This is a genomic window from Skermanella mucosa (assembly GCF_016765655.2).
GTDB classification, from domain to species: Bacteria; Pseudomonadota; Alphaproteobacteria; order Azospirillales; family Azospirillaceae; genus Skermanella; species Skermanella mucosa.
Window position 1 is genome coordinate 280,001 of the sequence record NZ_CP086106.1, and the last position, 113,179, is coordinate 393,179.

Sequence of the window (113,179 nt, forward strand, 5' to 3'; positions counted from 1 at the left end):
ATTGCCCACGGGGGTAGAGCACTGGATGGGCTAGGGGGCCTCACCGCTTACCAAACCTAACCAAACTCCGAATACCGTGGAGCACAGTCCGGCAGACAGACGGTCGGTGCTAAGGTCGATCGTCAAGAGGGAAACAGCCCAGACCGCCAGCTAAGGTCCCCAAGTGGTGGCTAAGTGGGAAAGGATGTGGGAAGGCCATGACAACCAGGAGGTTGGCTTAGAAGCAGCCATCCTTTAAAGAAAGCGTAATAGCTCACTGGTCTAGACAAGCCGGCCTGCGCCGAAAATGTACCGGGGCTCAAGCCACCCACCGAAGCTGCGGGTGCACGCAAGTGCGCGGTAGCGGAGCGTTGCCTAGGCCGATGAAGGGCACCCGTGAGGTTGCCTGGAGGTATGGCAAGTGAGAATGCTGACATGAGTAGCGACAAAGAGTGTGAGAAACACTCTCGCCGGAAGTCCAAGGGTTCCTGCGCACGGTTAATCCGCGCAGGGTGAGCCGGCCCCTAAGGCGAGGCCGAAAGGCGTAGTCGATGGGAACCTGGTTAATATTCCAGGGCCTGGCAGAGGTGACGAATCCCGAAGTGCGTACGGCCTTATCGGATTGGCCGTGCGCTGGAGGGGTTCCTGGAAACAGCCCTGCCGACAAGACCGTACCCGAAACCGACACAGGTGGACAGGTAGAGTATACCCAGGCGCTTGAGAGAATGGTGTTGAAGGAACTCGGCAAATTACCCTCGTAACTTCGGGAGAAGAGGGCCCCGTTCCTGCGCAAGCAGGGGCGGGGGGCACAGACCAGGGGGTGGCGACTGTTTACTAAAAACACAGGGCTCTGCGAAGTCTCGCATGACGACGTATAGGGTCTGACGCCTGCCCGGTGCCGGAAGGTTAAAGGGAGGGGTGCAAGCTCCGAACTGAAGCCCCGGTAAACGGCGGCCGTAACTATAACGGTCCTAAGGTAGCGAAATTCCTTGTCGGGTAAGTTCCGACCTGCACGAATGGCGTAACGACTTCCCCGCTGTCTCCAACACCAACTCAGCGAAATTGAATTCTCCGTGAAGATGCGGAGTACCCGCGGTCAGACGGAAAGACCCCGTGCACCTTTACTCCAGCTTTGCAGTGGTGCCAGGGTTCCCATGTGTAGGATAGGTGGGAGGCTTTGAAGCCAGGGCGCCAGCTCCGGTGGAGCCATCCTTGAAATACCACCCTTGGGATCTCTGGCATCTAACCGCGCTCCCTGAACCGGGAGCCGGGACCCTGCATGGCGGGGAGTTTGACTGGGGCGGTCGCCTCCCAAAGAGTAACGGAGGCGCGCGAAGGTTGGCTCAGAGCGGTCGGAAATCGCTCGACGAGTGCAATGGCATAAGCCAGCCTGACTGCGAGACCGACAAGTCGAGCAGAGACGAAAGTCGGCCATAGTGATCCGGTGGTCCCGCGTGGAAGGGCCATCGCTCAACGGATAAAAGGTACGCCGGGGATAACAGGCTGATCTCCCCCAAGAGTCCACATCGACGGGGAGGTTTGGCACCTCGATGTCGGCTCATCACATCCTGGGGCTGGAGCAGGTCCCAAGGGTTCGGCTGTTCGCCGATTAAAGTGGTACGTGAGCTGGGTTTAGAACGTCGTGAGACAGTTCGGTCCCTATCTGCCGTGGGTGTCGGAGTGCTGAGAGGCGCTGTCCCTAGTACGAGAGGACCGGGATGGACGCACCTCTGGTGTACCGGTTGTGGCGCCAGCCGCATCGCCGGGTAGCTAAGTGCGGACGGGATAACCGCTGAAAGCATCTAAGCGGGAAACCCCCCTCAAAACAAGCACTCCCCGAGAGCCGGGATAGACCATCCCGTCGATAGGAGGCGTGTGGAAGCGCGGCAACGCGTGAAGCTAAGCCTTACTAATCGCTCGATCGGCTTGATCCCAACGCGGCGCGTCATGCGCAGCAGCAAGCCCGCAGAACAAAGCATCCGTCGAAGACGCATCGCATCCTCATCACCCGCCTCAAGGCACCCGGGCGCTTGGTCGACCTGGTGGTCATAGCGAGGGGCCCGCACCCGATCCCATCCCGAACTCGGCCGTGAAAACCCTCCGCGCCAATGGTACTGCGTCTCAAGACGTGGGAGAGTAGGTCGCCGCCAGGTTCACCAACCGCCCGTATGCCTCCAAGGCAGTAGAAACCGTCACGAATTCTCCCATCACATGTCCCGCACCCTGACGCGGGGTGGAGCAGCCCGGTAGCTCGTCAGGCTCATAACCTGAAGGTCGCAGGTTCAAATCCTGCCCCCGCAACCAAGTCCCAGCGAAAAGCCCGGATCTTACGATCCGGGCTTTTCGCTGTTCGCAATCACGGAGTACCGCCCCGATGGGTTTCACGGTCACGCGGCAGATCGGCATCGACGCCGGCCATCGGATCGCCAGCCACGGCTCCAAATGCCGTCACCTCCACGGTCATCGTTACCTGATCGAGGCTTGTTGCAGGACTGCCTCGGGCGATCTGCGGGCCGACGGCGAACAGGCAGGGATGGTCCTGGACTTCGGTTTCCTCAAGGAGGAAATGATGGTCCATATCGACGCTCCCTGCGACCACGGACTGATCCTCGACTTCGCGGATCACCAGATCCTGTCGATGTTCGCGCCGCCCGGCAGCCGACCCGCCGACTGGCTCGACCATCTCGCGGCCCAAGTCCGCGACCAGGGATACGTGCAGACGGCCGATACCGCGCTCGGCCAGAAACTCTATGTGATCCCTTATCCGCCTACGGCGGAATGGCTCGCCAGGCACTGGTCCGAACGCTTGGCGCCCGCAGTCATCGCGCGGAGCGATGGCTTGGCGGTGCTGGATCGGATGACCGTCTGGGAAACCCCCAACTGCTACGCGACGTACAGGGCGGACTGACCCCGTACTGTACGTCGCGTACGCCGACCGCGCGTGCCTATTCGCCCGGTGCGGGATAGCCCTGCAGTGGGCGCCTCGTGCCGGATGGCATCGGCGCGTTCCGCCGTTCCGTCGCCGCTGCCCGGCGGGGAGTGAGATAGAGCAGGGTGACCATGATCAGCGTCCAGGTCAGCTCGCTCTGCTCCAGCAGGAACTTCTCCGTCATGCTGTAAATCAGCGTGTAGATCATCAGCAGCATATAGAACAGGCCCGCGATGTCGTCGCTCCCGATCAAGCGGGAATAGGCCCGCTTGAAGCCGGTCAAGAACACCACCAGGAACAGCCCGAAGCCGATGAAGCCCAATTCCAGCCAGACGTCCAGATAACCGTTGTGGCCGTTGCCGATCGTCGCCCAGATGCGAGCGTACACGTAGCTCGCACCCTCAGGTGTCCAGAAGGCCCGGTATCCCGCTCCCAGCATCGAGTGGTTCATGCCGGCGGTGATCGCGTGGGTCCAGATGGTGGTGCGTCCGGTGAAGGTCAGATCGCGGCCGACCGCCTCCAGGCCCACCACGAGGAACTGCGTGACCGCCATGACCATCGCGAAGCCGAGGATCATCAGCGACCCGACGCGCAGCGACATGGGCAGCCGGGCGCCGCGCAGGAAACGCAGCACGTAGATCAGCAGCAGCAGCACGACGGTCGTGATCCAGGCCGTCCGGGACTGCGACATGGCCAGCATGAAGGTACACAACCCCAGCCCCGCCCAGGTGAACCAGCGCTGCTTGCCGCCCCGCTCCATCATCAGCAGGCTGAAGATGATGACGCCCAGCGCCATCATGCGGCCCAGCCTGTTCTTGTGGCCGAAGGACCCGAGCCAGCTTCCCCCCAGCGGCGGACCCTGGTGAATGGTCGAGGTGGGATACAGGATCACCAGGATCAGCGACAGCGCCGCTCCCAGCATCAGCGCCCACCCGACCAGTTCCAGCAGCTCGCGGGGCGTGTAGCGCAGGACCAGATAAAAGGCGAAGGTGGTCGTCAGCGTCAGGGCGACGGCCCGGCGGAAAGTCGCGTCGGGATAATAGGACCACAGGGCCGAAAACAGGGCGAACCCGGTCAGCGCCAGGAGAGCCCAGTTCCCGATCAGCAGCTTCGGCAGCCGTACGCGCTCGGAGAGGATATACAGCAGTCCGATCGAATAGATCGTCAGCGTCGCGGCCTGGAACTTGATGTTGCCGGAATCGACCTCGTCCGCGAAGTCGCGGTTCATTTCGATGCCGGACCGGAACGCGAACAGGTACGGGGCCAGCGCCCCTGCCAGGACCATGAGCGCCAGGATGCAGAAGACCCGCTCCAGGTTGCGCATCAGGTAGAATTGGAAATCGGTCATGCAATGCCATTCAGTCGATCGATGCTTCCCTGGTACAAGCCGCCCTGAAGCATCGAAAACCGCCAGTACTCATCCCCGGGATAATAGCGAAAGGCCGGCCGTGGCGGCAGCGATCATCCGGGTAAGCCGAATGCCCAAGTTCCTGTCAGCTTGTGTTGCACCGCAGGAGCAGCTTCATTTTTCCGCCATTATTGCGCGAGGCCGACCGGATCCGGGGTTTCGATCTATCTGAGGGCTATCTGATGGTCACCCAAGGGAACGTTGGTGGCACCCCGCAAACCACCGTGCGAAGTGACATCGGACATGCCACAGTCCAGTCTCTTCCAGGGGCCTAATTGCAAGATTTGAGAAATCCTATGGGTGACGACAAGGTCGCGTGGGTGCAATGCGCCAAAGGCATGACGATTTGCCTGGTGGTCTATGGCCATGCCATGTTCGGCGTCGATGCGGCTGTCGGGATGGACCCGACTTTCTTCTTCTACAACAATGAGTTTTTCAGCCTCTTCAGGATGCCTTTGTTCTTCTTCGTTTCAGGCATCTTCGCTTTCCGCAGCATCGCCCGCCCCCTGGACCAGTTCGTCAACCGGACGGTCTTGCACTTCGTCTATGTGTATCTGGTCTGGTGCGTGATCCAGTATGTGTTCCGGTTGCTCACCGGAGGCATCGGCAACCAGAGCATCGATCCGTATGCGATCCTGCTGATCGCCTACAAGCCGATCAACGTGCTGTGGTTCGTCTATGTCCTGCTGGCCTTCTTCGTCGTGACGCGACTCCTGCGCCCGGTTCCCTTCTTCATCGTCCTGGCCCTTGCCGGCGGTCTGGCGGTGGCGCATGTGAACAGCGGGGTCTACGTGGTGGACCGCTTCACCAGCAACTATGTCTTCTTCCTGATGGGCTATTACGGCTCGCAGATGATCCTGGACCGCGCCCGGCAGATCACGTCGACGCACGCGATGGTGCTGGTGCCGCTGTTCATAGCGGTGACCTTCGCCCTGATCTATGCCGAACTCCGGCATGTCCAGATCGTCCGGCTGGCGGTCGTCATGTTCGCCATCTTCGCCATGATCGCGCTGTGCGTCGTGCTGTCGGAACGGAAGCTGGATGGACTGTTCCTCTACGCCGGCAGCTATTCCTTGCCGATCTTCGTTTCCCATACCATCGCCACGGCCGGATCCCGCGTCGTGCTGTCCAAGCTGGGCCTCGGCAGCCCGGCGCTTCTGGTGATCGGTTCGACGCTGGGCGGCATCATCATGCCGATCATCCTGGCGAAACTGTGCGACCGGATCGGGTTCCCCTGGCTGTTCCGAAAGCCCGCCTGGTTCTCCATCCATTTCCGATCCGACGATCCGCCGGCTCGCCGCGAGTCCTCCGAACCGTCCGACCGCCGGCTCGCCGACACTTCCGCCCGCCCTTAGGCATCGCGCCAAGCCGGCAAGGCTTCGACCCGGCAAGGTTTCGACCCGGCACGTGGCCGGGTCGATGTGCTGTCACTTGGCGGTTTCTTCCTTGAGGTAGGCGATCAGGTTGTTGAGGTCGTCGTCCTTGCGGACGCCGGCGAAGGCCATCTTGTTCCCCGGAAGGAAGCCCTTCGGGTCCTTCAGGTACTTGGACAGGCTTTCCTCATCCCAGGTGACGTCGGCGTTCTGGATGGCTTCGGAGTACTTGAAGCCCTCGACCGACCCGGCCTTGCGACCGATCAGGCCGACCAGATGAGGTCCGACGCGGTTGGTTTCCTTATCGACCACATGGCATGCGCGGCATTGGTTGAAGACCTTCTTGCCGGCTTCCGCATCCTGCGCCCGGGCGGGTCCGGCAGACAGCATGGCCGTGGATACGGCGGCCACCATCAGGCAACCGGAACAGGCGGCGAGCAACTTCCTCATTACGACGTCTCCTCAGCAACAACGTGTCCAGGCTCAGCCGCTCCAGGCGGCTGACATGGTCAGGGTGAACCCCGTGCCAACGTTTTGGGCACCCTTGTTGTTGCCGTGGAATTGGGGCGAATTTCCGGACCGCGTCGCCGGGTCCTGCCACCGGACCGTGCCGCCGGACAAATCTCCGGCGGCTCAGACCAGCAGGCTCAGGACCGCCCTGTTGCTGGCCTGGACGATCGCCAGACCCTGCCGCGCCATCTCCTGGCGGACCTTGAACGCCTGGAAGCGGGCGCTCTCCTTCGTCATGTCGGCGTCCTGGATGGCCCCCAGCCCGCCTTCCGAGGCGGCGGCGATGTCGTTGTTGAAGCTGATGTAGTTCTCGACGCTGCGCAGGTCCTTGAACAGGCCGTTCATCACCCGGCTCAGCGAATCCTCGAGCTGGGACAGCCGGTACGGGCTGCTGCCGCTGTCGTCGATCATGGCGGCGGCCCGGGCCGCGTCGGGCGTCGGGATGACCTGCTGCTCGGACGGAAAACCCTGGCCGTTCTGCACGAGGTCCTGGCCGGTGTCGAGGAAGACCTGCCGCCAGGCCTGGGCGATGTCCTCCTTGTTGCGGGCTCCCGCGGTACCGTCCGGATCGGTGAAGCCGGAAAGGGTCAGGCTGCCGCCGGTCGGGTCCCAGTCGCCGATCGTCGTCTGCCGGCCATCCACATTGCTGACCACCTTGTGAGGGGCGGTATAGATGCTGTTGTAGAACTCCCCGTCCGACACCAGCGACGTGCCGTCCTTCATCAGGCCGTTGTAGTGGTCCAGGATCTCCGCGGCGTAACGCTTGTAGCGGACCTCGTAGTTCTCCCGCTCGACGCCGACCAGCGAGGTGTCGGCCAGCTTGACCAGCGTCTTCCGTACCTGCGCGGTCAGGGACGACATCACCGAAACGCCCTCGGTCGTGCGGTAGATCGAGTCCTTCGTGGCGTTCAGCCGCTCGTTCACCGCGTTGATCGCCTTGACGTTGGTGTCGATCCGGATGGACACGGCGAAGGCCGCGCCGTCGGTGTAAGCGTCGACGATGTTCCTGCCGGTCGCCAGCCGCGCCTCGGCCGCCTTGGTGTATTCCGCCGCCATGCTGAGCGATCGCAAGGCCGACATCTGGACGGCATTGGTATGGATCGAGAGGGACATGGCGAAGCCTCCGAGCTTCTCTACTGACCGCCGGTCGGAAGAAGTTTCCCACGGGCAGGATTCTCCTGCGGGCAATTCTTGCCCCAGGCAATTTTTGCCCCCCAAGGCTTAAATGTTCGTAAAAAGAGAGGCTTCTTCCGTTGCCGCACCCGGGCCGCGACGCCGCCGGGGAGGACCCTACAGGGGCTCTCCCCGGATCATGCGGGGAAGCTCGCCGACCATCCCCATGGCGTGCCGCATGAAGAATTTCTTCAGCGGGGGCATCCGGTTGACCGCCGCCATGCCGATATCGCGCGCCAGCTTCAGCGGCCCGAAATCGTTGGAGAAGAGGCGCGTCAGCAGATCGGTCACGGTGATCAGCGTCAGGTTGTCGAACCGGCGCCAGCGCTGATAGCGCGCCAGCGGTTCCATCCCGCCGACATCCAGTCCGAGCCGGTAGGTGTCGACGATCACCTCGGCCAGCGCCGCCACGTCGCGCAGGCCCATGTTCAACCCCTGGCCCGCGATCGGGTGCATCGCGTGCGCGGCCTCGCCGGCCAGCGCCAGGCGCTGCGCGACGTAGCGCTCGGCGTGGAGCACCGACAGCGGCCACGCCGACCGTTTGGTCACCACCCGCACCGGCCCCAGCCAGGTGCCGACCCGCCGCTGGAGCTCGGCGGTGAAGGCCTCGTCCGACAGGCCCATGTAGGCCGGCACCAGGGACTTGCGCTCGCTCCAGACGATCGACGAGCGGTTGCGGGTCAGCGGCAGGATCGCGAAGGGGCCGCCGGGCAGGAACTTCTCGACCGCGACGCCGCCATGGGGCAGGTCGTGGGCGATGTTGCAGATCATGGCACTCTGGTCATAGTTCCAGGTGGTCACGCCGATGCCGGCCGACCGGCGGCAGAGCGAATTCCTGCCGTCGGCGCCGATCACCAGCTTCGCCGTCACGGTCCGTCCGTCTGCCAGGACGACCTTCGCGGCGCGGGCGTCGCGCTCGATCCGGGTGACGGCGGCCGGGGCGATGTGACGCAGGCCCGGCAGTTCGGCGATGCGGGCGAACAAGGCGCGGCGGATGACGATGTTGTCCGCGATCCAGCCGAACGGGCCGATGCCGACGTCCTGGTGGTCATAGTGGAGGAACAGGGGCGACTCCTGGTCGACCACCCGGATATCCAGGATCGGCTCGGCGTCGTCGGCCATGTGGCGCCAGACCCCGGCGCCGTCCAGCACCTGCTTGGAGCAGAAGGCCAGCGCGGTCGTCCGGCCGTCGAAGTCCGTCTCCATCTGGGTGGGCGGAGTATCGCGGTCCAGGCATACCACCGGCACGCCGGCGGTCGCCAGGGCCGCCGCCAGGGTCAGGCCGGCCAAGCCGCCGCCCACGATCACCACCTCCGTCGTCAGGTCGGCGGAGTCGGTGCTTTGTGCGGCCGTCACGGGCCGTACGGGATCTGATATCGTCATGTCCTTGAAAATCGTCCTGCCCGAACCGGATGTCCAGCGTGTCTTTATGGCGCAGCCGGCTCATGAATGCTCAAAAAACGGGCGCACCTCGCCCATGATTCGGGCAACCACTCCGAAAGCCATAGGCAAAGGGCTGCCGCCGTGCGACTTTCCCGGCAGATCTTCACCCGGCATGCTTCTTGAAAACCCTGCAGTCCAGTGGGGTCGCAAGCGGACCACCGGAAGGCTGCCCGGCGGGGAGCTGCGCGGGGGACCAGCGGACGGGCTTCGTTCGGCGATAAGAACAAGGGAAAACGGTTCATGAAACTGATAGTTGCGATCATCAAACCTTTCAAGCTGGACGAAGTGCGCGAGTCCTTGACGTCGCTGGGCATCCAGGGACTGACGGTCAGCGAGGTCAAGGGATTCGGCCGGCAGAAGGGGCAGACCGAGATCTATCGCGGCGCCGAGTATTCGGTAAGCTTCCTGCCCAAGGTGAAGGTGGAGGTCGCGGTCACCGACGAACTGGCCGAGCAGGTCGTCGAAGCGATCCAGAAGGCCGCCAATACCGGCCGGATCGGCGACGGGAAGATCTTCGTCCTCGAGATCGCCCAGGCGGTGCGCATCCGCACCGGCGAAACCAACGGAGAGGCGCTCTAAGAGGGCGGCCGTAAAGAGGGCGACCGTCCCGCCGTCGGTTTCCCGCCGGTGGCTCACCGGCAAATGGGAACGGCGCGGATCGGAGTGGGGTGGCCCGGCGGAATGGCAGTTCCGCCGGGCCTTCTTTATGCAAGCCCCCCGCTTGTACGCGCGGCATGCCGCCGCTACACTCGTTTACGTTTTGTACGAACCTCCGGGATCGACCGGCATGCTGTCTTCTCCGCTCGTGAACGATCGGCTCGGCCGGTTGAGCGACTATCCCTTCACCCGGCTGGCTTCGCTGCTGGCTGGCATCACGCCGCGCACCAACGCGGAGCCCGTCATCATGTCGGTCGGGGAGCCGCAGCACGCGCCGCCCGCCCTGATCGACGAGGTGCTGCGCACCCAGGCGCATCTCTGGGGCAAGTACCCTCCCGTCGCCGGCACGCCGGAATTCCGCGCGGCGGCCGCCCGCTGGCTCGACCGGCGCTATGGTCTCCCCGCCGGCATGGTCGAGCCGGACCGCATGGTGCTGCCGGTCGCCGGCACGCGCGAGGCGCTGTTCCTGGCGGCCCTGCTCGCCGTGCCCGAGTCGAAGGCCGGCCGGACGCCGGCCGTGCTGCTGCCAAACCCGTTCTACGCGGCCTATGAGGGGGCGGCCGTCATGGCCGGGGCCGAGGCGGTGTTCCTCACCACGACCCGCGAGACCGGCTTCCTGCCCGACCTGGACGCGCTGTCGCCCGAACTGCTGGACCGCACGGCGCTGTTCTATCTGTGCACGCCGTCCAATCCCCAGGGCGCCGTCGCCGACCGGGCCTACCTGACGCGCGCGATCGGTCTGGCCCGCCGCCACGGTTTCATCCTGGCGGTCGACGAATGCTATGCCGAGATCTACGACGCCGAGGCGCCGACCGGCGTGCTGGAAGTGGCGGCGGCCCTGGAGTCGCGGGGGGAAGCGTCCGGCGGCGGGCTTGCCAACCTGCTGGTCTTCCACTCCCTGTCCAAGCGGTCGAACGCCGCGGGCCTGCGGTCCGGGTTCGTGGCGGGCGATCCCGACCTGATCGCCCTGTTCTCCCGCCTGCGCAGCTACTCGATCGCCGGCACCCCGCTGCCGGCCCTCGCGGCTGCGGCGGCGCTGTGGGACGACGATGCCCACGTGGTCGAGAACCGGACCCTCTACCGCGCGAAGTTCGACGCCGCCGAGTCCGCCCTGGACGGGCGATTCGGCTTCTACCGGCCGGCCGGCGGCTTCTTCCTGTGGCTCGACGTGGGCGACGGCGAGGCCGCCACCGCCACCCTGTGGCGGGAGGGAGGCATCAAGGTACTCCCCGGCGCCTATCTCACCCGCCCCGATGCCGACGGTGTCAACCGCGGCTCCTCCTTTATTCGTATAGCATTGGTCCATGATGCCGCCACGGTCGCGGAAGCCTGTACACGAATCGCCAAAATCCTCTAAACCTGACCCCGCAAGACCCCGCGCAGCACCAAGGAAGAGCAAGGTACCCATGGCGTCCCGTACCGCCGCATCAAGTTCCGCCGCCCCGTCCGGCGGCGTTTCCGGTGGGCGGTCCACCGCTGGCCGCGGTTCCGCCGGCAGGGCCGGCACCGGACGGACCGCCGCCGGGACGTCCGGCAGCCGGGCTGGCGGCGGCCGCGCCGGCAAGGCGCCGCTGCTGCCTCCGGCGGCCCGGGACTTCATCCGGCAGCGGGCGGTCGAGGGCGTCGGCCTGACCCTGACCTCGATCGGGCTGCTGCTCGTCCTGGTGCTGCTGACCTACGACCGGGGCGATCCTTCCTGGAACACCGCCGTCAACCCGGAGGCCAACCCGAAGATCGGCAACGTGCTCGGTCTGCCCGGCGCCTATGCCGCCGATCTGCTGATGCAGTGGCTGGGCATGGCGTCGTATCTTCTGGGTGCCATCGTCATGGCGTGGGGGCTCCGGATCATGAGCCACCGGGGGCTGAGCCGTATCGTGCTGCGGGGCCTGATGACGATCGTCGGCGTGCTGACGGCCTCGATCTTCTTCGCCCAGGTCCCGGCGTTTCCCGGATGGCAGCTCACCCATGGCCATCTCGGCGGCACCGCCGGGGATGTGCTGCTGACGGCGCTTTCCAGGCTGACCGGCGGGCTGATCGAGGGATTGGACCGGCCCCTGCTCGCGACGATCTCGGGCGGCGTCTCGGTCGTCTCGGTCATCGTCGCCCTCGGCCTCTCGCTGCGCGACTGGCGCGACGGCGCCCGCAGCGTGGGCTGGGCCGTCGGCGCCGCCGGGCGCGGCGCCCGGGAGGCCGGCGGCATGGCCGGACAGGCGGCGCGCGACGCCTCCGGCCTGCTGCGCAACCGCCCGCGCCCGGACGGCTTGTCGGGAGTGGCGGCGCTGTTCGGCTTCGGCCGGCCGCATGAGGAGGACGAGGCGGAGGCCGGCGCTCCGCCGCCGCGGCCCAGGCCCGCGCGCGGGGTCCGCAAGCCGCCGCGCCTGAACGACGTGGAAGCGGACGATCCGGAAACCGCCGGCGATCCGGGGGAAGAGGATGCCGAGGCCGCTCCGAAGCCGCCCAGGCCGGTTTCCGTGGTCAAGCCCCCGTCCGGTCCCAAGCCCGCGGCCGGCAAGGCGTCCGGCCAGCGCGAGCCGATGCTGGAGCTGTTGCCGGAAACCGACTACGAGCTGCCGCCCCTGGATCTGCTCCAGGAGCCCGACCCCTCGGCCAAGCCGAGCACCCTGGACGACGACGCCCTGCGGCAGAACGCCGTGATGCTGGAAGGCGTCCTGGGCGATTTCGGCGTCCGCGGCGAGATCCAGAAGGTCCATCCCGGTCCGGTGGTCACCCTGTACGAGCTTGAGCCGGCGCCCGGCACCAAGTCGTCCCGGGTCATCGGGCTGGCCGACGACATCGCCCGGTCGATGAGCGCCGTGTCGGTCCGGGTCGCCGTGGTCCCGGGCCGCAACGTGATCGGCATCGAGCTGCCCAACGCCCGGCGGGAGATGGTGCTGCTGCGCGAGCTGCTGGCGGCGGAAAGCTACGAGCGGTCCGCCGCCAAGCTGGCCCTGGTGCTCGGCAAGGACATCGGCGGCCAGCCGGTGATCGCCGACCTCGCTCGCTTCCCGCACCTGCTGGTGGCCGGCACGACCGGGTCGGGCAAGTCGGTCGCGATCAACACCATGATCCTGTCGCTGCTCTACCGCCTGCCGCCGGACAAGTGCCGCTTCATCATGATCGACCCCAAGATGCTGGAGCTGTCGATCTACGAGGGCATCCCGCACCTGCTGACGCCGGTGGTCACCGACCCGAAGAAAGCTGTCGTGGCCCTGAAATGGACCGTGCGCGAGATGGAGAGCCGCTACCGCTCCATGTCCAAGCTCGGCGTGCGCAACATCGAGGGCTACAACGCCCGGCTTCGCGAGGCCAAGAAGAACAACGAGGTGCTGACCCGCCGGGTGCAGACCGGGTTCGATCCCGACACCGGCAAGCCGATCTTCGAGGACCAGCCGATCGACCTGACCGAACTGCCCTACATCGTGGTGGTGGTGGACGAGATGGCCGACCTGATGCTGGTGGCCGGCAAGGACATCGAGGCGGCGATCCAGCGCCTGGCGCAGATGGCGCGCGCCGCCGGCATCCACCTGATCATGGCGACCCAGCGGCCCTCGGTCGACGTGATCACCGGCACGATCAAGGCCAACTTCCCGACCCGGATCAGCTTCCAGGTCACCAGCAAGATCGACAGCCGCACCATCCTGGGCGAGCAGGGCGCCGAGCAGCTGCTCGGTCAGGGCGACATGCTCTACATGGCCGGCGGCGGCCGCATCACCCGAGTCCATGGACCTTTCGTGCGCGACGACGAGGTCGAGCATGTGGTCAGCTTCCTGCGAAGCCAGGGCGAGCCCAACTACATGGAATCGATCACCGAGGACGAGGAGGAACTCTCCGGCGGCGGCTTCGACGACGACGCGGGCGGGCGGCCCGGATCGGGCGACGAGCTCTACGACAAGGCGGTGGCGCTGGTGCTGCGCGAGCGCAAATGCTCCACCAGCTTCGTCCAGCGCCATCTTCAGATCGGCTACAACAAGGCGGCCCGGCTGGTCGAGCGCATGGAGCAGGAGGGCGTCGTCAGCCAGGCCAACCATGTCGGCAAGCGCGAGGTGCTCGGTCGCTCCGACGAGGCGGAGGAATAGGGCGGGCAACGCGGGCGATTGCGAAAAAGCCCCTATGCCGCCCTTTTTCGGCCCCGGCGGATGAGCATATCTTGGAGCATGAAAGCCTTGCTACGCCCCCTCGTGATTGCCGCCGGCCTCGCCCTCGCGCCGCTGGCAGCCCCCTCGATCCTCCATGCCGCGCCGGCGGCCAGCCTCACCCAGGCGCAGAAGGAAGACATCGCCCGGATCGAGCAGTATCTCGACGGCGTCAGGACGTTGAAGTCCGACTTCGTCCAGGCCGGCGGCGACGGTTCGCTGGTCAGGGGCACACTCTGGCTGTCGCGGCCCAACAAGATGCGTCTGGAGTACGAACCGCCGATCCGGGACTTCATCGTGGCCGACGGGTGGTTCGTCTTCTATTGGGACGATGAACTGAAGCAGCAGAGCAGCGCCCCGATCGGCTCCACCATGGCCGACATCATCCTGCGCGACAAGCTGCGCCTGAGCGGCGACATCACGGTCACCGATTTCGTGCGGGAGGCCAACGTCATCGAGGTCTCCGTGGTGCAGACCAGCGAGCCGGGGGCCGGCACGCTGACGCTGGTGTTCGAGGACGCGCCGCTGCGGCTGCGCAAATGGCGCATCGTCGATCCCCAGGGCCTGACTACCGAGGTGGCCCTGCTCAACCCCCAGGTCGGCGTCCAGCTCGACAGCGACCTGTTCATCTTCCGCGAACCGCCCTCGACCCGGCGGGATTGACGCCCGTCCGGGCCGCGGGATCCATGTTTGCTTGACGCCGTCCGAATAACTGGACGCCCGGTATTCCGCCGCCGGGCGTCCACCGCAGGGGAGCTGCGGAAAACCTCATCGTTCTCATCCGAAACGGCTAATCCTTTGGTGGCATGACCGTTGCAGTGAAGCTTCTGCCAGCGGGGAGCGAACCGGCACATGGCCGGCCCCGAAAACGTCGGATAACAGGAGAATCTTCATGGCGATGAGCGGAATTCCGGGCGGCGCGTCGGTCGGCGTCGAGCAGAGCGGCAAGGGCGGCGGCGAGGCCGTCGGCCATTCGGGAAGCGCGTCGGGCGCCTTCGGCGGGGCCGGAAGCGGCGGCGGCGGCATGGCCGTGGGTGGCATGGTCGGCGGTTTCGCGACCGGCGGCATGGGATCGGGCGGCGACGCGACCTCCGACTCCTCGTCTTACGGTGCGCTGGGCGGCGACGTCAGCGACAATACGTCGATCCAGAACCTGACGATCAATTCCTGATCGACCGTCTCCCGATGGAAAGCCGGGACTGCAGGAGGCCGACGTGCTCTCCTCGCGGTTCCGGCTTCCCCATCGGACCTCAGTCGACTCCGTCGCGCAGCCTGTCCCGGCCCAGCAGGCTCGCAACCGCGGCACGCAGCGCAAGCGCCGAGACCGGCTTGTGCAGGAGCGGATAGCCGCTCAGCCGGGCTTCCTTCAGGCAGCGCGGGTCGGTATCGCCGGTGATGATCAATCCGGGAAGGTCCGCGCCAAGCATCTTGGCGATCTGCCGGATCGCGACGATGCCGCTCGCCGGGCCGGACAGGCGGAAGTCGGCGATCACCAGGTCGGGCGGATCGGCCTGGGCCGTTACGCCCTCTACGGCTTCGTCATAGCCGGACGCCGCCGTGACATCGCAGCCCCATTGGTCGAGAAGAAGCTCGAGCGCCTGCAGCACGATGACGTCGTCCTCGATCACCAGCACGCGGGGGCGGCCGGCATCGTTCGGCCGCGCCGGAGCATGGGCCGGTTCGGCCCGGATCTCGGCTTCGCCTTCCATCGGCACCGTGATCGCGAAGACGGATCCCTTGCCCTCCCGCGACCGCACGCTCAAGGAATGGTCCAGCAGGCGCGACAGGCGGTCCACGATGGAAAGGCCAAGGCCGAACCCGGCCGACTCCGACGTGCTCGGCGTATTGCCGCGATAGAATTCCTCGAAGATGATGTCGAGCTGGTCCGCCGGGATGCCTGGCCCCGTGTCCCAGACCTCGATCCGCAGCCGCCCGCCCTGGCGGCGGCAACCCAGCAGGATGCGGCCGGACGAGGTGTAACGCACGGCATTGGACAGAAGGTTGCGAAGGATTCGTTCCAGCAGGTCGCGGTCGCTGCGGATCACGGCGGAGCAGGGGGCGACATGCAGGGTCAGCCCCTTCTGGCGGGCCGGCCCGGCGAATTCCAGCGCCATGCGGGTCAGCAGCCCGTTGACCGAATGGCCGACCGGTTCGACCCGCAGGGTCCCGGCATCGATCCGGGCGATGTCGAGGTGGGCGTCCACCAGGTTCTTGATGGTCGCCAGCGCGGTGTTCATGGCGCGCAGGATGTCGCGGCTGGTCGGATCCTTCAGCCGGTTCTCCAGGGCGCCGACGAACAGCGAGAGGGCGGCGAGAGGCTGCCGAAGATCGTGGTTGGCCACGGCGAAGAAGCGGCTGCGGGCCCGGTTGGACCGCTCGGCTTCGATCCGCGCCTCCAGAAGGTTCTCCTCCAATCGGCAATGGTCGGTGATGTCCTGGACTGCGGCCATGCATAGCGTGCGCCTGCCGAGCGTGAACCCTTCCGACGTGACCAGCACGTCGATCACCGTGCCGTCGGCCAGCAGGTGGCGCCACTGGCCCGACTCGCCGGGGGCGGACAGGTCGGCCAGGGCTTCCAGCAGCCGGGGCGTGTCCTCCGGCGGGCGTATATCGGAAATCCGCATGCCCAGGAAATGCTCGCGCGGATAGCCGTAGCAAGATACGGCGGCATCGTTGACCGCGACGAAGGCAAGCGTTTCGCGGTCGAAGATCCAGAGCGGCAGCGGATTGCGGGTAAATGCGAACGAGCTCGTCACCTGGGCGAGCAGGCCGTGGACCGGCTCCGGAGCCGCGGAACCGCCGGACGGCGACGGGGCCTGACCGGCGGCGGGCCGCAACGGATCGCACAGGCAGACCAGCCCTCCGTCTGCCATGGAGTAATGCCTGAAAGCGACTCCGCACGACTTGCGGGCCTCGCTTTCCAGATGGCCGAACGGCATCTCAAGGGCGAGCAGCGCACCGGCATTGGCCAGCAACGCTGCTGCGGACATGTTCCATGACGATATCAGGCCGCGTCCGTCCACGGCCACGATCCCGGGTTCGCCCGTCGGATCGACGTACGGAGCACAGTCGTGGTCGGGCCAGCGGTCGGAGGTGTCGCAAGCGTTTCGGTTCTGGTCTGACATGTTCAACCTGTTGAAGACAGGAAGAGCCTATTCATTTCCTGCCGGAACGCAAAGCGGCGTAAACAGGAATTCACGGCATTTTCGCGGTACGCGGCCGCGTCGAGCAAAAGACCGGCATTAGCCATAACGGATTTTGAATACCGGAATCGTCGTTATGATGCATAAGGTGACGACATTCACCAGTATTACCGGAAAATTGTCGAGCATGAAGCCATGGATGCGCCATGGGACAATGCCGCCGCAAAAGCATACGAACAGTGTCGTCACGAGACCCCTAGCAGCTTTGCTGCGTCAAGTTTTCATCGTCACGATAGGAAGCGCATCCGTGGTGGGCCGACCGGCGATCATGCCGGCAGGAACGCTTGATCGGGGCACCGGAAGCAGTGGCGAATTGACGCTTGGCCGGACGGTTCCAACTGTTCATGATACGTACTTTGCAGGTGCGCCGGGATGGACGGATCGATGGCTGAGGCAACGGTTTTCGAGGAAGACGGAATGGTTTCGGGGCGGGCCGGCATCGCCGGCCTGTTGTCGCGGGGCGTGCGGCGGGCCCTGGCCGAGCGTGGTTTCTCCAGCTTGACCGAGTTTCGCCTGGCGTCGGGCCGACGAGCCGACGTCATGGCGGTCAACGAGGCCGGCGACGTGATCATCGTGGAGATCAAGAGTTCGATCGCGGATTTCCGGGCCGACCAGAAATGGCCCGAATACCAGGCCTTCTGCGACAGCTTCTACTTCGCGGTCGGAGCCGATTTTCCGGCCGACCTGATACCGCCGGAATGCGGGCTGATGGTCGCCGACGGATTCGGCGCCGTGATTCTCCGCGATGCTCCTCTGGTCAAACTCAATGCCGCGCGCCGTCGCGCCGTCGTCCTGCGCGTTGCGCTGGCCGCCAGCGGCCGTCTCCACCGACTGGAGGATCCCATGCTGGCCATGGCGGTGACAGCGGGCTGATCACCTGCGGTGACAGCGGGCTGATCACCTTTGGTGACAGCGGGCTTGATCGTCCGCGCCAACTTCAAGCCTGGAGCCGTCCCGGGGGGCTCGCTATGGTGCGCGCCCGGTTCCCTATCCCCGACCTCCAGGCACAGGTTGCAATGGCCGACGACATCCTGATCATCAAGCTCGGCGCGCTGGGCGACCTTTTCCAGGCCGAGGGCGCGCTGCACGACATCCGCCTCCACCATCCGGATGCGCGCATAACGCTGCTGACCGGGCCGGCCTACAGGGCGCTGATGGAACGATGCCCCTGGGTCGACCGGGTGGAACTGGACCCGCGTGCCCCGCGCTGGCGACTCGACCGCATGCTTGACCTGCGCCGGCGCCTAAGGTCGGTGCCGTTCGGCATGGTCTACGACCTGCAGAACGTTTCCCGGACCGCCTTCTATCGCCGCTGGTTCTTGCCGAGCACCCCCTGGTCGGGAACGGCGCCGGGCTGCAGCCATCCGCACCGGGCGGTCAATCCCAAACGCATTCCCAGCCTGCAGCGGCTGGCCGGACAGCTGGCCGATGCCGGCGTTCCGGTTCGCCATACCCTCGCCCCGGATCTGGGCTGGGTCGCCGACGACGTATCGGGCATCCTCGCGGATGCCGGTGTCCGGGAATCTTACGTGGTCCTGCTCCCCGGCTCCTCGGCGCGGCTGCCCCACAAGCGCTGGCCCGGTTATGCCGTGCTCGCGGAACGCCTGATCTCCGGCGGCAAGACCGTGGTGACGGTTCCCGGCCCCGATGAACTGGATCTCTGCCGGTCGATACCGGGCGTCACGCTGACCGGCGGGAAGTGGCTGAACTATTTCCAACTCGCGGGCGTCCTGGCCGGTGCCCGGCTGGTCATCGGCAACGACAGCGGACCGACCCATCTGGCAGCCCACCTCGGCCGTCCGACCGTCGCATTGTTCGGCAGCCATATGGCGGCCCGCCTGACAGGGATCGACCGGCCTTGGGTGACGTGCGTCGAAGTTCCGGATCTCACGGCACTGCCCGTCCGGCAGGTCGAAGATGTCGTGAACGGCTTCCTTGAACAGCGCTGACGGCGTCCTGCCATCCGGCCCCCCGGGTTTCGGCGGTCGCATGCAAGAAAACAGACAGTTTTAATCCATTGCGTGGTATTGTCTTAAAACGAATGGATTAATACATTGGTTTCCAGTGTGGGCTTTTCGAGCAAGCCACCAGGGAGGACCGGTTTGGTGAAGGCGTGCCTGTTCGGTTTCAACGTTGCGGCGACGCGGTTCCTGCCATGATGAATCCTGCCAAGACGGAACGTCCTGCCCGCGACTGGAGCCGGGTCAAGCCCGGGGAGAAACCTGCTGCCGTTCCGGCGAAGCCCCCTCACGACGATGCCAAGCTCCTGGCCTTGCTGCACTCGGCCAAGCGCGAGCTGCAGGGGCTGCGCCTCGTCCATCTTCACCTGTCGCTGCTGAAGGACAAGAACCTGGGCGATATCGCGGCGATCCGCCGGGCCGTGCAGGAAATCTCGGAAAACTCGGCCTTCCTCCAGCTTTTCAACCTGTCGAACGAAGACATCATCTTCCTCTACAAGGGGATCAAGTTCTCGACCATCACCGACATTTGCCAGAAGATCGAGCGGCTGATGCTGTCGCGGACGCAAATGATGGGGCTGAACCCCTACCGCGAGGACAGCCTCTATTCGATCATGGAACTGTCGCTCAACTTCGTGAACGTGATCCGCTTCATCGAAGGGCTGGATGTCACCGGAGGTCTGGACGGCGCGAAGGCCAGGACAAAACCGTCCGTCACTCTGGAAGAACTGGCTCGGATCGAGCGCCAGATGGCGATCTTCGACCTGTCGCCCTTCATGCTCAACCAACCGGTGATGGATATCCGGCCGGAGGCCAGTAACCATCGCGAATATTTCGAGCTCTACATCGCGGTCAAAAGCGTGGAAGACCGGCTAAGCCCGGAATTCGACATCACGGCGAACCGATGGCTGTTCAACTACTTCACCTCCAACCTCGACCAGTCCATTCTGAAGACGCTGAATTACGGCATCGATTTCATCCGTGGGCACAAGATCGGCCTCAACATCAACCTCACGACCGTCCTGTCGGCGGCGTTCGTGAAGTTCGATGAGCGGCTCACGGCGGAACTGCGTGGCAACGTGGTGCTGGAGATCAATAAGGTCGATCTGATCGAGAACGAGAGCCTTTACCGGGAAGTGGTCGATTTCGCCCGGAACCGCGGCTACTCGATCTGCATCGACGGACTGACGCCATTCTGGGTCACCCACATGGACCTGGAATACATGGCCTGCGACTATGCCAAGGTGTTCTGGTCACAGGACATGCTGGAGATGGACCGCAACGAGTACGACAATCTCGAGGAACGGATCAACAACCAGGACAATTGCCGCTTCATCCTGGCCCGTTGCGGCACGGTTTCCGGCCTGCTGTTCGCCCACAGGATCGGCATCCATCTGGTCCAGGGACGGATCGTCGACAACATCATCCGCAAGGGTGTCAGCGTATCCGACGCGATCAGTACCGCACGGGTAATGGACGATTGAGCGGGACGGGGGCGCCCGTCCCGACCGGATCCGTCCCGACCAAACCCGTCACGAAGCGGTCGCCGCGCTGTGCCAGTTGGGCACCGCTGAGGGCAAGCCCCCGCCGGGAATGCAGCGCCCGGATGGCAGGGTCGGCCAGGTGACGGGCGAATTCGGGCGAGACGCCGGCATAGGTGTTGGCGATTCCGCGCCGGGTCATGCCCTCGATCAGGTCCACGACCGGGCCGGGCAGGGGAAGCCGGCCGACATAGAGCGGCGCATGGAACCTGAACCGCGACCTCGGCCCGGCCAGCCGATGGTCGCCGGCCGTGAAGATCAGGGTGCAGGACGACATGCATTGCGCGGTGTCGGCGACGCTCGTCGTCACCGTCCAGTCCCCCGCCTGCAATCTTTCATGGATCTGAAAAGCCGCCGAGACATCGCCGCCGGGGCTGCCCAGGTGCAGCCGCACCGTGGGGCCATCGATGGCGTTCAACTGGTTGAGCACCCGGTCGGCGGTCGCCTGGGTGATGATCCCGGAAATCTCGATGTCCCGAAGCCCCTCCGGGGCGGCCTGTCCGCCTGCCCCATCGGCCATCACGAGTCCCCGGGCACAGCCCGAGAGCGCGGCCAGGATCAGGCAATGGAGCAGGACAAGCCGGAAGCGCATGACACGAACCCAAGCCAGCAGCCCCTTTTACAGGGCCAGAACGCTTGGATTCGTATCATATTGGACGTTTAATTGCGGTTAATGCCGACGCATCCGCAGCGGCGGGAAACCGTCAGGCGGGCTTGAAGCCCATGGCGACGCCGTTCATGCAATAGCGTAGTCCGGTCGGCTTGGGCCCGTCCTCGAACACATGGCCCAGGTGTCCGCCGCAGTTGCTGCAATGGACTTCCGTACGGGTCATGAAGAAGGATCGGTCCTCGGTGGTTTCCACCGCACCGTCGAGCGGCTGCCAGAAGCTGGGCCAGCCGGTGCCGCTCTCGTACTTCGTGTCCATGGCGAAGAGTTCCTGGCCGCAGCCGGCGCAGACGAAGGTGCCGGGGCGCTTCTCCGCATTGAGCGGGCTGGTTCCGGCGCGCTCGGTGCCGTGCTCGCGGAGGACGTGATACTGTTCCGGCGTCAGCTGCTGGCGCCACTCGGCATCCGCCTTCTGGACCGGAAACTGGGTAGCCGATGCCTGGTTCGTGCCGCCGGTCAGCGACTTGAACAGTCCGCCTGCGCCAAGGATCGCCATGGTGCCTCCAAAAAACTGTCTTCGATTCAAGGGATCGCTCCTGGGCCGATGATCCGGCCCCTGGACCTTGATATGGTGTTCGGTGGTCTCCCGGAAAAGCCGCCCCCGGGTCGGCGGGGATCCGTTCAGGCGCGCCGCTTGATTCGGCGCCAGGCATACAGGCCGGCCAGGACCACGAGGCCGGCCGCGGCGGCCGCGAACAGGATGATCATCAGAAGGCTGCCCAGCAGGGCGCTCAGCGTGTCCCAGAAGCCGAACATGGCGATCAGGACGACGAGAATAAGGAAGATGATCAGGGGCATGGAGGTTCCTGTCGGACGGCGCGGATGGCTGGAGGACCATCCTGAAACCGCCTGGGAACTCCGAATGTTCCGCCACCCGGCCTTCAGGGTGCCCCCAAGCCGGTCAGGCCTTCATGTTCACCTGGCCGCCCGGCGGAGCCGCGGCCCGGGCCTTGCTGCCGGCGGAGGCCGCCGCGTCGGCGCTCTGCCTGGCCTGCTGCTCGATCCTGCCGACGGCGGCCGAGGTCTGCTGGGTCAAGGCCTCGGTCTTCGGCAGAGCCTTCATGGCGTTCTTCGTCTGCTCGACCGCCTGCCGGTAGCCCTGGCTGATCGCCGCGGCCTGGGAGGCGAGCGCCTCGGTCTTGGGCATCGGTTTCGCGGCGTCGTTGCCCTGCTGGACCGCCTGCTTGTAGCCTTGGGAAATCGCCCCGGCCTGGCTGACCAGGGCTTCGGTCTTGGGCATCGGCTTGGTCGCCTGCTTGCCCTCCTCGACCGACTGGCGGTAGGCTTGGCTGATGGCGCTGGCTTGGCTGACCAGCGCCTGGGTCTTGGGCATCGGCTTGGTCGCCTGCTTGCCCTCCTCGATCGATTGACGGTAACCCTGGCTGATCGCCGCGGCCTGGCTGTTGAGCTGGTCGACCTTGGGAACCGGTTTGGTGGAGTTGTTGGTCTGATCGATGAGGGCCTGCGCCTTCTGGACGTTCTGCTTCATCTGCTGGACCAGTTCCGTCACCTTCGGCGCAGAGCGCATCAGGGAGGTATCGACGGCGGAGACGACCATGGCAGAACCTTCGGACCCTGCGTCACCCAGGCAAGCGACGCCAAATCTCTAAAATGCGATCGATTTCAGGATACGTCCGAACGCGTGCGGTGTCCAACCCCAAATAGGCATCTATCCTTTGGCTGAACGGCGGTCGGCGATTGGTCATGACGCCGCCGCCTGCAACTCCTCATACAGGGAGATCGTCCGGTCGACGCACGACGTCCAACTGAAGCCCCTGGCGCGCTCGATCCCGGCGGCGACGCAGGACCGGCGGAGATCCGGGTCCGTCAGGATCCTCTCCAGCCCCGCGGCGATAGCATCCTCGTCATGGGGATCGACCAGCAGCCCGGCCCCGCCCACGACCTCCTGGATACTGCCGGTGGCCGACGCGAGGACGGGCGTCCCGCTCGCCATCGCTTCGAGGGGAGGTAGCCCGAAGCCTTCGTAGAACGAGGGAAACGCGAAGGCGCCGGCGCCGGCATAGAGCACCGGCAGATCCGCTTCTGGAATATAGCCGAGTCGCCGGATGCCCCCCTCCTGGGCCAGCGCGGCGAGCGACTGCTCCACCTGGCTTTCCCGCCAGCCGGTGGCGCCGCACAGGACCAGCGGGAATTCCGCCCGCAGGTCCGGGGGCAGCCGCATGAACGCCCGCAGCAGCCCGTGCAGGTTCTTGCGAGGCTCGATGGTCGCGACCGACAGGATATAGCGACCGTGCCGCAAGCCATGACGATCCATCACCGCCCGGGTCTCGTCGCCGTCGTGCGGACGGAACCGCGCATCGACGCCGACCGGCACGGTGACCACGGTGGCGGGATCGAAGGAGAAGGTATCGATCACCTCGCGCCTGATGGAGTCGCTGAGGGTGATGATCCGGTCGGCCCGGCGCAGCGACTTCTCCAGGTTCCGCTCCAGGTAGCGGACCCGCTCGGGCGGATGGTGCTCCGGGAAATGCAGGTATGACAGGTCGTGGCAGTTGACCAGGCAAGGGCCGTCGAAGGGCTTCAGGATATAGTTCGGCTCGTGGTAGACGGCGCCCTTGAACCTGCGGGCGCTTCGCCGGAAGACCGCGTTCCGGGCGATGCAGCGCATCTCGTAGGCGTAGGGCAGGGAGCGCAGGAACGGCCTGATCCTGCTGTCCCCGGGCTGCTCGGCGGAGGCAGTCATCACCCGCTTCGAGTCTACCCAGCGGAAATGCGAGAAGCAGTGGAGCTCGTCGCCGAAGCCGCGGGCCAGAAGCCCCGCCAGGATCTCGGAGGTGTACCGGCCGATGCCGGTGACGGACGGCACGATCGATTCGACGTTGAGGATGACCTTCATGGTGTCGCGCCGCCGAACCGCCGGGATGGCATCGTGGACCTCGGAAACCGGCATTCGCTCGCCGCTCGCCACGGCGACTTGCATAGGAGGGAGCTCAAAATGCGGGGTGCTCAGGCGGAGGGGTTACGAAACAGAATGGTTGCGTATGTGGTATGAGAGCTCGACGAAAGCACCTTGCCAGGGTCTTCGAGGCAGCGTCAAGTTGATATTCGAAGCGCTCGTCCCTCCCGTATTCGGATGCGGAGGGGAATGCACCGCTCGAGAGTCGTAGAAGGCGCGTTCCGCATATTCGCTTAGCATCGGTAACGTCGTCCGCGGTCCTCGACCGCCTGCCGGTAAACGTCGTAGGTCCGGTCCAGGAAGGACTCCAGGCTGAACAGCAACTCCGCTCGCTCGCGCCCGCGCCGCCCCATGGCGGCGGCCATGTCCTCGTGATCGAGCAGATGGTTGAGGGCTTCGGCCAGCGGTGCCGCCGAACCCGGCGCTACGGTCAGGGCCTCGATGCCGTCGCGGGCGACCCAGGGCACCGCGGTCGGCAGGCTGGTATTGACGATCGGCCGTCCGCACGCCATGGCCTCGGCCTGGGCGATGCCGAAGGTTTCGCTCTTCTCGACCGACGGCAGGGCGAAGACCCGGCACGCGTGGAGCAGGCATTGAAGATCCTGCCGCTCCAGATATCCCACAAGCGTTACACGGTCCTGAAGGCCGGCCCCGGCGATCTGCCGCCGCAGCGCTTCTTCCAGCGGACCGGTCCCGACGATGACGAGGTCGCCCTCCACCCGGCGCATGGCCTCGATCAGGACGTCGAAGCCCTTGTAGGGGACGAGCCGGCCGGTCGCGACGATGAGGCGCGGATGAAGCCCGCGGATCTCCTGGATCCGGTGCCGCTGGGCGTCGTTCGGCATGGCCCAGCGGGCGACGTCTATGCCGTAGGGGACCACCACGCACTTGGCCGATACGGGTTTCAGGAACGGCGACTGCTCGATCATGACGGGCGCCGAAACGATGATCCGGTCGGCCCGCCGAAGCGCACGGCGGATGAAGGGACCGACCACCGGCAGGATGCGCCGCTGGGCCACGATCTCCGAATGCCAATGGACGACCAGCGCCGTCCGCTGCGGGAACCAGAGGCTTACCGCCAGATCGACCAGCGGAAAGGGTGCGTGGTAGTCGACCACATCGACGCGGCGGGCGGTCGCCCAGAGTTCCACCGGATAACCCGGGGAGATCGGCATCGACCAGACGCTCCGCAACGCGGAGGTCCGGTGGACCTCGATACCGTCCACCAGTTCGGATCCGCCGGGTCCTTCCACCCGAGAGACCAACACTTCGGAGCGGCAGCGCCCGGCCAGTCCGGCGGCGAGAAGCCGCATGACCTCCGGGATTCCGCCGTTCACCTCCGGGATGAAGACCTTGAAGGCATGGGCGACCTTGAGGAGGGTCGTTGCGGAGGGCGAAGTGCCGGCCTTGTCGCGGGCATCATCCTGATGGACGCCGGGGGCGGCCAAGCGAAAGTCCACATCGGCCATGGTGATTCACCCCGTCCCGCGCCAGTCCCCTGAAGGGACGATCCTGAAACCGGCCTTCGCGGGTGATCGCAAATGGGACCAGGACGCAGCCGATTGCCGAGCATTTTATTGGATGCCGGAGGGATCGTCAACGAAAGGGGTAATTCCTTCCCGCAAGCCTGATGCGCGGGCAGGGAGGGGGAGCCGGGCCGGGCATCCAGACGCCGCGAACGCTTTGGCAAAACGAAGAAGCTCTGGAAAATCGTTGTTTGCCAGAGCTTCTGAAATAGAGCTGGCTCGGGAAATCTGAACATCGGGATAAGTGGAGTTTCTGCCTGAAAGCGGCCAGTATGCGTGCCGCACAGGAGAGACCATGACGAGACGACCGCGCCGGAACCACACACCGGCTTTCAAGGCGAAGGTGGCTTTGGCCGCCGTCAAGGGCGAGAAGACGCTGGCCGAGTTGGCTCAGCAGTTCGATATTCATCCCAACCAGATCACCCAATGGAAGGCGCAGCTTCTCGACGGAGCAGCAGGGGTATTTGGATCGGACAGTCGCGGCGACAGTTCGGGGCCGGCGGTGCATCTGAGGGTGCTGCATGCAAAGATCGGAGAGCTGACGCTGGAGAACGATTTTTTGGCCGGCGCGCTCAGCAAAGCGGGTTTGCCGAGCGCAAAGCGATGATCGACCGCTCGCATGATCTGCCGATCACCAGACAGGCCAGGATGCTCAACGTCAGCCGGGGCAGCGTCTATTACCTGCCACGTCCAGCTTCGGCCGCCGACCTCGCGCTGATGCGCCGGATGGACGAACTGCATCTCGATTATCCGTTCGCGGGCAGCCGCATGCTGCGTGATCTGCCTGGGCAAAATACGCCGATGCCTTGCGAAGGATCTCATTCGCTCAGGTGCTGCTCGCGGTTCTCGCGCTCCAGCGCCTTGATCCGCTCCTGCTCGTCCGTCCTCGGGCCAGGCCGTTTCCCCTGGTCGCGCTCGGCCTGCCGGACCCAGCCCCGCAGCGTCTCCGCCGTGCAGCCGATCTTCGCCGCGATCGAGCTGATCGCCGCCCACTGCGACGCGTGCTCCCCTTCGTGATCGAACACCATCCGAACCGCGCGTTCGCGGACTTCAGGGGCGTACTTGGGTGATGCCTGTTTCGTCATGATGACCCCAGTCTCTCAAGAAATAGGGCCTCCGGTAAACCCGGCGCGGTTCACAGGAACGTAATGCGGGATTTCGGAGCCAAGGACCACTTGAACTGGCGTCATCTTGAACTGATCCGGGAACGGTGGAAGGGACGCTTAGTAGTCAAGGGGATCATGGCCAAGGAGGATGCCTGCATCGTCCAGGACATTGGCGTCGATGGCATCGTCGTCTCGAACCACGGCGGACGACAACTCGACGGAACGGTCTCACCCCTCCGCGTTTTACCAACCATTGCAGACGCCATGGGAGGTTCGATCCCCGTTATGATGGATGGTGGCATCCGGCGAGGCTCCGACGTGCTGAAGGCCATTGCACTCGGCGCCACTTTCGTCTTCGTCGGCCGGCCATTCGTTTATGTGGCAGCAATCGGAGGTGAGGCTGGCGTCAGCCATGCCATTGACATTCTCTTATCCGAGATCAGCCGCAATATGGGCCTTCTCGGGATCAATGCGCTGGGTGACTTGAAAGCCAATCGATTGATGAGGCTTAATGATGGGCGCTCCGGCTGATGAATGGCTTCGTCTTTGTGTTCGGGGGATGCCACGCGGCACCTAACCAATGAGGGTTGAATAAAATAATCCGGCATTATGGTGCTGTCGCCAAAAGCAGCCATATTGGATGAGGGCGAGTTCCTGACGTGATAGAACATATCAGGAATATTCAATCGGGGTGATCGCCATGGCCGCCCACTTTCTGCTGTCGCCGCTGTACTTGTATAGTCGTGCCGAACTCGCACATCTGCTCCACATATCCGTGCGCAGCCTTGGCCGTCGGCTCGGTCGTGACATCGCCAAGATCCGCACTCCCAGCGGACGAGTCCTGATCACCCGCGAAGCCGCCTATAGCGCGCTGGAGGCACAGCGCCGCGGCGAACTCTGACGCTCTCGGCATGACGCGCCAAGACCTGTCCGATCAAGGAGTTAGCGGTGTCCGGGCAAAACGGGTCGATTTGTCCCCGGAAGATCATGAATTTCCATCTGCCGGCCAGATCCTTGCCTCAGCACCGGTTACATTGCCCATCAAGCGTAGCGCATGCTCCGAGGAGGTTGCGGTCAGCGCCGTCGACAGCGCGTCCGCAGCCGTCGCATTGTCCGCTGTCACGGTCGCGGAAAGTACTTGATCGGCGCATCGTCCGGTACACGGATCGAAAATATGACCAAAGCGGCCCGCGAAATCGAACCGGGTGCCCCTCACGGACGAAGTCGCAATGGCCTGATCCGTCAATTCCATCGTGTCGGCGATACGGTTGTCCGCTTCGCCGTCGGGCAAGCCCACGACCCAGCGCCGACCATCGGGATGTCGACCCAGAGCCTTCACTTCGCCCATGTCCACCAGGACGTTGGTCATGCCTTCGGCCCGCAGCCGGTCGGCGACCCGGTCGGTGATGTAGCCCTGAGCGATCCCGTTCAAGGTGACTTCCATACCCGTCCTGGTGAACCAGATCCCGCTTTCCTGAACGTTCAGTGCACGGTAATCGACCAGAGACCTGGCCGCTGCGACCACGAAGGCCGGCGGACCGCCCGGATCAGCGCCGGGCCGGCCGAAATGCTCGGCATAGAGCCGCCACAGGGGCTGGACGGTCACGTCGAACATGCCGTCTGTCAGCCTGCTGAAGCGGAGCGCGTCATTCAGCAGCCGTACCAGGTCCAGCGGCGGATCGGCCAGTTCACCGGCCCGATTGAGACGGACCAGGGCGGAATCGGGGCGGTAGAGGCTGAAGACACGCTCAAGCCGCGCCACCTCGTCCAGGCACAGGCGGATCAGGCGTTCGGCCTCGTCCGGATCGGGATGGCTGAGTTGCAGACAAGCGTCCGCGCCCAGCGCGGTGCCGCGCCAGACGCGCAGCGGGGCTCCTTCTGCAGGCGCGATCGAGGGGGGCAGCAGCGTCAGTCCGGCCGACGCCGCGGTGATGGCGAGAAAACGCCGCCGGGTCGGGCGCCGCGTCATGGCATGCTCCGCGAATGGGTGCCGTGCCCACCGTCGTACCTACCGTCGTGCTCGCCGCCTTCGCCGGGATCGTCGGTTTCCTCCGGCGACGCCAGGATGGTGTCGTCCGATACTTCGGAGAAGCGCTTCACGCTCCCGCCGTGGGCGGCCGCGAAGTTTCGCGCCGCCGTTTCCTCGGCGAAGGGCAGGGGCTCGGCGGCGCCCATGCCGCCGCGGAACCCGCTGCCCACCACGAACCAGGCGTTTCGGGCCTCGGTCCAGAGATCCAGGTCCGGCCGGGACGGGTCGGCGGCCTTTGTCAGGTCGGTGACGTAGATCGCCCGGTATTCGTGGGATTCCTCCGGCAGCATGGTGTACGCGAAAGTGTCGCGGACGGAGGAAAGCCAGATCGGTGTCGACTTTCCCTCGAGGATGATCTGCCCCTTGGGGCCGGGATGGTCGAGCATGTTCATGCCGCAGTAGTGGCCGATCGCATCCGCCGTGATCGCCTGCGGCGGGGGTGGAGCGGCCGTGGTCTCGTCGTCCTTGCAGCCGGCCAGCGGCAGCAGGAGGGCGGCGCCCAGCAGGGCGGCGGTCAGCAGGTTGCGCATCAGATCTGCTTTCTGGAGAAGACGAGCGCCGCCAGCGCCAGAGGGGCGACGATCCAGGCGGCGAGCACCCCGAGAAGGGCCGTGGCGCCGAACTGGAGATGGCCCGCGAGCCCGGCGGTCCCGGCGAACCGGCTCACGTTGTCGAAGCCGGCCAGGTTGAACAGGCGGAAGGTGTCGGCCGGGTTGGCCAGCAGCAGCCAGTTGACCATGTCGGCCTTGATGGTCCTGCCCTGGTCCGCGACCAGCAGGCCGAGCAGGCCCATGTCGTAGATCAGCACGAAGCCGAGCCAGATGCCCACCGCGATGCCGGCCGCCGTGGCCCGGTCGCGCACCAGCGTGCTGGCGAGATATCCGAGCGACGTGAACGCGGCTCCCAGCATGACGCTGCTGCCGATCATGGCGGCGAACGCCAGCCAGCTCTCGGGCTCGATCTCCGCTCCGCCGGCGGCCAGCGCCACTCCGGCCGCACCGTAGCCCAGCGTGGTGGCGAAGGCGATGACCGCCGCATGGCCGATGAACTTTCCCAGTATCACCTGCCAGCGGGCGACCGGATAGGCCAGCAGCAGCGCCATGGTGCCCCGGTCGATCTCGCCGACGATCGCGTCGAACGACAGGAGCAGGGCGATCAGCGGCAACAGGAAGATCGTCAGGCTGGCAAGGCTGACGATCGTGACCTCCAGCGGTCCGGCCCCCACCGTGCCGGCCGGCGCGCTGCCCAGGAAGCTGAGCGTCAGGGCCAGTGCCGCCATCAGCAGCGTCATCGCCACGACCCAGCGGTTCCTCAGCGCCTCGCGCACCTCCTTCGCCGCGATGGTCGCGATGGTGTTCATTGGGCGGCCTCCTGCCTCAGGAAGTGGGCGTACATCTCGTCCAGGCTGGGCTGGACGATCTCGATGTCGTCCGGCGGCGTCCCCAGCCGGACGACGCGGCGGACCATGTCCAGCTTGTCGTCGTTGGCGCAGGTCAGCTCGACCATGTCGCCGGCCAGACGCCGTGCCGCGCCGCCGAAGACGGCGGCCAGTTCGCCCTCGAACGCCGTGGGAGCGGCGTCCGGCACGGTCAGCCGGATGCGGACCGGCAGCTGGGCCAGGGTGCGCAGGGTGGCGAGCGAGCCCTCCGCGACCTTGCGGCCCCTGTTCATCACGATCACGCGGTCGGCCTGCCCCTCCAGTTCGGTCAGCGCGTGGCTGCACAGCAGGACGGTGGTGCCGGCGTCGCGCAGGTCGCCGATGATCCGGTAGAAGCCCTGGCGAAGCGCCGGGTCCAGGCCGGTCGTCGGCTCGTCCAGGAACAGCAGTTTCGGGTCGCCCAGCAGCGCCTGGGCGAGCCCCAGCCGCTGGCGCATCCCCTTGGAATAGGTCCCGACCCGGCGGCCGCGGGCGGCGGGCTCCAGGCCGACTCGGTCCAGCAGCGCGTCGTTGCCGCCGGCCGGCACCTGCTTCAGCCGGGCGTAGAAGTCCAGGCATTCCCAGCCGGTCATGGCGGGGTGGAACGCCACGTTCTCCGGCAGGTAGCCGATCCGGCGGCGGATCCGGGGGGCGGCGTGTCCGGCGGGATCTTCGCCCAGCACCCGTACGGCGCCTTCCGTCGGGGTGGTCAGGCCGAGCAGCAGCTTGATCAGCGAGCTCTTTCCGGCGCCGTTGTGGCCGACCAGGGCCACGCACTCGCCGGCACCCAGGGTGGCGCTGACTTCCCGGACGGCGTACTGGCCGCCATACCGCTTGGAGACGCCGCGGACTTCGATGGTCGGTTGGGCCTGGTTCACGATTGCGGCCTCCCTTCGGGGCTGGGGGACGGTTCCGGCGGCTTCATCAGCGGGGCGCTGTCCATCACGCCGCCGGGGCGCAGCGCCGGAAACTGCGACTGCGCCCAGCGGATCACCTGGATGCCGGGGCTGTTGATCAGCAGCTTGGCCGCCGGAAAGGACCACATGACCTGGTCCACGATGTCGTTGGGGCGGTAGGCCTCGTCGGAGATGCCGTCGCCGTCGAGGTCGAAGGCGGGGTTGTCGCTCCAGTAGTTGCCGCGTCCCTTGTCCGTCCAGTCGAGCGAGCGGGTGCCGACATACTTGACCTGCGTGCGGTTGTTGACGAAGGCGTTGCCGGTGATCGTGTTGCGCTCCGACCCCGCGGTGAAGTGGACGCCGATCTCGCAGTCCTCGAACCGGTTGCCGCGCAGCACGTTCTTGCTCGTGTTGTAGATGAAGACGCATTTCCAGGTGCCGGTCCGGTCCCTCTCGGCCAGCCCGCCGACCTCGCGCGGGATGTCGGCATCCGGATCATCATCGTCGGTGGCCGCCGTGGGCGGCGTGGCGAACCGGCCGGCGATGACGTTGCCCTCGATGCGGGACCGGGTCGTGTAGTTGAGCAGAAGCCCGTGGTCGCGGTCGCCGCGCGACTGGTTGTCCCGGACCACGAGGTTCTGCGAGAACATGATGGCGTAGCCGACGTCGTTGCCGACGGAGACGTTGCCGCTGACCTCGCTGTCGTTGGTGTACATGTAGTGGACCGCGAAGCGGACGTTCTCGAACCGGTTGTCGCGGAACTCGTTCCGTTTGCTGGTGGTGACGAAGATGCCGTCGCGGCCCGCCGACACGGTGTTGCCGACCACCTTCGTCCCCGGCGCGTTCCAGAGCTGGATGCCGTTGCCGCGCTCGCTGCGCCGCAGGTCGGTCCGCCCCCGGACGCGGTTGCCGCGCACCAGCACGTCCGGCGCTCCCCAGACATAGATGCCGATCAGGTTGTCGATCAGTTCGTTGTCCTCGACCACCGCGCCGGCCGCTCCCTTGCCCAGGAAGATCCCGGAATCCTGGTCGAACAGGCTGAGTCCGGAGTTGCGGACGGTCAGCCGGCGCAGCGTGACGCCGGGGGACTCGACGGTGATCGAACTCCGCCGGCCGCCGCCGTCGATCACCGCTCCCGGCAGCCCTTCGAGCGTGACCGGCACGGCGACGGTGACCGGCCCCGGGTGGATACCCGGGGCCAGCACCAGCGTGTCGCCGGAGTCCGCCGCGTTGAGGGCGTCGGTCAGCCCGCCCGGCGGCACCGTCACCGTCGCCGCCCCGGCGGGCGTCACGGCCAGGAACGCCGCCGCGAGGATCAGTATTCCGGTCCGTGACATGATCCAGTCCTCAGACCGCGCGCGGCTCGACCAGCATGCGGCCGCCCATCTCCATGTGGAGCGCGTGGCAGAACCACTGGCAATAGTACCAGTGCACGCCGGGCCGGTCGGCCGTGAAGGTCACCGAAGCCGTCGCCTGCGGAGCTATCTCCATGGCGATGCCGTAGCCGGTCAGCGAGAAGCCGTGGGTCAGGTCGTCCACGTCGTCCATGTTGGTGACGTAGACGGTGACCTCGTCGCCCTGCTTGACGGTGAACTCCTCCAACCCGAAGGCCGGGGCCAGCGCCGTCATGTAGACCCGGACCTTGTTGCCGTCGCGGATCACCTTGCTGTCGTATTCGGGATCGACGCCGTCCGCCTTCGCCTGCCTGACGGCATCGGCGAACATCGGGTCGTCGCGCCGGTAGGCGTTGACCGGGTTGACCTTGGAGCGATGCACGATCAGCGTGTCATGGGGTTCGGCGAAGGTCGGGCCGTCATGGACGATCTTCATCTCGTCGCCCGAAATGTCGATCAGCTGGTCGTTCTCCGGCTTCAGCGGACCCACGTTCAGGAAGCGGTCCTTGGAGAACTTGTTCAGCACCATCAGCCACTTGCCGTCGGCTTCCTTGGTCTGCCCCATGGAGGAGTGCAGGTGGCCGGGCTGGTAATGGACGTCCAGCTTCTGGACGATGGGATCGACCTTCTCCCCCTTGAAGGCCCGGATCGCCTTGGCGATGTTCCATTTGACCACCTGGCTGTCCAGGAACAGGGTGGTGTAGGCGTTGCCGCGTCCGTCATAGGCGGTGTGGAGAGGCCCGAGGCCCAGCTGCGGCTCCGCCACCACCACGTCGCGCGGCTTGATCCTGTCGTCGAACAGATCGTCGAGCCGGCGCACGTCCAGCACGGTCACGGTTGGCGACAGCTTGCCGTTGACCGTCACGTGGATGCCGTCGGGAGCGGTGTTGACGCCGTGCGGGCTGTTGGGGATCGGGATGTAGCGGGTATAGGGATTGCCGTGCCGCCCGTCGACGATCGGAACGCCGTTGATCACCTCGACCCTGCCGTCCTTCACCGCCTGTTCGATCCGCTTGATGTTGAAGACGACCAGCCAGTCCTGCTCCTTGGCGGTCATCTCGGCGGTGGTGACGCCCTCCTCCGAGTTGTAGCAGGTCGAGAAGACGTATTTGCCCTGGTAATCGGCGTCCGTGTTGTCCAGGTTGCCGTCCACCCAGACCTGCCACGCCACCTTCATCGTGTCGCCGTCGATCGCGGTGAAGTGCGAGCGGTACTTGGTCGGCTCGTCCAGGATCTTGCCGGTGTTGGGCGTGGGCACGCGCTGCTCGCCGTTGGCGAACACATAGCCGGTGCGCGGATATTTCTGAAGCCGCAGGCCGTGGATCGCCGAGGTGTTCGGGATCTCGATGATCTTGTCCGGCTTCATGATGTCGGCGCGGATGCGGGCGACGCGGGTGTTGGCCTTGTCGTTGCAGAAGATGTAGCGCCCGTCGTAGGTGCCGTCGGTGAACGACATGTGCGGGTGGTGCAGGTCGCCGTTCTGGTAGACGCCGCCGCGCGTCTTCAGGAACTCGCGGGTCTCGTCGGTGAGCCCCTCGGTCAGGATCTTCCGGCTCTCGTTGGTCTGCCCCCAGCCGGTGGCGCTGCACCGGGTGAAGACCGGGATGCGCATCAGCTCGCGCATGGAGGGCGCGCCCATGATGCGCACCTCGCCGGAATGCCCGCCGCTGTGGAAGACATAATACTCGTCGAGGTCGCCGGGCTTCACCTCGGCGCTCTGCTTCGTCCCGCCGGATGCCGCAAGGGCGGTCCCGGAACCGAAGGCGGAGCCGCCGGCCGTCGTCACCGCGGCGCCGCCGAGGGCGCCGGTCAGGCCCGCCAGCGCGGCGACCTTGGCGGTGCCGCCCAGCAGGTGGCGGCGGTCGATGCCCGTCGGTTTCTCGTTCTCATCACGCATCGTTCAACTCCATCAGGCTAGCGAAGATCCGGCGGCGCGCTTTTCGCGCTTCAGACGCCGTTGGATCATGACCGGGCATTTCTGGTCATGGTGGTAGAGCACCTGGCAGTGCATGCACTGGATGCATTCGTTGGGATTGATGTGGCCTTCCGGGTGGATCGCCTGGACCGGGCACTCGTTGGCGCAGCGCTGGCACGGGCTGCCGCATTCCTTGTAGCGGCGCAGCCAGTCGAACATCCGCATCCGGCCGGGAATGGCGAGTGCCGCGCCCAGCGGGCACAGGTATCGGCAGAAGAAGCGCTCGATGAACAGCCCGGCCGCCAGCAGCGCCGCGGCGAACAGGACGAACCACCAGTCCCGGACGAAGTGCAGGATGATCGCCGTCTTGAACGGCTCGACCTCGGCACCGCGTTCCGCCGCCGACAGCGAGTACATCGACAGGCCGAACAGGGCGAGGAAGATGATGTACTTGATCGGCCACAGCCGCTGATGCAGGCCGAACGGCACTTTCACCTTGGGCAGGTGGAGCACCTGGCCGACCTTGTACAGAAGCTCCTGGAGAGCCCCGAAGGGGCAAAGCCAGCCGCAGAAGGCGCCGCGCCCCCAGAACAGGATCGAGGCCGCGACGGAGCACCACAGGATGAAGACCAGCGGGTCCATCAGGAAATAGTCCCACCGGAACTCCGTTCGGAGCGCGTCGGCGAAGGTGAAGACGTTGACGACCGACAGCTGCGCCTTGGCGTACCAGCCCAACCACACCAGGGTGAACAGGAGGAAGGTGATGCGGACCCGCTGGTAGAGGGCCGGGCGGCGGACGAGGCTGTCCTGGAAGAAGAAGAGGCCGGTGAGGATGCCCATGGCGCTCAGCGCGACGGCTATATCGAGCAGCCGGCCCTGCCAGATCCTTTGCCACAGCGGCGTTTCCGGGGGCGGCTCATCCTCCCGGGCGGGAGCGGCGGCTGCGGCTGCGGCCGGAGCGGGCGCCGCAGCGACCGCTTCGCCCAGGTATTTGTCGGGGGGCTGGTAGCCGAGGTCGAACGACACGAAGGCCTTCTCCAGCGCGCCGGTTGCCCGCTGCACCAGCAGCGACAGCCGCCATGGCTCGGCCGGGTCGAACTCCGTCCCTTCGGGGATCATGAACAGGCCGACTTCGGGAAAGTCGGGAGCTCCGGCGGCCGCGACGCCGCCCAGCCTCAAGTGGGTGCGGTCGCGAAACCTGACACCGGTGTCGCCCTGGACGAGCTCGATCCGGTCGAAGATGCCGCCCCGCACGTAGCCCGAGCCCTTGAACGAGTAGCGGCCCTGTCCGGCGACCAGGAGCGCGTGCTGCCCCGGCTTGAGCTTCCGGGCCAGCGACTGGTATTCGGCCTCTCCCAGCAGGCTGCGCCCGATGGCCGGGATGGATACCAGGGTCGCGTAAAGGTCGATGAAGGTCTCGTCCGGAGCGCCCGGCTCGGGCCGTGCGACGGCTTCCGGCTTGCCGCTCCGTTCGAAGGCGGCGTTGACGTCTCCGACCGTCAGGGCCAGACGCCGGACCGAACCGTCACCCACCAGCGTCGGCCAGTCCTCGACCTCGCCCCGGCCAGGCTCCAGCGCGCGCCGGGGTTTCGCGGCGACGGCACCGGTGCCGGCGAAACCCAGGGCCTGCGCCACTTTCCGGCCCGACCGGACGATGCTGTCGCCGATTACCATGACCGTGACGGTGGCCCCGGAAACGATGTCCACCGGCGGGCTCGACGACGTCTGGTCCGCGAGTTCGACCACGCTCCGGCCGATGTAGCCGGATATGAACCGGTCTATGCGTTCGGCCGGGATGCCGATCAGGACGATCGGCTCATGGTGATCCACCAGCTTGGCCCCGGCGACTCGGGCATCGGTTCCAAGCCCGACCAGCACATGGATCGGCCGCCCGGAATATCCGGTCGTATTGACGAAGTCGGAGTTGAGATAGGCGTAGCCCAGCAGCTTGTCGCCCTGGAGGACCGGGGCGACGGGAACCCCGTCCTGGATCGTCCCGAACCTGTCGGCTCCGGCGAACAGCTCGGCCGGCTCGGCCCTGGAGAGGTACTGGCCCAGCAACGGCACCGCGGCTTGAGCGACCGTCGAGATGGAGCTGATGATCGAAACCACCAGCATCGCGACGATTCCGTTCCTCAGCCCAAGTATTCGCCGCGATGAGAACGCCATGATCCGTGCCAGAGAAATTGACATTTATCAAGAGACCGTGCCGATAGTGTCAACGGCACGAATCTCTTGTCGGTTCATAAGAGGCTTTGTTGGTCGCGGCGGACTTGATTGAGGTCAAATAGATGTCGGTTTTTTCAGTTTATGGTCCGGTACCTTGAACCGATCATGAAATGGAGCGGGGCCGTGAACTTGCTGTGCCAGGAACCGGTCGCCCCGGTCACCTCACCGGCCGACCTGCTCGGCATCGCCCTCGCGCTGGAGCGGGAGGCCGTGCTGCGCTACCGTGAACTGGCAGGCATGATGGATGGACGCGGCGCCGTGGAGACCGCGGCAACCTTCCGGGCGCTGATGGAGGAGGAGCGGCGTCATGTGGAGGCGGTGGCGTCCGTCTCTGCCGAGCGGATCGGCCATGTGCCCGACAGCGCGCCTTTCGTCTGGCGGCTGCCGCCGGAGATCGCCGCCTCCTGGGAGGAACTGGCCGGACGCAGCGATCTTACGCCGTATCGCGCCTTGTCGCTGGCCGTGCTGAACGAGGAACGCGCGTTCGCCTTCTACAGCTATATCGTTTCCGCGGCGACCGACCAGGCGGTGAGGGAACAGGCCCGGGCCCTGGCGATGGAGGAGCTGGACCACGCCGCGAAACTGCGGCGTCAGCGCCGAAAGGCCTGGAGGGCGTCCCGCCGGGAAAGCGGGGATGCGGCGGTGCGGGTCGAGGATCTCGCCGGTCTGGCGTCCCTGGCCTCCGCGCTGGCGGGTGAGACGGTCGGTATCCTGCGGGCCGCCGCATCGGCGCTCGATCGTGCCGGAAAGACGGACGACGCCGGCGCGCTTGCCGGAATCGCCGACGATCTGACCCCTCTGATCACCGGCCCCGGACCGGCCCCGGCGTCGGTCGATCCGGTCCTCGGCGAAGGGCGGAACCTGCGTTCGGCGCTGGCGGCGCTGGAGAGAATGGCCGAAATCTTCTCCGACATCGCCGAAGGCACCCGGGACGAAGCCGTCTGGCTGGAGGCGCAACGCATCTTCGGCATCGTCGTCGGACATGCGGTCCGGCTCGCCGAAAGATCACGATGACACGGCGATCGCGAGGAGCAGGCCGAAGACGGCCATCAGGTATCCGTAGAGCAAGGTGCGCCAGCCGGAGCTCGCGCGGTTCAGATTCGAACCTGGGCTGGCGGAGACAGAGACCGGCATTGCGGTGCCCCGGCGGATCGGCGTTGTCTGTATCCGATGAATTGGTTCCAGATGACCAAAGGGCGACGCCGTGACTCTGGAAGCTTTCCGCCGTGCGCAGAGCGGAAAGGCTGGATCATGGGGTCGAGGGCGCCGGGATTTTCGAGCTGGTGGGTACCCGGTGGGCCCCCAAACGACCAAAGCCGCCCGAAGGCGGCTTGGAAGTCGAAGCTAAGTGCTTGCACTTGAATGGGGGAAGTGGCGCGCCCGAAGAGATTCGAACTCCTAGCCTTCTGATCCGTAGTCAGATGCTCTATCCAGTTGAGCTACGGGCGCTTGCCATTTCCCGACCGCCTCTTGCGGGGCGTTGGACCGTGCGGTCCGTCGTGCGGCCTGTAATTAGCCAATGAGGCCGTGCCGCGCAACCCCCTTCTGAAAGATTTTTGAAGGCCCGGTCAGAAGGCGGCCACGGCCCCGTCGGAGCGGCAGTCGGAGGCTCCCTCGATGGTGCCGTCGGGGTGGAGCACCAGGGCGCCGGCATGTCCCATCATGTCGCTGAACGGCTCCACCACTTCGACGTCGTGGCCGGCGGCCCGCAGCGCCTCGACCACCTCGGGGTCGAAGCGGGATTCCAGCTTCAGGTTGGTGCTGTCTGCCCCCCAGGTGCGGCCCAGCAGCCAGCGCGGCGCCGTCACCGCCCGCTGCAGTTCCTGTCCGAACAGGCCATAGCGGCTGAAGACCGCCGCCTGGGTCTGCGGCTGGCCTTCCCCGCCCATGGTGCCGTAGGGCATCACCCGGCCATCGTCGAAGCGGGCCAGCGCCGGATTTAGCGTGTGGAAGGGGCGCATGCCGGGGACCAGCGCGTTGACGGCGTTCGGGTCGAGCGAGAAGCTGGAGCCGCGGTTCTGCCACAGGATGCCGGTGTCGCCGGCGACCACGCCGGAGCCGAACTCCCAATAGGTGCTCTGGATGAAGCTGACCGCCCGGCCGGCGCCGTCGATCGCCCCCATCCAGATCGTGTCGGCGGGGGGGCCCGAGCGCGGCCAGGGCATCGCCCGCGCCGGGTCGATCCGGCCGGCCCGGTCCGCCAAGGCGGCGTCGGCCAGGAAGTCCGCCGGGTCGGCCGTCATGCGCGCCGGGTCGGTGACGTGACGGTCGCGCACCAGGAAGGCCTGCTTGGTCGCCTCCACCAGGCCGTGGACATGGTCGAAACCCTCGGCCTCCGTGACGCCCAACCGGTCGAACAGGGCCAGGATCATCAGCGAGGCGAGCCCCTGGGTCGGCGGCGTCATGTTGTAGAGCGTGGCGTTGCGCAGGCGGACGCCGAGCGGCCGGACGGTGCGCGCCCGGTGCGCCTCCAGGTCGGCGAGCGCCACCGGGCTGCCGGCTCGCTCCAGGCCGGCGGCGATGGCGCGGGCGAGGTCGCCGCGGTAGAAATCCTCCACGCCCGCCGCCGCGATCCGTTCCAGCGACGCCGCCAGATCCGGCTGCCGGAAACGCGCGCCCGGCGCCGGGACGGAGCCGCCGGGCAGGAAGACCGGGGCGAAGCCGGGCACCTCCTCCAACTCGGTCCGCTTGCCCGCCGTCAGGCGGACCTGGCCGCCGGTCGCCGGCACGCCGTCGCGGGCGTAATGGACGGCGTCCTCCAGCAGGCGGGAGAGCGGCAGGCGGGTTCCGGACCAGTCCCGGCCCGCGGCCAGCGCCGCGCCCCAGCCGGACACCGTGCCGGCCACCGTGTTGGCGGCCAGGGGGCCGCGGGTCGGAATCGCGGCGTGGCCGTGCCCGCGGTAGAGGTCCGGGGCCGCGGCGGCCGCCGCGGCGCCGCAGGCGTCGATGCCGACGGGAGGCTTGCCCGGTTCCGCGATCAGCCAGAAGCCGTCGCCGCCGATGCCGTTCATGTGGGGGTAGACCACCGCGACGGCGGCGGCGGCGGCGACCATCGCCTCCACGGCGGTGCCGCCGTCGCGCAGCACCGACAGGCCGGCCTGGGCCGCGAGGTGATGCGGGGCGACGACCATGCCGCGGCGGGCGGATGCGGTGTTCAGCATGTCTGTGGTTTCCGTCTGAGGGCCGTTGGAACGCGTCGGTGTCAGGTTAACGCGTCCGGCGCCGATGCGCTCCGCAAACCTGGCGTGCCCGGCCGGGCGGAGCGCCGGATTGCCGCGGACCGGCCCGTAAGTTATAAGCGGCCGATCATACCGGGTGGACAGTCGTGCTGGAGAGTGGCCGTGGCCGATAAGGACAACATCAAGCATTTCCCCGTCTCGTGGGAAGAACTGCACCGTCATGCCAAGGCGCTGGCCTGGCGCATGGCCGAGAAGGGCCCCTGGGAGGGCATCGTCGCGGTGACCCGCGGCGGTCTGGTCCCGGCCGCGATCATCGCCCGTGAACTGGACATCCGGCTGATCGATACCGTCTGCATTTCCAGCTACGACCACCAGAACCAGCGCGAGGCCCGCGTCCTGAAAGGCTTCGAGGGGGACGGCGAGGGCTGGCTGATCATCGACGACCTGGTCGATACCGGCAAGACCGCCACCGTCCTGCGCAAGATGATCCCCAAGGCGCACTTCGCGACGATCTACGCCAAGCCGGCCGGCCGGCCGCTGGTCGACACCTTCATCACCGAGGTGAGCCAGGATACCTGGATCTACTTCCCCTGGGACGTCGAACTCCAGTTCACCCAGCCGATCGCCCTCCAGCGCGGCGGCCGCTAAGCCGCCGCATCTGCCGCCGCACCGGAGTGGAGCGGGTCACGCGCTCTTGACGCGGGTGATGAAGTCGCCGACCTCCCGGTGCAGCGCCTCGGCCTGACGGGACAGGCCGGCCGCCGCGTCCAGCACCTGGGTGGCTGTCCGGCCGGTCTCCCCGGCGGCGCCGTGGACGCCGTTGATGTTGGTGCTGACCTCGTCGGTGCCGCGCGACGCCTCCTGGATGTTGCGGGCGATCTCGCGGGTGGCGATTCCCTGCTGCTCGACCGCGGCGGCGATCACGGTGACGATCTCGTCGATCCGGGTGATGGTGCCGCCGATGGTCTGGATCGCGCCGACCGCGCCGGACGTGGCGCTCTGCATGCCCGAGATCTGGAGGGATATCTCCTCGGTCGCCTTGGCGGTCTGGTTGGCCAGGTTCTTGACCTCCGACGCGACGATGGCGAAGCCCTTGCCGGCCTCCCCGGCTCTGGCCGCCTCGATCGTGGCGTTCAGCGCCAGCAGGTTGGTCTGGCTGGCGATGTCGCTGATCAGGTTGACCACCTCGCCGATCTTGTCGGCGGCGGCGACCAGCCCGGCGACGCTGCCGTTGGTCCGTTCCACTTCGGCCACCGCGATCCCGGCGACCCGCGAGGACTCGCTGACCTGCCGGCCGATCTCCCCGATGGAGCTGCTCAGCTGCTCCGCCGCCGCGGCGACGGTCTGGACGTTGACGCGCGCCTGGTCAGAGGCGGAGGCCGCGGCGGAGGACTGGCGCGCCGTCTCCTCGGCGATCTCCGACATCGATTCCGAAGTGGAGCGCATTTCGGCGGCCTGCGACGTGACCGCCTTGACCACCTGGTCGATGTTGACGCCGAACTCGCTGGTCAGCCGCTCCAAGGTGCGGCTGCGCCGCTCCCGGGCCTCCTCGTCGGCGCGGCGATCCTGCTCCAGGGCCGCCGCGTGCCTCAGGTTGTCCCGGAAGACGCCGACGGTCCGCGCCATCTCGCCGATTTCGTCGCCGCGGTCGGTGCCCCTGACATCCACGCCGGCGTCGCCGCCCGCCAGTCGCTTCATGGTGGCGGTGACCTCGCCGAGCGGCCCCGTCACCGTCCTGCGCACCACCAGGATGGCGAGCCCCGCCGCGGAGCCGACGCCGAGCACGGACAGCAGCGCCAGGGTCAGCAGCATGCGGTCGTAGAAGGCGTCCAGCTCGGCGGAACCGGCGCCGACCAAGTCGGCGTCCAGCGCGGAGATCGCCTGCAATTCCTTGTTGAAAGCCTGCCGGTTCGCCCGGTTGGCATCGTTGTCGCCCCATTCCCGGGCGGGAGCGGCGCCGCCCTGGCGGCCCAACTCGACCAGCCTGGCGCGGAACCGGACGAACTCGGCGGCGTTCTCCTCCACCTTGCGGAACTGGTCGAGATGGTCGGTCGGAACCAGGGGCCGCCATTCCCGCATCAGGTCCTCGATGGCCTTCAGGCTGGCCAGCAGCGGCTTGCCGAATTTCTCGACGCGCTCCGGGTTCTCCGCCATGTAGACGCCGCGCGAATCCATCACGACCGCGTTGACCAGGCCGTTGACCCGCTCGGCCAGCAGGGCGCGGGTCGAGGCCGCGGTGATGGCGTCCACCTGGGAATCGTATGTCCTCAGCGTCACGACGCCGACGGTGCCGATCAGGGCGGCGATCAGCCCCAGGAAACCCACCAGGAAGTAGATCTTGGTGGAAATCTTCAGTGATTGCAGCCGTTTCATCGGGCTTTCCTCCGGGTTTGTTCCCGCCGCGCCGGGACGGGTTCTTGAAGGGGTCGTCGCGGGATTTCCCATAGAAATCCGCAGGCATCAAGTCACCGGAAGATTCCACCGCATTCCATTAACAAATATAAAATACTTGTAAAAGAATTCAGCCTATGTTTTCTGTCCGTGTGTTTCGTAAGTCATGTGAGATTCGTCATAGGTCCCCGCGCGCGGGGGTCCAGCAAGTCGCGCAGGCCGTCGCCCAGCAGGTTGAGGCCGAGCACGGCCAGGGCTATGGCGGCGCCGGGAAAGACCGCGAGCGTCGGGCGCAGCGCCATGAAGGTCTGCGCCTCGTTCAGCATCTTGCCCCAGCTCGGGGCCGGCGGCTGGATGCCCAGGCCGAGATAGCTGAGCCCGGCTTCCGCCAGGATCGCCACGGCGAAGGAGATGGTGGCCTGGACCGCCAGGGCGCCGGCGATGTTGGGCAGGACGTGGACCAGGGTGATCGACAGCGGCCCGCGCCCCAGGGCGGCGGCGGCCCGGACGAACGGGCGGCCCATCACCTGGAGGGCGGCGCCCCGGGTCACCCGGGCGAACACCGCGACATTGAAGATGCCGATCGCCAGGATGGCGTTGACCGCGCCCGGCCCCAGCAGGGCGGTGGCCAGGATCGCCGACAGGATCGCGGGGAACGCGAAGGTCAGGTCGGTCAGGCGGCCCACCGCCTCGTCGGTCCAGCCGTCCAGGACGGCGGCGGCCAGCCCCAGCGGCACGCCGACGGCCATGCCCAGCCCGACCGCGACGGCGCCGACCGCGATCGAGTTGCGCGCCCCGACCATGATCATGGACAGGACGTCGCGGCCGAAATGGTCGGTGCCGAGCCAGTGCGCGCCGCTCGGCGGCTGGAGCCTGGCCGCGATGCGCATCGCCTCCGGCGGATAGGGGGTCCAGGCCAGCGAGACCAGGGCCAGCGCCGCCATCAGCAGGGTCAGCGCGCCGCCGACCAGCAGGCCGGTATGGTTGAAGCGCCTCCTGGCCCTGGGGGTCATGGGACGGCCTTGGGCCGCGGGTCGATCACGGCATAGAGGATGTCGACGATCAGGTTGACCGCGACCACCAGCGCCGCCATCACCATCACCACGTCCTTGACGACGATCAGGTCGCGCTGGCTGATCGCCTGGAACAGCAGACGGCCCAGCCCCGGCAGGAAGAAGACGTTCTCGACCACGATGGCGCCGCCCAGCAGGAAGGCGAACTGGAGCCCGACGATCGTCGTGATCGGAATCAGGGCGTTGCGCAGGACGTGCCGCCGCATCACCGCGCCGGGACCCAGGCCCTTGGCGCGGGCGGTGCGGACATAGTCCTCCCCCAGGGTGTCGAGGATCGACGCCCGGGTGATCCGCGCCAGGATCGCGGCCTCGGTCAGGCCCAGGGTGACGGCGGGAAGCGCCAGGGACTTGAGCGCCGGGCCGATGCCGGCCGACCAGCCGGGAAAGCCGCCGGCGTCGAACCAGCCCAGCCCGACCGACAGCCACAGCACCAGCAGGATGCCGAACCAGAAATTGGGGATCGCCACGCCGAGCTGGCTGAACGCCATGACGCCGTAATCCGCCGGCCGGCCGCGCCGGGACGCCGCCGCCATGCCGAGCGGCAGGGCCAACGCCGTGGACAGCAGGACCGCCAGGGCCGCCAGCGGAACGGTGACCGCCAGCCGGTCGCGCACCAGGTCCCCGACCGGCACCCCGTAGGTATGGCTGACGCCCATGTCGCCGCCCAGCAGCCCCCCGACCCAGGCGAGATAGCGGACCGTGACCGGCCGGTCCAACCCCATCTGGGCGCGCAGCGCCGCCAGCGTATCGGGCCTCGCATCGACGCCCAGCATCAGCAGGGCCGGGTCGCCGGGCAGCACCTCCAGCACGGTGAAGACCACCAGGGAAGCGAGAAACAGCGTCAGTCCCAGGCCGACCAGGCGCCGGGCGAGGAACCCGATCATGTCACTTCCACGAGACGTCGGTCACGTCGTTGGCCGGAACCGGGCTGTTCTCCCACAGGCCGGTCAGCCCGGCCTTGTGGACCCCCGCCTTGGGCAGCTGGAACAGGAAGACGTTGACGCTGTCCTCGGCCAGGATGCGCTGGGCGTCGCCATACAGGGCGGCGCGGCGTTCCGGCTCGACGGTGCGGCTCAGCTCCTCCATGACGGCGGCGAAGCGGTCGCTGCGATAGCCGAAGTAATAGTCGGGCCGGTCGTAGATGTCGATGTCCAGCGGCTCGACATGGGAGACGATGGTCATGTCGAAGTCCCGGCCGCGGAACACCTGTTCCAGCCAGGGCGCCCATTCCATCGGCTCGATCCGCAGGCGGATGCCGGCCTCGGCGAGCCGGGCCGCGATGATCTCCCCGCCGCGCCGGGCATAGACCGGCGGCGGCAGCCTGATCACCGCGTCGAAGCCGTCGGGATATCCGGCTTCCGCCAGCAGCGCGCGCGCCTTGGCGGGGTCGTGGGGATACAGGCCGGTCAGGTCCACGTAGCCGGCGCGGTGCGGGGCGAAGTGGCTGCCGATCGGCGTGCCGTAGCCGAACATGGCGCCGTCGATCACCTCCTGCCGGTTGACCGCGTGGGCCACGGCGCGGCGCACCCGGACATCGTCGAACGGCTTGCGGGCGTTGTTGAGCGCCAGCACCGTCTCCCCCTCGGTGGTGCCGACGGTGACGGTGAAGCTCTTGTCGGCCTCCAGGACCGGCAGGGATTCGGTGGCGCCGATGTTGGGGAAGGCGTCCACGTCGCCGGAGCGGACGGCGTTCAGCTGGGCCGCCGGATCGCTGATGAAGCGAAACACCACCTCGCCGAGCTTCGGCACCGCCGGGTCGCGGAAGTCGGGGTTGCGCGCCAGCACGACGCGGTCGCCGGAAACCCAGCGGTCGAACCGGAACGGGCCGGTGCCGACCGGCTTCTGCCGGTTCGTCGCGGCGGATTCGGGCGCCACGATGGCGGCGTCGTTGGAGCCCATGTTGAACAGGAACTGCCCGTCCGGGCGGGTCAGGGTGACGGCGACGGTCAGCGGGCCGGGCGTCTCGACCGATCCGATCGCCGCGAAATAGCCTTTCTGGGCATTGACCGAGTCGGCCCCGCGCGCCCGGTCCAGCGCGAACTTGACGTCGGCGGAGTCGAATCCGGTGCCGTCATGGTATTTGACCCCCGACCGCAGCTTGAAGGTGTAGGTCAGGCCGTCGGGCGACACCTCCCAGCTTTCCGCCAGTCCGGGGACCACCTCGCCCCGCGCGTCGATCCGGGTCAGGCTCTCGAACAGGTTGGAATATGTCACCTCGTCGATCGCCGCGGCGGCGCCGGCCGTCGGGTCCAGGTGCGGCGGCTCAAGCTGCATGCCGATGACCAGGCGGTCGCGGTTCTGCGCCGAGGCTCCCGCCGGCATCAGGGCGCCCGCCGCCAGCAACGCCGCGGCGATCAGCAAGGGTGGGGATCTCATCGGCAGGTCTCCGCTGGCCTTGTTGCACGGGGGATGGTTCCCCGGGGAATGGTTGCGCGGGGAAGGGTCGCGCGGCGCATGATGGAGGGGGAGGGCGCCCGGATCAAGGCCAGGGGCAAGCCCGGAGGCGCCTCGGCCATGGTGCGGCCCCTTGGCGGCATGTTAAACAGCGGGCTGAAAGCTGCAGGGAGATTGGATCCATGTCGGTGAAGCGCCGCACCTACGTCGTCGGGGTCAGCCTCGGCCTCACGTCCGAGGAAATCCGGGTCGAGGAGGAGATGTCCGTCGTTCATCTGGGCGATCCCCCCTTCACGATGGCGGTGGCGCCGCCCGGCGACCCGCGCGAGTCCATGCTCGCCCTGAGCGACGGCAGCTTCCTGACCGACCTGGTCTGGCTGACGCCCAAGCGGGCCAAGGGCCGCGTGCTGTTCAGCCTGATGGAGGCCGCCGCCGAGGCGGTGGAGTACCAGCTCGACATGACCGACGAGATGCTGGGCGAACTGGCCGCCGAGGTCGAGCGGATGGAAGGCGAGCTGGACGAGGACGACGAGGCCGATCCGGTGGAGGCCTTCATCGAGCGGGTCAACAACGGCGAGATCAGCGAGCTGGACGTGATGGACTTCGCCAATTTCGAGGACTTCCGCCGGGTCCTGGGCGACGAAATGACCGAGGACGATTTCCAGTACCACCGCGCCACCATGGACGAACTGGTCGAGGAGGCCCGCATCCGGGGGCTGCCGGTGATCCGGACGACCGCCGACCCGCAGGAGTTCCGCGACTGGATGGCCGGGCAGGAGGGGATGGAGCCGGGGCCGCTCGCCATGCTCGCCTTCGCCGAGCATCTTCGGGCGCGCCAGAAGGGCGACGGCGACGAGGGCGGCGGGGCGGGCGGCGGGGCTGGCGAGGGCGCCGGGGAGCAGGCATGACGGGGAATCCGGCGTGCCGCTTCCAATCGTTTCCGCCGGTGATGCCGCCGTTCCGATCATAGCTTGTTAACCATGGCCGGGCTAAACCGGGCGCATCCCGTTCTCCCGGCGGAGTTTCGATCCACGTGGCACTGTCGTCCTGGACCAGCGCGGCCTCGGTCTATCTCGACCGCCGCGTCATCGCGATCATGTTCCTGGGGTTCTCCAGCGGGCTGCCGCTGGCGCTGACCGGCGCCACTCTGAGCGTCTGGCTGGTCGAAGGGGGGATCGCCAAGACCGCGATCGGCCTGTTCGCGCTGGTCGGGCTGCCCTACACGCTCAAGTTCGCCTGGGCTCCGCTGATCGACCGCCTGAGGCTGCCGGTGCTGACCCGGCTGCTCGGGCGGCGGCGCGGCTGGGCGGTGCTGACGCAGGCCGGCCTGATGCTGTCGCTGCTCGGCCTGGGATCGACCGATCCGGTAGGCGAACTGTGGTGGATGGCACTGTTCGCGGTCTGCGTGTCGTTCTGCTCGGCCAGCCAGGACATCGTGCTTGACGCCTGGCGGGTCGAGATCCTGGACGAGAACCAGTACGGCGCGGGCGCCGCGGCGGTGGTCCTGGGCTATCGCATCGGCATGCTGACGTCCGGGGCGGGGGCGCTCTATCTTGCGAGCGTCCTGCCCTGGTCGCTGGTCTACGCCGTCATGGCGGCGCTGGTCGGCGTCGGCCTCGTCACCATGCTGCTGAACCGCGAGCCGGACATCCGGGTCTCGCCCGAATCCGAGCAGCGGGAGCGATCGGTCGCCGACTTCCTGGAGCGGCGGCCGGGGCTGACGGGCTGGCGGGCGGAGCTGCTGGCCTGGCTGTTCGGCGCCGTCGTGGCGCCGTTCGCCGATTTCATGACGCGCCGGGCCTGGGCCGCCATCCTGCTGTTCATCGCGATCTACAAGCTGGGCGACGTCTATGCCGGCGCCATGGCGACGCCGTTCTACCTGGAACTGGGCTTCAGCAAGATTGAGATCGCCAACGTCACCAAGGCGTTCGGCCTGGGCGCCTCGATCGCCGGTGGGCTGCTGGGCGGCGTCGTGGTCAGCCGGTTCGGCGTGATGCGCAGCCTGCTGGTGTGCGGGCTGCTCCAGATGGTGTCGAACCTGATGTTCGTCCTGCTGGCCCGCAGCGGCCATGACATCGGCATGCTGACCGTGGTGATCGCGGTCGAGAACGTGACCGGCGGCATGGGGACCGCCGCCTTCGTGGCATACCTGTCGAGCCTGTGCAACGTCGCCTACACGGCCACCCAGTACGCGCTGCTGTCGTCCTTCTCCGCCCTGGGCCGCGACCTGCTGGCGGCGTCGAGCGGCTGGCTGGCCGACCGGATGGACTGGGTGACCTACTACGTCCTCTCGACCTCGGCGGCGCTGCCGGGGCTGCTGCTGCTGCTCTGGCTGATCCACGTCGCGCGGGCGTCCGGTGCGCCGAGGGCTGGGGCTGGGGCTGGGGCTGGGGCGGGGGCGGATGTCAGCATTCGTCATGGTACGGGCGCCGCTTCCGAGGGCTCCGGTTCCGTCTGACGGCGGGCGCGCCGGCCCGGCGGGGTTCCGGGATCACGGATGGGCACGGATGGCGTTCCGGTTCGGGGAGCCGTTGCGCGCCGCCGTGGGAAAGGCGATATTCGGCCCATGATCCGGATCACGCACCGCATATCCCTCGACGACGACGAGATCGAGGAGAGCTTCGTCCGGGCCTCGGGTCCCGGCGGCCAGCATGTCAACAAGACGGAGACCGCCGTCCAGCTGCGTTTCGACGTGCGCCGGTCGCCCAACCTGTCCGACGACGTGCGCATGCGGCTGGAGCGGCTGGCCGGGAACCGCCTGACCCAGGACGGCGTCCTGATCCTGGTCGCCGACCAGTACCGGAGCCAGCGGCGCAACCGAGACGCGGCGCTGGAGCGCCTGACCGAGCTGATCCGCGAAGCGTCGATCCCGCCGACCCCGCGGCGCCCCACGAAACCCACTTTCGGGTCCAAGCAGCGGCGCCTGGAGGCCAAGGGCCAGCGGTCCGCCGTGAAGCGGCTGCGCAGCAACCGCCACGACGATTAGCCGGGAACGGTCCGGAACGGCGTCGCCTTCGAGGGGGAGCCGGGAGGCGTCGGGAACTGTGCCAAGGCGGATGAATGTCATGATTCGTCATGATCGCGGGGTCACGCGAGCGGCTGGGGTGCCGCGCCGGGGGCGCCGGGCCACTGGTCCTGGGGGAGCAGGCGGTAGTCGGCGTCGAAGAAGAGATGTGCGTCGTCGGACGACTCGATCCGGGCCTTGAGGTCCTTGTCGTCCTTGTGGCGGCCGAGGATCAGCTTGAGGCAGCGGGAGTTCCGCTCGACCGCGGCGGCGTGGCGCTTGCGGGCCTCCTCCTTGAGGTTGCGCATGGGTTCGACCGGGGCGACGGCGGCCGGCGGCATGGGCGGGTCGAAGCCGACCAGTCCCGGGGCGTCGGGATCGGCGGGGAGGGTGCCGTCGTCCTCGTCCTCCGCCTCCGCCATGGCCGCGGCGATGGTCCCGGTGATGCCGGCGGCGTGCCTGCCGGCCTTGGGCGCCGGCGGGAGCAAGCCCCGGAAGCGGGCGATCTGGTCGGCGGCGCGCAGGGCGGCGGAATAGTTTTGCTTTTCCACGGCCTCGAACATGACGCGCTTGAGCACGGCGACCAGCTCGTCGGCCTCCTCCCGGCGGCGGCGGTCCTCCTCGGCGGCGAGCTCGACCACGCGGGCGGCGACGCAGCCGTCCTGCATCAGGCGCGACCCGGTCTGGCGGGCGCTGGCCCAGGCATAGCCGGAGAGCCGGGCGGCCTCGGCGAGGCTGCGGCCGGCGGAGACGTGGCGGGCGAAAGCTTCGTGCCGGCGTTGCAGGGCGGGGGTGGGAGTGCTGGCGGTGGCGGGCATGGCGGGGGCTCTCCGGGCAGATGGTGTAGGTATTTTATCCTTCGCTTCTGAGGATCTCAATCTTATGCTTGGCGGGATGGATGCGGCTTCAAAGGCAGTGCGGTAGGTCGGCCTTCGCCCGTCAGGGCGAACGCCGACGCCCTGCACCGGCGTTCCGGCCACGCTGTCGGCGTCGGCCTTCGGCCGAGGCCGACCTACGGCGAACCGTTCGAGATTATCACCGTGCCTTGACCGCAGGCGCGGAACGACATGAGTGAAAGGGGGCAGAGTGCCTTTCCCGCAGCGATTGCTCAAAGATTTCGGGAGCTCCGTATCGGCGGTCTGGTTCCCGGTGCGTCTTGGCTTAAGGAGCGGCAGCCGGATGGAACCAACTCTGACCCCGTTTCTCTCTGACCCCGTTTCTCTTTCTGATCGTTCTCATCGTCGCGGCGTGGGATCCGTCGTCCTCCCGCGGCTGCTGACGCCGGCCGATACGGGTGTCATGACGGAGGCCGGCGGGCTATCGTGGGCGGCGAGGAAACGGGAGACAAGGGAAGGCATGCCGAGCATGAGTTTCGCCGAGTACAGGAAGAATGATGCCGAAGCGCGTTTCACCGACTGGCTGAGGAGCGGGGCCGAGCCGCACTGGACGCGGATGACGACGCACCGGTTCGCCCGCGAGTTGGGCGAGGATACCCTGGACGATGCCGTCGCCGGGCGGTACCTGGTGCAGGACTACGCCTTCGTGAACAGCTTCGTCTCGCTGCTGGGAAGCGCCATCGCGGCGGCGCCGGCGATGCCGTCGAAGCGGCGGTTCGCCGGGTTCGCGGCGGCGGTCACGGCCGACGAGAACGATTTCTTCCTGCGGTCGTTCGAGGCGCTGGGAATTCCCGAAGGGACGTGGAAGACGCCCGAGCTGGGGCCGGTGACGCGGGACTTCATCGCCGTGCTGGAGGGGGCGGGGCGCAGCGGCAGCTATCCGCATATCCTCGCCGTGCTGGTCGCGGCGGAGTGGAGCTACCTGACCTGGGCGCAGGCGTGCCCGGCCCGGCGGCCGGAGCGGTTCTGGCTGACGGAGTGGATCGACCTGCACGCGATCCCGGAATTCGAGGCCTTCGTCACCTGGCTGCGCGAGGAGACGGACCGGGTCGGGATGGCGGCGGACGAGGGGACCGGGGCCGCCATGCGCGACAGCTTCCGGCGGATGATGGTGCTGGAGGAGGCGTTCTTCGACGCCGCTTACGGCGGGCAGGGACCCGCGACGAGCAGGGTCGCGAGCGCTTCCGCGAAGTCCCCGGACGAATAGGGCTTGAGCAGCCGGCGTACCTGGCGGAAGCGTTCGGGCAAGGCCTCGTCGGAGCTGAAGCCGGTGGCGAGCAGGAAGGGGATGCCGCGGGCGGCCAGGGCGTCGGCGACGTCCCACGACGGGGTTCCGTGGAGATCGATGTCGAGGATCGCGGCGTCGACCGTTTCGTCCCGGGCCAGCTTGAGCGCCGCAGGGATGCGGGCGGCCGGCCCGACCACCTCGCACCCGGCGGCATGGAGCATCTGTTCGACCTGCATCGCGACCAGGGCCGAATCCTCGACCAGCAGGATCCGGCGGGGACGCCGGGGCGCGACGGGGGCGGGGGCGCGCGGTTCGACATCCGGCGGCGAAGGGGTCGGGGACACGTCTATCACGTGCTCCTGCGGGATGCCGATGCGGCAGCGCACGCCTTCGGGATCGAAGTCGAGCCGGCTGGTCCCGTCCACCTCGTAGGCCAGGCTCTTCTCGATGACGATGCGGCCGAAGCCGCTGCGCGCCGGGGGCGCCACGGCGGGGCCGCCGCGTTCGGTCCAGTCGAGCGTGAAGACGCGGGCCTCGGCGGGATCGGCCACCGCCCAGCGTACCTCGACGGTGCCGGAGGGGGTCGAGAGCGAGCCGTACTTGGCGGCGTTGGTGACAAGCTCGTGGACGGCCATGCTGAGCGCCAGCGCCGCCTTGGGGCGCAGCAGGATCGGCGGTCCGTCGAGGCGCAGCCGGCCGGCGGCTCCGGGATCGTGGTGGGCGCGCATCTCCTCCTCCAGCAGGCTGCGCAGGTCGGCGCCCTCCCAGCGGCTGCGGGTCAGCAGGCTGTGGGCATAGGCCATCGCGCGGAGGCGCTGGCCGAAGGAGGCGGTGAAATCCTCCAACGCGGTGGAGCTTCCCCGATGCCCGGAGGCGGAGTACTGGACCAGCGCCTGGATGTTCGCGAGCGTGTTCTTGACCCGGTGGTCCAGCTCCGCGAGCAGCAGCTCCTGACGGCGCTGGGAAATCTCCCGCTCCTTCGCGATCTGGTCGACCCGCTGGAGCACGACTTCGAGCAGGGTGATGCGCAGGGTCCGGACCGCGGCGACCTCGGCCTCGGTCCAGGGTTGGGAGCGACCGCAGACCTCCTCCATCCAGGCCTCGAAGGAGCGGCGCGGCGAGAGCCGGCTGCCGGCGGCGGTCGCCTCCACCGGCTTGTTGGGATTGCCGGCCCAGGTGACCGTCCTGACGACTTCCGGCCGGAACCAGAAGATATAGTCGCGCGGGTTCCGCGAGACCGAGAGCACGAGCACGCCGGAGGCGATGCCGCGTATGTCGCGGCCGCCGGGCCAGACCTCGGAGAGGCGGTCGGTCTCCCACACCCCGTCCGACCGGGTCCGGCCGAGCCAGTCCGCCAGATCCCTGACGGTCGCCTCGTCCGGGGTGGTGCCGATCGAGGAGAAGCGGCCGTCGAGCCACAGCGCCACGCCGGAGCAGGGCACGTAATCCTGGAGGTTCGGCCTGTGGCGGATCAGACCTTCGGCCAGGTCGGGCGCGCGCGAGATCACGCCGACCAGCCGGTCGTGGACGTCGCGCATGCGCATGGAGTCCTCCAGCGTCTCGGCCTTGAGCTTGGCCTCCAGCTGGAAGGAGAACATCTGGGCGAACAATTCGCAGGCGGCCCGGACGCCGTGGGCCAGATAGCGCGGCTCGTCGTGGTGGCAGGCGACCAGCCCCCACAGCCGGTCGCCGTGCAGGATCGAGAGCGACATGGAAGCCCGCACGTTCATGTTGGCGAGATATTCCAGATGCAGGGGCGAGACGCTGCGGAGCGCGCAGTGCGACAGGTTGACCGGCCGGCCGGTCAGGGGGCTGAGCGGCGGGACCAGGGGAGTCGGCCGGTAGCGCGCGTCGGGGATCAGGCGCAGCCAGTTCCGGCGGTACAGCTCGCGCGCCTGGGCCGGAATGTCCGAGGCGGGATAGTGCAGGTCCAGGTAGGAACCGATGCCGTCGCGCCGGCTCTCGGCGAAGACATGGCCGCTGCCGTCCTGGTCGAAGCGGTAGATCATGACGCGGGCGAACCCGGTCACCCGCCGCACCTCCTCCGCGGCGCCCCGGCAGAAATCGCGGAGCGTGGCGGCACCCTGAACCGCGCCCATCATCGACTGCACCAGCCCGAGCGGGCCGCCGGGAGGCAGGGGTGCGGACCCGTCGACCGGCTCAAGCTCCACGACCAGGCCGGCTTCCCCGGCATGGACCGAGGCGTCGAATCGGCGGCCGGCGGCGGCCAGCTCGAAGCTGAACAGGTTCTCCGACCGGGGGACGCGGGTCGCCCTCGCCAGGATATCGCGGATCACCCCGATCGCGTCGGCGTTCACCAGCGAACCGAAGGGAATGCCGGCGAGATCGCCCGGAGCGGTGCCGAGCAGGGCTTCGGTCGGGCCGGCGGCCTGGAGGATGCACAGGGTTTCGGGGTGAAGGACGACCAGAACCCCGTGGGGCTGGATCGATCCCGGGATCTCGATCGGCTCGCGATCGCAGTTCGTCAGATCCACCGTTCCGAACGATGGACTTGATCCGATCATTTCCTTGCCCTCGAAATAAACATTCACCACGGTCACCATCGACGGAGCCATAGGGTCACAAAACCAAGTTATCAGATCCCGGAATGCTTTCAAAATCTTCAAGAAAGCAAGGTCGTCACTGCACGGCGGCGGCGTTCGCCAAGAGGCCGAAGAGCCCATCCGGCGTGTGGCTTAAGGCAGGGCAGATGTGGATTTGTTACCGAGGACGCGATTTTTTCAATCCAGCCATGAAGTGGGCCGAATCGCTGTCTTCCGTGTTATAGATCTGTTATCAACGGGGTCGATGGTCCTTGGTCAATATGCGATGCCGGTCCGAGTCACCGGGCCTAAGCACTTGAAAACCGGTCAGGAAATCTTATCTTCAGTCTGTTCGTCGAGGCTCTTGATGAGCCGTATTGGATCGACGGACTTTCCCGGAAATCCCGACCTATACCGGTTTGGCGCGCATCGACCCAGCACGGGGTGATTTTCAGAATCACCATCGGGGCGGGGCGATTTTGTCGTGTCGGGCGGGTTACGTCAGGGTGGGACATGTCGACGAAGAGGAGGCTCGACGAATGACATTGTTGAATATCGCGCAGGCCGGCGGCGGCATGGGCCGCTACCTGGACGAAGCGAAACGCTTTCCCATGCTGAACCCCGAGCAGGAGCGGGACTTGGCGGTCGCCTGGCGCGAGCGCGGCGACGAGGAAGCCCTGCGCCTGCTGACGGGCAGCCACCTGCGTCTGGTGATCAAGATCGCGCGCGGTTTCGCCGGTTACGGCCTGCCCGCGTCAGAGCTGATCGCCGAGGGCAACGTGGGCCTGATGCAGGCGGCCCAGAAGTTCGACCCCGACCGCGGCTTCCGATTCGCGACCTACGCGATCTGGTGGATCCGCGCGGCGATCCAGGAATACATCTTGCACAACTGGTCAATGGTCAAGATGGGCACCACGGCCGCCCAGAAGAAGCTTTTCTTCAACCTGCGCCGCCTGAAGGGCCGGATGGAGGAACTGGAGCAGGGCGACCTGTCGCCGGCCACGGTCACCACCATCGCGACCGAGCTGGACGTGCCGGAGACGGAGGTGGTCGAGATGAACCGCCGGCTGACCATGGGCGACAGTTCGCTGAACGCGGCCGTGGGGGCGGAAGGCGACACCGACTGGCTGGACCTGCTGTCGGACGACCGGCCGACCCAGGAATCGGTGGTCGCGGAGGCCGACGAGCTTGCGCTGAGGCGGCGCCTGCTGGGCCAGGCCCTGGAGAAGCTGAACGACCGCGAGCGGCAGATCCTGCTGGAACGCCGGCTGGCGGAAGAGCCGGCCACGCTGGAGGTGCTGGGCGAGCGCTACGCCGTGTCGCGCGAGCGGATCCGGCAGATCGAGGCGCGGGCGTTCGAGAAACTTCAGAAGGCGGTGCTGAACGCCGCCCAGGCCCTGCGCAAGCCCGCGGGCCAGCCGATGCTGGCCGCGGGCTGACCCGTACCTCAAGGGATACGGGCAATGGGCAAGGAGACCGGCCTCCCGGTCAGACGCGGACCGAAGAGGTGGTGAAGGCCTGGAACGCCGGTTGCTGGACGTAGTTCTGCAGGACGACGGCCGCCCCGACGGCCAGCACGACGGCGGTGAAGACGCCGAGAACGAAGGCTTTCATGGACTGTCTGCTCCCCGGATGACGCGGCGGGTGCGGATGCGCCTGCCGTGATTCCGATCATATGCCTCAAATGCGATCGCGGCAATCGGCGGAAAGTCGCGGCACGCGACCCGGGGGCCGAGTGTTGACGGGGTTCGACACATGAATCGACAGCCCTAGGAGTTCTCCCATGGTTTCCCTGGACGTCTATCGCGGGAAGAACCGCGTCCTGCTGGTCTTCGGCCCCTCGCCCGAGGATCCCCAGGTCCAGCACCAGCTGACCAGCGCCGCCGACAACAAGGACGATTTCGCCGACCGCGACCTGATCGTGCGGGCGCTGCCGGCGGGCGACCCGGAAGCGGCGGGTTTCCGGGAGCGCTACGGCGCGCCGGCCGAAGGGTTCACCGCGATCCTGATCGGCAAGGACGGTACCGAGAAGCTGCGCCGGAGCGAGCCGATCCTGGCTGGGGAGCTGTTCTCCACCATCGATTCGATGCCGATGCGTCAGGACGAGATGGAGCGGGGCGACTGAATTCGGCGGTGCCCCGCCGCGGGACTGTTGCTCCGGGGCGGGACTCCGGCTTAGGGTCCCGGCGGGCGACAACCGGGGCAAGGGCTTCCCGACATGACAGACATCCCCGCCGACCGCTCCGGTCCGCCGCGGCCCGGCACGTCCGATGGTAGGGGCAACGGTACGGGCAATGGTGCGGGCGGTGCCGGCCATGGCGTCGGCCTGGGAACGGCGTTCCGCGTCTGGCTGCGGATCGGCCTGCTGAGCTTCGGCGGGCCGGCCGGGCAGATAGCGTTGATGCACAGGATCCTGGTCGAGGAGCTGCGCTGGATCGGCGAGACCCGGTTCCTGCACGCCCTCAACTATTGCATGCTGCTGCCCGGGCCGGAGGCCCAGCAGCTCACCGTCTATATCGGCTGGCTGATGCACAGGACGGCGGGCGGGCTGATCGCCGGCATCCTGTTCGTGCTGCCCGGCGTCGTCTCGATCATGGCGCTGAGCGTGATCTATGCCGGATTCGGCACGGTGCCGCTGGTCGCGGCGGTGTTCTTCGGCCTGAAGGCGGCGGTGCTGGCGATCGTGCTCCAGGCGGTGGTCCGGCTGGGCGGCAGGGCGCTGAGGAACGGGGCGGCGCTGGGCATCGCGGCGGCGGCGTTCGCGGCCATCTTCCTGTTCGACGTGCCGTTCCCGCTGATCGTGCTGGGGGCGGGGCTGATCGGCCTGGCGGGCGGGCATTTCGGGTGGAAAGCCTTCGCGGGCGGAGGAGGCGGCCATGCCTCTGCCGGGGGGAGGACGGTCGCCGATGCCGAGTCGCTGCTGGGCGAGGAGATCCCGGCCCATGCCCGGCCGACCCTGGCGTGGTCGCTGAAGGTCGCCGCCGTGTGCCTCGCCCTGTGGCTCGGCCCGATCCTGGCGCTGGGGCTTGCGTTGGGGTGGGACGACGTGTTCACCCGGATCGCGCTGTTCTTCTCCAAGATGGCGGTGGTCACCTTCGGCGGCGCCTACGCCGTGCTGGCCTATGTCGCCCAGCAGGCGGTGGAGACCTATGGCTGGCTGCGGCCAGGGGAGATGCTGGACGGGCTGGGCATGGCGGAGACCACGCCGGGGCCGCTGATCATGGTGCTCCAGTTCGTGGGATTCATGGGCGCGTTCCGCGATCCGGGAAGCCTGCCGCCGATGCTGGCCGGCGTGCTGGCCGGGCTGCTGGCCACCTGGGTCACCTTCGTGCCCTGCTTCCTGTGGATCTTCCTGGGAGCGCCCTTCGTCGAGAAGCTGCGCGGCAACCGGGCCCTGGGCGCCGCGCTGGGCGCGATCACCGCCGCGGTGGTCGGGGTGATCCTGAACCTGGCGATCTGGTTCGCCTTGCACGTCCTGTTCCGGGAAGTGCGGGAGGTCCGGGTGGCCGGGATGACCGTGGACTGGCCGGTCCCGGCCTCCGTCGACGCGGCGGCGCTGCTGCTGAGCGCCGCCGCCCTTGTCGCGGTGTTCCGCTTCAAGGCCGGAGTGCTGACGGTGATCGGCGCGTGCGCCGCCGCCGGGCTGCTCCTGCACCTGGTCGGGTAAGACAGCCTTATTCGGCGGCGGCCTTGGCCTGATCGCGGTGGCGGCCCTCGGCGATCTCCTCGATCAGCTTGGCGCAGAAGGCCGGCAGGTCCTTCGGCGTGCGGCTGGTCACGAGACCCTTGTCGGTCACCACCTCTTCGTCCAGGACGTTCGCCCCGGCATTGGCCAGATCCTTGCGGATCGGCGCGACGGCGGTGAGCGTGCGGCCCTTGACCAGATCGGCGCTGATCAGGACCTGAGGGCCGTGGCAGATGGCGCCGACCGGCTTGCCGACGGTGAAGAAGGCACGGACGAACCGGAGCGCCGCCTCGTTGGTGCGCAGCTCGTCAGGATTGAACAGGCCGCCGGGGATCACGAGCGCGTCGTAGTCGTCGGGCCGCGCATCGTCGAGCAGGCGGTCCACGCCGACCTCGTCGCCCTTGTCCAAATGGCGGTAGCCGCGGATCGTGCCCTGTTCCGGGGAAACCACATGAACGGTGGCACCGGCTTCCTTCAGTGCTTTTTGCGGTTCGACCAGTTCAGCCTGCTCGAAGCCATGGGTGGCCAGAATAGCGACCGTGCGGCCTTCAATGGACTTCGGCATTTCATTCCTCCAGAGTAAATACAGGATCTTCATCGCCCCGGGAAATTACTTGGTATCCGCAGAGCGAATTAAAGGGGTTCGGGTCACGCTTCTGCATGACGTCGCTGACAACAGACTTGGCGTCTATCCCGTTCCAATCAACCCCGGGGGAAGTGCAAAAATGGATCAGGTCGTCCGATTCGCCGCCCAAGGCCAGACGGGCAGGTGCATTGTCGGGAAGCCGAAGCTACCATCCCGCCCGATTCAGCCGGATGGGTTTCGGGAGGGTGCGGGACGTCATGATGCTGCCGATCGGCGACGGCGCGCTGGACGCGCTGCTGGCCCAGGATGCGCCGGCGGGCGACCTGACCACCCATGCCCTGGGCATCGGGTCGCGCCCCGGCCGGATCACCTTCGCCGCCCGCTCCGACATGGTGCTGTGCTGCGCCGAGGAGGCCGCCCGCCTGCTGGAGCGCTGCGGCGTCCGGGCATCCCTGCGCCACGGGAGCGGCGAGCGGATCGCGGCGGGCACGGTCTTCCTGGAAGGGGAGGGGCCGGCCGGCGGCATCCACCTGGCCTGGAAGGTGGCCCAGACGCTGGTGGAATATGCCTCGGGCATCGCGACGCGGACTCGGCGGATCGTCGAGGCGGCGCGGGCGGCATCCCCCGGCATGGCGGTCGCCTGCACCCGCAAGAATTTTCCCGGCACCAAGGAGGTCAGCGTCAAGGCGGTGCTGGCCGGCGGTGCCCAGATGCACCGGCTGGGATTGTCGGAGACGATGCTGGTGTTTCCCGAGCACAGGGTCTTCCTGGACGGCGCGGCGGATTTCCAGGGCCTGAAGCGCCGGCATCCCGAGCGGAAGCTGGTGGTCGAGGTCGCCTCGGCCGCCGATGCCGTCGCCGCGGCGGAGGCCGGGGCCGACGTGCTTCAGCTGGAGAAGCTGGCGCCCGACGCGGTCGCCGAGGTCGTGCGCCGGGTGGCCGGGCTGGACCCGGTTCCGCTGGTCGCGGCGGCGGGCGGCATCACCGAGGCCAATGCCGCGGCCTATGCCGCGACCGGCTGCGCCGTGCTGGTGACCTCGGCGCCCTATTTCGCCGGGCCGGCCGACGTGCAGGTCGTCATCACCAGATCCGGAGATGCTTCATGAGGGTTGATCCATGACCGGCGGTTTCGGCTGGCTGGCGCTCGCCGCCGCCTTCCTGCTGGCGAGCCATTTCGGCGTCTCCAGCACCGGTGCGCGCGCCGCGCTGGTCCGGCGGATCGGCGAGCGGGCCTATACCGCCGTCTATTCGATCGTGGCGCTGGGGGCCATCGTCTGGCTGGTCCGGGCCTATGCCGCCGCTCCCTACGAGCCGGTGTGGTTCCCGTCGGCCTGGATGTGGTTCTTCCCGCTGGTCCTGATGCCGGTGGCGTTCCTGCTGCTGGTCGGCGGGGTCAGCACGCCGAACCCGACGGCGGTCGGGCAGGGCGCCTTGCTGGAGAAGGAACTGGGGCCGCGCGGCGTGCTGCGCATCACCCGCAATCCGGTGATGTGGGGGATCGGGCTGTGGGCGGTGTCGCACATGATACCGAACGGCGACTGGGCCTCCCTGCTGTTCTTCGGGACCCTGGCGGTGCTGGCGCTGCTGGGCTCGGTCCTGATCGACACCAAGAACGCTGTGCGCCGGGGGCTGACGTGGGAGCGCTGGACCGAGCTGAGTTCCAACGTCCCCTTCGCCGCGATCGTCCAGGGCCGCCAGAACCTCGCCGCCACCGTCCGCGAGATCGGCTGGATCCGGCTGGTCGTGGCGCTGGCGCTTTACGCGGGGTTCCTGCACGGCCACGCCTGGCTGTTCGGCGTGTCGCCGCTGCCGCCGATCTGAGGGCGGGCCGCCAGTATTCCGGCCGGAACGGATGATTCCTTCACTCATCTTCTGCGATGCGTTGGGCCACGGCCCAACGCATGGAATGAAATGCCCAGCCGGAATACTGGAAATCGTAGAGGCCGAGATGAGCAAAGTGCTTTTTGGCGAGGAAGGATCGATCAAGACTCTCGTGTCGGCCACGATCGATCGGCGGTCCCGCGGCAAAGGCGGCTTTGCTCCAGGTCGCCGTCCCAATCGATGGTGCCGTAAAGTGCGAGAGTCCTTTCCTCCCGCTTTTGCCGGACCAAGCGGCGAAGCGCTTCCGCCGGCCGCGGCCATTTGCGCCAGGACATCCGTCGAACTCCCCGGGCGCCTCAGACGCCCTTCGCCATGGCGCCCAGGCGGAGCCGCAGCGCGTTCAGCTTGATGAAGCCTTCCGCATCTTTCTGGTTGTAGACGGAGTCGGCCTCGAAGGTGACGTAGTCCAGGCGGTAGAGCGAGTTGGGGGACTTGCGGCCGACCACGCTGGCCTGGCCCTTGAACAGCTTGAGGCGGACCGTGCCATTGACCTGCTCCTGGGTCTTGTCGATCAGGGCCTGGATCGCCAGGCGCTCCGGGCTGAACCAGAAGCCATTGTAGATCAGCTCCGCGTAGCGGGGCATCATGTCGTCCTTGAGGTGCATGGCGCCCCGGTCGAGGGTGATGCTCTCGATGCCGCGGTGGGCGGCCAGCAGGATGGTGCCGCCGGGGGTCTCGTAGACGCCGCGGCTCTTCATGCCGACGAAGCGGTTCTCCACCAGGTCCAGGCGGCCGATGCCGTTCTGCCCGCCCAGCTCGTTCAGCCGGGTCAGCACCTGCGCCGGGGACAGGGCGGTGCCGTCGACCGCCACGGCGTCGCCGTGCCTGAACTCGATCTCGACATAGGTCGGGGTGTCCGGGGCCTTCTCCGGGGCGACCGAGCGGGTGAACATGTCCTCGTCCGGCTCGACCCAGGGGTCCTCCAGCGCCTTGCCCTCGTAGGAGATGTGCAGCAGGTTGGCGTCGGTGGAGTAGGGCGCCTCGCCGCGCTTGTCCTTGGCGATGGGGATCTGGTGCTGCTCGGCGTAGTCCAGCAGCTTGGTGCGGCTGTTCAGGTCCCACTGGCGCCAGGGGGCGATCACCTTGATGTCGGGCTTGAGGGCGTAGTAGCCCAGCTCGAACCGGACCTGGTCGTTGCCCTTGCCGGTGGCGCCGTGGGCGACGGCGTCGGCGCCGACCTCGTTGGCGATCTCGATCTGGCGCTTGGCGATCAGCGGCCGGGCGATCGAGGTGCCGAGCAGGTAGGTCCCCTCGTACAGGGTGTTGGCGCGGAACATCGGGAAGACGAAGTCGCGCACGAACTCCTCGCGCAGGTCGTCGATGTAGATCTGCTGGACGCCCATCATCTCGGCCTTCTTGCGGGCGGGCTCCAGCTCCTCGCCCTGGCCGATGTCGGCGGTGAAGGTCACCACCTCGCAGCGGTAGGTCTCCTGCAGCCAGCGCAGGATGACGGAGGTATCGAGGCCGCCGGAATAGGCCAGCACGATTTTCTTGATGTCGCCGCTCATGAGGGTGCCCGTACAGTCCGAGGGTAGAAAGCCGGCGCGACATTAGGGCCAACCGCGGCGGCCCGCAAGACCGCCCGCGGTCACGGGAACCGGAACGGGACGGCCGGAACAATCCCCGCCCCGGAGCGGTTGAACGGGAATGAAGACCTTCCTCGTCATCGCCGTGCTGGTCGCTCTGCTCGCGGCGGCCCTCGTCTTCGGCTTCGCGGGCTGGAACCTGGACGGCGCCGAGGTCGCGATCAGCGGCCACGGGCTGCTGGCCCTGCTGCTGGGCGGGCTGGGCACCCTGGCGCTGGGGGGAGGGCTGATGTTCCTGGTCTTCTACAGCAACCGGCGCGGCTATGACGACGCGGTGGACGACCGGGCGACACGCCGGGGCGACGGCGCCCGGAGCACCCGCACGCCGCACGGGTCATGGACCAGCTACGGGGCCGGCCATGGGACCGCCCATGGGACCGGCGGCGACCGGACCGATCAGGGCGATCCGCCGGGCTGAAGCGCCTTGCGCCGGGCTTCCTCGTAGCGGGGCCAGCGGACATAGGCGAACAGCCAGATCGCCAGCACGTTGAGGCCGGGCACCACCAGCAGCAGGACCCAGAGCGGCTTGATGCCGAGCCGGGCCAGCAGGAACGAGCCGGCGGCCAGGGTCCAGGTCAGCATGATGCCGATGACGATCAGCGACACGTTGGGATCGACGTCGCGGAAGAACGTCACCGTCTCGCTCAGATTGCCCATGCCGGCATCTCCTTCATGCGCTTCATGCCTTGGCCCGCTGGACCGTGCGGGGCTTCTTGCGCGGCTGGGCCGGCGGCTTGGGCGGCAGGGTCGGCCATTTGGAATGGAACAGCACCAGCAGCACCAGCAACTGGCCCAGCAGCGGGATCGCGACCGACACGAAGATCAGCAGCGACCAGACGGGATTGAGCCCGGCCCGGCGGAAGATCCGCCACAGCGGCCACAGCACCGCCGCGCTGAGCGCCAGGTTGAACCAGAACGGATCGAGAAAGTACTGCACGGCGATGATTCCAGCGGTGGCCTGCCCGGCGGCAGTGTCCGGGGCGGTGTCCGGCGTTGATCTAGGGCAAAACCCCCTAGAGGGAAAGGGCCGCTTCCTTCTCGGCCACCGCCAGGGCGACGGCGGCGCGGGCCGCCGCCTCTTCCGCCAGCCGGTCCGACGCGCGCTGCTTGACGCTGTCCGACTTCAGCTGGCCGCAGGCCGCCATGATGTCCTCGCCGCGCGGGGTCCGCACGGGGCTGGCATAGCCGGCATTGTTGACGTAGTCGCCGAACTTGCGGATCGCGGCGTCGGTCGAGCGCTCGAACGGGGCGCCGGGCCACGGGTTGAACGGGATCAGGTTGATCTTGGACGGGATGCCGTCGAGCAGCCGCACCAACTCCTTCGCGTCCGCCAGGCTGTCGTTGACGCCCTTCAGCATCACGTACTCGAAGGTGATCCGGCGGGCGTTGTTGATGCCGGGATAGGTCCGGCAGGCGTCCAGCAGCTCGGCGATCGGGTATTTCCGGTTCAGCGGGACGATGCGGTCGCGCAGCTCGTCGGTGACGGCGTGGAGGCTGACGGCGAGGTTGACGTTCAATTCCTCGCCGCAGCGCCGCATCATCGGCACGACGCCGGAGGTCGAGAGCGTGATCCTGCGCTTGGAGATCGCGATGCCTTCGCCGTCCATGACGATCTTCAGCGCCTTGGCGACGTTGTCGTAGTTATAAAGAGGCTCGCCCATGCCCATCATCACGATGTTGGACAGCATGCGCCCGTCCTTGGGCGCCGGCCACTCGCCCAGCCGGTCCCGGGCGTGCATGACCTGCCCGACGATCTCCGACGGTTCCAGGTTGCGGACCAGCCGCTGGGTCCCCGTGTGGCAGAACCGGCAGGTCAGCGTGCAGCCTACCTGGGACGACACGCACAAGGTGCCGCGGTCCTCCTCCGGTATGTGGACGGTCTCGAACTGCTGGCCGTCGGCCATGCGCAGCAGCCACTTGGCCGTGCCGTCCGACGATTTGAGGTCGCGGGTGACCTCGGGCCGGTCGATGAGGAAATGTTCCTCCAGCTGCTCGCGCACGGGCTTCGCCAGCGTCGTCATCACGTCGAACGACGTGGCGCCGCGATGATAGATCCAGTGCCAGATCTGGCGCGCGCGGAAAGCCGGCAGGCCGAGCGCGTCCAGCTCGGCGGCCAGCTCGACGCGGTCGAGCCCGATCAGATTACGGCGCCCGTCGGCCCTGGGGGCCGGCGGCGCGAACATGCTTGCATGACTTGAAACGCCCATGCGGCGCTACATGGGGCTTCGGCCCAGCGGTGTCAAATGCTGTATGGGCCGGCAGGCCTCCCGAATCAGCGCTTGACGTTGCACGCCTTGCTGATCGCCTCGTAGGCGGCCGAGGTGCCGGACAGGCTGTAGGTGTCGGTGGTCGCCGTGCCGCGGTTGGACGTGCCCTTGATGACCATGGCCGACCCGCTGCGGATCGCGTCGACCAGCGCCCGGTCCGTCTTCTCGTCGCGCGCCCAGGCGGTGTCGCCGTCGGTGAACAGGCGGAAGTTCTGGTTGCCGATCGAGACGATGGTCTCGCTCTTTTCCTTGTAGGTGTAACCGGTGGTCACGCTGACCACGTCCAGGCTCTTTTCCGCCGGACGGTGCGTGATCAGCACGTAGATGTCGCCGCGCTGCTTGTAATTCCCCTCGTCCTTCTTCGGCCGGCTCGACATGTAGCAGACCTTCTGGCCGCTCTCGTCGTACGAGAACGCGTTCCAGTCGTTGAACGAGCCGATCAACTGCGGTTCCGCGGCGGTGGCCGTGGTTCCGGAGGCGAGCGTCGCGAGGGCGAGGCAGAGGGCCGGGAGGAGGCCGGCTGACCGGAAGAATGGGATGAGGCTGATCATTGTGCAGGTGCGAAATGGTATCGGCATGGCGCCACACTATACAGGTTGAGGGAGGATTTCCAGCGCCCGTAGCGCCCAAATTAACCGTAGTAACCACTCTTGTGCGCAGGTGTTGGAAAAATTTCCGTTAACCGGGTGATCCGGCCCAGTAGGTCGCGCGTAGAAGTTCCCATGGACTGCGCATCTTCATTGCGGACGACGCCGATGGGCGGGGCACCCTGGGCCATCTGCGGGCTTGTCCTGGGGCGGGTATTCACCTTCAATAGGGGAATGCCGGATATTCCGCCCCTTGCCGCCGCCCAGGAGCGGTCGCTTGACGATCTTCTGGTCGCCGTCGCGTGCGACCGGGACCGGAAGGCGTTTTCCGAGCTGTTCCACAGGATCGCGCCCAAGGTCAAGGGCTACCTGCAGCGGCTCGGCGCCGGGCCGTCCCAGGCCGACGAGCTCGCGCAGGAGGTCATGCTGCTGGTCTGGCGCCGTGCCGAGGCCTTCGATCCGGCCCGTTCCGGTGCCGCCACCTGGATCTTCACCATCGCCCGCAACAAGCGGATAGACGCCATCCGGCGGGAGCGCCGGCCCGAGATCGATCCCGGCGACCCGGCCCTGGTTCCCGCCATAGTCCCCGACGCGCCGCCGAGCGCCGACCGGGCCATCGAATCGGTCGAGGACACCGCGCGCCTGCGGGCCGCCATCCTGAGACTGCCGGCCGAGCAGGCGGACCTGCTGCGGCTGGCCTATTTCGAGGACCAGCCCCACGCCGCGATCGCCGAGACGCGCGGCCTGCCGCTCGGGACCGTCAAGTCGCGGCTGCGCCTCGCCATGGGCCGCCTGCGCCGGGAACTGGAGGGCGGGCGATGATCCCGGTCCTCCGAAAACCGGTCCGGCATCCGCCGGCTCATCACCCCGACGACGCGCTGCTGGCCGGCTACGCGGCCGGATCCCTGGACGAGGCGACCGGCCTCGTGGTGGCCACCCACCTGGCGCTCTGCCCCGCGTGCCGCGACGCCGTCGCCCTGTTCGAAGCGGTCGGCGGCGCGCTGCTCGACGATGTCGAGCCGGCTCCCATGGCATCGGACGCGCTGCCGGCCCTGATGGCGCGGCTGGACCGCGAAGAAGCCGGCCGGCCGGCGCCTGCCGGAACTGCCGAACCCGCCCGCCTTTCCGATCCGGTGCTGCCCAGGCCGCTGCGCGACTATGTCGGGGGCGACCTGGACGCGGTGCGGTGGAAGCGGCTGATTCGCGGCATCGATCTGTACGACATACCGGTCGTATCGGCCGGCCGCGGGCGGATCAAGGCGCGGCTGATGCGGATCAAGGGCGGCGTCGCGGTGCCGCAGCACACCCATGAGGGGACCGAGCTGACCCTGGTCCTGGAGGGAGGCTTCAGCGATGGCTCGGGGCATTACCGGCGCGGCGACATCGCGTGTTCCGACGCCGAGGTGGACCACAAGCCGGTCGCCGACGAGGGCGCGGACTGCGTCTGCGTCACCCTGACCGACGCTCCGCTCCGGCTGACCGGCCCGCTGATGCGCCTCCTGAACCCGTTCGTGAGGTTCTGACCCGGCGCCGCGGGGATCGAAGCTCAGTGGTGCGGCTGGGCCAGGATGGCGTCGAGGTCGGCGGCGGTGAGGGTCGGCGCGTCGATGACGGCGTCCAGCCAGCGGTCGAGTTCGGCGACCGTCGCCGCGCGGATGCGGCGTCCGATCTCCTCGGACACCGCGACATGGCGGCGCTCGATCAGCCGGAGGAGCGCTTCCGCCCGGCCCTTGGCCTCGCCCTCTTCTCTGCCCTCGGCCCTGCCCTCCTCCAGGCCCTGGGCGAAGATCTCGCTGAGGTAGGGGTGTTCCTTGATGTTGAACTGGATCGCCATGGTCTCCAACTCCTCCTTGACGACCGGGGTCGCCCTGCGCAACTGGGACAGGATCAGCAGCTTGGCCGCGGCGTCCGCGCGCTCGCGCCGGGGCAGCGGGGCGAGGCGGGCGAGGATGCGGCGCACGCGCTCCCTAATATCGTCGCATCGGCACAGGATTGCCAGCACCGCGTCCTCCGGCGCCGGGCTGTCGAGCAGCGGCCCGGCGTCGAGGTCGGCGATGTAGCGCACCTCGTAGCGGAAGTTCAGGTTGGGATGGCGGATGCCGGGCGGGCCGTCCTCGCCGCGCTCGCCGAGATGGAGCACCAGCTGGGTCACCGGGGCGCCGCCATGGTGCCGGGAGATCAGGGCGTAGTATTCCAGCATGCGCCAGAGCATGTCCTCGCGGCCGACCTGGAATTCCATGTGGAAGAGGCCGCCGCCATCCAGCTCGGCGACCATGTCCGGGCGGCGCTGGCGCACCGTGGAGAACTCGGCCGACAGGAAGCTGGCGACCCGGTCGCCGGCCAGCATCCTCAGCAGGGCCGGGGCGCCGGCCCAGACCAATTCCTTGATCGTCGCGTCGTAGGTGTTCGCCATGCCCCCGCCCCTTGCCGCATGCCGGGGCATGCCCGGCGGGCAATCCATCGCGGTTCTGCACGCGTCGGTCCATGCGGTGCGGTGACGCGGGGCGGGCTTTCCAATTTTGGCCGCAGATGCACCCAGATTAAGAATCCTGGATCAGCGCCGGCGGGCAGCGAGCGTGCCCGAGGCCGGAACTCATCTGTGCTTATCTGCGTGCATCCGCGGCCCTATTCCTTGCGGGTCCGGTAGATCTGCTCGCCGTGGACATGTTCGGGGACCGCCTCGGTCGGGCCGCCGGCGCGGACCGGGCGCTCGGCGAAGCGGCCCAGGCTGATCATGCGGTCGTACATGACCAGGGCGCCGGCGACGCCGACATTGATGCAGAAGCGGGTCGGGATCCTGACTACGAACTCGCAGCGCTCGACCAGTTCCGGAGACAGGTTCCCGCGTTCGGGACCGAACACGTAGGCGGCGCGAAGCGGGTGGCGAAAGCTGGGGAGGTCGATCGAGCGGTCCAGCAGCTCGACGCCGATCAGTGCGCAGCCCTGGGGCAGGTCCAGCGATCCCAGGTCGGGATAGTGGTAGAGCGGCAGGTGGCTGCCGGCATCGGAAGTGTCGGAGACGCGGAGCTGGCGCTTGTCCAGCCGGGCGTCGATGGTGAAGGCGAAACTGGCGCCGAAGGCATGGGCCGACCTGACAAGGTTGCCCACGTTGAAGGCCTTGCTGACGCCCTCTACCCCGATTGCAAAATATCCACGCATGAGCGCACCTTGCACCGACGCCTTCGCCGGGGCAAGTATCACGCGTTCTGAAGCACCGTCGGATGGAATTCCCATGAGCGATCACAACGGCCACGCCTGTCGCGGACATGGCCACACCCATGGACAGGAGGTGTCCGGTCCCCTGGAAGGGCATGCCGAGCTGGGCGCCGCCGAGACGCCGGTCCTGGTCGAGGTGACGCGCGGCGGCATCGTCGAGTCCCGCCACCGCGGCATCGCCGCCGTCGTCGATGCCGAGGGGCACGTGGTCGCCCACTGGGGCGATTTCGAGAAGCCGGTCTATGCGCGGTCCGCCATCAAGTCGCTCCAGGCGATCCCGCTGGTCGAGAGCGGCGCCGCCGAGGCGTTCGGCATCTCCGACGAGGAGCTGGCGCTGGCCTGCGCCTCCCACAACGGCGAGGAACGCCACACCAGGCTGGTCGCCGCCTGGCTGGAACGGATCGGCTGCGGGCCCGCCGACCTGGAATGCGGCACCCACCTGCCGTACGACGAGGAGACCGCCCACGCCCTGATCCGGGCGGGCGACGCTCCCGGGACGGTCCACAACAACTGCTCGGGCAAGCATGCCGGCATGCTCTCCACCGCCCGGCACAAGGGCGAGCCGACCAAGGGGTACATCCGCTTCGACCACCCGGTGCAGCAGCGCATCCTGGGCGTGCTGGAGCAGATGACGGCGCGCGACCTGTCGGCGGCGCCCTGGGGCGTCGACGGCTGCGGCATCCCGACCATCGCGATCCCGCTGGGGTCGCTGGCGCTGGCGATGGCCCGGCTCGCCGACCCGCGCGAACTGCCGGACCGCAGGGCCGAGGCGGTCGCCCGCATCCGGCACGCCTGGGGGACCCATCCCTATCTGGTCGGCGGGCGCGGCACGTTCGATACCCGCATGATGGAGGCGACCGCCGGCGAGGCGCTGGTCAAGATCGGTGCCGAGGGCGTGATGTGCGCCGTCCTGCCCAAGCTGGGCCTGGGCATCGCGGTCAAGATCGAGGACGGCGCCACCCGGGCCGCCGGGATCGCCATGGCGGCCCTGCTGCGCCAGTGCAAGGTGCTGACCGAGGCCCGCTGGCGGGAACTGGCCGGGGTGACCCATCCCGAGATCACCAACCGCGTCGGCCTCGCGGTCGGGGAGATCCGCCCGGCGGCCGGCTGGCCCGAGTAATGTTGGCCGGGCCGGACGGGGACTATATAGTCCGGCCGCGAAATAAGGATCGAGGAGGGGAGCCGATGCGTGCCGTGGTGTGCCGGGAGTGGGGCGGGCCGGAGAGCCTGGTCCTGGAAGAGGTCGCGGAGCCCGGGGCGCCGGGGGCGGGCCAGGTCCGGATCGTCGTCAGGGCGGCGGGCATCAATTTCGCCGACACGCTGATGATCCGCGGCAAGTATCAGGTCAAGCCGGAGTTCCCGTTCTCGCCGGGGCTGGAGGTCGCCGGGATCGTCGAGGAGGTGGGGTCCGGCGTGACCTCGGTCCGGCCGGGCGACCGGGTGATGGCGCTGCTCGACCATGGCGGCTACGCCGAGCGGGCGGTGGCGCGGGCCGCCGACGTGTTCCCCATCCCGGACTCGATGGATTTCGAGACGGCGGCCGGCTTCCCGATCGCCTACGGCACCTCGCACGTGGCGCTGTGGGAGCGGGCCGGGCTGAAGCCGGGGGAGACGCTGGTGGTCCACGGCGCCGCCGGGGGCGTCGGGCTGACCGCCGTCGAGATCGGCAAGGCCATGGGCGCCACCGTGATCGCCTCTGCCGGATCGGCCGAGAAGCTGGCGGTCGCGTCCGGGCGCGGCGCCGACCACCTGATCGATTACCGCGCCGAGGATATCCGGGCCAGGGTCAAGGAGCTGACCGGCGGGGCCGGGGCCGACGTGATCTTCGATCCGGTCGGAGGCGACGTGTTCGACGCCAGCCTGCGCTGCATCGCCTGGGGCGGGCGGCTGCTGGTGATCGGGTTCGCCGAAGGGCGCATCCCGCAGATCCCGGCCAATATCCTGCTGGTCAAGAACTGCGCCGCGGTGGGCGTCCACTGGGGTGCCTATCGCCAACACGCGCCCGCCACCGTCGCCGAGAGCTTCCGCACCCTGTTCCGGTGGTTCGAGGAGGGGCGGATCCGGCCGCACATCTCGCACCGGCTGCCGATCGAGGAGAACGGGGAGGCGATGCGGCTGCTGATCGAGCGGCGCTCGACCGGCAAGGTGGTCCTCTCGATCCCCGGGCGAGACTGAACCGGACCTGCTTGGAACCGAATTCGATGTCCGACCGCCTGCGCGCCCAGTACGAGGCCTATCCCTATCCCGCGCGCGATCCCCGCGACGAGGCCAAACGCCTGCTGACCGGGTCGCCGGGGCACCTGGACGAGGTGAACCACTATGTCTTCGGCGGCCGTCTCGGCGGGAGCCCCGGCGGGGCGGCGCCGTTCCGCGTGCTGTTCGCCGGGGGCGGGACCGGCGACGGCACGATCATGCTGGCCCAGCAGGCGGCCGACGCCGGGCTGGCGGCCGAGATCACCTATCTCGACCTGTCCGACGCGTCCCGGGCCATCGCGGAACGGCGCGCCGCAGCGCGGGGGCTGGCCAGCATCCGCTTCCGGAGCGGGTCGCTGCTCGACCTGGAGGGGCTGGGGAACTTCGACTACATCGACTGCTGCGGCGTGCTGCACCATCTGGAGGACCCCGCGGCGGGGCTCCGGTCCCTGCTGTCCGCGCTGGCGCCCGGCGGCGGCATCGGGCTGATGGTCTACGGCACCTTCGGGCGGACAGGGGTCTATCCGCTGCAGGACGCCCTGCGGACCCTGGCGGACGGGCTGCCCGACGCCGAGCGGGTCGATCTGGCCAAACGGCTGCTCAAGACCCTGCCGCCGACCAACTGGCTGAAGCGCAACCCCTTCATCGGCGACCACCAGGAGTCCGACGCCGGCCTCTACGATCTGCTGCTGCACAGCCGCGACCGCGCCTATACGGTGCCGGAGCTGGCGGACCTGGCGTCGCGATGCGGGCTCGCCATCACCGCCTTCATCGAGCCGGCGCGCTACGATCCCGCGCGCTACATCGCCGATCCCCGCGTCCGGCGGCGCCTGGACGGTCTCGGCGTGGTGGCGCGGGCCGCCCTGGCCGAGCAGCTTTCGGGCAGCATGGCGAAACATGTGTGCTACCTGGTGCGGCCGGAAGACGCGGCCGGCGCGGTGGCGTCGCCCGACGACCTGGACATGGTGCCGGTGCTGCGGGACCTCGACGGCGCCGCCATCGCCCGGGGCCTCAAGCCCGGAGCCGGATTGCGCGCCGACCTCGGGGGGATGCCGGTGAACCTGCCGATGCCCCGGCTTGCCGGTCCGCTGCTGGCCCGGATCGACGGCCGCACCAGCGTGGGTAAGCTTTATGAAGCACTTGGAAAAGTTGAACCAAGCTTGACCATTCCGGCTTTTCTTGCACAATTCACCGATCTGTACACGGTTCTGAATGGGATGAACAAACTCCTGCTCCGCCGGCAACATGGGGCCGCGTAAGGCGTTCAGTATTACTGAGCATCTACGGCACCGATGCCGGAATGCGAGGACGGCATGTGGACTACCATCCTTCAGACAACGGCCGCACCCTGGAGTGCCGGACAGGACGCCTCCGGCGGCGTTGACACGACCGTCGTCCTGATCCGGATCGCGGCGGTCCTCCTTGGCTTCATCCCGGCGGCACGCCGCGACGGCGGCACGATCATGGCCGTTCGGGGCCAACGCTGCGTCAAATCGTCACCGCCCTGATCCTCACGATAACCCGGCTTTCCTTGAAACGGACTCCTGCCCGGGGAGTCCGTGCTTCTGCGGTGTCCTTGCGACACGCTCCGGTTCTCGTGAGATCACTTCATGGTGTTGCTGCCAATTTCCGATTCATCAAGGCACGGCACGGGCGGGCCGTCCGGGAGCAAAGCCCGGATCGGCTGGATGGATACGCTGCGCGGAATGGCAATCGTCCTCGTCATCTTCGACCACGCGCTCTATCACGCCATGCTGAATTCCGACAGCGTTCCCCAATGGATCGCGACCCTGTCGCTCATCTTCAACCCGTTGCGCATGCCGCTGATGGTGTTCCTGTCGGGCATGCTGCTCAGCCCGTCGCTGCGCAAGGGTGCCCCGGAGTATCTGGCGGGGAAGACGAGGAACATCCTCTATCCCTATGTCCTGTGGTCGACGGTCTACGTCTCCCTCTGGGTGGTCGCGGCCCCGTTCTCCGGCACGCCCCACTCCTGGAGCGAGCTGCTGATGATCCCTTATGCGCCGCAGGGACACATGTGGTTTCTCCACAACCTGTTCCTGTTCTACATGATCATGCTGGCACTGCAGCGGGTCTCGCGCCTGGTCGTCGCGGCGGTGGCCCTGGCGGCGTCGGGGCTGGTGGATTTCTGGTATCTCGACCGGTTCCTGTTCCTGCTGGGATTCTTCGCGCTGGGCGACTATGCCGTCCAGAGGGAGGATCTGATCTCCAGGCTGCTGGCCAACCGCACGATCGTGGCCGTCATGGCCGTGCTGACCATCGGCATGCCGGCCACCGTCCTTCTGCTGGAAACCGATCTGCGGTACCGGATACCCAGCATTCCGCTGGCCGTGGGCGGCATCGGCATCATGATCCTGCTGGCCGGGCGAATCGGCGACAAGCCGTTCTCGGCGCTGTTCCGCCACATCGGCCGGAATTCGCTGCCGGCCTATATCCTGCACTGGATCATCCTGGCGGTGGCCGTGGTAGTGCTGAAGAGGATCATCCCGCCGGACCAGGGGATGCTGCTGTTCACGGTGCTCGGGACCATCGGCTTCATCGGGACGCTGGTGGCCATCGAGGTGATCAACCGGCTGGGCCTGCACTGGCTGTTCTCCTGGCCGAAACGCGCCCGGAAGAAACCCCGTGATGTCGGAAGGAGCGACGGTTCGGCGCACCTGATGCGCGGCGTACACCTGAGGAACGCGAAATGAGGTGACGGGCGCCCGCCGCGACGGGGGGGCGGGTCAGACCTGGATGTCGATCCGACCGCCGCGGCTGCGCAATCCCTGGTTCGAGATTTCGAACGAGGAGCTCATCAGCTGCGGCGTCTGGTTCTGCCGGCTCTCGTTCTTCTGGACGACTTCCTCGGTCACCGCGTTCTGCGACTGGACGCGCGCCTGATAGCTGGCCCTGACCGGGCTCATCGCCTTGCCGATGTCCGACAGTCCCATGGACATGATCTGCTGACCCTATTCGCTTGGTTCCGTGCCCGGCATCGCGCCGGGCATCCACTATTTATCACAGGCGCGATCGGGGTGCGACTATCCGTTAAGGTTAGCCGTTGTCTCCCGTTCGTCACGCCGCCATGCCGGCGGCCCGCTTGACGGTCGGCAGCGTTATGCGGACGCAGGTTCCCACGTCGACCGTGCTGTCGATGGCCACGGTGCCGCCATGCCCCTTGACCAGGGAATCGACCAGGGACAGGCCCAGCCCGGTCCCCTCCTGCCCGCGGGTATAGGCGCTGTCGATCCGTTCGAACGGCTGCAGCACCGCCAGCAGCCGGTCCGCGGGAATGCCGATTCCGGTGTCGGAGACGGAGAGCTCCACGTAGCCGCCCGCTCCCCGCCGGCAGGCCAGGTCGATCCGGCCGCGGTCCGGGGTGAACTTGATGGCGTTCGACAGCAGGTTGAACAGGATCTGCTTGACCGCCCGCTCGTCCGCGTAGAGCGGTTCCTCCGCGGCGTCGCCGAGATCGACGCGGAGCGAGTGGCCGTGATCCTCCGCCCGCTGGCGCACAAGCTTGATCACCGAGTTCACCACCGGCCCGATCGGCAGGGAGTCCGGGGCCAGTTCGAGCTTGCCGGCCTCGATCTTGGACAAGTCCAGGATGTCGTTGATCAGCGACAGGAGGTGCTCGCCGCTGGCGTGGATGTCGCCGGCATATTCGGCGTAGCGGTCGAGGTCGTCGCCGAAGGTGCGCTCCCGGATGATCTCGGAAAAGCCCAGGATCGCGTTGAGCGGCGTCCGGAGTTCGTGGCTCATGCAGGCCAGGAAGTTGGATTTCGCCCGGTTTGCCTCCTCGGCGCGGGCCCGTTCCCGGTCGCGCTGGTCGACCAGGCTCGCCAGTTCGGCCTCGCGCCGGCGGATCTCGTCGATGTCGCTGAACACGCCGATGATTCCGGCCCGCTGGGAGGCCGCGTTGAGGAACACAGCCTTGCTGATCACGGCGGCGCGGAGGCTGCCGTCGGCGTAGCGGACCTTGGTCTCGAAGGTCCGGGAGCCGCCGTGCATGCGCAGGTCGCGGTCCACCTTGGCATAGACCTCCGCGATCTCGGGATCGGCGATGTCGGTGACGCGCAGTCCCTTGATGCCGCCCCGTTCCAGGCCGAGGGCCTGCTCGAACGCCCGGTTGGCGCCGAGATAGACGCCGTTCATGTCCTTGAAGAAGACCGGCAGGGGAATGGTGTCGAGCAGGGTATGCTCGAACCGGGCCCGGTCCTCCAGCGCCCGTTCGGCCAGGATGCGGTCGGTCACGTCGTGCTGGATGCCGATGAAATGGGTCAGCCGGCCATCGTCGTCGCAGACCGGCGCGATGCTGACCTGATTGTAGAACAGCGACCCGTCCTTGCGGAAATTGCGCACCGTCGCGACCACGGGGCTGCTGTCGCGCAACGCCCGGCGGATTTCCTCCAGCGCCGGCTGCGCGATCTCCGTCCCGTGCATGAAGCGGGGGTTCCTTCCGACCACTTCGGCCGACGCGTAGCCGGTGTTCCGCTCGAAGGCGCGGTTGACCCAGGCGATCGGGGTGTCGGCGCCGGCCCGGCAGATCAGGATGCCGTTGCTCGACTGCGCCAGGGCGTGGTCCTTGAGCCGCAGTTCCGAGAAGGCCGCCGACCGCGACCGCTCGATCTGGAACAGCCGGGCCAGCAGCAGCAACGCGCCCGCGGCCAGGATGCCGACGATCAGGGCCGCGATCGTGACGGTGCGCCACCAGGCGGCCAGCGTCTCCCCCGTCCGGGTCGCCGCGATCGCGAGGAGCGGCAGGACCCGGGTCTGGGCCGCCGCGGCGATCAGCCCGTCCCGCTGGGCGACCTGGATGGCGCCGGCGTCCCGCATCCCGCTGCCGATCAGGGTGACGGCGTCGAGCGCGACGTCCTGCCGCTGCCCGGCGAACATGTCCGAGGGTCCCACCACGATGTCGCCGTCGGGCAGCGCCAGGACTTCCACCTGCTCGACTCCGGCGGTGTGGCCGTAGCCCAGCAGCGCCACCGCCTGGAAGCTGGCCTGGGCGATGCCCAGGAATCGGCCCCGCCGGTCGAGTATCGACCGGCGGAGGGCGATCAGCCCCAGCACATGGTCGTGGCCCATGCTGCCGGTGATCCGGCCGCCGGCATGGTCGCGCAGCGTGGTTTCGTCGAGCCCGAGGTCGGCCGACCTCGGGCAGGCGGAGGATCGCGCGGCGCCGTCGGGACCGAAGATCACCAGGCAGCCGCCGGTCGGCAGGTGGCGGGCCATGAATCGCTGGAGCGGATCGCGGGTCTCCGTCCCGGTTCCCTCCGAAGCGCGCTCCTCCAGGTTGAACGCGGCGGCGGCGAGGGCCACGTCGACCTGGCGCAGCACCCCGTCGGCGTGCTGTGCCAGCAGGATCGCCCGGGTCTCCGCTTCCGACCGGACCTGGACCAGCCGGTCCATGCGGTCCTTCCACAGGCCGACGACGAGCAGAACCACCACCAGCCCGATGGTCGCGGCGGCGAAGACCGTCGCGCCTTGCAGCGTCGACAGCGCCTGGCGGGACGGACCGGTCCGTTGCTGCCGGCGTTTCGGCGGTTCTTCGGCCACGGTCATTCCTTCAGCCCCGCGGTGATGCGGTCGATGGCGCGTTCGCCGACCCCGGACCGCAGCGCCACCGCCGCCTGCCCGGTGACCAGCCGGGCGCGCACGGCCGAGGTTCGTTCCGGCGTCGGGACGACGATCCGGACGCCCGCCGCGAGGGCGCGGCCCCGGGCGTCATCCTGCGCCCGGGCGGCCAGCGCGCGCCCTTCCTCGACGCCGAGGTCCCAGGCGGTGCGCAGGTCGCGGCGGCTTTCCTCGTCGAGCTGACGCCAGAGATAGTCGGACACCAGCGGGACGTAATGGGAGAAATACTGGCGGTCCTCCAGCGCGAAGCGCACGCCCCGGGTCCACAGCGGGACGCTGTCGAGCGTGGCGAAGGTGGAGATCAGGCCGTCCACCCTGTTCTCCGCCATCGCGCGGGGCAGGTCGGTCCAGGCGATCGTCACGGGTTCGGCACCCAGCTCCGCGAGCCGCCAGGCGTTCGCCATCCCGCCCGGGGACCGGATGCGCAGCCCGGCGAGGTCGTCCACGTCGTCGATCGCCGTCCGCGTGGTGAAGAAATGGGCGAAGCCGAGCCCGATCCAGCGTCCGAGGACGATGGCGCCCAGGCCTTCCTCGATCTGGCCGTTCATGGCCTCGATCGCCGGGCCGTCCTGGACCAGCGCCGCCTCCTCGGCGGTGCGCCCATAGAAGACCGGCAGCATGAAGGCGCCGGTATCGGGAGCCACCTGGTCGAGCTGCCACGTCCCTGCCACCGCCATGCCGATCTTGCCCTGGACCAGGGCCGCCAGCACGTCGCGGTCGCGGTAGAGCTCGCCGCCGAACCGGTGGTCGACGTCGAGGCGGTCCGCGCAGCAGTCGCGCACCCGTTCGACGAAGCGGCGGACGATCAGGGTCTGTACATGGTCGGGACCGTTCTCGGTCGAGATCAGCAGCGTCGGCCGGGCCAGGGCGCTTCCCGTGGCGGCGGTCAGGACGGCGGTCAGGGCGGCGACCATGATGACAAGGCATAGGCGAATCGTCATAATACGAATTCGTAACAGGTCCGCGGCGGCCGGGGTTTGATATCGATCAAGATTCCTGTCGGACAGGTTGTCGCGCCGCCGGCCGCGATGTCGCACCGGGAGCGCCGCCGCTCAGGACGACCGGTCTTCCGACAGGCCGTATTTCCGCAGGTAGCCTCGGAACTGGTGGTAGCGGAGACCGAGATCCGCGGCCGCCCGCTTCTGGTTGAACTGATTGCGTTCCAGTGCCGCCGTCAGCAACCCGATCTCGAAGGCGCGCACCGCGTCCGGGAAGGAGCCCGGCTCCGGCGAAGCGGGGCGGGAGGCCGGGACCGGCGGCGGTGAAGCGGGTGGTGCCGGCGGTGCCGGCCGCCAGGGCGAGGCGAAGGGATCGAGCACCACCGTATCGACCGGCCGGTCGGGCCGCCCGGACCGGTAGACGGTGCGTTCCACCGTGTTCTTCAGCTCGCGGACATTGCCCGGCCAGTCGTGGGCCAGCAACTGCCCCAGGGCGCGGTCGGTGAAGCCGGGGAAATAGGGGCGCCCCAGTTCCCGCGCCATGGCGACGGCGAAATTCCCGGCCAGCAGGGGGATGTCCTCCGGCCGGGCGCGCAGCGGCGGGATCGTGATGACGTCGAAGCTCAACCGGTCCAGCAGGTCGGCGCGGAACTTCCCCTCCGCCGCGAGCGCCGGGAGGTCGGCGTTGGTGGCCCCGATCAGGCGGACGTCAGTCGCCAGGGTCTGGCTGCCGCCGACGCGCTCGAACTCGCCGTACTCGATCACGCGCAGCATCTTCTCCTGGACCGCCGCCGGGGCGTTGGCGATCTCGTCCAGGAACAGGGTGCCGTCGTCGGCCAGCTCGAACCGGCCGACATGGCGCCGCACGGCGCCGGTGAAGGCGCCGGCCTCGTGGCCGAACAGCTCGCTTTCCAGCAGCGACTCGGCAAGCGCGCCGCAGTTCAGCTTGACGAACGCCCGGTCCCAGCGCCTGGACAGATAATGCAGGCGGGCCGCCACCAACTCCTTGCCGGTGCCGCGCTCGCCGATCACCAGCGTCGGCTTGTCGAGCGGGGCCGCCTTGGAGACATGCTCCAGCATCGCCTGGAAGGCCGGGGACTCGCCGATCAGGGCGGGCAGGTCGGGGGACGGTCTTGTCATGTGGTGTATTTCGCCGATGAATGAGGTTTCTCGCCATAATATGGCGGTATTCTTCAGGATTGCGAGGGGCGAAGCTGAATCATCCTTCGGAACTTTCAGCGATATCAAGGGCTTGCGCATGATTCGCCGGGTTGGCACGGCGGCTGCAATAGCAGTCGCGTACACCATGACCGTTCCCCTTGGAGACTGCCATGCAGGATTATGCGCGTTACCGGAGCAGCTATCAGAACACGGCCCGGTCCAGCCGGAGCACCGGCGAGCGCTTCCTTGCCTATCTGCGCACCCGCTCGACCGAGACCTGGGTGTTCTTCGCCGCCGGCGTGATCCTGGGCGCCTTCGTCGGCTGACCGGACGCCGGGCCGACCCTTCTTTTTCCCACAGACCACATACGGGACAATCCATCATGGGCATCTTTTCGCGCCTGACCGACATCATCAATTCCAACCTCAACGCAATCCTCGACCGCGCCGAGGACCCCGAGAAGCTGATCCGCCTGGTGATCCAGGAGATGGAGGACACGCTGGTCGAGGTCCGCTCCAGCACCGTCAAGACCATCGCCGAGCGCAAGGAGATCGAGCGCCGCCTGGCCGCCCTCGGCCGCGAGCTGGAGGACTGGCAGCGCAAGGCCGAGCTGGCGCTGTCGCGCGGCCGGGAGGACCTCGCCAAGGGCGCGCTGGTCGCCAAGTCCAAGATCGCCGAGCAGATCGACATGCTTCAGCACCAGCTCGTCCACATCGAGGAGTCGCTGGCCAAGAGCAGCGAGGACATCAGCCGGCTGCAGGAGAAGCTGACCGACGCCAAGAAGCGCGAGAAGGCCATCGTGCTGCGCCAGAAGTCGGCGGCCAGCCGGCTGAAGGTCAACAGCCAGATCCACGACGACCGGATCAACGAGGCCTTCGCCCGGTTCGAGCAGGTCGAGCGGAACCTGGACGAGATGGAGGGACGGGTCGAGGCCTTCGATCTCGGCCGCAAGAGGACCCTGGCCGAGGAGTTTTCCGACATGGAGGCCTCGTCCAAGGTGGAGCAGGAACTGGCCGACCTGAAGGCCCGCCTGCACAACTCCAAGCCGGTGGCGGGCTAAGCCATGGGAGGCGGGGGCGTTTTCGTCCTGGCGGTGCTGTTCCTGACCATCGTGGCACCGCTCTGGATCATCTTCCACTACGTCACCAAGTGGCGCTCGGCCCGCGGGCTGTCCGCCGAGGATGAACGGACGCTGGCCGAGCTGTGGGACAGCGCGGGCCGCATGGAGAACCGGATCGTCAGCCTGGAGAAGATACTGGACGCCGAGGCGCCGGGATGGAGGAACCGCCAATGAACTGGCCGGAATCGCCCTTCGCCTCGCCCAACCCGCACCGGCTCTACCGGGACCGGGAAAGGGGAAAGCTGTTCGGCGTCTGCGCCGGACTGGCCGACTATTTCGGGGTGGACGTCTTCCTCGTCCGCCTCGGGGTGGCGGTGGGCGGAATCTTCTTCACCATGCCCGTCGTCGGCGCCTACCTGCTGGCGGCGCTGGTGCTCAAGAACAAGCCCGCGCGGGTCTATGCCAGCCGGGAGGAGGAGGATTTCTGGCGCACGGTGGCGACCAAGCCCGATGTCACCATCGCCGGCCTGAAGCACAAGTTCCGCGAGATGGAACGGCGTCTGGGCGGCATGGAGACCTATGTCTCCTCGAAGGAATTCGAACTGGACCGCGCGATCAACGACCTCGATCGGTGACCGGCCGTCCGTTCGAACGGGGCTTCGGCCCGGACACGCCGTCCGGGTCGGGCTCCTTCACGCGGATTCGAAAACGGGGATCCGAGGGATCGAATCAGCGACGTTGGTTGCGCCGGTTGGCACGGACCCGCACGGGGACCGGACGCGGCGCGCCGGCGGCGGCGTAGCAGCCGGCAACGGCGACAGAGGTGATCAAAGCTATCAGAGCGATTTCCATGTATCCTCTCCTTCGTTGCCAATTAGATTGGTGCAACACCGCTGCGGTTGGTAGGGGTAAAATGAAACCCTATGCCGTTTTTGCGACTCCGAACAGTTGCCGCTTTTTTGGTCCAGTTTCGTTTACGCCAATTTAACCAAGCATTGGGCTCCTTCCCGTTCCCGGGGCACCCCTCGCGGCCCCGGAACGGCCAACTTGAATAACCAACCGGCCAGCCGCCCCCAGGTTCCGTGAAGCCGTGAAAGATGGAGGCCGGACCCGGGACGGCGTCAGGCCGCGCGCATGTCCCGGATGAAGTCGTCGACATGGCTGCGCAGCGCATCCGTCTGGCCTGCCAGGGCGGCCACGTCGACCCGTCCGTCTTCCGCCAGCCCGCTGGCTTCCCGGGCGTTGCCCAGGGTGCCGCCGGCCTGTTCCGTGACCACGCGGGTGCCGTCCTTCACCTGGGTCACGCTGCGGGCGATCTCGCGGGTGCTCTCCTCCTGCCGGTCGACCGCCGCGGCGATCGACGCGACGATCGCCGCGATGCGCCGGATCGTACCGCCGATTCCGCCGATGGCTCCCGCCGCCTCGCCGGCGACCTGCTGAAGGGCCGCGATCTGGAGGGAGATGTCCTCCGTGGCCTTGGCGGTCTGGTTGGCCAGGTTCTTGACCTCCGACGCGACGACGGCGAAGCCCTTGCCCGCTTCGCCGGCCCGGGCCGCCTCGATGGTCGCGTTCAACGCCAGGAGATTGGTCTGCGCGGCGATCGAGCTGATCAGGGCGACCACCTCGCCGATCCGGTCGGCGGCGTCGGCGAGGCCGGCGACCGTCGTGTTGGTCCGCTCGGCCTCCTCGACCGAGTCCCGGGCGATGGCCGAGGATTCCGAAACCTGCCGGACGATGTCCTGGATCGAGGTGGACAGTTCCTCCGCCGCGGCGGCGACCGCCTCGACCCCGGAGGTCGACTGGACCGCCGCCGCCGCCGCGGTGGAGGCCGAGGCCGCCGTGCGGTCGGCGACGGCGCCCAGCCGGTCCGACCGCTCGCCGATCTGCCGGGCCGCGGCGGACAGCGCCGCCGAGACCGAGCTCATCGCCTGCTCGAAGTCGGCGATGCAGCGGTCGCGCCGTTCCATCCGGCGCTGCCTCCGTTCGGTCTGGAGGCGTTCGTCGGAGATCATACGGTCGATCCTCTCCCGGCTTTCGCGGAAAGTCTCGACCGCCCGGGCCATGGCCCCGATCTCATCCCGCCGGTTCCGGTAGCCGATCTCGACGTCGGTGCGGCCGTCGACCAGCAGGCCCATGGTCCGGGTCAGGCTGTTGATCGGCGAGACCAGCCGCCGGCCGACCAGCATCGCCGCCACGCCGGCCAGCGCCAGCATGCCGAGCCCGATGGCGACCGACTCGATGAGCGCGTTGCGCGACGCGGCGATCGCCGGACCCCGGTCGTGGGCAACCTCCACCGCGCCGATCACCCGTCCCGAGTAGTCCCGGAGCGGTTCGGCGACCAGCGAATAAGGGATGTCCCCCCGGGAGCCCTGGGTCACCACCCGTTCGCCGAGCCCGGCGGCCCGCAGCGCCTGCTCGGGAGCCAGCGGTTCGGCGTCCCCGTAGGTCGCGGCCAAGCGCTTCAACCCCTCCGGCGTGTTCACGAAGACGGCGTAATGGATGTCCGGCGCCGCGGCGCGCTTCAGCAGGGCGTCGTCCAGGAAGGTGCCGGCCTCGATCGACCCGACATGGTTGCCGTCCGAGTCGAGGACCGGCACCACGCCGCGGATCGCCAGGCCGAAGACGCCGCCTTCCAGTCCGCGCAACGGTTTGCGGGAGCGGTTGACCTCCACCAGCATCGGACGGATCGCGGTCAGGTCGTCCCCCCATTTTTCGGGCTGGTTGACCCGCAGCAGGGATTTGACGTCAGACGTATGCACATGCATCTGGCTGATGCCCGTGGCCGCGCGGTTCGCTTCGAACGGGGCCTTAAGGAGCGCCAGCAGGCCGTCATGGTCGCGGCCGCGGACGAGGCGGCCCACTTCGGCCATCCGGGAAAGATACGAGACGAGGGTCTCGCTTTCCTCCGCCCGGTAGTCGAGGGTGGTGACGAAGGTGCGGTACGCGGTCTCCAGCCTCTCGCCGTCCTCCGTCTCGATCATGCGGTCGAGACGGAGGAACGTGGCGGCGGTCAGCGCCGCGGCGACGAAGGCGGCGATGCAGATGGCGAGCCCGAGCACCCGCGAACCGATCGATCCCAGCATGTCCATATTCCGCACGAGTTGGTGGTTGCGGCGCACCATGCCCGAAAAACATTGCGATATGGCCAGCTGCGACAATTCTTCGCTGCGCCGAGGTGGCCGGCCGTTCGGTTCGACCGGATGTGGATGATCGCGCGAGTGTCTTCCCTGTAATCGGCATTGCTGTTTGATGAAAAAACTGAGTAATTCGCCAGTCTATCGCAGTGAGAATGCTTTGTTAAAAATCAAAGAAGATCAGATTCGGTTGTTTTGTAGAAGAATCCCGGCGTCAGCCTCGGGCCCCTCGAGCGCTGAACGGTTTCCCGGTGCCGGGAACGGCATCGAGCACGGAGCGCGGTCCTGGCAACGCGGCGGCGCGTCCCTATCTTGATGACGCAGGTTCAAGCGCCATCAAGATAGGAACTCCCTCATTGACACTCCTGCCGAGTTCCTTGTCCAAAGCCTATGGCGTCGTCCGCTCGGCGCTGATCTACCGGGCCAATCCCCTGAGGCGGCGGCGGTCCAGGGCGTTCTACGGCCGTTTCCTCGGTCCCGGCGACCTCGCCTTCGACGTCGGGGCGCATCTGGGCGACCGGGTCCGGGCCTGGCGCGACCTGGGCGCCCGGGTCGTGGCGGTCGAGCCGCAACCCCATCTGGCCGCGGTGCTCGGCAGACTCCACGGCCGCGATCCTTCGGTGACGCTGGTTCCCGCCGCCCTGGGTGCTGCGCCGGGCAGCGCCGAGCTGCTGGTCAACCGGCGCAATCCCACCCTGTCCACCCTGTCGGCGGAGTGGGCCGCCCAGGTGGCGGCGTCGAAGCGCTTTCCCGGCGAGCGCTGGGAGGAGCGGGTCACGGTCGAGATTATGACCCTGGACGCGCTGATCGAGGCGCACGGCGTGCCGCGATTCTGCAAGATCGACGTGGAGGGCTTCGAGCGGGCGGTGCTCGACGGGCTGTCCCGTCCGATCGAGTGCCTGTCGTTCGAGTTCATTCCCGAAACGCCCGAACGGGCGCTGGCCTGCCTGGAGCGGCTGGCGGACCTGGGGCCGCACCGCTACAACGTGGCGCTCGGCGAGGAGCGGCGCCTGCTGTTCGGGGACTGGCTCGACCAGGACGCCGTCGTGGAATGGCTGAGGTCCCGCCGCCCGGCCGACGGCTCCGGTGACATCTATGCCCGGCATGTTCCTTTTCGATCATCCTGACCGGAATTATGTTCGTTTAAGAACAATCTGAACCCGAAATTTTCGTTTGCAAAAACACGGGCAGTCCGCATAACCTCCCTGTATCAAATCATAAGAACTCTCCGCACCGGCGCCGCGCCGGGCTCTGAAGGGAGAGGATCGGGGAGGATGGCTGACCATGTGCCGTGACGGGTGCGTTCCGGTTTTCCGTGCCTGCAACGACCGGACCTGGCGCCGATGACGCTGGTGCTCGACCGGATTTCCCGTGTCGTCGGCGGTGAGACTCACCTTCACGACCTGTCGCTCACGCTCGCGCCGGGGTCCCTCAACGTTCTGTTCGGGCCGACCCTCGCCGGCAAGACCTCGCTGATGCGCCTGATGGCCGGGCTCGACCGACCGAGCGGCGGGCGCATCACCTGGCAGGGCAGGGACGTGACCGGCCGGTCGGTGCGGACCCGCGACGTGGCGATGGTCTACCAGCAGTTCGTCAACTATCCCTCCTTCACCGTCTACGACAACATCGCCTCCCCGCTGAAGCTGGCCGGCCTGCCCAAGGCGGAGGTCGACCGCAAGGTGCGGGAGACGGCGGCGATCATGCATATCGACGGGCTGCTGGGCCGCCTGCCGGCCGAGCTGAGCGGCGGCCAGCAGCAGCGCACCGCGATCGCTCGCGCGCTGGTCAAGGAGGCGGGGCTGCTGCTGCTGGACGAGCCCCTGGTCAACCTGGACTACAAGCTGCGGGAGGAGCTGCGCACCGAGATGCGCGAGATCTTCAAGCGCCGACGCTCGATCGTCGTCTATGCCACCACGGAGCCGCTGGAGGCGCTGATGCTCGGCGGCACCATCGCCGTGCTGCACGAGGGCCGGCTGATCCAGGCCGGGCCAACGGTCGAGGTCTATCACAACCCGGCGTCGCTCCAGGTCGGGCAGGTGTTCAGCGATCCGCCGCTGAACCAGGTGGACGGCGTGGTGGACGGGACGGGCGTGCTGCTGGCCGACGGCATCCGGGTGCCGGCGGCGGGCCATCTGGCCGACCTGCCCCATGGCCGCTACCGGTTCGGCGTGCGGGCCAACCACCTCTCGGTGTTCCGGGAGCACGAGGACGACATCCCGGTCCCTGGCTTGGTCGAACTGGCCGAGATCAGCGGGTCGGAGACTTTCATCCACGTCCACGGCCGGGGTTTCGCCTGGGTCGTGCAGCAGGAGGGGGTGCATAGCCTGGGGCTGGGCGAGCAGGTCACCGCCTGGGTCGATGCCCGCCGGCTGTTCGCCTTCGGGGCCGACGGGCGACTGGTCGCGGCACCGCCGCGGCCCCGGCTGGGCATGGCGGCGGAATAGGGCGGAGGGGAGAAGACCCATGGCACGGATCGAACTGCGCGGCCTCGCCCACTCCTACCGGCCCGATCCCAAGGGGGATGCCGACTATGCGCTGAAGCCGATGCAGCATGTCTGGGAGGACGGCGGCGCCTATGCGCTGCTGGGACCCAGCGGCTGCGGCAAGACCACCCTGCTGAACATCATCTCCGGCCTGCTGGTGCCGAGCGAGGGGCAGGTGCTGTTCGACGGCCGCGACGTGACGGGACTGCCGCCGCAGGAGCGCAACATCGCCCAGGTGTTCCAGTTCCCGGTGATCTACGACACCATGTCGGTGTTCGACAACCTTGCCTTCCCCCTGCGCAACCGGAAGGTCGCCGAGCGCGAGGTGCGCGCCCGGGTCGAGGAGGTCGCGGACATGCTGGAGCTGTCGGCCGACCTGGGCCGGCGGGCGCGCGGCCTGACCGCCGACCAGAAGCAGAAGATCTCGCTGGGCCGCGGGCTGGTCCGCAGCGACGTGGCGGCGATCCTGTTCGACGAGCCGCTGACCGTGATCGATCCTCAGCTGAAATGGCTGCTGCGGCGGAAGCTGAAGCAGATCCACGAGCGGTTCCGGCTGAGCCTGATCTATGTCACCCACGACCAGAACGAGGCGCTGACCTTCGCCGAGCAGGTCGCGGTGATGCATGACGGCCGGGTCATGCAGGTGGGCACGCCGCAGCAGCTGTTCGAGGTGCCGGCCCATACCTTCGTCGGGTACTTCATCGGCAGCCCGGGCATGAACTTCCTGCCCTGCCGGTACGAGGGAGGGGCGGCCCTGGTGGACGACATCAGCATCCCGCTGGCCCGGTCGGTGATCGAGCACGCGCCGCACCGCGGCGTTCCGCTGGAGATCGGCATCCGGCCGGAGCACCTGCGGGTCGGGGCGTCCCCGGCGAACGGCGCCCTGCCGGCCGAGATCGCCCTGATCGAGGACCTGGGCAACTTCAAGATCGTCACGGCGAGGCTGGGCCGCCATCAGGTCAAGGCCAAGCTGCACGAGGATGCCCCGGTGCCGGTCGAGCGCGGCTGGCTGACCTTCCCGCCCGACCGCACCCGGCTCTATGCCGACGGCCGGCTGGTCGCCTGAAGGGAGAAGCGCCGCGATGGACAACCGCCCCCATGACAACAAGGCCTGGCTGCTGGTGCTGCCGGTCTTCCTGATCGTCGCGATCAGCGCGATCATCCCGCTGATGACCGTGGTGAACTATTCGGTCCAGGATATCCTGGGGCCGTTCCAGCGGGTCTTCGTCGGGACCGAATGGTTCGAGCAGGTGCTGAACGACGAGCGGCTGCACGGCGCCTTCCTGCGCCAGCTCGTCTTCTCCGGCTGCGTGCTGCTGATCCAGATTCCGCTGGGCATCGCGGTGGCCCTGACCCTGCCGGCCAAGGGCTGGCGGTCATCACTGTGCCTGGTGCTGGTGGCGCTGCCGCTGCTGATCCCGTGGAACGTGGTCGGCACGATCTGGCAGCTCTACGCCCGGCCGGACATCGGGCTGGCGGGCGTGGCGGTCAACGGCATCGGCATTCCCTACAACTATACCGCCGACGCCTTCCATGCCTGGCTGACCGTGCTGATCATGGACGTCTGGCACTGGACCCCGCTGGTGATCCTGCTGTGCTTCGCCGGCCTGCGGTCGATCCCGGAGGCGTTCTACCAGGCGGCCAGGATCGACGGCGCGTCCGCCTGGGCGGTGTTCCGCTACATCCAGCTGCCCAAGTTGCGGCGGGTGCTGACCATCGCGATCCTGCTGCGCTTCATGGACAGCTTCATGATCTATACCGAGCCGTTCGTGCTGACCGGAGGCGGCCCCGGCAACGCCACCACCTTCCTGAGCCAGTTCCTGGCGCAGATCGCGGTCGGCCAGTTCGACCTGGGGCCGGCGGCGGCCTTCTCGCTGATCTATTTCCTGGTGATCCTGCTGCTGTCCTGGATCTTCTACACCTACATCACCCACACCGACCGGGAGGACGCGCGATGAGCGCCCGGGGCAAGCATTCCGGTTCCGGCTTCAGGAAGCGCCATGTCGGGCTGGTGGTCTATTTCGTCTTCCTGCTGCTGCCGATCTACTGGCTGCTCGCCATGTCGGTGAAGCCCAACCAGGAGATCCTGAGCGGGTTCAGCCTGTTCCCGGAGACGGTGACCTTCGCCAACTACGTCACGATCTTCACCGATCCGTCCTGGTACACGGGCTATCTCAACTCGATCCAGTACGTGGCCTTGAACACGGTGATCTCGCTCGGCGTGGCGCTGCCGGCGGCCTATGCCTTCTCGCGCTACCGGTTCCTGGGCGACAGGCACATGTTCTTCTGGCTGCTGACCAACCGCATGGCGCCGCCGGCGGTGTTCCTGCTGCCGTTCTTCCAGCTCTACTCGACCTTCGGGCTGATCGACACCCACATCGCCGTGGCGCTGGCCCACTGCCTGTTCAACGTGCCGCTGGCGGTCTGGATCCTGGAAGGCTTCATGTCGGGCGTCCCGCGAGAGATCGACGAGACCGCCTATATCGACGGCTACGGCTTCCCGCGGTTCTTCCTGACCATCTTCCTGCCGCTGATCCGCGCCGGGATCGGGGTCACCGCCTTCTTCTGCTTCATGTTCTCGTGGGTCGAGCTGCTGCTGGCCCGCACCCTGACCAGCGTGGACGCCAAGCCGATCGCCGCCACCATGACCCGCACGGTCAGCGCCGCCGGCATGGACTGGGGCCTGCTGGCGGCGGCCGGGGTGCTGACCATCGTGCCCGGCGCGCTGGTGATCTGGTTCGTCCGCAACTACATCGCCAAGGGCTTCGCCCTGGGCCGGGTCTGAGGAGGCGGCGCCCATGGATTTCGCCCTGGAACTGGAATGGATGGCCTGGACCGGCCCCACCGCGGCCTTCTTCGCCGGCATCGCGCTGATCCTGGCGGGCATGACGGCGTGGCAGGCGGTCTCCCCCTCGGTCGAGCGGCGGGGCCTCCTGCCGATGCCGACGACGCGCGGCGACCGGCTGTTCATCGGCCTGCTGGGCAGCGCCTATATCCATCTCGCGGTCATCGGCTTCACCGACCTGAACCTGTGGATCGCGTTCGGCCTGTCGCTGCTTTGGATGGCGGCGGTCATGAGGTTCGGATGAACCCCCGCCCCGGCACGGCCCCCGGGAGCAGGGCCTTATCGTAACGACAACAACCAGAAACGGTTCGGAGGAAACGATGTCGAAGACGGTGCGAAGAACCCTGATGGCCGGCACGGTGCTGGCGTCCGCCCTGACGGCGATGGCATTGCCGGCGCCGGCGCAGACCGCCGACCAGATGAACGCGGCGCAGCGCTGGATCGACCAGGAATTCCAGCCTTCCAGCCTCTCCAAGGAGGAGCAGCTGAAGGAGATGGAATGGTTCATCAAGGCAGCCGAACCGTTCCGCGGGATGGAGATCTCGGTCGTGTCCGAGACCATCACGACCCACGAGTACGAGGCGAAGACGCTGGCCCGCGCCTTCAGCGAGATCACCGGGATCAAGCTGAAGCACGACCTGATCCAGGAAGGCGACGTCATCGAGAAGCTGCAGACCCAGATGCAGTCGGGGCGCAACGTCTATGACGCCTATGTCAACGACAGCGACCTGATCGGGACCCATTTCCGCTACGGCCAGGCGGTGGCGCTGAGCGACTGGATGGCGGGCGAGGGCAAGGACGTCACCCTGCCGACCCTGGACATCGACGATTTCATCGGCAAGAGCTTCACCACCGCCCCCGACGGCAAGCTGTACCAGCTGCCCGACCAGCAGTTCGCCAACCTCTACTGGTTCCGCGCGGACTGGTTCGCGCGGCCGGACCTGAAGGAGAAGTTCAAGGCCAAGTACGGCTACGAGCTGGGCGTGCCGGTCAACTGGTCGGCCTACGAGGACATCGCCGACTTCTTCACCAACGACGTGAAGGAGATCGACGGCGCCCGGGTCTACGGCCACATGGATTACGGCAAGAAGGACCCCTCGCTGGGCTGGCGCTTCACCGACGCGTGGCTGAGCATGGCGGGGGCCGGCGACAAGGGGATCCCCAACGGGGTGCCGGTGGACGAGTGGGGCATCCGGGTCGAGGGCTGCAACCCGGCGGGCTCCAGCGTGACCCGCGGCGGCGACACCAACGGGCCGGCCTCGGTCTACGCGCTGACCAAGTACATCGACTGGCTGAAGAAGTACGCGCCGCCCGAGGCCGGCGGCATGACCTTCTCCGAGGCCGGCCCGGTCCCGGCGCAGGGCAACATCGCCCAGCAGATCTTCTGGTACACCGCCTTCACCGCCGACATGACCAAGCCGGGCCTGCCGGTGGTCAATGCCGACGGCACGCCCAAGTGGCGCATGGCGCCGTCGCCCCACGGCTCCTATTGGGAAGAGGGGATGAAGCTGGGCTACCAGGACGCGGGTTCCTGGACGCTTCTGAAGAGCACCCCGGTCGACCGCCGCAAGGCCGCCTGGCTGTACGCCCAGTTCACCGTGGCGAAATCCACCTCGCTGAAGAAGACCATGGTCGGCCTGACCCCGATCCGCGAATCGGACCTTCAGACCCAGGCGATGACCGACATGGCGCCCAAGCTGGGCGGGCTGGTCGAGTTCTACCGCAGCCCGGCGCGCGTGTCGTGGACGCCGACCGGCACCAACGTTCCGGATTATCCGAAGCTGGCGCAGCTGTGGTGGCAGAACGTCGCCGAGGCGGTGACCGGCGAGAAGACCCCGCAGCAGGCGATGGACAGCCTGGCCGAGGCCCAGGACGCCGTGCTGGCGCGGCTTGAGCGGGCCAACGTCCAGGGCGATTGCGGTCCGAAGCTGAACAAGGTCCAGGACGCCCAGTACTGGTTCGACCAGCCCGGCGCCCCGAAGCCGAAGCTGGCCGACGAGAAGCCCAAGGGCGAGACGGTCGCCTACGAGCAGCTGCTGGAGGCCTGGAAGCAGGGCAAGGTGCGGTAGTACCCGGCGAGGTTTCCGCCTGACCTGACACCATGCCGCATGGCGTCGGGGGCGGGCATCGGGTCACGTGCCCGGTGCCCGCCTCCTGCCATGGTATTCGTTCCCCGATGTCCGCTCCGCACGACGCGCTGTTCCACGCCCTGATCGACGACCCGCGCCGTGCCGACATCCTGATCCGCGATTATCTTCCCGCCGACATCGTGAGCCGGCTGGCGGACGAGCCGCCGATCCTGCTCGACGGCAGCTTCGTCGATCCGGAGCTGAACCCCACCCGGAGCGACCGGCTATTCGGCCTGTCGCTTCGCGATGCCGGTACCTTGCTGCTCCACGCCCTGGTCGAGCACAAGAGCTCGCCTTTCCCGTGGACCCCGGTGCAGGTGCAGGGCTACCGGGTCGAGATCTGGCGTCGCCTGGGGACGATCGGACCCGATGGAAAGCTTCGGTTGCCGCCGATCATCACCATCGTCTTCTACCACGGCCGGCGGCCCTGGACGGTGCCGACGTCGATCTCCGGCTGCGTGGATGCCGACGAGGACCTACGCCGGCTGGCGGGCGAGGCGAGCTATCTGCTGTGCGACCTGGGGCCTGTTCCGGACGCGGAACTGTCTTCGGACGGCGAGGTCCGGGCGGGGCTGCGGACCCTGAAGCATGCCTCCCGCTCCGGCGATCCGGAAGCCCTGCCGGCAGCCGTCCTCGCCGACCTGAGGGACGGGACGTTCTTTGAGGAACAGGTCATCCGATATATCATCCGGGCGTTTCCATCCGTCACGGTCGATCTGCTGACCAGGGTGGCGCGCAGGGTCAGGCCGGATCGGGAGGGGAACTTGATATCGCTCGCTGCAAAGGAATGGCTCAGCCAGGGCAGGACCGAAGGCTTGGCGGAAGGGCTGGCGAAAGGCCGCGAGGAGGGTTTGCTGCAAGGCGTCGCCAAAGGCAAGGCGGATGCCATACTGTTCTATCTGGAGTCGCAGTTCGGGACGATCCCTCCCGATCTGGAGGCCCGGGTACGCCGAACCGCTCCGGAGGCAATGGACGCGCTGTTCCGCAAGGCCATGGGCGCCGCATCGCTTGATGACGTCTTTTCCGCCGGCAAGCGCCGCCGGGCCTATCGCGGTAACGTGATGCGGCGCTCCGGCATCCGTCCCCTACCGCGCGGCGCCTTTCCGGCCCAGCGCGAGGAGCAGTCCGCCGGCGACCAGGCCCCAGAAGGCGGAGCCGATCCCGAAGAAGCCGACGCCTGACGCCGTCGTGACGAAAGTCACGACCGCGGGCAGGCGCTCGTCTTCGCGGCCGAGCGCGCCGGCCAGGGCGCCCGCGAGGCTGGAGAGCAGGGCGAGGCCGGCGACGGCCTGGATCAGCAGGGGTGGCGAAGCCGCGATGAAGGAGGCGGCGAAGCCGGCGAACAGGCCCAGCAGGACATAGGCGACCCCGGCCGCGACGGGCGCGAGATAGCGGCGCGCCGGGTCGGGGTGGGCCTCCGGTCCGGCGCAGAGCGCCGCGGTGATGGCGGCCAGGTTCACCGCGTGGCCGCCGAACAGGGCCGAGGCGGCGCTGAACAGCCCGGTCGAGACGAAGACCGGGGCGACCTCCGGCTGGTAGCCGTTGCCCCGCAATACCGCGAGGCCCGGCACGTTCTGTGAGGCCATGGTGACGATGAACAGGGGCACCGCGATGCTCACCACCGCGGGCAGGGTGAGTTCCGGCATCACGAACACCGGGTTCGGCCAGATGTCGGCCAGCGCCCCCTCGGGTATCGGGGTGGCGAACAGGATGATCAGCACGGTCACCAGCACGGCCAACGGCACCGCGTAGAGCCGGGCGAAGCGCCAGCCCAGCGCCCAGGTGACGACGATCGGGAGCGCCAGTTCCGGCAGGGCGCCGACCGCCCTGACCGGCGCCAGGCAGAGATCGAGCAGCACGCCGGCCAGCATCGCGCTCGCCAAGCCCATGGGAATGGCGACGACGGCGCGGCCGAAGGGCCGCCACAGGCCGGCGGCGACCACCAGGGCCGCCGCGACGATGAAGGCGCCGACCGCCGCGGGAAATCCGCCCTCCGGCACGCCGGTGGCGATCAGCAGCGCGGCGCCCGGCGTCGACCATGCGATGCTGATCGGCTGGCGGGTGGCAATGCTGTGGGCAGCACCCAGCAACCCGGTCACGAGGCACAGCGCCAGCAGGCCGGACGCGGCCTGGGCGGGAGAGGCGCCGACCCCGGCCAAGCCCTGGAGGACGATCGGGAAGGCGCTTCCGAACCCGACCAGGGCGGCGAGGAAGCCGGCGGTCACGGGCTGAAGCAGGGTCCGGGGTGCGGTATCCTTCCGCATGTTGGCTGTCCTTGTCGGTCTGGTCCGGGCCGGTATGATCCGGGGCCGTCTGATCCGGGTTGCGGTTCCGTGCGGGCAAGCCTACATGAAAATTGGATCCAATCAACAGGTGGATATCGGATGACCATGAACCGCCCTCCCGCTTCGGCCGGATTGGCCGCGCTGATCGCCGAGGCGCCGCCGCGCCATCGCACCGCGACGGAGTTTGTCGAGGCGACACTGCGCACGGCCATCCTCACCGGAAGGCTGGCGGGAGGCACGCCCCTCCGGCAGGAGGACCTGGCGGATGCCTTCCAGGTCAGCCGGATGCCGGTGCGCGAGGCCCTGCGCCAGCTCGAAGCCCAGGCGCTGGTCGATTTCGTGCCCCACCGGGGCGCCGTGGTGACGGAGATCTCCGCCGCGGACGCGGCGGACACCTATGCGATCCGGCTGGCGCTGGAGCCGGCGGCGCTGGCGTTGTCGATCCCGAAGCTGGAGGAGGAGGATTTCGGCCGGGCCGCCGACCTGATCGCGGACATGGACAGCGAGGCCGACCCGTCCCGCATGGGCGAACTGAACCGGCGCTTCCACATGTCGCTCTATGTCCGCGCCGGGCATCCCAAGCTGCTGGCGCTGGTCGAGGCGCAGCTCGCCTCGTTCGACCGGTACCTGCGCTTCCACCTCGCCGCCAAGGGACCGGAGCACATGTCCCAGGAGGACCACCGCGCCATGCTGGAGGCCGCCAGGGAGCGCGACGCGGCCCGGGCCACGGCGGTGCTGAAGCGGCATATCGGGACGGCGGCGGAGACGATCGCCCGGTTCTTCGCGGAGCGCTGAAGCGGGCTCTCCCGCCGGGCCGGGCTTACTGGGCCGGGTTTATTGGGCCGGGCTTACTTCCCCGGCGGTGGGCGGCAGGCTGATCCGGACCGTGGTCCCGGCGCCCTGGACGCTGTCGAGGGTCAGCGATCCACCGTGCAGGTCGATGAAGGAGCGGGCCAGCGGCAGCCCCAGGCCGGTGCCTTCGAACCGGCGGTTGGTGGCGCAGTCGCCGCGGTGGAACGGTTCGAACACCCGGGTCAGTTCCGAGGCCGCGATCCCCAGCCCGGTATCCGCGATCTCGATCCCGAGGCCGGTATCGCCCGAGTCGAGCCGGACCGTATCGACCGTCAGCCGTATGCTGCCTCCCGGCGGGGTGAACTTGACCGCGTTGGACAGGATATTGAGCAGCGCCTGCTTGATCAGCCTTTCGTCCGCCCACAGGCGGGGCAGCGGTTCCCGCATGATCCGCGTCTCGAACGCGATCCCGGCCGCCGCGGCGCGCGGTTCGATCAGGCGGACCACGGACGACACCAGATGGTCCGCATCCACCCAGTCCTGCGCGAGGTGGATACGCCCGGTCTCCACCTTGGCGACGTCCATGATGTCGGAGATGATCTGGAGCAGCAGCTTGCCGCTGTCGAAGATGTCGGAGGCGTAGCCGACATAGCGGGCGGAGCCGAGCGGGCCGAAGGTCTGGTTCTTCAGCAGTTCGGAGAAACCCAGGATCGCGTTCAGCGGCGTGCGCAGTTCGTGGCTCATGGTCGCCAGGAACTCGGTCTTGGCGAGGTCGGCGAATTCGGCGCGGTCGGCCCGCTGCCGGGCTTCGCACAGCTCGACGCGGCGGGACTCCGACGCGACGATGGATGCGACCGCCGAGCGGGCCTCGGCCAGCAGGCCGGGCGGCAGAGGTGATGCCGGTGATTCGAAGTCGAGCGACCCGTCGACACCGACCCGGACGGCGCTGCTGCCGGTCAGGTCCCTGAGGGCGGCGGACAGCGACTCCAGGGCGTCCCGCGCCGGCTCACCGCGTAGGACCGCGCCCTGGGCGCGCGCGATGGCGAGGAGCGCTTGTTCCTTGTCCTGGAAGTCCGCATCGCGAGTCCCGGGAGGCTGACGGCCGGTTTCCTTCCGGTCCGCGGCGCGTCCCGGCGTCGCGCGCAGTTCCGCAATGTCCCGATTCGCCTGCTCCAGCAGGTCCGCCGAGCGGCGCTTCTCCAGGTGGAGGGCGACCAGCCGGCAGATCGTGGCGAGTTCGCTCGACAGGCGGGGCAGCGGGACGTCCGGATTGTGCCGCAGGCGCAGCCAGCCATGGTGGGAACGGCCGGCCCGCAGGGGGATCAGGTGGGTCCTGTCCTCCGCCGGTCCGCGCCGGGTGACCAGGCGCAGGCTCCCGCCGGCGAGCGGATCCGCCGGAAGCGTTTCCAAATGCTGTACATGCTGGTCCCCAGTGTTGCCGAGCTGGAATTCGGCGCCGGATATTCCGGGGATGGTGTCGAGCAGGGCCGCGATCCTTCCAAGGGCCGGTCCCGGTGTCGGGGCCTCGTCGAGCCCGTTGGCGGCCGCCAGGATCCGGTTCAGCGTCCGCGTGAGGGACGTGTCGGTGGAGGACGTCTCGCGGGTGGAAACCGGGGATGCGACATGGGATCGCCCGAGCCGGACGACCGCGTCGCGACTGAAGATCGACCCATGTTGATCCTGGATGTCCATCTCGTTCGGCACTCTGCTCTCTCCCCGGCGTCACCACATGCGACGGCCATAATCCCTGTTCCGGACAGATTATCGGCAAAAGTCTATTACCGCAGTCTTAACTCCAGGTCATAGATGTGAAGTAAATACTGGGATATGAGCAAGCGATATTTTGGATGAACCCGCAGGCGAGAAAGATATATTTTAAACTCGCAGGAGTATCGTTTCATTTTTTCGCAGAAAGATGGTGTGGAAATCCCCGGCGGCGATCGATCCGTCCACCGCGGGCGCGCTTCCGGGGACTTGCGTGCCGATGCCGGCCTTCGTCTGTTGAGAAGGGCGTTGGACAAGAAGCATCGAGGATTGAACACCATGGACGTTCCGCTGGAAATCGCCTTCCACAATCTCGAGCACTCCGCAACCGTGGAAGCCCGCGTGCGCGAACGTGTTGCCAAACTGGAGAAGCTGTTTCCGCGGCTGGTGGCCTGCCGAGTGGTGGTCGAAGCGCCGCACCGGCAGCATCAGAAGGGCAACATCTATCGTGTCCGGATCGAGATGTCGGTGCCGGGCGACGACCTCGTGGTCAGCAAGGAGCCCAACCGGGCGACCGAACGTTTCGCGGACCCGGATGTCTATACCGTGCTGAAGGACGCCTTCGACACCGCCGAGCGCATGCTGAAGGGTTACAAGGGCAAGCTCACGAGCGACGTCACCAAGCCCCACGATGCGCCGATGCACGGCCACATCATGCGGATCAATCCCAACAACGATTTCGGCTTCCTGCGAACGGCCGAGGGGACGCAACTCTGGTTCCACCGCAATTCGGTGATGAACGAGGAGTTGGAAAGCTTTTCCGAAGGCGATCCCGTCCACTACGTGGAAGTCATCGGCGAGACCGGGCCGCAGGCGAGCAAGGTCTGGCGCGTCAGCAGCGAACACCAGCACCAGGACGAAGGACAGGCCTGATTACCCGTGATCCGGCGTCGGCCTCCGGGGCCGGCGCCGTCCGGGTGCCCTCGTGTCCAGGGCCGCGGGTGTTCGCGGGGCCTCAGTTGGACGAGGCGGTCTGGTCGGATTCGGGATATTCGGCGACTTCGATCCGGACGCGGGCAGTGCCGTCATCGGTCATGTCGAGCTTGCGGGCGGCGGCCCGCGACAGGTCGATGACCCGCTTCTTGGCAAAAGGACCGCGGTCGTTGACCTTGACCTTGACGGCCTTGCCGTTCTCCAGGTTGGTCACCTTGACCACGGTGTTCAGGGGCAGCGAGCGGTGCGCCGCCGTCAGCTTGTTCTGGTCGAACCGTGCGCCGCTCGCGGTCTTCTTGCCGTGCAGGCCGGGGCCGTACCAGGACGCGGTCCCGACCTGCCTGAAATCGGCACCGGGCTTTCCAGTGGAGTGGGCAGTATCGAAAGAAAACGGCAGGCAGATGGCAATCGCCAAAGCGGTGGCAGTCAGGGTTTTCTTGCAGGTCATCAGTCGTTCCGGCCGTAGTTGATGCTGATTCATAAACAGTTGGATGTGCGATTTGTTCCAATTATGGAAATTGCGGAACTTTGTCACGATTTGGACGTTTTCTGTCGGTCTTGTCCTGATTTCGGAGCTTATGAATGCCTAACATTTTCGTCATCATCGGCGTGATCGTCGTCATCATCGCGATCCTGTCGTTCCTCGGCCTTCGGTGACGGAACACGGCCGCCTTACCGGTCGTTGACGCTACCCCTTTCGATCCTTAGTGTGCCCGGAGTGATCTGAACGGAAGCCGGACAGGGGCGCGGTGCCGTGATCAAGGCGTTGCTGGTGCTGGTCCTCCTGGGGCTGGCCTTTCCGGGAATGGCGGGGCTGGCGGCGCCGGTGCGGGGCGAAACGCTCCGCATCGGGACCGACGCGCGGTACCCGCCTTTCGCCTATTTCACCGCCGAAGGCCGGTTGACGGGGTTCGAGGTCGACCTGGGCAACCAGATCTGCGACAGCCTCGGCGCCGTCTGCCAGTGGGTCGATATTCCGTTCGGCCAGCTTGTCCAGGCGCTTCGCGACGGCCGGATCGACGCCGTCATGGCCAGCCTCGCCATCACCGAGGAGCGACGGCGGCTCGTGGCCTTCTCCGCGAAATACTACTCCACGCCGATCCGGTTCCTGGCGGATCGTGCCGAAGCGGCGCCGATCACGGCGGGCAGCCTTGCCGGCCGGCGGATCGGCGCCGTCGCCGGCACGACCCATGTCGATCATCTCGCCCGAACCTACGGACCCGAGGTCCAGCCGACCCTGTTCGAGACCCAGGGGGAAATGCTGGAGGCGCTGGTCGCGCGACGGCTGGACCTCGTGCTCGCCGACGGGCTCGGGCTCTGGCATTTCCTCAACACGCCTCAGGGTGCCGGATTCGCCTGGATCGGGAACCCGCTCTACGTGGACGAGGGGATCGGCGTCGCCCTGCGACCCGGAGACACGGACCTGATGGAGCGGGTGGACGCGGCGATCGACCGGCTGCTGCGCAACGGAACCTTCCTGCGCATCAATTCGCGCTATTTCCCTTTCAACATCTATTGATGCCGCATCTTCCGAGGCCGTCCCGGCCGCCGGTTCGTCACGGCTCGCCGACCAGCCGGGCGACCACCGCCCTCAGGTCGGCCGGTTCGTAGGGCTTCTCCAGCACGGGCACGCCGGTCTCGCCCAGGAAGTCGCGCACGCCGTCGCCCAGCGTGTCGCCGGTGACGAAGACGATGCGCTTGAGCAGGCCGGGATGGCGGGTTTCCAGCTCGCGATACAGGCCGGGACCGTCCAGTTCCGGCATCCGGATGTCGCTTATCACCAGGTCGCAGGGCTCCGAGGCAAGGCGCTCCAGCGCCTCCATGCCGTTCTGGGCGACGGCGATGCAGTGGCCGTCGGGCTGGAGCATCTCGGCGAGGGTCAGGGCGATCTCGGGATCGTCGTCGACGATCAGCAGGTTCAGCGACCGGACGGTCGCCGGGGCCTGCGGCGGCTCCGGCGCGGGGGCCGGGGCCGGATCGCGCGCCGGCAGCTCGACGGTGAAGGTGGCGCCGCCGCCGGGCGTCTCGCCGAGGGTGATGGTGCCGCCGTGGCTGTCGATGATGTTGTGGCACATGGACAGCCCCACCCCGGTGCCGATCCCGGCCGGCTTGGTCGTGAAGAAGGGGTCGAAGATCCGGGTCCGGATGCCGGCCGGCACGCCGGGGCCGTTGTCGGCCACGGTCAGGCGGATCACCGGCGGTCCGGGGACGCGGACGACCGAGACCTCCAGCCGCCGCGGTCCGGGAGCCCCCTGGAGCGCCTGCCGGGCGTTGACCACCAGGTTGGTGACCACCTGGTTCAACTGGTCGGCATCGCCCCACAGCCGGGCCGGCGCGGGCGACAGGGCAAGGGCCAGCTCGATCCCGTCGGTGCGCAGGGAGTATCCCACCAGCTCGACCGCGGCCAGCACGATCTCGTTCAGGTCGACCTCCTGTCGCTCCGGCGGGCTGCGCCGTGCCAGGGACAGGAAGGTCTTGACGATGCGGGCGCAGCGGTCGGCGGCCCGGTGGATCTTGCGGGCGCGCTGGGCCGTCGGGTCGTCCGGCGCTGTTTCCTCCAGCAGGACGGACTGGCCGACGACCACCGACAGCGGGTTGTTCAGCTCGTGCGCCACGCCGGCCAGCAGCGAGCCCAATGCTGCCAGCTTCTCCGACTGGACCAGGGCCTCGCGCTGGCTGGCGATCTGGGCCTGGGCGCGCCGGCGTTCGGTGATGTCTCGGACGAAGGCGGTGAAGACCGCCTGCCCGCCGGCCTTGACCTCGTTGACCGCCAGCTCGACCGGGAACACGGTACCGTCGGAGCGCATCGCCTCGACCTCGACCCGGCGGCCGAGCAGATGGCGCTCGCGGGTGTCGAAATAGTGCCGCATGCCGGCGGTGTGGCGGGCGCGCTGGAGCACCGGCATGATGATGTCGCCCAGCGGCCTGCCCAGCACGGAGTCCCGGTCATGGCCGAAGGTCTGCTCGGCCGCCGGGTTGAACTCGATGATCCGGCCCTCGGCGTCGCTGGTGATGATGCAGTCGAGGGAAGAGGCGATGACCGCGGCCTTCAGGGATTCAGACGCCCGCAGGCTCTCTTCCGCCCGCTTGTTCTCCGTGATGTCCGCGGTCGAGCCGGCGACCCGGAGCACCCAGTTGGTGCGCGGATCGCGCACCGCGGCACCCGTCGTCGAGACCCAGCGCATCCTGCCGTCGCGGGACAGCAGGCGGTATTCCAGGGCCACCGTGTTCGAACGGCTCTTCAGGAAGGCCCGGTAGGCGCGGCGCACCCGGGTCGCGTCGGCGGGATGGATCTGCCGCGTCCAAGCCTCGGCCGAGGTGCCGAGGTCGTCGGCCGGGCCGCCGTACAGCTCGGCCATGCGGGGCGAGTAATAGACCGCGCCGGTGACCAGGTCCCAGTCGTACAGCCCGGCGCTGGCGCCGTCCGCGGCCAGGGCGAACCGCTCGTTGCTGAGGCGGAGCGCGCGCTCCTTCTCCTCCTGCCGGGTCCTGAACTGGCCGGCGATGCCGACCGCGAAGACCACCGAGGAGACCGCGGCTCCGGCATCGAACATGTTCGACGTCAGCAGGTTGGCCGGCAGCAGGTCCAGGCTGACCAGGCTGCGCGCCAGGCCGCCGCCCAGCAGGGCGGAGAAGGCGACCAGGAAGACCGGCCCGCCGTCCACCTTGAGGCGGATGGCGCCGACCCCGGCATGGAGGAACACCGCGACCATGCCGATCACGCACCACGGCAGCAGCCTGTTGACGAGCAGGCGGTCGAAGGCCGCCAGCACGGCCAGGCATGCCAGCCCCAGGACCAGCAGGCGGAGCACGCGGTAGAAGGTTGGCATGTGCCGCCGGACCGCCAGGAAGCTGTCGGCGAACAGGATGCCGGTGATCATGGCCAGCAGGATCGAGAGAGGCACCGAATAGCCGGTCCACCACGGCATGCCCCGCCACAGGTACTCGGCCAGGAATCCGTTCGCCGAGGCGATATAGAAGGTGACCGAGAGCTGCATCAGGATGAGGTAGAGCTGGCAGCGCTCGCGCATGACCCGCCAGATGAAGAACAGGTAGACGCAGACCGTCATCAGGATGCCGAACAGGGTCCCGAACAGGAGCTGTTCGGACCTGTCGGAAGTGTAGAGCGACGCCACGGACTGGATGACCAGCGGGATCGTCAGCGCGCCGCGGTTCTCCACCCGGACATAGAGGGTCGGCTGCTCGGTCGGCTGGAGCCAGAGGGGGAAGACCGGATAGCGGTGGGCCAGCCGGAAATAGCTCCGCGATGCCAGCATGCCGCCCTCGAGCGCCGTCCAGCCGCCGTCCGGCCGGGGCACATAGACCGTGACCCGGTCGACCAGGGCCTCGCGGAACACCAGGAACCAGTCCCGGTGGACGGCCAGGATGCTGTTCAGGGTCACGCGCGCCCAGACGGCGGACCGGGTCAGGCCGAAGTTCGGCTCGTCCTCCCGGCCGGGCCGGAAACGGTGGGAGAACTCGGGCGTCGCCACCTGGTCGATGGTCAGGCGGCCGGTCGGGTCCTCGAACAGTTCCATGTCGCGCCCGAGCGCGTAGACCTCCAGCTCGTTGACCAGCATGACCGTCCGGGCGGCGTTCTGCGCCCAGGCGGAACCGAGGGAGGCGACGAGCAGGCAGGCGGACAGCATCAGCGCCGCAGCCAGGGCTGCGGCGGCCCGCGGGACCGTCGAACCGACGGGGGAGGCCGCTCGTTGAGGCATGATGCTCCGGACGGACGATCACCGCCCGACGATGATCCAGGCACACCCGCATCGCCAAGCGGGATATGCGGGCGCGACATCGTGAAACGGGCCTGCCCGAAAGGGGCGGGACCCAAAATCCCGCCGGCGTGTTCTGCCAACGTGCCTTGCGGGCGCCAACCCTTACCGACGGAGGACGATCATGGCAGAACGGACGGCGGAAGCCGAATGGCGCGGCGCGCTCAAGGACGGGACCGGCCGGATCAGGACCGGCAGCGGCGTCGTGGACAGCGCCTATTCCTTCCCGTCGCGCTTCGAGTCGGGCAGCGGCACCAATCCCGAGGAGCTGATCGCGGCGGCCCACGCCGGCTGCTTCTCCATGGCGCTGGCCCATGGCCTCGCCGGCGCCGGCCATCCGGCGGAGCGTGTCTCGACCACCGCCAAGGTCCACTTGGAGAAGGCGGACGGCGGGTTCAGGATCAGCCGGATCGACCTGATCTGCGAGGCCGAGGTCCCCGGCATCGACGAGGCGGGTTTCCGGAAGCAGGCCGACGACGCCAAGGCCAACTGCCCCGTCTCCAAGGCCCTGGCGGCGACGGAGATCACCCTGGACGCCAGGCTGGCGTGACGGACCGTCGGCTATCCCGGGGGGCGCCGGCCGGGCCTTCGGGCCGGGTGCCGCATCTTCGAGTTCCACCCGGTCCGGATCTGCCCTAGAACAGCCACAGCAGTTGCATGCAAGCGGATCGGCCGAACGGGAACCGGGAGATGAAGCGCCTGACCTGCACCGTGATCATTCCCACCTTCAACCGGGCGGGCTACATCGCGGATGCCATCGACAGCATACTTGGGCAGACCAGGGCGCCGGATCAGGTCATCGTGGTCGACGACGGATCGACCGATGATACCCTGGCGGTGCTGGAGGCCTATTCCGGCCGGATCGAGGTCGTCTCCAAGCCGAACGGCGGCAAGTCGACGGCCATCAACAGGGCGGTGCCGCTGGCCCGGGGCGATTGCGTCTGGATCTTCGACGACGACGACGTGGCGCTGCCCGACGCGCTGCACCGCCACCTGGCCGCGCTGGAGGAAAACCCCGAGGCGGGATTCACCTACAGCGCGGTCCAGGTGGGGCACTCCGGTCCCGACGGAGGGATCGTCGTGCAGTACGAGGCGAGGCTCTGGCCGGCGGAACCGGACGAGTTCCTGATCCGGATGATGGAGCACTGCTTCGTCTACGGCCAGCCGGCGGTCGTCGCCAGGAAGGAGTGCCTGGTGCGGGTCGGCCTGTTCGACGAACGGCTGGTCCGGTGCCAGGACTACGACATCATGCTGAAGCTGGCGCGGCACTATCCGCCGGCGCGGATCGAGGAGCCGACCTTCATCCAGCGTCGCCATCCGGGCGCGCGCGGCACCCTGGCGCAGTCGTTCAGCGGCGCGGACCCTTCCGTCGCGTGGAGCCGCTACAACAGGATCTTCATTTCCGAACTGCTCGACACGCTTCCGCTGGACCGCTACGTCCCGAAGTCCTGGGCCTACAGCGAACGGACCGCCCGGATCCAGCGGTTCGCGATCGCGACGCGGCACGTCGTTCCGGACAGCGCCGGGCGGGACCTGGCCTGGATCGTCGCGAACGGCGGTGACCTGACGGCGGCCGAGCGCCGCATCCTGATCGGCGCGCTGACCCATTTCACCGCGCTGCGCGAGATCGGCACCGACGAATGCCGCCGCCTCGCGCGGGCATGCAAGGGGAGGATCGGCCGCCAGGTCCGGGTGTCGCTGGCCAAGGGGCTGGTCTATGAAACGGTGGCCGCGTTCCGGAGGAGGCGGTTCTCCGAGGTGCGCAGCCTGATGCCGCGGATCGTCGCCCTGGTCGGCATGGCCGGGGCCGCGGAGTTGCTGCGCGAGAAGCTCGGGCGGACGCCCCGGCGCCTGTCTCCCTCGCCCTGACGGGCGGGGAGGTGCGGGGGCCGACCCGTCAGAACTTGACCTTCAGCGCCGCCCGCAGGGTATGGACGCGGGCCTGGGTGGTGGAGTGGTCGATCGTCAGGATGCCGCCGTCGCGGTGCTGGGCGGTGAGGCCGAAGCGGATGCTGGTCTCGGTCGGCTGCACGGCCTCGTCCGCCAGTTCTTGGATATGCTCGATGCCGGCCCGCGGCATCAGCGAGCCCCACAGGTAATCGATCCGGTAGCTGGCCTGCACCCCGACGGTGCCGGTGGCGAGCTCGCTGTCGGCGCCGGAGTCGCCGCCCTCGGCCGCGGCGTAGTTGAAGCGCGTCGCGGCGGCCAGGGTCAGGCCGCCGTCCAGGCGCAACTCGTTGCGGACTCCCATGCCGCCGAACATCAGGTCGGCCCCTCCAGTCGCGAAGGACAGGTCGCCGGTCCCGGCCACCGCATCGAGCGTCAGGCCGGGCTTGACCATGTGGGCGCCGTAGACCGCGATGCTGCGGCCCGACAGTTTCTCCGCCGTGGCGATATAGCCGCCGGCGACACCGATCGAGCTGTGGTCGCCGACCTGCATGTCGGCTCCCGCGGTCAGGCCGGGGGTCTCCAGCATGGTGCCGCCGCGCTCGTGCCGGCCGGCCTTCTTGGCGAGGCGGGCGCTGCCGCTGAAGAAGGTGCCGACCGGGCCGGTGCGGGAATCCTTGATCGCCGGCGGCATGAAACGCGAGAAGGCGCGCAGCGGAACCTGCTTCTCGTCCAGTTCCAGCCGGAGCCGTTCGGCGCGGTTGCCGCCGTTGGGCGCGCCGCCGGCATGGGATGCGTGGAGATCGTTCAGGCGGTTGATCACGGCGCGGGTCTGTTGCCCGGCCGCGATCACGGCGTTGTTCAGGTCTGCCGGATTGATGGCGGGGTCGGCCCGGGACGTTGCCGAACAACCCAAGGCGATGGTGACGACGCTGACCAGGAGCCGCGTCGGCGATTTGGACTTAACCCTACGAGGCATCCCGGCCCCCTCCTTACTCCTAAAGTTCGGAGCACAGGGTGGGCGGGCCGGGTTTTCATATGGTTAACGAGATGCTGATAAAATGCCTTTGGTTGATGAAACCTTGCTGCGAGCCGCCGCGATTGCAGCCGCGTAGGGTACTGCGGTGAGCACCAGGAGCCCCGCCCAGGCCATCGCCTCGGTGTTGACGGTACCCTCGCGAATCACGATGCCCACGGCGCCCAGCGGCAGGAGCACGGCCAGGGCGAGCGCCGCCCGCCCGGCCAGGACCGACGGAAGGGCCGCCGCCGAGGCGCCGCCCAGGGCGCCCCGCACCGTCAGGGAGTTCGGCCCGCCGCCCTGGAGGACGAGGCGGACCAGTCCCAGCGCCGGCAGGGCCAGGCCCGGCACCAGATAATCGGGAACGGGGAAGTCCCGGTAGCGCCCGTCGAAGATCAGCAGCGCGGTCGCGACGACCGCGACCGCCGCCATGGTCCAGGCCGCGGCGGTGCCGGCGCCGGCCAGCACTCCGACTTTCCCGTCCCGCGGATCGGCCAGGAGGCGGGCCGCCGAGTCGAGGATCGCCGCGGCCAGGACGACCTCCAGCGCGAACAGCAGGGCGGCGCGGACTGTCTCGAACGGATAATAGGTCTGTGTCCAGGCGACATGGCCGGCCAGCACCAGGGCGCTCGCCATGCCTTGGGCCAGGACCGCCAGGGCCAGCGCGCGGCCGGGACTCAGGCGGGTGGCGAGACCGGGCACCGCCGCCGCGGCGGCCAGCACGGCGGCGATGGCCAAGCCGCTCGACAGCGCGAAGTGGCGCATCCAGTCCGGATTCTCGACGACCGGCCCGGCGAGCGAGAACTTGCGCTCCCGGTCGGCGGAGAACAGGCCCCAGTTGGCGCCGACGGTGCCCTCGTTGGCCGATTTCCAGCCCTGGTCGAAGGCCTCTACGATGTTGTACTGGAAGCCCTCGCGCTCGGCCATGCGGACGAACAGGTTGACGAACCGGGCCTTGTTGACCAGCCCGGTCTCGGCCGGGCCGCGGGTCCGCCCGGCGGTCGGCCAGCCGACCTCGCCGACCAGGATCGGCTTGCCGGGGAAACGCTCGCGGATCTCGCGGTAGGCTTCGAGGATGCGTTCCTCGGCGCCCTCGACGCCGGCCGGGACGTCCTCCCAGTAGGGCAGCAGGTGGATGGTGATGAAATCCACCTCGTCGGCCACCTGCGGGTATTTCAGCCACCATTCCCAGACATCGGCATAGGTCACCGGCTGCTTCACCTGCGCCTTGACCCGCCGGATGTATTCGACGAGCTGGTCCACGGTGCGGTCGCCGCGCAGAAGCACCTCGTTGCCGACGATCACCCGGTCGATCACGTCGGGATACTCGTTGGCGAGGCGGATCTGGGCGGCGATCTCCTTCTCGTTCAGGTCGGTCTTGGGACCGATCCACGAGCCCTGCATCACCTTGATGCCGTAATCGCGGGCGAGCGGCGGGACGTTCTCCAGCCCCTCGCGGCTGGTGTAGGTCCGGACCGCCGTGACCTCGTCCTTCAGCAGGCGGAGATCCTCCTCGATCTGGGCCGGCGTCGGGTAGACCATGGTCAGCGGGCTCTGCCCGTCGCGGAACGGCGCGAAGGACACGCTTTGCAGCTTGCCGCCGGGGGGCGGCTCAAGCGGTTGGGGACGATTGGGAAGCGCCCACAGGGCGAAGTTGCCCAGGATGGCGACGGCCAGCACGGCCAGTAGGACGGGGACACGCATGGCGGCGATATCTACACGAAATCGCCGCCGCCCGGCATGGAAAAACCGCTCCTGCCGGGCCCGTCCCGGCGCCCCTTCCAGTGCCCCTTCCAGTGTTGGGGTCAGGCGTCGGGACGGGACTTGGCGCGGGTCAGCAGGAACACGGCCGAATTCTCGTCATAGGCCGGCAGCTGGGTCGTCGTGATGTCCGGATTGCGGCGCAGGAACTCGTCGAAAGCGCGCTTCTCGCCCAGGTTCTGCTCCGCGAGGCCGCCGGCATGCCAGTCGTCGAACAGGAAGACCGCGTGGTCGCCGATCAGGGGTTCGAGGAAGGCCAGCGAATCGTGGGCCGAGGTGTAGATGTCGCAGTCGATCATGGCGATCCCGACATGGCGGATGCCGTGCCGTTCGACCAGTTCGGGCGTCAGGGTATCCTTGAACCAACCCTTGATCAGGAAGGTCTTGCTCCAGTCCACGCCGCGGCGGGTCAGCAGCTTGCGGGCGAACTCGACCGACGAGGCGAGCTGGCCGCTGCTCCAGAGCTGGTTGTCCTGGTAGTCGGTTTCCGGCGGCAGTCCCTCGAAGCTGTCGAAGCCGAACTGGCGGACGCCGGGCGTGCCGGTCTGCACCAGCGCGTCGTGCATGCAGGCCATGGACGAGCCGTAGCAGACGCCGAACTCCATGTAGTCGCCGATCGGCTTGCCGCCGTTCAGGTCGCGCAGGCGCCGGACGGCGTCGGTGAAGCTGGCGGTGAGCTTCTGTTCGGGCACGAGTCCCTGGCCGGCCAGGGCCCGCCGCTGGGTGCGGACGCGGTACAGCCAGCGGTTCACCTTGCGGGAGGGGCCGAACAGGCCCAACGCCATCAGCAGGCGATAGAAAGGCGTATTGAATCGCTCGGCACCGAGGGGCCGAGCGGTATCACTATCGTTGACCGTCATCGGGGCCGGGTTCCTGTAATAGTTTCATCAGTTGTCATGAACGGATGAAGACCATATTGGATGCATCCACACCAGGATTTATATGTCTTGCCTCAAGAGAAGATGCGAAATGGTTATTGACACTTCAAAGAAAAGAAAGAATTTTGAGGAATACAAGTAGCTTTTCAGCCAAAAATTCACCATGTGGGATAAATTTGGTCCAACCCTGAAACGCCAGCACGCAATCTAGAGCTTTAATTAGTTCACTGCAACCCGCCGCGGTTCCTCAGAGTCCAGTCTGCGGCTGACCCGGCATGAAGAAGTAGGTCGACAGCCCGCGCTGGTTCTCGTCGATGATCAGGCGGTGGTTCAACGGCGGGAAGGCGCGCTGGCTGCAGTCCAGGCGCGGGCACAGGCGGCAATTGACGCCGATCGGCGTCGCGGCGCCGACATTGTCCAGGTCCACCCCTTCGGCATAGACCAGTTGCCCGGCATGGGCGACGTCGCAGCCCAGCCCGATGGCGAACTGCTGGGGCGGGCTGCGCCAGCCGCCGCCGCTCTTGTCCACCGTGCGGGCGATGCTGAAATAGGTCGTGCCGTCCGGCATGCGGGCCAGCTGGGTCATGATCTGCCCCGGCGACCGGAAGGCGTCATGGACGTTCCAGCGCGGGCAGGCGCCGCCGAACCGCGCGAAGTTCAGGCTGCCGGCGCTGAACCGCTTGCTGACGTTGCCGGCGTTATCCACCCGGATCAGGAAGAACGGCACGCCCTTGGCGCCCGGCCGCTGGAGCGTGGTCAGCCGGTGGCAGACCTGCTCGAAGCTGGCGTCGAACCGGTGTCCCAGGATCTCGATGTCGTACCGGACCGACCGGGCCGCCTCGATGAAGCGGTCGTAGGGCATCAGGACGGCGCCGGCGAAATAGTTGGACAGCCCGATTCGGGTCAGCCGCCGCGCCTCGTCGCCCGACAGGGAGGTCCCGGCGGCGAGCCGGTCCAGCAGCTCGCGGTGGTGGAGCAGGGCGATCTGGCAGGCGAGCTGGAAGTTCCGGCCGCTGGGCGGCAGCATCTCGGACAGCAGGATGCGCCGGCTGTGCCGGTCGAACCGGCGCAGGCCGGTGCCCATCACGTCCATGGGCATCAGCTTGACGCGCACGCCGTGGGCGCGGCTGAGGAAATCGGTGAGGCCGCGGTAAAGGTCGCCGCTTTCCGCCTTCAGGTCGCGCCACAGCTCCTCCGCGGCGCTTTCCAGCTCGGGGAAATGGTTGCCCTGGGCGTGGAAGAAGTCGCGGACCTCCTCCACCGGGAAGGCCGCGGCCTGGACGACCTGGAGCTTGTCGCGGTCGGCCACCCGCCCGGCCAGCGCCTCGATGTCCTCGCGGGCCTCCCGATAGGCCTGGTAGAGCGTGACGACAGCCTGTCCGAGCGTCGGGGCGACGGCCGCCAGCTCCCGGAAGTCGGAATTCTTGACGTCGCTGCCGGTGAACAGCGGGTCGGCGAACACTTCGCGAAGCCCGGCGATCAGCCGGCTCTCCTCGTCCTCGGCGAAGGCCTGCAGGTCGATCTCGAAAGCCTGCCCCAGCTTCAGCAGGAGCTGGACCGTCACCGGACGCTGGTTGTGCTCGATCAGGTTCAGGTAGCTGGCGGAGATGCCGAGCTGCTCCGCCATCTGCGCCTGGGTCAGGTTGTGGTCGCGCCGCAGCCGTCGGACCTTGTGGCCCAGCATCGCCTTCTTGTCCGCTCCCACCGGCCATCCCCCGTCTTCGCCGCAGTGCCGCAAACTTTACAAGCTTTACGGAATTACAGCAAGGCATGGACAGGGCTTTACAGGATTACCCTTTTACAATCAGTCACTTATTGCCCATGCGACATTATGGCGATACCTGTGGTTCATCGCTGCACCGCAACCCGCACAGCGGTTCAGGCACGGGGCACCGGCCCCGGAGAAGGGTATAGGAAGGAGATCGCGACCATGGCACCGCTCGACCACAGCACCGGCTTCAACGCCGTCGAAGAAATCCACGCCAAGCGCTGGAACGGCATCAAGCGCGACTACACCATGGAGGACGTGGCCCGGCTGAGCGGCTCGGTCCGGATCGAGTACACCCTGGCCGAACTGGGCGCGCGGCGCCTGTGGGAGCTGCTGCACACCCGCCCCTACATCCATTCGCTGGGCGCCTTCACCGGCAACCAGGCCATGCAGATGGTCAAGGCCGGGCTGGAGGCGATCTACCTCTCCGGCTGGCAGGTCGCGGCCGACGCCAACCTGGCCGGATCCATGTACCCGGACCAGAGCCTCTATCCGGCCAACTCGGTCCCGTCGGTGGTCAAGCGGATCAACAACGCGCTCCAGCGCGCCGACCAGATCCACCACATGGAGGGCAAGTCGGGCACCTACTGGTACGCGCCGATCATCGCCGACGCCGAAGCCGGCTTCGGCGGTCCGCTGAACGCCTTCGAGCTGATGAAGGCCATGATCGAGGCGGGCGCCGCGGGCGTCCATTTCGAGGACCAGCTGGCGTCGGAGAAGAAGTGCGGCCATCTCGGCGGCAAGGTGCTGCTGCCGATCCAGCAGTTCGTCCGGACGCTCAACGCCGCCCGCATGGGCGCCGACGTCTGCGGCACCTCGACCCTGCTGATGGGCCGCACCGACGCGGAGAGTGCGCAGCTGATCACGTCCGACATCGACGAGCGCGACCACCCCTTCATCGACCGCGAGGACCGCACGCCGGAAGGCTTCTACCGCATCAGGAAGGGCGTCGGCGTCGATTACTGCATCGCCCGCGGCCTGGCCTACGCGCCCTATGCGGACCTGCTGTGGTGGGAGACCAGCAAGCCCAACCTGGAGGACGCCCGCCGGTTCGCCGAGGCGATCCACAAGGAGTTCCCGGGCAAGATGCTGGCCTACAACTGCTCGCCCAGCTTCAACTGGAAGGCCAACCTGGACGACGCCACGATCGCCCGCTTCCAGCAGGAGATCGGCGCCATGGGCTACAAGTACCAGTTCGTCACGCTGGCGGGCTTCCACAGCCTGAACTACGCCACCTTCGACCTGGCGCGCGGCTACAAGGAGCGCGGCATGGCGGCCTATTCCGAGCTCCAGCAGAAGGAGTTCGCGGCCGAGAAGGAGGGCTTCACCGCGGTCAAGCACCAGCGCGAGGTCGGCACCGGCTATTTCGACGCGGTCAGCGTCGCGGTTTCGGGCGGCAAGTCCTCCACCACCGCGATGAAGGACAGCACCGAGAGCGACCAGTTCCACTGATCCGCTCCACCGGACGCGGATCACCGTATTTCACCCAGCGAGACCTCAACCTTTCGAAAGCGATGGAGATTGTCATGGGAAGCAGCAATCGTTTCTGGGTCGTCGGCGGCGAGTACAAGGACACCCGTTTCTCCGAGATGAAGGACGGCACCCAGAAGATGTTCGGGCCCTTCGACAGCTACGAGAAGGCCCGGTCCAAGTGGCAGGTCCAGGCGGAGGCGACCCGCAGCAACTGCCACATGCGGTTCACCATCGCGCGGGAAGGCTGACGGCGCGGCAGCGTCGTATCCCTCCGGACGTTGGAGCGGACCGGCGGCGGCGAGGTCACTCGCCGCCGCCTTCGTATGTTCGTCTTTATCTTTGTCGGCACAACCGCACCGATGCCGATCATTTCAAGGTTTGCGCTGGACGCGTATCTCGTATGTGTAAAATCATATCGCTTGTCCCACCAATCACCGGGTTCCGAGCGGATAAGTTGATCATGGCGGCATTGCGCCACTACCGGCCAGGCGGCGGCCGGTACCGATCGGTTGCGCTGCGGAATTAAACATTGACTTGGCGCATGAAAGCCGCCACTTAACCTTCATGCTTCGAAAAGCTTGACGGTGCCTTTGCGCCCCGGCTACGGTCGCGCCCCTTCCGGGACAGACCGTCTCACAGGCATCTGCATCTCGCGCGTTGGCCGAGCCCAATTTGGATCCGTTCAGATCAGGGGATCCGTTCAGATCGGGGATCGGTGGATCGAGCCGCTTCACGGCGGACCTCGCTGCGATCTTTACAGTTGCCGACGTGGTTCGCCGGGTTGTCGCAGCCGCGGCGGGCCGAAGCGTCCGACGTCACACGACACAACCAATGGAGGATTGCTTTGATGGATCAACCGCTCGCGGGCAAGACCATCGCCATCCTGGTGGCCAACGGTTTCGAAGAAACCGAGATGACCGAGCCCCAGCGTGCCCTGCTCAAGACCGGTGCCAGCCTTAAGGTGATTTCGCCTGAGCAAGGTCTGGTGAATGGTTGGCATGGCAAGGCCTGGGGACATTATTTCCCGGTCGATCAGCAGATCACCGAGGTCCTGGCGGCCGATTTCGACATGCTGATCCTGCCCGGCGGCGAACGCAGCGTGGCGAAGCTTGCCGGCAACGCCCATGTCCGCCGGATCATCAGCAGCTTCATGGACGGCGGCAAGCCGGTCGCCGCGATCGACGACGGCGTCAGCCTGCTGGCCGTGGCCCAGAAGGCCAGTGGCCGCACCATGACCGCCTCGCCGACGGTCCGCGAGACCCTGGAGGCCGCCGGCGCCGTGTGGAGCGACGAGCCGATCACCCTCGACAAGGCCCTGGTGACCGCTGACGGCCTCGACAGCCTGCCGGCTTTCGTCGACCAACTCGTCAAGTCGTTCACGGACGCGGCCCAGGTGAAGAAGGCCGCCTGACGGACTTCCCGACTGTTTCGACGCCCGTTCGAAAGCGCCGCATCCTCCGGATCGCGGCGTTTTTCGTTTCTCCCCGGTCTCCTTTGTAACTTTTCAGGACACGAAGGAGCCAAGGAGCGGGTTGATGCGTTTCTCCGCCGCAGCCTCCTTTCCGCCGTGGTGAAAGGCGGCTCGTCGAAGCCGGAGAGAATGAACCCGTGATCCCGTCCCATATCCGACGCCATGGCTTGGCGTCCGCCGTCTGCCTTGTCCTGTCCGGTACCGCCGGCCTGACCGCAGCATCGGCCCAGGCGCCCGACGACGCCTTCATCGCCGGCTACGCCGCCGCGATCGTCCAGCGTGAATTCGGCCTCGCGGCATCCCAGGTGACGGTGTCGGGCGGCGTGATCCAGGTCGATGCCGAAGCTCTGGCGTCCTCCGCCGGGCCGCGCCTGCGCACCGCCCTGGCGGAAATCCCCGGCGTCACCGACGTGCGGGTGCGCGAGGCGGCCGTGCCGCCCGCGTCGGCACCGGGACCCGTGCTGGCGCAGCCGCCGGCCGCCGCTTCCGCCGCCCCGGCCACCGCGGTGGTGGCGCAGGGCGCGGAGATCCTGCCGCGCAACAACCTGTTCGAACCGCTGATCGCCGATCCCCGCTGGCCGCGCTTCTCCGCCAGCTACCGGTACTACCTGGACGATCCGGACGTGGAGCATGCCGGCGCGGTCAGCTTCGGCGAGACTTTCCCCCTGTATCGCAACAGCCTGTTCGGCGGGCGCTGGGAGATCGGCTTCCAGGCCGCCGTCTTCTCGGTCTTCGACCTGAACAGCGACAGCATGGACCTGGTCAACGCGGACTACTGGGTCGGCGTCCCGGTGTCGTGGCGGCGGGGCGATTTCTCGGTCCTCGGCCGGATCTTCCACCAGAGTTCCCACCTGGGCGACGAGTACCTGCTGCGCGAGGAGATCGACCGGTCAAGGCGCATCAACCTGAGCTACGAGGCGGTCGAGGGGCTGGCCTCCTATGATATCAACGACGAGTTCCGGGTCTATGGCGGGGTCAGCTACCTGTTCGACCAGGAGCCGTCGGACCTGGAGCCCTGGGGCACCCAGGCCGGCGTGGAGTACGAGAGCCGGGACACCTATGCCGGCGGGCTGCTGCGCCCCGTGGCCGCGGTGGACATGAAGTTCCGCGAGGAGGCGGACTGGGACATGGATCTGTCCCTCCAGGCGGGTTTCCAGCTCGAAAGCAGCTTTCTGGCGCCCCGGAACATCCGGCTGCTGGCGGAATACTACAACGGCTCCAACCCGAACGGACAGTTCTACTCCCGCAAGCTGGAATATATCGGGATCGGCATCAACGTTCAGCTCGACTGACGTTCGGAATTGGCCACAGATTCACGCAGATTTCTTTTGGAAATAAGCTCTCGCAGCCCGCAGAGGATCGGGCATGCGGGAGCCCATCTGCGTCCAATCGCGGTAGGGACGCCCGTTACCGGGCGCCCCCCGCACAGAACCGGACGTGCCCGATTAAGGCATCCGGCTCCCACCTTGGGTGTTTGACGCGGAAGCGGTTTCCGGGCCAGGGATGGATGATGCGCGGCCGTGGTAGCCAGCAGTCGGCAAGGCGCGTGAGTTTATCCCACGGTGTCTTGTCCTTCTGGCTGCGCCGACGCAGCGCCCTCATCCACAGGACGCCGACATGGTAGCGCAGGTTGGCAAGGGCCCGGTAGTTGGTCGGGACGGCGAAGTAGGCGTAGAAGCCGCGCATCACCTGTCCCAACCACCGGCCTTGCTCCGGGATGCCCTGGTGCCAGCGCCGCCGGAGTTCCTCCTTGATTTCCTTGAGCTTGGCCTGCTTGCGCTGGCGCCGGGTCTGGCGTCGCAGCAGGAAGCCGCCACGCCGGGACCGCCCACAGATGTGGGTGAAGCCCAGGAAGTCGAAGGTCTCCGGTTTGCCCGCGCCGCGCTTGGCCCGGTCGGCAGTTGCCTGCCGGCCGAACTCGATCAGGCGGGTCTTGTCGGCGTTCAGTTCCAGGGCGAACCGCGCCAGGCGCTCCCGCAGGTCCGCGAGGAACCGCTCGGCGTCCGACCGGTGCTCGAACCCGACGACGGTGTCGTCGGCGTAGCGCACCATGACCATGGTCCCGGTCGCGTGGCGATGGCGCCACTGCCGGGTCCACAGGTCGTAGACATAGTGGAGATAGACGTTGGCCAGCAGTGGCGATGCCACCGCCCCTTGCGGGCTGCCGGCCGTCGCCGGCTGCCGTTTCCCCGTCTCGTCCACCACGCCTACCGTCAGCCACTTGCGGATCAGCCGCAGGACGCGGGCATCGCCGATCCGGTGTTCCAGGAACCGCATGATCCACATGTGGTCGATGCTGTCGAAGAACGCCCGGATGTCCGCATCCAGGATCCAGTTCACCCGGCACTCGCCGATCGCCACCGCCAACGCGTCGAGCGCGTCGTGCTGCCCCCGTCCCGGCCGGAAGCCGTAGGAGAAGCCGAGGAAGTCTTCCTCGTAGATGGCGTTCAGCACCTCCACCAGCGCCCGCTGGACGATCTTGTCCTCCAGTGCCGCGATCCCGAGCGGCCGCATCCGGCCGTCCGGCTTGGGAATGAAATGCCGGCGTGACGGGTGCGCCCGGTAGCGGCCGGAATGCACGCGGTCCTTCAGGTCCGCCAGCCGTTCCTCCAGCCCCTCCGCGTACTCCCGCCACGTCATTCCGTCCACACCCGGAGCCGCGTCCCGCTTCAATGCCCGATAGGCAAAGCGCAGCAGGTCGGTATCCACGTGCGTCAGAAGGGTGGTGAACCGCTCCTCCTTTCGCTCCCGTGCCGCTTGACGTATGCGCTCCAGCCCCGAGAGCACGGGTGCCCGGTCCTGAGCCCGGCCCGTGTGCGGCGGAGACGCATTCCCCTCGGCCCCACCCCTTCCCTCCACCGGCTCCGCGTCCGCGTTCGCCGACTTCACAGGTACTATGGATGGGTCTGACCTCTTCGGCGCGTGCGTCACCGGCTACGGCTCCTCGCCTTCCCGGTGCGGACCAGACGGCCATCGGCCTCTGGTCACGCCGAAGATCTCCCGGTTCCTGCGCAAGGAGCGTCCGCACATGCCAGGGTCTCTGACCACGCCGGACCGCCGGGGTGCTCGCATGACGCACCCCGCCGTATCGCCTTCCAGGCACAGAACCCTGTCGGCATCCGGGATCGAGATTCTTACGCGGCTCAATGGCTGGCCTATGCGCTCCCCTGTCAACGCTTCGCCGACAGCCTCACGACCGCCGCCGCATGACTCGGGGCCGGTGTGGGGCGCTACTCCTTCACCGTACAGGACTTTCACCCGCTACTCCTTGCCGGTCTCCCGGCGCTCTCTGTGTTCATCTGCGGCTAATTCAATTCGGTCCGCACCTCCCACAGTTCCGGGAAGAACGTCATGTCGAGCGCGCGGCGCAGATAGCCGACGCCGGCGGTGCCGCCGGTGCCGCGCTTGAAGCCGATGATCCGCTTTACCGTGGTCATGTGGCGGAACCGCCATTGCTGGAACCAGTCCTCCAGGTCGACCAGTTCCTCGCCGAGCTGGTAGAGGTCCCAGTGTTGCCGGGTGTTGCGGTAGATTTCCAGCCAGGCCGCGAGCACGGTCGGGTCGCTGCGGTGGGGAGTCGAGAGGTCGCGGTCCAGGACCTCCCGGGATATGGCGAAGCCGCGCCGGGCCAGAAGCCGGATCGTGGCGTCGTACAGGCTGGGGCCTTCGAGGGCGGCCTCGAGGGCGGCATGCAGGTCCTCGCGGTGGCGATGGGGCGCCAACATCGCGGCGCGCTTGTTGCCGAGCAGGAATTCCATCATCCGGTACTGGTGCGACTGGAAACCCGAGGACTGCCCGAGCCGGTCGCGGAACTTCAGGTAGTCGGCCGGGGTCAGGGTGGACAGGATGTCCCAGGACTGGATCAGTTGGCT

The 113,179-nt window shown here is 67.6% G+C and carries 102 protein-coding genes, 2 tRNA genes, 2 rRNA genes and 2 pseudogenes (2 of these 108 cut by a window edge); 57 read left to right on the forward strand and 51 right to left on the reverse strand.

Annotated features, from left to right (window positions below; all coding sequences use genetic code 11):
• The 4 genes from JL100_RS01275 to JL100_RS01290 all read left to right on the forward strand — a co-directional run.
• Positions 1-1,913, forward strand: a 23S ribosomal RNA gene (locus JL100_RS01275) (it extends 830 nt beyond the left edge of the window).
• 104 nt (positions 1,914-2,017) lie between these two features.
• Positions 2,018-2,132 (forward strand): 5S ribosomal RNA (rrf, locus tag JL100_RS01280).
• 74 nt (positions 2,133-2,206) lie between these two features.
• A tRNA-Met gene (locus tag JL100_RS01285) sits at positions 2,207-2,283 on the forward strand.
• A gap of 70 nt (positions 2,284-2,353) precedes the next feature.
• Positions 2,354-2,887 (forward strand): 6-carboxytetrahydropterin synthase, encoded by a 534-nt coding sequence (locus tag JL100_RS01290; RefSeq protein WP_202683968.1) that lies wholly within the window; start codon positions 2,354-2,356, stop codon positions 2,885-2,887.
• A 37-nt stretch (positions 2,888-2,924) separates the two neighbouring features.
• Here the strand turns inward: JL100_RS01290 and JL100_RS01295 are convergent, their stop codons facing one another.
• Positions 2,925-4,256 carry an O-antigen ligase family protein gene (locus tag JL100_RS01295; RefSeq protein ID WP_202683967.1) on the reverse strand — a complete coding sequence of 444 codons (1,332 nt, stop codon included), beginning with the start codon at positions 4,254-4,256 and terminating at the stop codon, positions 2,925-2,927.
• A gap of 356 nt (positions 4,257-4,612) precedes the next feature.
• Here JL100_RS01295 and JL100_RS01300 point away from each other — a divergent pair, with 356 nt between their 5' ends.
• On the forward strand, positions 4,613-5,671 hold the full coding sequence (locus JL100_RS01300; RefSeq protein WP_202683966.1) for an acyltransferase family protein: 1,059 nt from the start codon (positions 4,613-4,615) through the stop codon (positions 5,669-5,671).
• 72 nt (positions 5,672-5,743) lie between these two features.
• On the opposite strand, the gene JL100_RS01305 is transcribed toward JL100_RS01300, so the two are convergent.
• The 3 genes from JL100_RS01305 to JL100_RS01315 all read right to left on the reverse strand — a co-directional run bounded on the left by JL100_RS01305 (position 5,744) and on the right by JL100_RS01315 (position 8,755).
• Complete coding sequence (locus JL100_RS01305; RefSeq protein WP_228421015.1) at positions 5,744-6,139, reverse strand: c-type cytochrome; 396 nt, start codon at positions 6,137-6,139, stop codon at positions 5,744-5,746.
• Between the two features lie 183 nt (positions 6,140-6,322).
• Positions 6,323-7,312, reverse strand: coding sequence for a flagellin (locus tag JL100_RS01310; RefSeq protein WP_202683965.1), 990 nt, complete (start codon positions 7,310-7,312; stop codon positions 6,323-6,325).
• 177 nt (positions 7,313-7,489) lie between these two features.
• Positions 7,490-8,755: a UbiH/UbiF/VisC/COQ6 family ubiquinone biosynthesis hydroxylase gene (locus JL100_RS01315; RefSeq protein WP_202683964.1), complete on the reverse strand. Its 1,266-nt coding sequence runs from the start codon at positions 8,753-8,755 to the stop codon at positions 7,490-7,492.
• A 300-nt stretch (positions 8,756-9,055) separates the two neighbouring features.
• On the opposite strand from JL100_RS01315, the gene JL100_RS01320 reads away from it, so the two are divergent.
• From JL100_RS01320 to JL100_RS36445, 5 genes are all read left to right on the forward strand, one after another.
• Positions 9,056-9,394, forward strand: a complete 339-nt coding sequence (locus JL100_RS01320; RefSeq protein WP_158043445.1) for a P-II family nitrogen regulator — start codon at positions 9,056-9,058, stop codon at positions 9,392-9,394.
• A gap of 208 nt (positions 9,395-9,602) precedes the next feature.
• Positions 9,603-10,829 carry an aminotransferase class I/II-fold pyridoxal phosphate-dependent enzyme gene (locus JL100_RS01325; RefSeq protein ID WP_202683963.1) on the forward strand — a complete coding sequence of 409 codons (1,227 nt, stop codon included), beginning with the start codon at positions 9,603-9,605 and terminating at the stop codon, positions 10,827-10,829.
• Positions 10,830-10,878: 49 nt separating this feature from the next.
• Positions 10,879-13,548 carry an FtsK/SpoIIIE family DNA translocase gene (locus JL100_RS01330; protein ID WP_228421016.1) on the forward strand — a complete coding sequence of 890 codons (2,670 nt, stop codon included), beginning with the start codon at positions 10,879-10,881 and terminating at the stop codon, positions 13,546-13,548.
• A 78-nt stretch (positions 13,549-13,626) separates the two neighbouring features.
• Positions 13,627-14,268 (forward strand): LolA family protein, encoded by a 642-nt coding sequence (locus JL100_RS01335; RefSeq protein WP_202683962.1) that lies wholly within the window; start codon positions 13,627-13,629, stop codon positions 14,266-14,268.
• 229 nt (positions 14,269-14,497) lie between these two features.
• On the forward strand, positions 14,498-14,776 hold the full coding sequence (locus tag JL100_RS36445) for a hypothetical protein (RefSeq protein WP_202683961.1): 279 nt from the start codon (positions 14,498-14,500) through the stop codon (positions 14,774-14,776).
• 79 nt (positions 14,777-14,855) lie between these two features.
• Here JL100_RS36445 and JL100_RS01345 read toward each other — a convergent pair whose 3' ends face one another.
• On the reverse strand, positions 14,856-16,595 hold the full coding sequence (locus JL100_RS01345; RefSeq protein ID WP_202683960.1) for a hybrid sensor histidine kinase/response regulator: 1,740 nt from the start codon (positions 16,593-16,595) through the stop codon (positions 14,856-14,858).
• A gap of 630 nt (positions 16,596-17,225) precedes the next feature.
• Between JL100_RS01345 and JL100_RS01350 the strand changes: the two genes are divergently transcribed.
• From JL100_RS01350 to JL100_RS01360, 3 genes are all read left to right on the forward strand, one after another.
• Positions 17,226-17,681, forward strand: coding sequence for an MmcB family DNA repair protein (locus tag JL100_RS01350; RefSeq protein ID WP_228421017.1), 456 nt, complete (start codon positions 17,226-17,228; stop codon positions 17,679-17,681).
• A gap of 143 nt (positions 17,682-17,824) precedes the next feature.
• Positions 17,825-18,757 (forward strand): glycosyltransferase family 9 protein, encoded by a 933-nt coding sequence (locus tag JL100_RS01355; protein ID WP_202683958.1) that lies wholly within the window; start codon positions 17,825-17,827, stop codon positions 18,755-18,757.
• Positions 18,758-18,963: 206 nt separating this feature from the next.
• The gene (locus JL100_RS01360; protein WP_228421018.1) at positions 18,964-20,250 is read left to right on the forward strand and encodes an EAL domain-containing protein; all 1,287 of its coding nucleotides are present in this window, start codon (positions 18,964-18,966) and stop codon (positions 20,248-20,250) included.
• On the opposite strand, the gene JL100_RS01365 is transcribed toward JL100_RS01360, so the two are convergent.
• From JL100_RS01365 to JL100_RS01390, 6 genes are all read right to left on the reverse strand, one after another.
• A complete protein-coding gene (locus tag JL100_RS01365; protein WP_202683957.1) occupies positions 20,222-20,899 on the reverse strand; it encodes an ATP-dependent Clp protease proteolytic subunit in 678 nt (225 codons plus the stop codon). The two genes, JL100_RS01360 and JL100_RS01365, sit on opposite strands and share 29 nt — an antisense overlap.
• A 112-nt stretch (positions 20,900-21,011) precedes the next feature.
• Positions 21,012-21,470 (reverse strand): peptide-methionine (R)-S-oxide reductase MsrB, encoded by a 459-nt coding sequence (msrB, locus tag JL100_RS01370; protein ID WP_202683956.1) that lies wholly within the window; start codon positions 21,468-21,470, stop codon positions 21,012-21,014.
• A gap of 125 nt (positions 21,471-21,595) precedes the next feature.
• Positions 21,596-21,772: a hypothetical protein gene (locus tag JL100_RS01375; RefSeq protein ID WP_192499204.1), complete on the reverse strand. Its 177-nt coding sequence runs from the start codon at positions 21,770-21,772 to the stop codon at positions 21,596-21,598.
• Between the two features lie 103 nt (positions 21,773-21,875).
• The gene (locus JL100_RS01380) at positions 21,876-22,532 is read right to left on the reverse strand and encodes a hypothetical protein (protein ID WP_202683955.1); all 657 of its coding nucleotides are present in this window, start codon (positions 22,530-22,532) and stop codon (positions 21,876-21,878) included.
• A 144-nt stretch (positions 22,533-22,676) separates the two neighbouring features.
• The gene (locus tag JL100_RS01385) at positions 22,677-23,915 is read right to left on the reverse strand and encodes a glycosyltransferase family 4 protein (protein ID WP_202683954.1); all 1,239 of its coding nucleotides are present in this window, start codon (positions 23,913-23,915) and stop codon (positions 22,677-22,679) included.
• 209 nt (positions 23,916-24,124) lie between these two features.
• On the reverse strand, positions 24,125-25,360 hold the full coding sequence (locus JL100_RS01390) for a glycosyltransferase (RefSeq protein ID WP_202683953.1): 1,236 nt from the start codon (positions 25,358-25,360) through the stop codon (positions 24,125-24,127).
• A 352-nt stretch (positions 25,361-25,712) separates the two neighbouring features.
• On the opposite strand from JL100_RS01390, the pseudogene JL100_RS01395 reads away from it, so the two are divergent.
• A pseudogene (locus JL100_RS01395) lies at positions 25,713-26,200 on the forward strand (transposase); the annotation flags it as partial.
• Between the two features lie 7 nt (positions 26,201-26,207).
• On the opposite strand, the pseudogene JL100_RS01400 reads toward JL100_RS01395, so the two are convergent.
• Positions 26,208-26,502 (reverse strand): annotated as a pseudogene (locus JL100_RS01400) (transposase); the annotation flags it as partial.
• A 90-nt stretch (positions 26,503-26,592) separates the two neighbouring features.
• Between JL100_RS01400 and JL100_RS01405 the strand changes: the two are divergent.
• Together JL100_RS01405 and JL100_RS01410 are read left to right on the forward strand one after the other, a co-directional pair.
• The gene (locus JL100_RS01405; RefSeq protein ID WP_407696937.1) at positions 26,593-27,054 is read left to right on the forward strand and encodes an alpha-hydroxy acid oxidase; all 462 of its coding nucleotides are present in this window, start codon (positions 26,593-26,595) and stop codon (positions 27,052-27,054) included.
• Between the two features lie 160 nt (positions 27,055-27,214).
• Positions 27,215-27,424: a hypothetical protein gene (locus JL100_RS01410; protein WP_202683951.1), complete on the forward strand. Its 210-nt coding sequence runs from the start codon at positions 27,215-27,217 to the stop codon at positions 27,422-27,424.
• An 84-nt stretch (positions 27,425-27,508) separates the two neighbouring features.
• Here JL100_RS01410 and JL100_RS01415 read toward each other — a convergent pair whose 3' ends face one another.
• From JL100_RS01415 to JL100_RS01445, 7 genes are read right to left on the reverse strand one after another with little or no spacing between them, the layout of a single operon-like run.
• Positions 27,509-28,492: an FAD:protein FMN transferase gene (locus JL100_RS01415; protein ID WP_202683950.1), complete on the reverse strand. Its 984-nt coding sequence runs from the start codon at positions 28,490-28,492 to the stop codon at positions 27,509-27,511.
• A complete protein-coding gene (locus tag JL100_RS01420; protein WP_202683949.1) occupies positions 28,489-29,082 on the reverse strand; it encodes a nitrous oxide reductase accessory protein NosL in 594 nt (197 codons plus the stop codon). Before JL100_RS01420 ends, JL100_RS01415 begins: the two co-directional genes overlap by 4 nt.
• Complete coding sequence (locus tag JL100_RS01425) at positions 29,082-29,912, reverse strand: ABC transporter permease subunit (RefSeq protein WP_202683948.1); 831 nt, start codon at positions 29,910-29,912, stop codon at positions 29,082-29,084. Before JL100_RS01425 ends, JL100_RS01420 begins: the two co-directional genes overlap by 1 nt.
• The gene (locus tag JL100_RS01430; protein WP_202683947.1) at positions 29,909-30,847 is read right to left on the reverse strand and encodes an ABC transporter ATP-binding protein; all 939 of its coding nucleotides are present in this window, start codon (positions 30,845-30,847) and stop codon (positions 29,909-29,911) included. Before JL100_RS01430 ends, JL100_RS01425 begins: the two co-directional genes overlap by 4 nt.
• Entirely contained in the window at positions 30,844-32,202 is a 1,359-nt protein-coding gene (locus JL100_RS01435; RefSeq protein ID WP_202683946.1) for a nitrous oxide reductase family maturation protein NosD, read from the reverse strand. The genes JL100_RS01430 and JL100_RS01435 overlap by 4 nt, the downstream gene beginning before the upstream one ends.
• 10 nt (positions 32,203-32,212) lie before the next feature.
• A complete protein-coding gene (gene nosZ, locus JL100_RS01440) occupies positions 32,213-34,156 on the reverse strand; it encodes a TAT-dependent nitrous-oxide reductase (protein WP_202683945.1) in 1,944 nt (647 codons plus the stop codon).
• 12 nt (positions 34,157-34,168) lie between these two features.
• The gene (locus JL100_RS01445) at positions 34,169-36,292 is read right to left on the reverse strand and encodes a NosR/NirI family protein (protein WP_228421019.1); all 2,124 of its coding nucleotides are present in this window, start codon (positions 36,290-36,292) and stop codon (positions 34,169-34,171) included.
• Between JL100_RS01445 and JL100_RS01450 the strand changes: the two genes are divergently transcribed.
• Positions 36,273-36,455 (forward strand): hypothetical protein, encoded by a 183-nt coding sequence (locus tag JL100_RS01450; RefSeq protein ID WP_202683978.1) that lies wholly within the window; start codon positions 36,273-36,275, stop codon positions 36,453-36,455. The two genes, JL100_RS01445 and JL100_RS01450, sit on opposite strands and share 20 nt — an antisense overlap.
• Positions 36,456-36,526: 71 nt before the next feature.
• Positions 36,527-37,417: a ferritin-like domain-containing protein gene (locus tag JL100_RS01455; RefSeq protein ID WP_228421020.1), complete on the forward strand. Its 891-nt coding sequence runs from the start codon at positions 36,527-36,529 to the stop codon at positions 37,415-37,417.
• Between the two features lie 358 nt (positions 37,418-37,775).
• Here the strand turns inward: JL100_RS01455 and JL100_RS01460 are convergent.
• A tRNA-Arg gene (locus tag JL100_RS01460) sits at positions 37,776-37,852 on the reverse strand.
• Positions 37,853-37,971: 119 nt separating this feature from the next.
• Positions 37,972-39,564, reverse strand: coding sequence for a gamma-glutamyltransferase family protein (locus tag JL100_RS01465; RefSeq protein WP_202683942.1), 1,593 nt, complete (start codon positions 39,562-39,564; stop codon positions 37,972-37,974).
• 198 nt (positions 39,565-39,762) lie between these two features.
• On the opposite strand from JL100_RS01465, the gene gpt reads away from it, so the two are divergent.
• Positions 39,763-40,230 carry a xanthine phosphoribosyltransferase gene (gpt, locus tag JL100_RS01470; RefSeq protein ID WP_407697002.1) on the forward strand — a complete coding sequence of 156 codons (468 nt, stop codon included), beginning with the start codon at positions 39,763-39,765 and terminating at the stop codon, positions 40,228-40,230.
• A gap of 36 nt (positions 40,231-40,266) precedes the next feature.
• Here the strand turns inward: gpt and JL100_RS01475 are convergent, their stop codons facing one another.
• From JL100_RS01475 to JL100_RS01490, 4 genes are all read right to left on the reverse strand, one after another.
• Positions 40,267-41,955 carry a methyl-accepting chemotaxis protein gene (locus JL100_RS01475; RefSeq protein ID WP_202683940.1) on the reverse strand — a complete coding sequence of 563 codons (1,689 nt, stop codon included), beginning with the start codon at positions 41,953-41,955 and terminating at the stop codon, positions 40,267-40,269.
• Positions 41,956-42,137: 182 nt separating this feature from the next.
• Complete coding sequence (locus JL100_RS01480; protein WP_202683939.1) at positions 42,138-42,986, reverse strand: ABC transporter permease; 849 nt, start codon at positions 42,984-42,986, stop codon at positions 42,138-42,140.
• Positions 42,983-43,930, reverse strand: coding sequence for an ABC transporter permease (locus JL100_RS01485; protein WP_202683938.1), 948 nt, complete (start codon positions 43,928-43,930; stop codon positions 42,983-42,985). Before JL100_RS01485 ends, JL100_RS01480 begins: the two co-directional genes overlap by 4 nt.
• Position 43,931: 1 nt before the next feature.
• Positions 43,932-45,422, reverse strand: coding sequence for an ABC transporter substrate-binding protein (locus JL100_RS01490; RefSeq protein WP_202683937.1), 1,491 nt, complete (start codon positions 45,420-45,422; stop codon positions 43,932-43,934).
• A 200-nt stretch (positions 45,423-45,622) separates the two neighbouring features.
• Here JL100_RS01490 and JL100_RS01495 point away from each other — a divergent pair, with 200 nt between their 5' ends.
• The 3 genes from JL100_RS01495 to arfB all read left to right on the forward strand — a co-directional run bounded on the left by JL100_RS01495 (position 45,623) and on the right by arfB (position 48,426).
• On the forward strand, positions 45,623-46,348 hold the full coding sequence (locus JL100_RS01495; RefSeq protein ID WP_202683936.1) for a hypothetical protein: 726 nt from the start codon (positions 45,623-45,625) through the stop codon (positions 46,346-46,348).
• A 125-nt stretch (positions 46,349-46,473) separates the two neighbouring features.
• Positions 46,474-47,898 carry an AmpG family muropeptide MFS transporter gene (locus JL100_RS01500; protein WP_228421021.1) on the forward strand — a complete coding sequence of 475 codons (1,425 nt, stop codon included), beginning with the start codon at positions 46,474-46,476 and terminating at the stop codon, positions 47,896-47,898.
• 108 nt (positions 47,899-48,006) lie between these two features.
• Positions 48,007-48,426, forward strand: a complete 420-nt coding sequence (gene arfB, locus JL100_RS01505; RefSeq protein WP_202683935.1) for an alternative ribosome rescue aminoacyl-tRNA hydrolase ArfB — start codon at positions 48,007-48,009, stop codon at positions 48,424-48,426.
• Between the two features lie 101 nt (positions 48,427-48,527).
• Here arfB and JL100_RS01510 read toward each other — a convergent pair whose 3' ends face one another.
• The gene (locus tag JL100_RS01510) at positions 48,528-49,262 is read right to left on the reverse strand and encodes a terminase small subunit (protein WP_202683934.1); all 735 of its coding nucleotides are present in this window, start codon (positions 49,260-49,262) and stop codon (positions 48,528-48,530) included.
• A 538-nt stretch (positions 49,263-49,800) separates the two neighbouring features.
• Here JL100_RS01510 and JL100_RS01515 point away from each other — a divergent pair.
• Entirely contained in the window at positions 49,801-50,547 is a 747-nt protein-coding gene (locus tag JL100_RS01515) for a TenA family protein (RefSeq protein ID WP_228421022.1), read from the forward strand.
• Here JL100_RS01515 and JL100_RS01520 read toward each other — a convergent pair.
• Entirely contained in the window at positions 50,481-53,144 is a 2,664-nt protein-coding gene (locus tag JL100_RS01520) for an HWE histidine kinase domain-containing protein (protein WP_202683933.1), read from the reverse strand. The two genes, JL100_RS01515 and JL100_RS01520, sit on opposite strands and share 67 nt — an antisense overlap.
• 506 nt (positions 53,145-53,650) lie before the next feature.
• Here JL100_RS01520 and rpoH point away from each other — a divergent pair.
• A complete protein-coding gene (gene rpoH / locus JL100_RS01525) occupies positions 53,651-54,550 on the forward strand; it encodes an RNA polymerase sigma factor RpoH (protein WP_202683932.1) in 900 nt (299 codons plus the stop codon).
• Between the two features lie 49 nt (positions 54,551-54,599).
• On the opposite strand, the gene JL100_RS36450 is transcribed toward rpoH, so the two are convergent.
• A complete protein-coding gene (locus tag JL100_RS36450) occupies positions 54,600-54,725 on the reverse strand; it encodes a hypothetical protein (protein WP_267133598.1) in 126 nt (41 codons plus the stop codon).
• Positions 54,726-54,894: 169 nt separating this feature from the next.
• Between JL100_RS36450 and JL100_RS01530 the strand changes: the two genes are divergently transcribed.
• Together JL100_RS01530 and chrA are read left to right on the forward strand one after the other, a co-directional pair.
• Positions 54,895-55,236 (forward strand): DUF4174 domain-containing protein, encoded by a 342-nt coding sequence (locus JL100_RS01530; protein ID WP_202683931.1) that lies wholly within the window; start codon positions 54,895-54,897, stop codon positions 55,234-55,236.
• Between the two features lie 93 nt (positions 55,237-55,329).
• Positions 55,330-56,778 (forward strand): chromate efflux transporter, encoded by a 1,449-nt coding sequence (gene chrA / locus JL100_RS01535; protein ID WP_202683930.1) that lies wholly within the window; start codon positions 55,330-55,332, stop codon positions 56,776-56,778.
• A 7-nt stretch (positions 56,779-56,785) separates the two neighbouring features.
• Here chrA and JL100_RS01540 read toward each other — a convergent pair whose 3' ends face one another.
• Entirely contained in the window at positions 56,786-57,361 is a 576-nt protein-coding gene (locus JL100_RS01540; RefSeq protein WP_202683929.1) for a type 1 glutamine amidotransferase domain-containing protein, read from the reverse strand.
• 278 nt (positions 57,362-57,639) lie between these two features.
• Here JL100_RS01540 and modD point away from each other — a divergent pair, with 278 nt between their 5' ends.
• Positions 57,640-58,488, forward strand: a complete 849-nt coding sequence (gene modD, locus JL100_RS01545; RefSeq protein WP_323378374.1) for a ModD protein — start codon at positions 57,640-57,642, stop codon at positions 58,486-58,488.
• Between the two features lie 10 nt (positions 58,489-58,498).
• Positions 58,499-59,203 (forward strand): NnrU family protein, encoded by a 705-nt coding sequence (locus tag JL100_RS01550; protein ID WP_202683928.1) that lies wholly within the window; start codon positions 58,499-58,501, stop codon positions 59,201-59,203.
• Positions 59,204-59,559: 356 nt separating this feature from the next.
• On the opposite strand, the gene JL100_RS01555 is transcribed toward JL100_RS01550, so the two are convergent.
• Entirely contained in the window at positions 59,560-60,771 is a 1,212-nt protein-coding gene (locus JL100_RS01555) for an argininosuccinate synthase (protein ID WP_202683927.1), read from the reverse strand.
• Positions 60,772-60,910: 139 nt separating this feature from the next.
• On the opposite strand from JL100_RS01555, the gene JL100_RS01560 reads away from it, so the two are divergent.
• Positions 60,911-61,267, forward strand: a complete 357-nt coding sequence (locus JL100_RS01560) for a hypothetical protein (RefSeq protein ID WP_202683926.1) — start codon at positions 60,911-60,913, stop codon at positions 61,265-61,267.
• Here the strand turns inward: JL100_RS01560 and JL100_RS01565 are convergent.
• From JL100_RS01565 to JL100_RS01580, 4 genes are all read right to left on the reverse strand, one after another.
• Positions 61,246-61,506, reverse strand: coding sequence for a hypothetical protein (locus tag JL100_RS01565; protein ID WP_202683925.1), 261 nt, complete (start codon positions 61,504-61,506; stop codon positions 61,246-61,248). The two genes, JL100_RS01560 and JL100_RS01565, sit on opposite strands and share 22 nt — an antisense overlap.
• Positions 61,507-61,528: 22 nt before the next feature.
• Positions 61,529-61,786, reverse strand: a complete 258-nt coding sequence (locus JL100_RS01570; RefSeq protein WP_202683924.1) for a hypothetical protein — start codon at positions 61,784-61,786, stop codon at positions 61,529-61,531.
• A 76-nt stretch (positions 61,787-61,862) separates the two neighbouring features.
• Positions 61,863-63,056, reverse strand: a complete 1,194-nt coding sequence (gene rlmN / locus JL100_RS01575; RefSeq protein WP_202683923.1) for a 23S rRNA (adenine(2503)-C(2))-methyltransferase RlmN — start codon at positions 63,054-63,056, stop codon at positions 61,863-61,865.
• A gap of 65 nt (positions 63,057-63,121) precedes the next feature.
• A complete protein-coding gene (locus JL100_RS01580) occupies positions 63,122-63,667 on the reverse strand; it encodes an invasion associated locus B family protein (protein ID WP_202683922.1) in 546 nt (181 codons plus the stop codon).
• Positions 63,668-63,937: 270 nt separating this feature from the next.
• On the opposite strand from JL100_RS01580, the gene JL100_RS01585 reads away from it, so the two are divergent.
• Positions 63,938-64,525: a sigma-70 family RNA polymerase sigma factor gene (locus JL100_RS01585; protein ID WP_202683921.1), complete on the forward strand. Its 588-nt coding sequence runs from the start codon at positions 63,938-63,940 to the stop codon at positions 64,523-64,525.
• Positions 64,522-65,226, forward strand: a complete 705-nt coding sequence (locus JL100_RS01590; RefSeq protein WP_202683920.1) for a ChrR family anti-sigma-E factor — start codon at positions 64,522-64,524, stop codon at positions 65,224-65,226. The genes JL100_RS01585 and JL100_RS01590 overlap by 4 nt, the downstream gene beginning before the upstream one ends.
• Positions 65,227-65,249: 23 nt before the next feature.
• Here JL100_RS01590 and JL100_RS01595 read toward each other — a convergent pair whose 3' ends face one another.
• Together JL100_RS01595 and JL100_RS01600 are read right to left on the reverse strand one after the other, a co-directional pair.
• Positions 65,250-66,116 carry an RpnC/YadD family protein gene (locus JL100_RS01595; protein ID WP_202683919.1) on the reverse strand — a complete coding sequence of 289 codons (867 nt, stop codon included), beginning with the start codon at positions 66,114-66,116 and terminating at the stop codon, positions 65,250-65,252.
• Positions 66,117-66,328: 212 nt separating this feature from the next.
• Entirely contained in the window at positions 66,329-66,862 is a 534-nt protein-coding gene (locus tag JL100_RS01600; protein WP_202683918.1) for an RNA methyltransferase, read from the reverse strand.
• A gap of 73 nt (positions 66,863-66,935) precedes the next feature.
• Here JL100_RS01600 and JL100_RS01605 point away from each other — a divergent pair, with 73 nt between their 5' ends.
• The 5 genes from JL100_RS01605 to JL100_RS01625 all read left to right on the forward strand — a co-directional run bounded on the left by JL100_RS01605 (position 66,936) and on the right by JL100_RS01625 (position 71,823).
• Complete coding sequence (locus JL100_RS01605) at positions 66,936-68,039, forward strand: asparaginase (protein WP_202683917.1); 1,104 nt, start codon at positions 66,936-66,938, stop codon at positions 68,037-68,039.
• A gap of 65 nt (positions 68,040-68,104) precedes the next feature.
• Positions 68,105-69,094: an NADPH:quinone oxidoreductase family protein gene (locus JL100_RS01610; protein WP_202683916.1), complete on the forward strand. Its 990-nt coding sequence runs from the start codon at positions 68,105-68,107 to the stop codon at positions 69,092-69,094.
• 26 nt (positions 69,095-69,120) lie between these two features.
• Positions 69,121-70,371, forward strand: coding sequence for a class I SAM-dependent methyltransferase (locus tag JL100_RS01615; RefSeq protein WP_202683915.1), 1,251 nt, complete (start codon positions 69,121-69,123; stop codon positions 70,369-70,371).
• Positions 70,372-70,425: 54 nt separating this feature from the next.
• The gene (locus JL100_RS01620) at positions 70,426-70,620 is read left to right on the forward strand and encodes a hypothetical protein (protein ID WP_202683914.1); all 195 of its coding nucleotides are present in this window, start codon (positions 70,426-70,428) and stop codon (positions 70,618-70,620) included.
• A 198-nt stretch (positions 70,621-70,818) separates the two neighbouring features.
• The gene (locus tag JL100_RS01625) at positions 70,819-71,823 is read left to right on the forward strand and encodes an acyltransferase family protein (protein WP_202683913.1); all 1,005 of its coding nucleotides are present in this window, start codon (positions 70,819-70,821) and stop codon (positions 71,821-71,823) included.
• Positions 71,824-71,856: 33 nt separating this feature from the next.
• Here JL100_RS01625 and JL100_RS01630 read toward each other — a convergent pair whose 3' ends face one another.
• The 4 genes from JL100_RS01630 to pspF form a co-directional block, all read right to left on the reverse strand.
• On the reverse strand, positions 71,857-72,063 hold the full coding sequence (locus JL100_RS01630) for a hypothetical protein (RefSeq protein ID WP_158043497.1): 207 nt from the start codon (positions 72,061-72,063) through the stop codon (positions 71,857-71,859).
• A 124-nt stretch (positions 72,064-72,187) separates the two neighbouring features.
• On the reverse strand, positions 72,188-74,671 hold the full coding sequence (locus tag JL100_RS01635) for a sensor histidine kinase (protein WP_228421024.1): 2,484 nt from the start codon (positions 74,669-74,671) through the stop codon (positions 72,188-72,190).
• 2 nt (positions 74,672-74,673) lie between these two features.
• The gene (gene dctP, locus JL100_RS01640) at positions 74,674-75,690 is read right to left on the reverse strand and encodes a TRAP transporter substrate-binding protein DctP (protein ID WP_202683911.1); all 1,017 of its coding nucleotides are present in this window, start codon (positions 75,688-75,690) and stop codon (positions 74,674-74,676) included.
• 111 nt (positions 75,691-75,801) lie between these two features.
• Positions 75,802-76,827 (reverse strand): phage shock protein operon transcriptional activator, encoded by a 1,026-nt coding sequence (gene pspF / locus JL100_RS01645; RefSeq protein WP_202683910.1) that lies wholly within the window; start codon positions 76,825-76,827, stop codon positions 75,802-75,804.
• Positions 76,828-77,018: 191 nt separating this feature from the next.
• Between pspF and JL100_RS01650 the strand changes: the two genes are divergently transcribed.
• Genes JL100_RS01650 through pspC form a run of 4 tightly spaced genes read left to right on the forward strand, consistent with a single transcriptional unit; the run spans position 77,019 to position 78,543 of the window.
• Positions 77,019-77,174 carry a hypothetical protein gene (locus JL100_RS01650; RefSeq protein WP_192499212.1) on the forward strand — a complete coding sequence of 52 codons (156 nt, stop codon included), beginning with the start codon at positions 77,019-77,021 and terminating at the stop codon, positions 77,172-77,174.
• A 56-nt stretch (positions 77,175-77,230) separates the two neighbouring features.
• Complete coding sequence (pspA, locus tag JL100_RS01655; protein WP_202683909.1) at positions 77,231-77,908, forward strand: phage shock protein PspA; 678 nt, start codon at positions 77,231-77,233, stop codon at positions 77,906-77,908.
• Positions 77,909-77,911: 3 nt separating this feature from the next.
• Positions 77,912-78,142 carry an envelope stress response membrane protein PspB gene (pspB, locus tag JL100_RS01660; RefSeq protein WP_158043502.1) on the forward strand — a complete coding sequence of 77 codons (231 nt, stop codon included), beginning with the start codon at positions 77,912-77,914 and terminating at the stop codon, positions 78,140-78,142.
• Positions 78,139-78,543: an envelope stress response membrane protein PspC gene (gene pspC, locus JL100_RS01665; RefSeq protein WP_202683908.1), complete on the forward strand. Its 405-nt coding sequence runs from the start codon at positions 78,139-78,141 to the stop codon at positions 78,541-78,543. Before pspB ends, pspC begins: the two co-directional genes overlap by 4 nt.
• Positions 78,544-79,029: 486 nt before the next feature.
• Here the strand turns inward: pspC and JL100_RS01670 are convergent, their stop codons facing one another.
• Entirely contained in the window at positions 79,030-80,991 is a 1,962-nt protein-coding gene (locus JL100_RS01670) for a methyl-accepting chemotaxis protein (RefSeq protein WP_202683907.1), read from the reverse strand.
• Positions 80,992-81,398: 407 nt separating this feature from the next.
• Here JL100_RS01670 and JL100_RS01675 point away from each other — a divergent pair, with 407 nt between their 5' ends.
• The 8 genes from JL100_RS01675 to JL100_RS01710 all read left to right on the forward strand — a co-directional run bounded on the left by JL100_RS01675 (position 81,399) and on the right by JL100_RS01710 (position 89,680).
• Positions 81,399-82,169, forward strand: a complete 771-nt coding sequence (locus JL100_RS01675) for an FkbM family methyltransferase (protein WP_202683906.1) — start codon at positions 81,399-81,401, stop codon at positions 82,167-82,169.
• A 216-nt stretch (positions 82,170-82,385) separates the two neighbouring features.
• A complete protein-coding gene (locus JL100_RS01680) occupies positions 82,386-83,486 on the forward strand; it encodes an ABC transporter ATP-binding protein (RefSeq protein WP_202683905.1) in 1,101 nt (366 codons plus the stop codon).
• Between the two features lie 19 nt (positions 83,487-83,505).
• The gene (locus JL100_RS01685) at positions 83,506-84,591 is read left to right on the forward strand and encodes an ABC transporter ATP-binding protein (protein WP_202683904.1); all 1,086 of its coding nucleotides are present in this window, start codon (positions 83,506-83,508) and stop codon (positions 84,589-84,591) included.
• A gap of 16 nt (positions 84,592-84,607) precedes the next feature.
• Positions 84,608-85,483, forward strand: coding sequence for a carbohydrate ABC transporter permease (locus JL100_RS01690; RefSeq protein WP_202683903.1), 876 nt, complete (start codon positions 84,608-84,610; stop codon positions 85,481-85,483).
• Entirely contained in the window at positions 85,480-86,310 is an 831-nt protein-coding gene (locus tag JL100_RS01695; protein ID WP_202683902.1) for a carbohydrate ABC transporter permease, read from the forward strand. The genes JL100_RS01690 and JL100_RS01695 overlap by 4 nt, the downstream gene beginning before the upstream one ends.
• A 13-nt stretch (positions 86,311-86,323) precedes the next feature.
• Positions 86,324-86,614, forward strand: a complete 291-nt coding sequence (locus JL100_RS01700; protein WP_202683901.1) for a DUF2160 domain-containing protein — start codon at positions 86,324-86,326, stop codon at positions 86,612-86,614.
• 76 nt (positions 86,615-86,690) lie between these two features.
• Positions 86,691-88,439 (forward strand): ABC transporter substrate-binding protein, encoded by a 1,749-nt coding sequence (locus tag JL100_RS01705; RefSeq protein ID WP_202683900.1) that lies wholly within the window; start codon positions 86,691-86,693, stop codon positions 88,437-88,439.
• Between the two features lie 107 nt (positions 88,440-88,546).
• Positions 88,547-89,680, forward strand: a complete 1,134-nt coding sequence (locus tag JL100_RS01710; protein ID WP_202683899.1) for an Rpn family recombination-promoting nuclease/putative transposase — start codon at positions 88,547-88,549, stop codon at positions 89,678-89,680.
• Here the strand turns inward: JL100_RS01710 and JL100_RS01715 are convergent.
• Positions 89,585-90,763 (reverse strand): benzoate/H(+) symporter BenE family transporter, encoded by a 1,179-nt coding sequence (locus JL100_RS01715; RefSeq protein ID WP_202683898.1) that lies wholly within the window; start codon positions 90,761-90,763, stop codon positions 89,585-89,587. The two genes, JL100_RS01710 and JL100_RS01715, sit on opposite strands and share 96 nt — an antisense overlap.
• A 126-nt stretch (positions 90,764-90,889) precedes the next feature.
• On the opposite strand from JL100_RS01715, the gene JL100_RS01720 reads away from it, so the two are divergent.
• Positions 90,890-91,579, forward strand: a complete 690-nt coding sequence (locus JL100_RS01720; RefSeq protein WP_202683971.1) for a GntR family transcriptional regulator — start codon at positions 90,890-90,892, stop codon at positions 91,577-91,579.
• 39 nt (positions 91,580-91,618) lie between these two features.
• On the opposite strand, the gene JL100_RS01725 is transcribed toward JL100_RS01720, so the two are convergent.
• Positions 91,619-93,280 carry a sensor histidine kinase gene (locus JL100_RS01725; RefSeq protein ID WP_202683897.1) on the reverse strand — a complete coding sequence of 554 codons (1,662 nt, stop codon included), beginning with the start codon at positions 93,278-93,280 and terminating at the stop codon, positions 91,619-91,621.
• Between the two features lie 216 nt (positions 93,281-93,496).
• Between JL100_RS01725 and JL100_RS01730 the strand changes: the two genes are divergently transcribed.
• Complete coding sequence (locus tag JL100_RS01730; protein WP_202683896.1) at positions 93,497-94,213, forward strand: HPF/RaiA family ribosome-associated protein; 717 nt, start codon at positions 93,497-93,499, stop codon at positions 94,211-94,213.
• 82 nt (positions 94,214-94,295) lie between these two features.
• On the opposite strand, the gene JL100_RS36635 is transcribed toward JL100_RS01730, so the two are convergent.
• Complete coding sequence (locus tag JL100_RS36635) at positions 94,296-94,808, reverse strand: septal ring lytic transglycosylase RlpA family protein (protein WP_323378378.1); 513 nt, start codon at positions 94,806-94,808, stop codon at positions 94,296-94,298.
• A 219-nt stretch (positions 94,809-95,027) separates the two neighbouring features.
• On the opposite strand from JL100_RS36635, the gene JL100_RS01740 reads away from it, so the two are divergent.
• Positions 95,028-95,792: a transporter substrate-binding domain-containing protein gene (locus tag JL100_RS01740; protein WP_202683895.1), complete on the forward strand. Its 765-nt coding sequence runs from the start codon at positions 95,028-95,030 to the stop codon at positions 95,790-95,792.
• Positions 95,793-95,829: 37 nt separating this feature from the next.
• Here the strand turns inward: JL100_RS01740 and JL100_RS01745 are convergent, their stop codons facing one another.
• The gene (locus tag JL100_RS01745; protein WP_202683894.1) at positions 95,830-98,994 is read right to left on the reverse strand and encodes a PAS domain S-box protein; all 3,165 of its coding nucleotides are present in this window, start codon (positions 98,992-98,994) and stop codon (positions 95,830-95,832) included.
• A 181-nt stretch (positions 98,995-99,175) separates the two neighbouring features.
• On the opposite strand from JL100_RS01745, the gene JL100_RS01750 reads away from it, so the two are divergent.
• Both JL100_RS01750 and JL100_RS01755 read left to right on the forward strand, forming a co-directional pair.
• Positions 99,176-99,601: an OsmC family protein gene (locus tag JL100_RS01750; RefSeq protein WP_202683893.1), complete on the forward strand. Its 426-nt coding sequence runs from the start codon at positions 99,176-99,178 to the stop codon at positions 99,599-99,601.
• A 140-nt stretch (positions 99,602-99,741) separates the two neighbouring features.
• Positions 99,742-100,920, forward strand: coding sequence for a glycosyltransferase (locus JL100_RS01755; RefSeq protein ID WP_202683892.1), 1,179 nt, complete (start codon positions 99,742-99,744; stop codon positions 100,918-100,920).
• A 28-nt stretch (positions 100,921-100,948) separates the two neighbouring features.
• Here JL100_RS01755 and JL100_RS01760 read toward each other — a convergent pair whose 3' ends face one another.
• From JL100_RS01760 to JL100_RS01775, 4 genes are all read right to left on the reverse strand, one after another.
• Positions 100,949-101,917: an autotransporter outer membrane beta-barrel domain-containing protein gene (locus JL100_RS01760; protein ID WP_202683891.1), complete on the reverse strand. Its 969-nt coding sequence runs from the start codon at positions 101,915-101,917 to the stop codon at positions 100,949-100,951.
• A 63-nt stretch (positions 101,918-101,980) separates the two neighbouring features.
• Complete coding sequence (locus tag JL100_RS01765; protein WP_202683890.1) at positions 101,981-103,660, reverse strand: glycoside hydrolase family 17 protein; 1,680 nt, start codon at positions 103,658-103,660, stop codon at positions 101,981-101,983.
• 101 nt (positions 103,661-103,761) lie between these two features.
• On the reverse strand, positions 103,762-104,577 hold the full coding sequence (locus JL100_RS01770; RefSeq protein WP_202683889.1) for a TylF/MycF/NovP-related O-methyltransferase: 816 nt from the start codon (positions 104,575-104,577) through the stop codon (positions 103,762-103,764).
• Positions 104,578-104,842: 265 nt separating this feature from the next.
• A complete protein-coding gene (locus tag JL100_RS01775) occupies positions 104,843-106,279 on the reverse strand; it encodes a helix-turn-helix domain-containing protein (protein ID WP_202683969.1) in 1,437 nt (478 codons plus the stop codon).
• A gap of 246 nt (positions 106,280-106,525) precedes the next feature.
• On the opposite strand from JL100_RS01775, the gene aceA reads away from it, so the two are divergent.
• The 4 genes from aceA (at position 106,526) to JL100_RS01795 (ending at position 110,599) form a co-directional block, all read left to right on the forward strand.
• A complete protein-coding gene (aceA, locus tag JL100_RS01780; protein ID WP_202683888.1) occupies positions 106,526-107,815 on the forward strand; it encodes an isocitrate lyase in 1,290 nt (429 codons plus the stop codon).
• A gap of 74 nt (positions 107,816-107,889) precedes the next feature.
• On the forward strand, positions 107,890-108,084 hold the full coding sequence (locus JL100_RS01785) for a DUF4170 domain-containing protein (RefSeq protein ID WP_202683887.1): 195 nt from the start codon (positions 107,890-107,892) through the stop codon (positions 108,082-108,084).
• 599 nt (positions 108,085-108,683) lie between these two features.
• Positions 108,684-109,247: a DJ-1/PfpI family protein gene (locus JL100_RS01790; RefSeq protein WP_202683886.1), complete on the forward strand. Its 564-nt coding sequence runs from the start codon at positions 108,684-108,686 to the stop codon at positions 109,245-109,247.
• A 197-nt stretch (positions 109,248-109,444) separates the two neighbouring features.
• Positions 109,445-110,599 carry a DUF1207 domain-containing protein gene (locus JL100_RS01795; protein ID WP_202683885.1) on the forward strand — a complete coding sequence of 385 codons (1,155 nt, stop codon included), beginning with the start codon at positions 109,445-109,447 and terminating at the stop codon, positions 110,597-110,599.
• 115 nt (positions 110,600-110,714) lie between these two features.
• Here JL100_RS01795 and ltrA read toward each other — a convergent pair whose 3' ends face one another.
• Positions 110,715-112,094: a group II intron reverse transcriptase/maturase gene (ltrA, locus tag JL100_RS01800; protein WP_407696907.1), complete on the reverse strand. Its 1,380-nt coding sequence runs from the start codon at positions 112,092-112,094 to the stop codon at positions 110,715-110,717.
• Positions 112,095-112,612: 518 nt separating this feature from the next.
• On the reverse strand, positions 112,613-113,179 hold the 3' portion of the coding sequence (gene kynA / locus JL100_RS01805; protein ID WP_202684340.1) for a tryptophan 2,3-dioxygenase. Its footprint extends 270 nt past the window's final position; the window shows 567 of its 837 coding nt (coding positions 271-837); its start codon lies off the right edge, out of view; the stop codon is at positions 112,613-112,615.

Coding starts and splice junctions, on each gene's coding strand:
- JL100_RS01760 (WP_202683891.1), bottom strand. CDS start 101,917: ATGCCTCGTAGGGTTAAGTCCAAATCGCCGACGCGGCTCCTGGTCAGC.
- JL100_RS01710 (WP_202683899.1), top strand. CDS start 88,547: ATGTCCGCTCCGCACGACGCGCTGTTCCACGCCCTGATCGACGACCCG.
- JL100_RS01605 (WP_202683917.1), top strand. CDS start 66,936: ATGAGCGATCACAACGGCCACGCCTGTCGCGGACATGGCCACACCCAT.
- arfB (WP_202683935.1), top strand. CDS start 48,007: ATGATCCGGATCACGCACCGCATATCCCTCGACGACGACGAGATCGAG.
- JL100_RS01530 (WP_202683931.1), top strand. CDS start 54,895: ATGGTTTCCCTGGACGTCTATCGCGGGAAGAACCGCGTCCTGCTGGTC.
- JL100_RS01790 (WP_202683886.1), top strand. CDS start 108,684: ATGGATCAACCGCTCGCGGGCAAGACCATCGCCATCCTGGTGGCCAAC.
- JL100_RS01565 (WP_202683925.1), bottom strand. CDS start 61,506: ATGGGCAATCTGAGCGAGACGGTGACGTTCTTCCGCGACGTCGATCCC.
- JL100_RS01510 (WP_202683934.1), bottom strand. CDS start 49,262: ATGCCCGCCACCGCCAGCACTCCCACCCCCGCCCTGCAACGCCGGCAC.
- JL100_RS01670 (WP_202683907.1), bottom strand. CDS start 80,991: ATGCTGGGATCGATCGGTTCGCGGGTGCTCGGGCTCGCCATCTGCATC.
- JL100_RS01615 (WP_202683915.1), top strand. CDS start 69,121: ATGTCCGACCGCCTGCGCGCCCAGTACGAGGCCTATCCCTATCCCGCG.
- pspB (WP_158043502.1), top strand. CDS start 77,912: ATGGGAGGCGGGGGCGTTTTCGTCCTGGCGGTGCTGTTCCTGACCATC.
- JL100_RS01360 (WP_228421018.1), top strand. CDS start 18,964: ATGATGAATCCTGCCAAGACGGAACGTCCTGCCCGCGACTGGAGCCGG.
- JL100_RS01785 (WP_202683887.1), top strand. CDS start 107,890: ATGGGAAGCAGCAATCGTTTCTGGGTCGTCGGCGGCGAGTACAAGGAC.
- JL100_RS01610 (WP_202683916.1), top strand. CDS start 68,105: ATGCGTGCCGTGGTGTGCCGGGAGTGGGGCGGGCCGGAGAGCCTGGTC.
- JL100_RS01715 (WP_202683898.1), bottom strand. CDS start 90,763: ATGCGGAAGGATACCGCACCCCGGACCCTGCTTCAGCCCGTGACCGCC.
- JL100_RS01690 (WP_202683903.1), top strand. CDS start 84,608: ATGGACAACCGCCCCCATGACAACAAGGCCTGGCTGCTGGTGCTGCCG.
- JL100_RS01695 (WP_202683902.1), top strand. CDS start 85,480: ATGAGCGCCCGGGGCAAGCATTCCGGTTCCGGCTTCAGGAAGCGCCAT.
- msrB (WP_202683956.1), bottom strand. CDS start 21,470: ATGGCGATCCTTGGCGCAGGCGGACTGTTCAAGTCGCTGACCGGCGGC.
- JL100_RS01355 (WP_202683958.1), top strand. CDS start 17,825: ATGGCCGACGACATCCTGATCATCAAGCTCGGCGCGCTGGGCGACCTT.
- rpoH (WP_202683932.1), top strand. CDS start 53,651: ATGACATTGTTGAATATCGCGCAGGCCGGCGGCGGCATGGGCCGCTAC.
- JL100_RS01300 (WP_202683966.1), top strand. CDS start 4,613: ATGGGTGACGACAAGGTCGCGTGGGTGCAATGCGCCAAAGGCATGACG.
- JL100_RS01550 (WP_202683928.1), top strand. CDS start 58,499: ATGACCGGCGGTTTCGGCTGGCTGGCGCTCGCCGCCGCCTTCCTGCTG.
- JL100_RS36450 (WP_267133598.1), bottom strand. CDS start 54,725: ATGAAAGCCTTCGTTCTCGGCGTCTTCACCGCCGTCGTGCTGGCCGTC.
- JL100_RS01685 (WP_202683904.1), top strand. CDS start 83,506: ATGGCACGGATCGAACTGCGCGGCCTCGCCCACTCCTACCGGCCCGAT.
- JL100_RS36445 (WP_202683961.1), top strand. CDS start 14,498: ATGGCGATGAGCGGAATTCCGGGCGGCGCGTCGGTCGGCGTCGAGCAG.
- aceA (WP_202683888.1), top strand. CDS start 106,526: ATGGCACCGCTCGACCACAGCACCGGCTTCAACGCCGTCGAAGAAATC.
- dctP (WP_202683911.1), bottom strand. CDS start 75,690: ATGACGATTCGCCTATGCCTTGTCATCATGGTCGCCGCCCTGACCGCC.
- JL100_RS01720 (WP_202683971.1), top strand. CDS start 90,890: ATGAACCGCCCTCCCGCTTCGGCCGGATTGGCCGCGCTGATCGCCGAG.
- modD (WP_323378374.1), top strand. CDS start 57,640: ATGATGCTGCCGATCGGCGACGGCGCGCTGGACGCGCTGCTGGCCCAG.
- JL100_RS01485 (WP_202683938.1), bottom strand. CDS start 43,930: ATGATCGGGTTCCTCGCCCGGCGCCTGGTCGGCCTGGGACTGACGCTG.
- JL100_RS01465 (WP_202683942.1), bottom strand. CDS start 39,564: ATGCTGAACACCGCATCCGCCCGCCGCGGCATGGTCGTCGCCCCGCAT.
- JL100_RS01700 (WP_202683901.1), top strand. CDS start 86,324: ATGGATTTCGCCCTGGAACTGGAATGGATGGCCTGGACCGGCCCCACC.
- rlmN (WP_202683923.1), bottom strand. CDS start 63,056: ATGGGCGTTTCAAGTCATGCAAGCATGTTCGCGCCGCCGGCCCCCAGG.
- JL100_RS01585 (WP_202683921.1), top strand. CDS start 63,938: ATGCCGGATATTCCGCCCCTTGCCGCCGCCCAGGAGCGGTCGCTTGAC.
- JL100_RS01520 (WP_202683933.1), bottom strand. CDS start 53,144: ATGGCTCCGTCGATGGTGACCGTGGTGAATGTTTATTTCGAGGGCAAG.
- JL100_RS01320 (WP_158043445.1), top strand. CDS start 9,056: ATGAAACTGATAGTTGCGATCATCAAACCTTTCAAGCTGGACGAAGTG.
- pspC (WP_202683908.1), top strand. CDS start 78,139: ATGAACTGGCCGGAATCGCCCTTCGCCTCGCCCAACCCGCACCGGCTC.
- JL100_RS01390 (WP_202683953.1), bottom strand. CDS start 25,360: ATGGCCGATGTGGACTTTCGCTTGGCCGCCCCCGGCGTCCATCAGGAT.
- JL100_RS01490 (WP_202683937.1), bottom strand. CDS start 45,422: ATGAGATCCCCACCCTTGCTGATCGCCGCGGCGTTGCTGGCGGCGGGC.
- JL100_RS01445 (WP_228421019.1), bottom strand. CDS start 36,292: ATGCTGGTGGTTTCGATCATCAGCTCCATCTCGACGGTCGCTCAAGCC.
- JL100_RS01335 (WP_202683962.1), top strand. CDS start 13,627: ATGAAAGCCTTGCTACGCCCCCTCGTGATTGCCGCCGGCCTCGCCCTC.
- JL100_RS01310 (WP_202683965.1), bottom strand. CDS start 7,312: ATGTCCCTCTCGATCCATACCAATGCCGTCCAGATGTCGGCCTTGCGA.
- pspA (WP_202683909.1), top strand. CDS start 77,231: ATGGGCATCTTTTCGCGCCTGACCGACATCATCAATTCCAACCTCAAC.
- JL100_RS01745 (WP_202683894.1), bottom strand. CDS start 98,994: ATGCCTCAACGAGCGGCCTCCCCCGTCGGTTCGACGGTCCCGCGGGCC.
- JL100_RS01630 (WP_158043497.1), bottom strand. CDS start 72,063: ATGGGACTGTCGGACATCGGCAAGGCGATGAGCCCGGTCAGGGCCAGC.
- JL100_RS01420 (WP_202683949.1), bottom strand. CDS start 29,082: ATGCGCAACCTGCTGACCGCCGCCCTGCTGGGCGCCGCCCTCCTGCTG.
- JL100_RS01415 (WP_202683950.1), bottom strand. CDS start 28,492: ATGACGCGGCGCCCGACCCGGCGGCGTTTTCTCGCCATCACCGCGGCG.
- pspF (WP_202683910.1), bottom strand. CDS start 76,827: ATGACAAGACCGTCCCCCGACCTGCCCGCCCTGATCGGCGAGTCCCCG.
- JL100_RS01380 (WP_202683955.1), bottom strand. CDS start 22,532: ATGGTCGTCTCCGCCGTCGATACCTCCCTGATGCGCTCTGCGCCGAAG.
- JL100_RS01770 (WP_202683889.1), bottom strand. CDS start 104,577: ATGACGGTCAACGATAGTGATACCGCTCGGCCCCTCGGTGCCGAGCGA.
- JL100_RS01350 (WP_228421017.1), top strand. CDS start 17,226: ATGGTTTCGGGGCGGGCCGGCATCGCCGGCCTGTTGTCGCGGGGCGTG.
- JL100_RS01590 (WP_202683920.1), top strand. CDS start 64,522: ATGATCCCGGTCCTCCGAAAACCGGTCCGGCATCCGCCGGCTCATCAC.
- JL100_RS01480 (WP_202683939.1), bottom strand. CDS start 42,986: ATGACCCCCAGGGCCAGGAGGCGCTTCAACCATACCGGCCTGCTGGTC.
- JL100_RS01580 (WP_202683922.1), bottom strand. CDS start 63,667: ATGATCAGCCTCATCCCATTCTTCCGGTCAGCCGGCCTCCTCCCGGCC.
- JL100_RS01680 (WP_202683905.1), top strand. CDS start 82,386: ATGACGCTGGTGCTCGACCGGATTTCCCGTGTCGTCGGCGGTGAGACT.
- JL100_RS01705 (WP_202683900.1), top strand. CDS start 86,691: ATGTCGAAGACGGTGCGAAGAACCCTGATGGCCGGCACGGTGCTGGCG.
- JL100_RS01620 (WP_202683914.1), top strand. CDS start 70,426: ATGTGGACTACCATCCTTCAGACAACGGCCGCACCCTGGAGTGCCGGA.
- chrA (WP_202683930.1), top strand. CDS start 55,330: ATGACAGACATCCCCGCCGACCGCTCCGGTCCGCCGCGGCCCGGCACG.
- JL100_RS01755 (WP_202683892.1), top strand. CDS start 99,742: ATGAAGCGCCTGACCTGCACCGTGATCATTCCCACCTTCAACCGGGCG.
- JL100_RS01290 (WP_202683968.1), top strand. CDS start 2,354: ATGGGTTTCACGGTCACGCGGCAGATCGGCATCGACGCCGGCCATCGG.
- JL100_RS01375 (WP_192499204.1), bottom strand. CDS start 21,772: ATGCCCCTGATCATCTTCCTTATTCTCGTCGTCCTGATCGCCATGTTC.
- JL100_RS01650 (WP_192499212.1), top strand. CDS start 77,019: ATGCAGGATTATGCGCGTTACCGGAGCAGCTATCAGAACACGGCCCGG.
- JL100_RS01325 (WP_202683963.1), top strand. CDS start 9,603: ATGCTGTCTTCTCCGCTCGTGAACGATCGGCTCGGCCGGTTGAGCGAC.
- JL100_RS01450 (WP_202683978.1), top strand. CDS start 36,273: ATGATCGAAACCACCAGCATCGCGACGATTCCGTTCCTCAGCCCAAGT.
- JL100_RS01750 (WP_202683893.1), top strand. CDS start 99,176: ATGGCAGAACGGACGGCGGAAGCCGAATGGCGCGGCGCGCTCAAGGAC.
- JL100_RS01595 (WP_202683919.1), bottom strand. CDS start 66,116: ATGGCGAACACCTACGACGCGACGATCAAGGAATTGGTCTGGGCCGGC.
- JL100_RS01305 (WP_228421015.1), bottom strand. CDS start 6,139: ATGAGGAAGTTGCTCGCCGCCTGTTCCGGTTGCCTGATGGTGGCCGCC.
- JL100_RS01540 (WP_202683929.1), bottom strand. CDS start 57,361: ATGCCGAAGTCCATTGAAGGCCGCACGGTCGCTATTCTGGCCACCCAT.
- JL100_RS01365 (WP_202683957.1), bottom strand. CDS start 20,899: ATGCGCTTCCGGCTTGTCCTGCTCCATTGCCTGATCCTGGCCGCGCTC.
- JL100_RS01475 (WP_202683940.1), bottom strand. CDS start 41,955: ATGAAACGGCTGCAATCACTGAAGATTTCCACCAAGATCTACTTCCTG.
- JL100_RS01345 (WP_202683960.1), bottom strand. CDS start 16,595: ATGTCCGCAGCAGCGTTGCTGGCCAATGCCGGTGCGCTGCTCGCCCTT.
- JL100_RS01555 (WP_202683927.1), bottom strand. CDS start 60,771: ATGAGCGGCGACATCAAGAAAATCGTGCTGGCCTATTCCGGCGGCCTC.
- JL100_RS01775 (WP_202683969.1), bottom strand. CDS start 106,279: ATGCTGGGCCACAAGGTCCGACGGCTGCGGCGCGACCACAACCTGACC.
- JL100_RS01600 (WP_202683918.1), bottom strand. CDS start 66,862: ATGCGTGGATATTTTGCAATCGGGGTAGAGGGCGTCAGCAAGGCCTTC.
- JL100_RS01765 (WP_202683890.1), bottom strand. CDS start 103,660: ATGCGTGTCCCCGTCCTACTGGCCGTGCTGGCCGTCGCCATCCTGGGC.
- JL100_RS01495 (WP_202683936.1), top strand. CDS start 45,623: ATGTCGGTGAAGCGCCGCACCTACGTCGTCGGGGTCAGCCTCGGCCTC.
- JL100_RS01295 (WP_202683967.1), bottom strand. CDS start 4,256: ATGACCGATTTCCAATTCTACCTGATGCGCAACCTGGAGCGGGTCTTC.
- JL100_RS01625 (WP_202683913.1), top strand. CDS start 70,819: ATGGCAATCGTCCTCGTCATCTTCGACCACGCGCTCTATCACGCCATG.
- JL100_RS01425 (WP_202683948.1), bottom strand. CDS start 29,912: ATGAACACCATCGCGACCATCGCGGCGAAGGAGGTGCGCGAGGCGCTG.
- nosZ (WP_202683945.1), bottom strand. CDS start 34,156: ATGCGTGATGAGAACGAGAAACCGACGGGCATCGACCGCCGCCACCTG.
- JL100_RS01315 (WP_202683964.1), bottom strand. CDS start 8,755: ATGACGATATCAGATCCCGTACGGCCCGTGACGGCCGCACAAAGCACC.
- JL100_RS01330 (WP_228421016.1), top strand. CDS start 10,879: ATGGCGTCCCGTACCGCCGCATCAAGTTCCGCCGCCCCGTCCGGCGGC.
- JL100_RS01515 (WP_228421022.1), top strand. CDS start 49,801: ATGCCGAGCATGAGTTTCGCCGAGTACAGGAAGAATGATGCCGAAGCG.
- JL100_RS01385 (WP_202683954.1), bottom strand. CDS start 23,915: ATGCAAGTCGCCGTGGCGAGCGGCGAGCGAATGCCGGTTTCCGAGGTC.
- JL100_RS01435 (WP_202683946.1), bottom strand. CDS start 32,202: ATGTCACGGACCGGAATACTGATCCTCGCGGCGGCGTTCCTGGCCGTG.
- JL100_RS01560 (WP_202683926.1), top strand. CDS start 60,911: ATGAAGACCTTCCTCGTCATCGCCGTGCTGGTCGCTCTGCTCGCGGCG.